This window comes from Marinifilum sp. JC120, assembly GCA_004923195.1.
GTDB lineage: Bacteria > Desulfobacterota > Desulfovibrionia > Desulfovibrionales > Desulfovibrionaceae > Maridesulfovibrio.
In genome coordinates, this window is the sequence record RDSB01000010.1 from 1 (window position 1) to 115,343 (window position 115,343).

At 47.9% G+C, this 115,343-nt stretch carries 121 protein-coding genes and 6 tRNA genes (1 of these 127 running past the window's edge); 45 read left to right on the top strand and 82 right to left on the bottom strand.

All coding sequences use genetic code 11. From position 1 onward, the window contains the following. Positions 1–170: 170 nt before the first annotated feature. Entirely contained in the window at positions 171–482 is a 312-nt protein-coding gene (locus D0S45_10905) for a hypothetical protein (GenBank protein ID TIH15176.1), read from the top strand. Then, positions 483–2,465: a methyl-accepting chemotaxis protein gene (locus D0S45_10910; protein ID TIH15177.1), complete on the top strand. Its 1,983-nt coding sequence runs from the start codon at positions 483–485 to the stop codon at positions 2,463–2,465. It abuts the gene before it with no gap. A gap of 70 nt (positions 2,466–2,535) precedes the next feature. Here the strand turns inward: D0S45_10910 and D0S45_10915 are convergent, their stop codons facing one another. Then, positions 2,536–5,559 (bottom strand): aldehyde dehydrogenase family protein, encoded by a 3,024-nt coding sequence (locus D0S45_10915; protein ID TIH15178.1) that lies wholly within the window; start codon positions 5,557–5,559, stop codon positions 2,536–2,538. Between the two features lie 135 nt (positions 5,560–5,694). Continuing rightward, a complete protein-coding gene (locus D0S45_10920) occupies positions 5,695–6,177 on the bottom strand; it encodes an Lrp/AsnC family transcriptional regulator (GenBank protein TIH15352.1) in 483 nt (160 codons plus the stop codon). A gap of 579 nt (positions 6,178–6,756) precedes the next feature. Between D0S45_10920 and D0S45_10925 the strand changes: the two genes are divergently transcribed. From D0S45_10925 to D0S45_10955, 7 genes are all read left to right on the top strand, one after another. Next, positions 6,757–7,194 carry a C_GCAxxG_C_C family protein gene (locus D0S45_10925; protein TIH15179.1) on the top strand — a complete coding sequence of 146 codons (438 nt, stop codon included), beginning with the start codon at positions 6,757–6,759 and terminating at the stop codon, positions 7,192–7,194. 1 nt (position 7,195) lies between these two features. Further along, a complete protein-coding gene (locus D0S45_10930; protein ID TIH15180.1) occupies positions 7,196–8,077 on the top strand; it encodes an EamA family transporter in 882 nt (293 codons plus the stop codon). A gap of 283 nt (positions 8,078–8,360) precedes the next feature. After that, positions 8,361–8,873 (top strand): DUF615 domain-containing protein, encoded by a 513-nt coding sequence (locus D0S45_10935; GenBank protein TIH15181.1) that lies wholly within the window; start codon positions 8,361–8,363, stop codon positions 8,871–8,873. Between the two features lie 93 nt (positions 8,874–8,966). Next, the gene (locus D0S45_10940) at positions 8,967–9,224 is read left to right on the top strand and encodes a hypothetical protein (protein TIH15182.1); all 258 of its coding nucleotides are present in this window, start codon (positions 8,967–8,969) and stop codon (positions 9,222–9,224) included. A 173-nt stretch (positions 9,225–9,397) separates the two neighbouring features. Further along, positions 9,398–10,297: a DMT family transporter gene (locus D0S45_10945; GenBank protein ID TIH15183.1), complete on the top strand. Its 900-nt coding sequence runs from the start codon at positions 9,398–9,400 to the stop codon at positions 10,295–10,297. Positions 10,298–10,496: 199 nt separating this feature from the next. Continuing rightward, on the top strand, positions 10,497–11,747 hold the full coding sequence (locus D0S45_10950; protein ID TIH15184.1) for an NAD(P)/FAD-dependent oxidoreductase: 1,251 nt from the start codon (positions 10,497–10,499) through the stop codon (positions 11,745–11,747). Positions 11,748–11,750: 3 nt separating this feature from the next. Further along, positions 11,751–12,398, top strand: a complete 648-nt coding sequence (locus tag D0S45_10955; protein TIH15185.1) for a DUF1641 domain-containing protein — start codon at positions 11,751–11,753, stop codon at positions 12,396–12,398. 178 nt (positions 12,399–12,576) lie between these two features. On the opposite strand, the gene D0S45_10960 is transcribed toward D0S45_10955, so the two are convergent. Next, positions 12,577–13,425, bottom strand: a complete 849-nt coding sequence (locus D0S45_10960) for a 1,4-dihydroxy-6-naphthoate synthase (protein ID TIH15186.1) — start codon at positions 13,423–13,425, stop codon at positions 12,577–12,579. 92 nt (positions 13,426–13,517) lie between these two features. Between D0S45_10960 and mqnE the strand changes: the two genes are divergently transcribed. The 3 genes from mqnE (at position 13,518) to D0S45_10975 (ending at position 16,658) form a co-directional block, all read left to right on the top strand. Next, positions 13,518–14,606 carry an aminofutalosine synthase MqnE gene (gene mqnE / locus D0S45_10965; GenBank protein ID TIH15187.1) on the top strand — a complete coding sequence of 363 codons (1,089 nt, stop codon included), beginning with the start codon at positions 13,518–13,520 and terminating at the stop codon, positions 14,604–14,606. Between the two features lie 137 nt (positions 14,607–14,743). Further along, positions 14,744–15,841, top strand: a complete 1,098-nt coding sequence (gene mqnC, locus D0S45_10970) for a dehypoxanthine futalosine cyclase (GenBank protein TIH15188.1) — start codon at positions 14,744–14,746, stop codon at positions 15,839–15,841. After that, positions 15,834–16,658 carry a hypothetical protein gene (locus D0S45_10975; protein ID TIH15189.1) on the top strand — a complete coding sequence of 275 codons (825 nt, stop codon included), beginning with the start codon at positions 15,834–15,836 and terminating at the stop codon, positions 16,656–16,658. Before mqnC ends, D0S45_10975 begins: the two co-directional genes overlap by 8 nt. A 70-nt stretch (positions 16,659–16,728) precedes the next feature. Here the strand turns inward: D0S45_10975 and D0S45_10980 are convergent, their stop codons facing one another. The 48 genes from D0S45_10980 to D0S45_11215 all read right to left on the bottom strand — a co-directional run bounded on the left by D0S45_10980 (position 16,729) and on the right by D0S45_11215 (position 48,968). Further along, entirely contained in the window at positions 16,729–17,622 is an 894-nt protein-coding gene (locus D0S45_10980) for a LysR family transcriptional regulator (protein ID TIH15190.1), read from the bottom strand. A gap of 85 nt (positions 17,623–17,707) precedes the next feature. Further along, positions 17,708–18,133: a 50S ribosomal protein L17 gene (locus D0S45_10985; GenBank protein ID TIH15191.1), complete on the bottom strand. Its 426-nt coding sequence runs from the start codon at positions 18,131–18,133 to the stop codon at positions 17,708–17,710. Then, complete coding sequence (locus D0S45_10990) at positions 18,123–19,163, bottom strand: DNA-directed RNA polymerase subunit alpha (GenBank protein TIH15192.1); 1,041 nt, start codon at positions 19,161–19,163, stop codon at positions 18,123–18,125. The genes D0S45_10985 and D0S45_10990 overlap by 11 nt, the downstream gene beginning before the upstream one ends. Positions 19,164–19,176: 13 nt before the next feature. Further along, a complete protein-coding gene (locus D0S45_10995) occupies positions 19,177–19,803 on the bottom strand; it encodes a 30S ribosomal protein S4 (protein ID TIH15193.1) in 627 nt (208 codons plus the stop codon). A 19-nt stretch (positions 19,804–19,822) separates the two neighbouring features. Continuing rightward, a complete protein-coding gene (locus D0S45_11000; protein ID TIH15194.1) occupies positions 19,823–20,212 on the bottom strand; it encodes a 30S ribosomal protein S11 in 390 nt (129 codons plus the stop codon). A 72-nt stretch (positions 20,213–20,284) separates the two neighbouring features. Further along, complete coding sequence (locus D0S45_11005; protein ID TIH15195.1) at positions 20,285–20,656, bottom strand: 30S ribosomal protein S13; 372 nt, start codon at positions 20,654–20,656, stop codon at positions 20,285–20,287. A 12-nt stretch (positions 20,657–20,668) separates the two neighbouring features. Then, positions 20,669–20,782, bottom strand: coding sequence for a 50S ribosomal protein L36 (locus D0S45_11010; GenBank protein ID TIH15196.1), 114 nt, complete (start codon positions 20,780–20,782; stop codon positions 20,669–20,671). Positions 20,783–20,971: 189 nt separating this feature from the next. Continuing rightward, entirely contained in the window at positions 20,972–21,739 is a 768-nt protein-coding gene (gene map, locus D0S45_11015; protein TIH15197.1) for a type I methionyl aminopeptidase, read from the bottom strand. A 5-nt stretch (positions 21,740–21,744) separates the two neighbouring features. Further along, positions 21,745–23,055: a preprotein translocase subunit SecY gene (gene secY, locus D0S45_11020; protein ID TIH15198.1), complete on the bottom strand. Its 1,311-nt coding sequence runs from the start codon at positions 23,053–23,055 to the stop codon at positions 21,745–21,747. A gap of 3 nt (positions 23,056–23,058) precedes the next feature. Beyond that, entirely contained in the window at positions 23,059–23,505 is a 447-nt protein-coding gene (locus D0S45_11025) for a 50S ribosomal protein L15 (protein ID TIH15199.1), read from the bottom strand. After that, on the bottom strand, positions 23,502–23,675 hold the full coding sequence (locus D0S45_11030) for a 50S ribosomal protein L30 (GenBank protein ID TIH15200.1): 174 nt from the start codon (positions 23,673–23,675) through the stop codon (positions 23,502–23,504). Before D0S45_11030 ends, D0S45_11025 begins: the two co-directional genes overlap by 4 nt. An 11-nt stretch (positions 23,676–23,686) precedes the next feature. After that, positions 23,687–24,178 carry a 30S ribosomal protein S5 gene (locus D0S45_11035; GenBank protein TIH15201.1) on the bottom strand — a complete coding sequence of 164 codons (492 nt, stop codon included), beginning with the start codon at positions 24,176–24,178 and terminating at the stop codon, positions 23,687–23,689. A gap of 16 nt (positions 24,179–24,194) precedes the next feature. Further along, the gene (locus D0S45_11040) at positions 24,195–24,554 is read right to left on the bottom strand and encodes a 50S ribosomal protein L18 (protein ID TIH15202.1); all 360 of its coding nucleotides are present in this window, start codon (positions 24,552–24,554) and stop codon (positions 24,195–24,197) included. Between the two features lie 12 nt (positions 24,555–24,566). After that, a complete protein-coding gene (locus tag D0S45_11045; GenBank protein ID TIH15203.1) occupies positions 24,567–25,103 on the bottom strand; it encodes a 50S ribosomal protein L6 in 537 nt (178 codons plus the stop codon). Between the two features lie 12 nt (positions 25,104–25,115). Beyond that, positions 25,116–25,499 (bottom strand): 30S ribosomal protein S8, encoded by a 384-nt coding sequence (locus D0S45_11050; protein ID TIH15204.1) that lies wholly within the window; start codon positions 25,497–25,499, stop codon positions 25,116–25,118. 15 nt (positions 25,500–25,514) lie between these two features. Then, positions 25,515–25,700, bottom strand: coding sequence for a 30S ribosomal protein S14 type Z (locus tag D0S45_11055; GenBank protein TIH15205.1), 186 nt, complete (start codon positions 25,698–25,700; stop codon positions 25,515–25,517). A 12-nt stretch (positions 25,701–25,712) separates the two neighbouring features. Beyond that, on the bottom strand, positions 25,713–26,252 hold the full coding sequence (locus tag D0S45_11060; GenBank protein TIH15206.1) for a 50S ribosomal protein L5: 540 nt from the start codon (positions 26,250–26,252) through the stop codon (positions 25,713–25,715). Positions 26,253–26,261: 9 nt separating this feature from the next. Next, a complete protein-coding gene (locus D0S45_11065) occupies positions 26,262–26,579 on the bottom strand; it encodes a 50S ribosomal protein L24 (GenBank protein ID TIH15207.1) in 318 nt (105 codons plus the stop codon). A gap of 25 nt (positions 26,580–26,604) precedes the next feature. Continuing rightward, on the bottom strand, positions 26,605–26,973 hold the full coding sequence (locus tag D0S45_11070) for a 50S ribosomal protein L14 (GenBank protein ID TIH15208.1): 369 nt from the start codon (positions 26,971–26,973) through the stop codon (positions 26,605–26,607). An 11-nt stretch (positions 26,974–26,984) separates the two neighbouring features. Continuing rightward, positions 26,985–27,251, bottom strand: coding sequence for a 30S ribosomal protein S17 (locus D0S45_11075; GenBank protein ID TIH15209.1), 267 nt, complete (start codon positions 27,249–27,251; stop codon positions 26,985–26,987). A 3-nt stretch (positions 27,252–27,254) separates the two neighbouring features. After that, on the bottom strand, positions 27,255–27,449 hold the full coding sequence (locus D0S45_11080) for a 50S ribosomal protein L29 (GenBank protein TIH15210.1): 195 nt from the start codon (positions 27,447–27,449) through the stop codon (positions 27,255–27,257). A gap of 1 nt (position 27,450) precedes the next feature. Continuing rightward, positions 27,451–27,864: a 50S ribosomal protein L16 gene (locus D0S45_11085; GenBank protein ID TIH15211.1), complete on the bottom strand. Its 414-nt coding sequence runs from the start codon at positions 27,862–27,864 to the stop codon at positions 27,451–27,453. Beyond that, positions 27,864–28,505 carry a 30S ribosomal protein S3 gene (locus tag D0S45_11090; GenBank protein TIH15212.1) on the bottom strand — a complete coding sequence of 214 codons (642 nt, stop codon included), beginning with the start codon at positions 28,503–28,505 and terminating at the stop codon, positions 27,864–27,866. Before D0S45_11090 ends, D0S45_11085 begins: the two co-directional genes overlap by 1 nt. Positions 28,506–28,514: 9 nt before the next feature. Beyond that, positions 28,515–28,847, bottom strand: a complete 333-nt coding sequence (locus D0S45_11095; protein ID TIH15213.1) for a 50S ribosomal protein L22 — start codon at positions 28,845–28,847, stop codon at positions 28,515–28,517. A 12-nt stretch (positions 28,848–28,859) separates the two neighbouring features. Then, the gene (locus D0S45_11100) at positions 28,860–29,141 is read right to left on the bottom strand and encodes a 30S ribosomal protein S19 (GenBank protein ID TIH15214.1); all 282 of its coding nucleotides are present in this window, start codon (positions 29,139–29,141) and stop codon (positions 28,860–28,862) included. Between the two features lie 9 nt (positions 29,142–29,150). Beyond that, entirely contained in the window at positions 29,151–29,981 is an 831-nt protein-coding gene (locus D0S45_11105) for a 50S ribosomal protein L2 (protein ID TIH15215.1), read from the bottom strand. Between the two features lie 3 nt (positions 29,982–29,984). Further along, positions 29,985–30,275 carry a 50S ribosomal protein L23 gene (locus tag D0S45_11110; GenBank protein ID TIH15216.1) on the bottom strand — a complete coding sequence of 97 codons (291 nt, stop codon included), beginning with the start codon at positions 30,273–30,275 and terminating at the stop codon, positions 29,985–29,987. A 2-nt stretch (positions 30,276–30,277) separates the two neighbouring features. Next, positions 30,278–30,898, bottom strand: a complete 621-nt coding sequence (locus D0S45_11115; GenBank protein TIH15217.1) for a 50S ribosomal protein L4 — start codon at positions 30,896–30,898, stop codon at positions 30,278–30,280. A gap of 11 nt (positions 30,899–30,909) precedes the next feature. Beyond that, positions 30,910–31,542 (bottom strand): 50S ribosomal protein L3, encoded by a 633-nt coding sequence (locus D0S45_11120; GenBank protein TIH15218.1) that lies wholly within the window; start codon positions 31,540–31,542, stop codon positions 30,910–30,912. Positions 31,543–31,556: 14 nt separating this feature from the next. Further along, entirely contained in the window at positions 31,557–31,874 is a 318-nt protein-coding gene (locus D0S45_11125; protein ID TIH15219.1) for a 30S ribosomal protein S10, read from the bottom strand. A 249-nt stretch (positions 31,875–32,123) separates the two neighbouring features. After that, on the bottom strand, positions 32,124–34,190 hold the full coding sequence (gene fusA, locus D0S45_11130) for an elongation factor G (GenBank protein ID TIH15220.1): 2,067 nt from the start codon (positions 34,188–34,190) through the stop codon (positions 32,124–32,126). A gap of 12 nt (positions 34,191–34,202) precedes the next feature. After that, a complete protein-coding gene (locus tag D0S45_11135) occupies positions 34,203–34,673 on the bottom strand; it encodes a 30S ribosomal protein S7 (GenBank protein TIH15221.1) in 471 nt (156 codons plus the stop codon). A 25-nt stretch (positions 34,674–34,698) separates the two neighbouring features. Then, complete coding sequence (locus D0S45_11140) at positions 34,699–35,070, bottom strand: 30S ribosomal protein S12 (protein TIH15222.1); 372 nt, start codon at positions 35,068–35,070, stop codon at positions 34,699–34,701. A 155-nt stretch (positions 35,071–35,225) separates the two neighbouring features. Then, positions 35,226–39,383 carry a DNA-directed RNA polymerase subunit beta' gene (gene rpoC / locus D0S45_11145; GenBank protein ID TIH15223.1) on the bottom strand — a complete coding sequence of 1,386 codons (4,158 nt, stop codon included), beginning with the start codon at positions 39,381–39,383 and terminating at the stop codon, positions 35,226–35,228. Between the two features lie 64 nt (positions 39,384–39,447). Beyond that, positions 39,448–43,548 carry a DNA-directed RNA polymerase subunit beta gene (gene rpoB / locus D0S45_11150; protein ID TIH15224.1) on the bottom strand — a complete coding sequence of 1,367 codons (4,101 nt, stop codon included), beginning with the start codon at positions 43,546–43,548 and terminating at the stop codon, positions 39,448–39,450. A 301-nt stretch (positions 43,549–43,849) separates the two neighbouring features. After that, positions 43,850–44,236 (bottom strand): 50S ribosomal protein L7/L12, encoded by a 387-nt coding sequence (locus D0S45_11155; protein ID TIH15225.1) that lies wholly within the window; start codon positions 44,234–44,236, stop codon positions 43,850–43,852. Positions 44,237–44,283: 47 nt separating this feature from the next. Further along, entirely contained in the window at positions 44,284–44,805 is a 522-nt protein-coding gene (locus D0S45_11160; protein TIH15226.1) for a 50S ribosomal protein L10, read from the bottom strand. A 147-nt stretch (positions 44,806–44,952) separates the two neighbouring features. After that, the gene (locus D0S45_11165; GenBank protein TIH15227.1) at positions 44,953–45,657 is read right to left on the bottom strand and encodes a 50S ribosomal protein L1; all 705 of its coding nucleotides are present in this window, start codon (positions 45,655–45,657) and stop codon (positions 44,953–44,955) included. 16 nt (positions 45,658–45,673) lie between these two features. Continuing rightward, positions 45,674–46,099 (bottom strand): 50S ribosomal protein L11, encoded by a 426-nt coding sequence (rplK, locus tag D0S45_11170; GenBank protein ID TIH15228.1) that lies wholly within the window; start codon positions 46,097–46,099, stop codon positions 45,674–45,676. A 74-nt stretch (positions 46,100–46,173) separates the two neighbouring features. Next, on the bottom strand, positions 46,174–46,734 hold the full coding sequence (gene nusG, locus D0S45_11175; GenBank protein ID TIH15229.1) for a transcription termination/antitermination protein NusG: 561 nt from the start codon (positions 46,732–46,734) through the stop codon (positions 46,174–46,176). Positions 46,735–46,760: 26 nt separating this feature from the next. Next, positions 46,761–47,012 carry a preprotein translocase subunit SecE gene (gene secE, locus D0S45_11180; protein ID TIH15230.1) on the bottom strand — a complete coding sequence of 84 codons (252 nt, stop codon included), beginning with the start codon at positions 47,010–47,012 and terminating at the stop codon, positions 46,761–46,763. A 21-nt stretch (positions 47,013–47,033) separates the two neighbouring features. Then, positions 47,034–47,110 (bottom strand) — tRNA-Trp (locus D0S45_11185). A 15-nt stretch (positions 47,111–47,125) separates the two neighbouring features. Continuing rightward, entirely contained in the window at positions 47,126–47,275 is a 150-nt protein-coding gene (gene rpmG, locus D0S45_11190; GenBank protein ID TIH15231.1) for a 50S ribosomal protein L33, read from the bottom strand. A 3-nt stretch (positions 47,276–47,278) separates the two neighbouring features. Beyond that, positions 47,279–48,472 carry an elongation factor Tu gene (gene tuf / locus D0S45_11195; GenBank protein TIH15232.1) on the bottom strand — a complete coding sequence of 398 codons (1,194 nt, stop codon included), beginning with the start codon at positions 48,470–48,472 and terminating at the stop codon, positions 47,279–47,281. A gap of 67 nt (positions 48,473–48,539) precedes the next feature. After that, a tRNA-Thr gene (locus D0S45_11200) sits at positions 48,540–48,615 on the bottom strand. 36 nt (positions 48,616–48,651) lie between these two features. Beyond that, positions 48,652–48,727 (bottom strand) — tRNA-Gly (locus D0S45_11205). 59 nt (positions 48,728–48,786) lie between these two features. Beyond that, positions 48,787–48,871, bottom strand: a tRNA-Tyr gene (locus D0S45_11210). Between the two features lie 21 nt (positions 48,872–48,892). Further along, a tRNA-Thr gene (locus D0S45_11215) sits at positions 48,893–48,968 on the bottom strand. A 314-nt stretch (positions 48,969–49,282) separates the two neighbouring features. Between D0S45_11215 and D0S45_11220 the strand changes: the two genes are divergently transcribed. The 3 genes from D0S45_11220 to D0S45_11230 all read left to right on the top strand — a co-directional run bounded on the left by D0S45_11220 (position 49,283) and on the right by D0S45_11230 (position 53,091). After that, positions 49,283–50,254, top strand: coding sequence for a tRNA-dihydrouridine synthase family protein (locus D0S45_11220; protein ID TIH15233.1), 972 nt, complete (start codon positions 49,283–49,285; stop codon positions 50,252–50,254). Between the two features lie 99 nt (positions 50,255–50,353). Beyond that, entirely contained in the window at positions 50,354–51,301 is a 948-nt protein-coding gene (locus D0S45_11225; protein TIH15234.1) for a chemotaxis signal transduction protein CheV, read from the top strand. 17 nt (positions 51,302–51,318) lie between these two features. Continuing rightward, the gene (locus D0S45_11230) at positions 51,319–53,091 is read left to right on the top strand and encodes a CBS domain-containing protein (GenBank protein TIH15235.1); all 1,773 of its coding nucleotides are present in this window, start codon (positions 51,319–51,321) and stop codon (positions 53,089–53,091) included. On the opposite strand, the gene D0S45_11235 is transcribed toward D0S45_11230, so the two are convergent. From D0S45_11235 to D0S45_11250, 4 genes are all read right to left on the bottom strand, one after another. Beyond that, entirely contained in the window at positions 53,088–54,338 is a 1,251-nt protein-coding gene (locus D0S45_11235; protein TIH15236.1) for an EAL domain-containing protein, read from the bottom strand. The two genes, D0S45_11230 and D0S45_11235, sit on opposite strands and share 4 nt — an antisense overlap. A gap of 122 nt (positions 54,339–54,460) precedes the next feature. Further along, positions 54,461–55,468, bottom strand: a complete 1,008-nt coding sequence (hypE, locus tag D0S45_11240) for a hydrogenase expression/formation protein HypE (GenBank protein TIH15237.1) — start codon at positions 55,466–55,468, stop codon at positions 54,461–54,463. A 1-nt stretch (position 55,469) separates the two neighbouring features. Then, the gene (gene hypD, locus D0S45_11245; GenBank protein TIH15238.1) at positions 55,470–56,564 is read right to left on the bottom strand and encodes a hydrogenase formation protein HypD; all 1,095 of its coding nucleotides are present in this window, start codon (positions 56,562–56,564) and stop codon (positions 55,470–55,472) included. 203 nt (positions 56,565–56,767) lie between these two features. Continuing rightward, positions 56,768–57,133, bottom strand: a complete 366-nt coding sequence (locus tag D0S45_11250; GenBank protein TIH15239.1) for a response regulator — start codon at positions 57,131–57,133, stop codon at positions 56,768–56,770. 193 nt (positions 57,134–57,326) lie between these two features. Here D0S45_11250 and D0S45_11255 point away from each other — a divergent pair, with 193 nt between their 5' ends. Then, entirely contained in the window at positions 57,327–58,277 is a 951-nt protein-coding gene (locus D0S45_11255; GenBank protein ID TIH15240.1) for a chemotaxis signal transduction protein CheV, read from the top strand. A 146-nt stretch (positions 58,278–58,423) separates the two neighbouring features. After that, complete coding sequence (locus tag D0S45_11260; protein TIH15241.1) at positions 58,424–58,750, top strand: hypothetical protein; 327 nt, start codon at positions 58,424–58,426, stop codon at positions 58,748–58,750. A gap of 166 nt (positions 58,751–58,916) precedes the next feature. Here the strand turns inward: D0S45_11260 and D0S45_11265 are convergent, their stop codons facing one another. The 5 genes from D0S45_11265 to D0S45_11285 all read right to left on the bottom strand — a co-directional run bounded on the left by D0S45_11265 (position 58,917) and on the right by D0S45_11285 (position 62,710). Then, positions 58,917–59,126 carry a cold shock domain-containing protein gene (locus D0S45_11265; GenBank protein ID TIH15242.1) on the bottom strand — a complete coding sequence of 70 codons (210 nt, stop codon included), beginning with the start codon at positions 59,124–59,126 and terminating at the stop codon, positions 58,917–58,919. A gap of 46 nt (positions 59,127–59,172) precedes the next feature. Further along, positions 59,173–59,391, bottom strand: a complete 219-nt coding sequence (locus tag D0S45_11270) for a translation initiation factor IF-1 (GenBank protein ID TIH15243.1) — start codon at positions 59,389–59,391, stop codon at positions 59,173–59,175. Between the two features lie 122 nt (positions 59,392–59,513). After that, entirely contained in the window at positions 59,514–61,109 is a 1,596-nt protein-coding gene (gene hflX, locus D0S45_11275; GenBank protein ID TIH15244.1) for a GTPase HflX, read from the bottom strand. 274 nt (positions 61,110–61,383) lie between these two features. Next, positions 61,384–61,983 carry an IMP cyclohydrolase gene (locus D0S45_11280; protein TIH15245.1) on the bottom strand — a complete coding sequence of 200 codons (600 nt, stop codon included), beginning with the start codon at positions 61,981–61,983 and terminating at the stop codon, positions 61,384–61,386. 172 nt (positions 61,984–62,155) lie between these two features. After that, positions 62,156–62,710 carry a tetratricopeptide repeat protein gene (locus D0S45_11285; protein TIH15246.1) on the bottom strand — a complete coding sequence of 185 codons (555 nt, stop codon included), beginning with the start codon at positions 62,708–62,710 and terminating at the stop codon, positions 62,156–62,158. A 318-nt stretch (positions 62,711–63,028) separates the two neighbouring features. Here D0S45_11285 and flgB point away from each other — a divergent pair, with 318 nt between their 5' ends. The 8 genes from flgB (at position 63,029) to D0S45_11325 (ending at position 70,112) form a co-directional block, all read left to right on the top strand. Beyond that, complete coding sequence (gene flgB, locus D0S45_11290) at positions 63,029–63,439, top strand: flagellar basal body rod protein FlgB (GenBank protein TIH15247.1); 411 nt, start codon at positions 63,029–63,031, stop codon at positions 63,437–63,439. Further along, entirely contained in the window at positions 63,439–63,882 is a 444-nt protein-coding gene (flgC, locus tag D0S45_11295; GenBank protein TIH15248.1) for a flagellar basal body rod protein FlgC, read from the top strand. The genes flgB and flgC overlap by 1 nt, the downstream gene beginning before the upstream one ends. Positions 63,883–63,935: 53 nt before the next feature. Then, positions 63,936–64,262: a flagellar hook-basal body complex protein FliE gene (gene fliE / locus D0S45_11300; protein TIH15249.1), complete on the top strand. Its 327-nt coding sequence runs from the start codon at positions 63,936–63,938 to the stop codon at positions 64,260–64,262. A 237-nt stretch (positions 64,263–64,499) separates the two neighbouring features. Then, positions 64,500–66,107: a flagellar M-ring protein FliF gene (gene fliF, locus D0S45_11305; GenBank protein ID TIH15250.1), complete on the top strand. Its 1,608-nt coding sequence runs from the start codon at positions 64,500–64,502 to the stop codon at positions 66,105–66,107. Between the two features lies 1 nt (position 66,108). Further along, entirely contained in the window at positions 66,109–67,110 is a 1,002-nt protein-coding gene (gene fliG, locus D0S45_11310) for a flagellar motor switch protein FliG (GenBank protein ID TIH15251.1), read from the top strand. After that, complete coding sequence (locus tag D0S45_11315; protein ID TIH15252.1) at positions 67,097–67,834, top strand: flagellar assembly protein FliH; 738 nt, start codon at positions 67,097–67,099, stop codon at positions 67,832–67,834. The genes fliG and D0S45_11315 overlap by 14 nt, the downstream gene beginning before the upstream one ends. A gap of 2 nt (positions 67,835–67,836) precedes the next feature. Further along, on the top strand, positions 67,837–69,150 hold the full coding sequence (locus tag D0S45_11320) for a FliI/YscN family ATPase (GenBank protein ID TIH15253.1): 1,314 nt from the start codon (positions 67,837–67,839) through the stop codon (positions 69,148–69,150). A 92-nt stretch (positions 69,151–69,242) separates the two neighbouring features. Further along, positions 69,243–70,112, top strand: coding sequence for an ABC transporter substrate-binding protein (locus D0S45_11325; protein ID TIH15254.1), 870 nt, complete (start codon positions 69,243–69,245; stop codon positions 70,110–70,112). Here the strand turns inward: D0S45_11325 and D0S45_11330 are convergent. The 3 genes from D0S45_11330 to D0S45_11340 form a co-directional block, all read right to left on the bottom strand. Then, the gene (locus D0S45_11330) at positions 70,109–71,302 is read right to left on the bottom strand and encodes a fused response regulator/phosphatase (protein TIH15255.1); all 1,194 of its coding nucleotides are present in this window, start codon (positions 71,300–71,302) and stop codon (positions 70,109–70,111) included. The two genes, D0S45_11325 and D0S45_11330, sit on opposite strands and share 4 nt — an antisense overlap. A 143-nt stretch (positions 71,303–71,445) precedes the next feature. After that, positions 71,446–71,676, bottom strand: a complete 231-nt coding sequence (locus tag D0S45_11335) for a hypothetical protein (protein ID TIH15256.1) — start codon at positions 71,674–71,676, stop codon at positions 71,446–71,448. Between the two features lie 521 nt (positions 71,677–72,197). Further along, on the bottom strand, positions 72,198–73,040 hold the full coding sequence (locus tag D0S45_11340) for a thiamine biosynthesis protein ThiF (protein TIH15257.1): 843 nt from the start codon (positions 73,038–73,040) through the stop codon (positions 72,198–72,200). Between the two features lie 114 nt (positions 73,041–73,154). Between D0S45_11340 and cysQ the strand changes: the two genes are divergently transcribed. Both cysQ and D0S45_11350 read left to right on the top strand, forming a co-directional pair. Beyond that, positions 73,155–73,910, top strand: a complete 756-nt coding sequence (cysQ, locus tag D0S45_11345) for a 3'(2'),5'-bisphosphate nucleotidase (GenBank protein ID TIH15258.1) — start codon at positions 73,155–73,157, stop codon at positions 73,908–73,910. Between the two features lie 13 nt (positions 73,911–73,923). Continuing rightward, positions 73,924–74,187: a hypothetical protein gene (locus D0S45_11350; GenBank protein TIH15259.1), complete on the top strand. Its 264-nt coding sequence runs from the start codon at positions 73,924–73,926 to the stop codon at positions 74,185–74,187. A 62-nt stretch (positions 74,188–74,249) separates the two neighbouring features. On the opposite strand, the gene D0S45_11355 is transcribed toward D0S45_11350, so the two are convergent. Continuing rightward, positions 74,250–75,734, bottom strand: coding sequence for an ATP-binding cassette domain-containing protein (locus tag D0S45_11355; protein ID TIH15260.1), 1,485 nt, complete (start codon positions 75,732–75,734; stop codon positions 74,250–74,252). 202 nt (positions 75,735–75,936) lie between these two features. Between D0S45_11355 and D0S45_11360 the strand changes: the two genes are divergently transcribed. From D0S45_11360 to hypF, 4 genes are all read left to right on the top strand, one after another. Then, the gene (locus D0S45_11360) at positions 75,937–77,403 is read left to right on the top strand and encodes a sulfite exporter TauE/SafE family protein (protein ID TIH15261.1); all 1,467 of its coding nucleotides are present in this window, start codon (positions 75,937–75,939) and stop codon (positions 77,401–77,403) included. Further along, positions 77,400–78,707 (top strand): hypothetical protein, encoded by a 1,308-nt coding sequence (locus D0S45_11365; protein ID TIH15262.1) that lies wholly within the window; start codon positions 77,400–77,402, stop codon positions 78,705–78,707. Before D0S45_11360 ends, D0S45_11365 begins: the two co-directional genes overlap by 4 nt. Continuing rightward, the gene (locus tag D0S45_11370; GenBank protein ID TIH15263.1) at positions 78,697–79,632 is read left to right on the top strand and encodes a DUF362 domain-containing protein; all 936 of its coding nucleotides are present in this window, start codon (positions 78,697–78,699) and stop codon (positions 79,630–79,632) included. The genes D0S45_11365 and D0S45_11370 overlap by 11 nt, the downstream gene beginning before the upstream one ends. Before the next feature lie 112 nt (positions 79,633–79,744). Beyond that, on the top strand, positions 79,745–82,087 hold the full coding sequence (gene hypF, locus D0S45_11375) for a carbamoyltransferase HypF (GenBank protein TIH15264.1): 2,343 nt from the start codon (positions 79,745–79,747) through the stop codon (positions 82,085–82,087). 149 nt (positions 82,088–82,236) lie between these two features. Here hypF and D0S45_11380 read toward each other — a convergent pair whose 3' ends face one another. From D0S45_11380 to D0S45_11420, 9 genes are all read right to left on the bottom strand, one after another. Next, on the bottom strand, positions 82,237–82,665 hold the full coding sequence (locus D0S45_11380; GenBank protein ID TIH15265.1) for a response regulator: 429 nt from the start codon (positions 82,663–82,665) through the stop codon (positions 82,237–82,239). Between the two features lie 36 nt (positions 82,666–82,701). After that, positions 82,702–83,334, bottom strand: coding sequence for a sensor histidine kinase (locus D0S45_11385; GenBank protein TIH15266.1), 633 nt, complete (start codon positions 83,332–83,334; stop codon positions 82,702–82,704). A 21-nt stretch (positions 83,335–83,355) separates the two neighbouring features. Next, entirely contained in the window at positions 83,356–83,712 is a 357-nt protein-coding gene (locus tag D0S45_11390; protein ID TIH15267.1) for a response regulator, read from the bottom strand. Between the two features lie 3 nt (positions 83,713–83,715). Then, a complete protein-coding gene (locus D0S45_11395) occupies positions 83,716–85,452 on the bottom strand; it encodes a sensor histidine kinase (protein ID TIH15268.1) in 1,737 nt (578 codons plus the stop codon). 24 nt (positions 85,453–85,476) lie between these two features. Continuing rightward, positions 85,477–86,691 carry a response regulator gene (locus tag D0S45_11400; GenBank protein TIH15269.1) on the bottom strand — a complete coding sequence of 405 codons (1,215 nt, stop codon included), beginning with the start codon at positions 86,689–86,691 and terminating at the stop codon, positions 85,477–85,479. A 12-nt stretch (positions 86,692–86,703) separates the two neighbouring features. Continuing rightward, positions 86,704–88,839, bottom strand: a complete 2,136-nt coding sequence (locus D0S45_11405; protein TIH15270.1) for a SulP family inorganic anion transporter — start codon at positions 88,837–88,839, stop codon at positions 86,704–86,706. A 13-nt stretch (positions 88,840–88,852) separates the two neighbouring features. Beyond that, on the bottom strand, positions 88,853–89,446 hold the full coding sequence (locus tag D0S45_11410; GenBank protein ID TIH15271.1) for a TetR/AcrR family transcriptional regulator: 594 nt from the start codon (positions 89,444–89,446) through the stop codon (positions 88,853–88,855). A gap of 362 nt (positions 89,447–89,808) precedes the next feature. Beyond that, on the bottom strand, positions 89,809–90,267 hold the full coding sequence (locus D0S45_11415; protein ID TIH15272.1) for a hypothetical protein: 459 nt from the start codon (positions 90,265–90,267) through the stop codon (positions 89,809–89,811). Positions 90,268–90,462: 195 nt separating this feature from the next. Further along, positions 90,463–91,602: an alanine--glyoxylate aminotransferase family protein gene (locus D0S45_11420; protein TIH15273.1), complete on the bottom strand. Its 1,140-nt coding sequence runs from the start codon at positions 91,600–91,602 to the stop codon at positions 90,463–90,465. Between the two features lie 473 nt (positions 91,603–92,075). On the opposite strand from D0S45_11420, the gene D0S45_11425 reads away from it, so the two are divergent. The 3 genes from D0S45_11425 to mltG all read left to right on the top strand — a co-directional run bounded on the left by D0S45_11425 (position 92,076) and on the right by mltG (position 97,185). Further along, positions 92,076–95,618 carry an FAD-binding oxidoreductase gene (locus tag D0S45_11425; GenBank protein ID TIH15274.1) on the top strand — a complete coding sequence of 1,181 codons (3,543 nt, stop codon included), beginning with the start codon at positions 92,076–92,078 and terminating at the stop codon, positions 95,616–95,618. A gap of 116 nt (positions 95,619–95,734) precedes the next feature. Continuing rightward, positions 95,735–96,142, top strand: a complete 408-nt coding sequence (gene ruvX / locus D0S45_11430) for a Holliday junction resolvase RuvX (protein ID TIH15353.1) — start codon at positions 95,735–95,737, stop codon at positions 96,140–96,142. Positions 96,143–96,156: 14 nt separating this feature from the next. Further along, complete coding sequence (mltG, locus tag D0S45_11435; GenBank protein ID TIH15275.1) at positions 96,157–97,185, top strand: endolytic transglycosylase MltG; 1,029 nt, start codon at positions 96,157–96,159, stop codon at positions 97,183–97,185. Between the two features lie 92 nt (positions 97,186–97,277). Here the strand turns inward: mltG and D0S45_11440 are convergent, their stop codons facing one another. Genes D0S45_11440 through D0S45_11455 form a run of 4 tightly spaced genes read right to left on the bottom strand, consistent with a single transcriptional unit; the run spans position 97,278 to position 102,334 of the window. Further along, positions 97,278–97,991: a response regulator gene (locus tag D0S45_11440; GenBank protein ID TIH15276.1), complete on the bottom strand. Its 714-nt coding sequence runs from the start codon at positions 97,989–97,991 to the stop codon at positions 97,278–97,280. A gap of 37 nt (positions 97,992–98,028) precedes the next feature. Beyond that, positions 98,029–100,059, bottom strand: coding sequence for a PAS domain S-box protein (locus D0S45_11445; protein ID TIH15277.1), 2,031 nt, complete (start codon positions 100,057–100,059; stop codon positions 98,029–98,031). Beyond that, positions 100,056–101,261: a hypothetical protein gene (locus D0S45_11450; GenBank protein ID TIH15278.1), complete on the bottom strand. Its 1,206-nt coding sequence runs from the start codon at positions 101,259–101,261 to the stop codon at positions 100,056–100,058. The genes D0S45_11445 and D0S45_11450 overlap by 4 nt, the downstream gene beginning before the upstream one ends. Positions 101,262–101,269: 8 nt before the next feature. Continuing rightward, complete coding sequence (locus D0S45_11455) at positions 101,270–102,334, bottom strand: hypothetical protein (protein TIH15279.1); 1,065 nt, start codon at positions 102,332–102,334, stop codon at positions 101,270–101,272. Positions 102,335–102,582: 248 nt separating this feature from the next. On the opposite strand from D0S45_11455, the gene D0S45_11460 reads away from it, so the two are divergent. The 5 genes from D0S45_11460 (at position 102,583) to D0S45_11480 (ending at position 109,190) form a co-directional block, all read left to right on the top strand. After that, positions 102,583–102,969 carry a response regulator gene (locus D0S45_11460; protein TIH15280.1) on the top strand — a complete coding sequence of 129 codons (387 nt, stop codon included), beginning with the start codon at positions 102,583–102,585 and terminating at the stop codon, positions 102,967–102,969. Between the two features lie 10 nt (positions 102,970–102,979). Next, positions 102,980–104,746 (top strand): hypothetical protein, encoded by a 1,767-nt coding sequence (locus tag D0S45_11465; protein ID TIH15281.1) that lies wholly within the window; start codon positions 102,980–102,982, stop codon positions 104,744–104,746. A gap of 61 nt (positions 104,747–104,807) precedes the next feature. Beyond that, on the top strand, positions 104,808–106,046 hold the full coding sequence (locus D0S45_11470) for an ABC transporter substrate-binding protein (GenBank protein ID TIH15282.1): 1,239 nt from the start codon (positions 104,808–104,810) through the stop codon (positions 106,044–106,046). Beyond that, positions 106,043–108,541: a response regulator gene (locus tag D0S45_11475; GenBank protein TIH15283.1), complete on the top strand. Its 2,499-nt coding sequence runs from the start codon at positions 106,043–106,045 to the stop codon at positions 108,539–108,541. Before D0S45_11470 ends, D0S45_11475 begins: the two co-directional genes overlap by 4 nt. A 211-nt stretch (positions 108,542–108,752) precedes the next feature. After that, positions 108,753–109,190 carry a molybdenum cofactor carrier gene (locus D0S45_11480; GenBank protein ID TIH15354.1) on the top strand — a complete coding sequence of 146 codons (438 nt, stop codon included), beginning with the start codon at positions 108,753–108,755 and terminating at the stop codon, positions 109,188–109,190. Here the strand turns inward: D0S45_11480 and D0S45_11485 are convergent, their stop codons facing one another. Beyond that, positions 109,191–109,502, bottom strand: coding sequence for a hypothetical protein (locus D0S45_11485; protein TIH15284.1), 312 nt, complete (start codon positions 109,500–109,502; stop codon positions 109,191–109,193). It abuts the gene before it with no gap. Between the two features lie 209 nt (positions 109,503–109,711). Between D0S45_11485 and D0S45_11490 the strand changes: the two genes are divergently transcribed. The 4 genes from D0S45_11490 (at position 109,712) to D0S45_11505 (ending at position 112,166) form a co-directional block, all read left to right on the top strand. Next, on the top strand, positions 109,712–110,101 hold the full coding sequence (locus D0S45_11490; protein ID TIH15285.1) for an ArsR family transcriptional regulator: 390 nt from the start codon (positions 109,712–109,714) through the stop codon (positions 110,099–110,101). Continuing rightward, positions 110,098–111,285: a permease gene (locus D0S45_11495; protein TIH15286.1), complete on the top strand. Its 1,188-nt coding sequence runs from the start codon at positions 110,098–110,100 to the stop codon at positions 111,283–111,285. The genes D0S45_11490 and D0S45_11495 overlap by 4 nt, the downstream gene beginning before the upstream one ends. Before the next feature lie 175 nt (positions 111,286–111,460). Further along, positions 111,461–111,997, top strand: coding sequence for a hypothetical protein (locus tag D0S45_11500; protein ID TIH15287.1), 537 nt, complete (start codon positions 111,461–111,463; stop codon positions 111,995–111,997). A gap of 13 nt (positions 111,998–112,010) precedes the next feature. Further along, the gene (locus D0S45_11505; GenBank protein TIH15288.1) at positions 112,011–112,166 is read left to right on the top strand and encodes a BFD-like (2Fe-2S) protein; all 156 of its coding nucleotides are present in this window, start codon (positions 112,011–112,013) and stop codon (positions 112,164–112,166) included. A 150-nt stretch (positions 112,167–112,316) separates the two neighbouring features. On the opposite strand, the gene trpS is transcribed toward D0S45_11505, so the two are convergent. The 4 genes from trpS to D0S45_11525 form a co-directional block, all read right to left on the bottom strand. Further along, positions 112,317–113,312, bottom strand: a complete 996-nt coding sequence (gene trpS, locus D0S45_11510; protein ID TIH15289.1) for a tryptophan--tRNA ligase — start codon at positions 113,310–113,312, stop codon at positions 112,317–112,319. A 27-nt stretch (positions 113,313–113,339) separates the two neighbouring features. Next, positions 113,340–113,978, bottom strand: a complete 639-nt coding sequence (locus D0S45_11515; protein TIH15290.1) for a site-2 protease family protein — start codon at positions 113,976–113,978, stop codon at positions 113,340–113,342. Positions 113,979–114,014: 36 nt separating this feature from the next. Further along, positions 114,015–114,091, bottom strand: a tRNA-Trp gene (locus tag D0S45_11520). A 154-nt stretch (positions 114,092–114,245) separates the two neighbouring features. Beyond that, positions 114,246–114,605, bottom strand: coding sequence for a response regulator (locus D0S45_11525; GenBank protein ID TIH15291.1), 360 nt, complete (start codon positions 114,603–114,605; stop codon positions 114,246–114,248). Between the two features lie 319 nt (positions 114,606–114,924). Here D0S45_11525 and D0S45_11530 point away from each other — a divergent pair, with 319 nt between their 5' ends. Together D0S45_11530 and D0S45_11535 are read left to right on the top strand one after the other, a co-directional pair. Further along, positions 114,925–115,122 (top strand): hypothetical protein, encoded by a 198-nt coding sequence (locus tag D0S45_11530; protein ID TIH15292.1) that lies wholly within the window; start codon positions 114,925–114,927, stop codon positions 115,120–115,122. 4 nt (positions 115,123–115,126) lie between these two features. Further along, on the top strand, positions 115,127–115,343 hold the 5' portion of the coding sequence (locus D0S45_11535; protein ID TIH15293.1) for an adenine nucleotide alpha hydrolase family protein. The gene runs 722 nt beyond the window's last position; only the first 217 of its 939 coding nucleotides appear in the window; its start codon is at positions 115,127–115,129; its stop codon lies off the right edge, out of view.

Genomic DNA, 115,343 nt, shown 5'->3' on the forward strand with positions numbered 1-115,343 from the left:
GCTCTGGCGATTAAGTTTGCCACGGGCAACAGCATAACGGATCGCGGGGGCCTTTTGGTTGCTTAGACAACGGACAAAAAATGGCGATCCATAATTGACTTGGTACCGAATCGGTACTTGGTGCCTCAGAGCACGAATAAGAAAAGGAATATCAATAGTTACACCATTAGGTGAGGGACGACTACGGCCTAAAAAGACTTGAAGATAGATTTGACGGGGTGCTTGACATTGTGCCGCATAAGAAAAAGGACCGCAATATCATGAAAGATATTGCGGTCCTTTTTTGTTGCTTGCCAGCATCACACATAAACTTTCCTGTGCAGAGGCAATTTCATGCACCGAAAGACAAAAAACGAGACGAAACACCCCACACCCCGGCTCAAAACACCCCGAAACCTCAAACAAATAATCCAATAAAAATCGCATGTTGGAGTTGCATATTAATAGTAACTATAATAATGTCACCTGCAAACTTCGCATAAATGCGAAAGGAGACAGACATGACTATCAAAGCAAAACTCTGGATAATTGGTATGCTGGCAACAGCTGGGTTCGTAATAATTTTTACTGTCGATTTCATTGGTGAAAAACTTATGAAAGAGGCAAGCCTGATTGAAAAACAAGCTGCGGAAACTGAAATTGCCATGTTGCAGGCACGTAGGGCCGAAAAAAACTTCATCATCAGGAAAAATCCAAAATACATTGAGCTTGTCGAAATCAATTCTAAAACAATGAGAAACAAGCTTAACAGCTTAAAAGACACAAAATTAGGCACATACTCTGAGAAAGGTTTGGCGGCTGTATCCGGCTATATGCAAGCCTTCAGCAAGGTAGTAAAAGGCCAAGAAACAATTGGATTATCTCCTGACTCTGGGGTCCAAGGTCAACTTCGAACAACTATACGTAATGTTGAAAAATTATGTATGAACTATGATTCGAGTCTTGAGTCAGTCCTGCTGAGAGTTCGTAGGCATGAAAAAAACTACATCCTGTATCAAGACAACACCCATCTTGAAAAAGTTAATAAAAGCATAGATGAATTCACTCAATCTGTCAGAGATTCGGCCCTCACCACCAAACAAATAGCGGCCCTTGAAGAACAACTGGAATTATACCTACAACTTGTCACAAACTATGCCCAACTTTCCCAAGAAATAGAAAACAATAAGCAATCATTCATCAAGTCAGTGCGGACCATGGAACCGCTTCTTGAAAAAATGGCCTCAGAAGCAGAAATGATGCTTAAATCACGAAGCAAAATCATCACCCAAACGACCATCGCAATTGAAATTTTAACTATACTTATCCTCCTCAGCTCCATAGCCACGATCATTCGATCCATAACATCTCCGTTAAAAGCCCTTGAAACATGCGCCAACTGTGTCAGCGAAGGCAGCTTTGATGCCTGTGAAAAAATCAAATTGAACGGGGAACTCGAATCCCTCCGGGCAACCATGGCTCAGATGATCGTCAAACTGAAACAAAGCATGGACGAAGCACACAATAAAAGCCTTGAAGCAGAAATGCAGACCCGGAAGGCAAATAAAGCTATGCATGAAGCCAATTCAGAACGAGAACACACAGCCGCCCTACTCGAAACAATGTCTTCAATTTCTCAAGAAGCGGACGTGATTACTGAAGAGCTTCATGTAGTAGCGCACAATCTTGCTTCCGAAGCGGAAGAAATTAAAAAAGGAGCGGACACTCAACGCCGAAGAACGGATGAAAGTGCCGTAGCAGTACAACAGATGAACGGATCCATAACGGACGTTGCCAATAAAGCTTCTCAAGCCTCCCAAGAAACAGATGAAGCCAGCCGCAGGGCAAAAGAAGGATTCCAGTTGGTAAGCCACGTTGTAGACTCCACCGACCGGGTCAAGTTCCAGACCCAGAACCTTAAGAAAGCATTGGCTGAGTACAGCCATCAGGCGGAATCAATAGGAACGATCATGGGAGTAATCTCAGATATTGCAGACCAGACCAACCTATTGGCATTGAACGCTGCAATTGAAGCAGCCCGCGCGGGCGAAGCCGGACGCGGTTTTGCCGTTGTTGCCGATGAAGTCCGTAAACTTGCGGAAAAAACAATGCATGCGACGCAAGAGGTCGGGGAAGCCATATCCGGTATCAGAAGCGGAACCGAAGCCAGCTTGACTATCATGAATGATACTGAATACGCCGTGACAGAATGCTTCAATCAGGCAAAAGATGCAGGCCAATCACTACAGGAGATTGTCCATATTGTTGCCGAATCCGCAGGAGAAGTTCAATTTATCGCAGCCGCTACCGAGCAGCAATCAGCAGCATGTGAACAAATAAACTCTTCTAGCATGGAAATAAACAACGTCTCCAACGAGACATCAACTAGAGTCGCCCACTCTTTCGCAGCTATTAACAACCTCACTGGACTAGCTTCAAACCTCAAAGGACTGACCAGCAAACTTAACAGTTGCAAGAGCAGCTAAACATAAAGGACCGCAATATCATGAAAGATATTGCGGCCCTTGTCTTTTACCTAGTATTTCGAATCGTAATCTATGCTACCCAATCATCATCCTCGGAGATGGGAGCGAAACCGCGACGCATTGTGTTTTCACAGACAAGGCGCGGGTCCATAAACTGGAGCAAATAATCGGGACCACCGGCCTTGGAACCGACGCCGGACATTTTGAATCCGCCAAATGCGTGGCGTTCAACCAGAGCACCAACGCTGGGCTTGTTCAAGTAAAGGTTACCGACCCTGAATTCGCGGGAAGCCTTTTCAAGATTTTTGGGGCTTCTGGAATAAACCGCGCCGGTAAGAGCGAATCTGGTGGAGTTGGCAATATCAAGGGCTTCGTCAAAATCCTTGGCCCGCATGATGGAAAGAACAGGTCCGAAGACTTCTTCCTGAGCAATGCGGTGCTCCTTGGTGATACCGTCCACTACCAGCAACGGGGTGTAGCAACCGCCTTTATCGCGGTACTCGGCAGGAGCTTCATGCTTGATAACAACGTTGCCTTCTTCTTCAGCAATTTTACAGTATTCGAGCACATTCTTCTGCGCTGCCTTATCGACAACCGGTCCCATGTAATTAGTAGGATCTTCAGCAGGTCCGAGCTTGATGGATGCTGCTGCTTCCTTAAGCCGATGGATAAAGCGGTCATAAATGGAATCAAGGACAATGACGCGGGAACATGCTGAACATTTCTGGCCCTGAAAGCCGAAGGCCGCATAAAGCACACCGAGTACGGCTTCATCGAGGTCGGCATCGTCATCAATGATAATACCGTTCTTACCGCCCATCTCAGCAATAACCTTCTTGCACTGCTCCTGACCGGGGTGAACCGTGGCAGCGCGTTCTTGAATGCGCAAGCCAACTTCCATTGATCCGGTAAAAGCAATTACTGAAACATCGGGATGGTCAACCAGATGGTCACCCATAACAGAACCGCGACCGGGGCAGTAGTTAAACACGCCTTCCGGCAGACCTGCTGCCTTGAACATTTCAACTATGCCGTAACCGACAGCGGAAGCTATTCCGGCAGGTTTATAGACAACCGGACACCCCGCAACAATGGCGGCGGAAACCATACCTACACTGATTGCCAGCGGGAAGTTCCACGGTGCGATAACTGCGGCAACGCCCTTACCCTGATAAAAATACTGTGAATATTCGCCCGGTGCATTCCCCATACGCTTGGGACTGCCGTGTCGAATCATTTCGCGGGCATAGTATTCGAGGAAGTCAATGGCCTCGGCAACATCACCCTGAGCCTGATCCCACTGTTTGCCCACTTCAAGGACCTGCATTGCGCAAAGCTCATACATGTTATCCTTAAGGTACTGGGAAGCCTTGAGCAGGTACTGAGCGCGTTCTTTAGGTTCCACATCACGCCAATCAAGGTAAGCTTCCTTGGCGGTGGCTACAGCCTTATCGACTTCAGTTGTTCCGGCCTGACACACGGAGCCGATAATTTCGGAAGGCTCAGCCGGATTGTAGGAATCAAGAGTATCCTCGGTAACAACATCCTGTCCGCCGATGTAGAGCGGATAACGCTTACCGAAATCCTGACGGATTTTAGCCATGGCTGCGGGGAAACCTGCACGCTCTTCCTTGATGGTAAAATCTGCGGGCGGGTAGTTATTGAATCGGGCCAGTTCACCTTCAGAAGATTCATCTGTTTTCTTGGCCGGTTTAGCTTCCAGTTCACGCTTAAGTGTGATCTCCGGATTTTCCAGCAGACGGCTTACATCGGCCTCATCAGCAAAAGTCTGTTTGAGGAAGGATTCGTTAGCGGTGTTTTCCAGCAATCGGCGAACAAGGTAAGCCATGCCGGGAATAAGATCACCGTAAGGGCAGTAGAGACGGACGCGCTTTGCAACGTTCCGTAGACCCTTACGAACAGGTTCAGCCATACCGTAAAGAACCTGAAATTCGTATCTTTCTTCAGGAACGTTCAACTCGTTAGCAACTTCCATTACAGAAGAGATGGAGCGGATGTTGTGGGATGCACAGGCATAGTGACAAATGTCGTGGTTCTCAAGAATCATTTTAGAAACACGCTCAAAAGCCATGTCCGATTCAGGCTTATGGGTCCAGACCGGAACAGGCCAGTCGTTCTGCTTGGCGAGTACGGTTTCGTAATCCCAGTAAGCACCCTTTACCAGACGGATGGAGATAGGCAGTTTCTCTTCGCGTGCCCAATCGAGCAGGCCGGAAACGTCATCATCAACGCTGCGCAGGTAGGCCTGAAAAACGATTCCGAGATGCGGGTAATCAGGATATTTTTTCCTGAACCGCTTATACATTTCAACGGTAGGTTCTTTATATTTGAGGGCTTCCATGTCGATACACATGAAACCGTTCATGTCCATGATCTTCTTGAATACAGGTTCGATGGCATCCATCATACCCTGCACAGTACCTTCAAGATCTACAGGCTTGGACTGGGAATAAAATGCGGAAGGCTTAACAGCAACGTTGATCTTGGGAGCATGTCCCCAGTCAAGGTCACCGGAAGCATCAAGGGCATCCCATTTCTTGTATTCTTTTTCAATGGCATCAAGGACTTCCAGATAACCGTCACGATAGGCTGCGGCTTCCTCATGAGAAACGGTAGCTTCACCGAGCAGGTCGAGAACAAAGGCAAAACCGTCCTTGCGCAGTTTGCGGATACCTTTAACCGCTTCCTTGGATTTCTGGCCGATAATGAACTGACGGGCCATACCTTCAATGTTTGAACGGATGGTCTTGTTCAAAACCTTGGCTACAAGGCCACCGCCGAATCCAGTCTTGGTGGCACCCCATTTGAGGACATCGGGAATATTACTGTCATCCCCTGCGAAATACTCTTCAATATGCCTTGAAAGGGACTCGGAAGTATTCAGGTATGGCAAAACGTCAACAAAGCGAAACATCTGGACCTTGAAATCTTCATTTTTCATGGACCAGTCCATAACCTTACCAGTCCACCAGCCCTTATTAAAGACTGAAGGCGCTTCACCGGAAATGGAATCAAAAAACTGCTTTCCGCGTTCGATTACTTTGCTGTCCAGAGTGGAGACTTCTGCATTCATACCTGACTCTCCTGAGATTTTTAATGGTTCTTCAAAATCATATTTGCAGACCGATTAAAAATCACTCCGACCCGAATTAACAGGAAGCTACAGGCTCACACTGCCGAGCCTGCATACGGGATATCTTACAGTCTGCTATGATTCGTAATCTTCTTCCTCTTCCAGAGGAATTGCCCGAGACTCCTTGATGGTGTTTAATACGATGGTTGAGTTGGTGTCCCTGACGGTTTCAATCCTTCCGATCTGTCCCAGCATAATTGCCAGCCCGTCGGTGTCCTCACAGCGAACCTTGATGAGATAGCTGTCCCGTCCTGCACAGTAGTGCACTTCAAGCACTCCGGGAACACGGGTAAGCTCTTCACCAGTAGAAGTTGCGCCGACCCCTTCGTTCACATTCACAAAGATAAAGGCAGTAAGGGAACGCCCGACAGCCTTGGGGTCAACAATAGCCTCATATCCTGTAAGCACACCTTTACGTTCCAATTTACGGACACGCTCAAGTACTGCTGAAGGAGCCATGCCGACTTTTCTTGCGATATCAGCATTGGAGACCCGGCCACTATTCTGAAGTATTGTCAGAATTCTACGATCAGTTTCGTCAATCTTTCTCTTATTCATTTGTCTTTTAGAATAAAATTCAATTTTAGAGGTTTTGTCAAGAAAAAATAACACAACAACATGTTCCTAAGCATCAAAAGTTAAGCAAAACAACTGTATAAACGAATAATTTTCTACACATCTCCTTGTATACCTGAATTATCGACTGCTGCACATTAAAACATACATTTTACACCGCATTTCAATTGATTAATCGATCAATCAAACATAAGATAATTCATCAAGCAACATACACTTTTGTGAAAAACACCCACAACAAACAACACTGCACAGCACATAACAGTGACATAAGGCAGAAATGAATTAATAAAGAGGTTTGGTTTCGGAAATGCAGAGAACTGCAATACAAAAAGTCGGAGAGTAATTTGAAACCAAGCGAAGCTTGACGAATTAAGTTCGTATATTATGTAATAAGGCAGAACAAAGCAAGCCTTCCGAACATTCTTCGGATTCCACAATTAACATCTATTTTTACACTGCATAAAACAATCAAAACACGTCAAACCCAACGAATACGCAATAACGGCCCGCAATAACTAAGCACAAATCAACATAGAACTTTTCTTGCAGGAGTGTCTCATGGATGGAAATAAAGCATGCCAGTATTTTAATAATGGATATTTATGCGCTGAAAGTGTGCTGCTGGCGACAACCGAGGCAATGTCCCTAACCAGCCCCTGCATTCCGGCAATAGCCACAGGATTCTGTTCAGGAACCTCGAGAACCAAAGGGACATGTGGCGCGCTGCAAGGAGCCATTCTGGCGATAAACATTATTCATGGCCGCAGTTCACCAGAACAAGAATTCGACTATTGTTACAGCCTAGTTCAAGAATTGACGGACTATTTCAATGAGCGTAATGAATCCATCAATTGTTACACAATCACAAATTGCGATTTATCCACCCCACAAGGCCAAACAAAATTTCGCAACAACGATCTTAAACTTCAAAAATGCTTACCTATTGTTGAAGACATAACAAACTTCACAATTAAACTACTACGCAACCAAGAATAACATGTCATCACGCGCACTACTCTATCTGAAACTTATCGGCTCTGTAATCTTCTGGGGCGGCACATGGATCGCCGGAAGAATCCTTGCAGGAGACCTAACCCCGTACTCAGCAGCATTCCTACGCTTTTTCTTTGCGAGCATTTTCATGTTCTTCCTCACCTGCCGGGCCACAGGCAAAAGACCCAGCTGCACCAGAGAAGATATTCTCCCGCTGGCTTTTCTCGGACTGACCGGGGTCTTCCTGTATAATATTCTCTTTTTCAGCGGATTGCAGACTGTTACCGCAGGCAGGGCGGCACTTATTATTGCGGCCACGCCGACTTTTATCGCCCTTGGCTCAGCCCTTATCTTTAAAGAAAAATTCACAGCGTGGAAAATTGCAGGATTCGTACTGGCCCTGACCGGGGTTAGCACCATTATCGGTCACGGCAACCCCATATCAATCATTACAGAAGGAACAAGCTTCGGCGATCTCTGTATTATCGGTTGCGTTATAAGCTGGGCCGCTTATTCATTGGCAGGGAAACCGGTCATGAAAAAAATTCATCCCATTGAGATGGTCTACTGGTGCTGCCTTTTCGGAACAGCTATGCTATTAGGTCCTGCCCTGTATCACGGTCTGCTGTCTGAGGTGATCAGCGCATCTTTTGTGGATTACAGCTGCATAATCTATCTGGCCCTGCTCGGAACAAGCCTTGGGTTCAGCTGGTATTTTGAAGCAATGCAGGAGATAGGACCGTCCAAGACCGGAATTTTCATCAACCTCGTGCCTGTCACAGCAGTCGCACTTGGGGCAATAATACTGGACGAACCCGTGGATCTTTTTCTGGTCATCGGCGGGGCACTGACTATATTCGGAGTCTGGCTGACTAACCGAAACTAGACTTGTTTAAAAAAACATGGAAGATTGCCTTCGGCTGCCCTTCGGGGACCCTGCCGGGGCCTTAAATCCTTTTGCAAAAGGGTTTAAGAATCCCAAAACCTTTTATTTGTAATAACAAAATTTATTTTTTATCATAACTATTTAATAAGTTAGCAGCTTTTCTAGCAATAGCAAAATCTGACAAAATCAGAGGCGAAGCCCTATCAAAAGTTTTTGAAGAGTCCAAAGAAACTTTTTCCAAAAAGTTTCTTTGGCCCTCGGAGAGCCGCCGGAGGCATGAAATATGTACGAAACAGAAGATTTATATAACGACGATGAACTTTCCGCTCCCAGTAGATCGCAGAAAAAACGCGAAATGGTCGAACTGCAAAAACTGGCCGAAAAGCTCATGACTCTCAGTCCTGAACTGGTCAAAAAATGCGGCCTGCCGGACTACTTCATTGAAGAAGTGCTGGATGCCATGTCGATCAAAGCCCATGAAGCTAAACGCCGCAAAGTACAGTACATCGGCAAACTCATCCGCGACATCGATACCCAGCCGCTTGTTAATTTTCTTAAAGATATCGAGACCGGAAATAGAGCCGACAACATGAAATTCCACGCCCTCGAGCTGTGGCGCACCAGATTGATTGACGGTGATTTTTCCGCGCTTGATGAGATTATGGAACAGCATCCGCAGGCTGACCGCCAGCGGATCTCCCAGTTGGCCCGCAATGCCAGAAAAGAAAAAGACAAATCCAAGCCTCCCAAGTCTGCACGTGCTCTTTTCAAAACTTTACGCGAACTAACTGAATAAACGGACTTGACTCCTGAAAATACAGTCTTACTTTACATACGTTGTGAATTAATTCACACTTAATTTTTCAAGAAACAATCAAGGAGAGATACTGTGACTTATATTTATGACGGCGTTGAACTGGAAGAAAGAACCTGCCCCCATTGCGGAGAAGAACTCAGCCCCTGGATCGCGCCTCCTGAATCCGGCTGGGGTGTTATTGTTGTCTGCAACAACAACAAATGCCCGCACTACGTAGGCTCAGAATGTGATATCACCAACAAGCGTGAGGATTCCAACCTCGGTTGCCGCTACGCGGAGAACCCCGATAACAAATACACACCGTTCAACCTCCTTGCGTGGACAAGATAGCTTAAAGCTGTAACCACAATAATTCAAAGCCCCGCAAGCTCCTGCCTGCGGGGTTTTTACATTTTAAAGCACTCATTTGGCTATTTTCAAAAATAACATAACATTGACAAAGCAAATCACAACTTCTATCTCAGGATTCCCAAATCGATAATATCTTTCCCGCGAGGGTCCCTATGTCTTTTCTCCAATCACAATATGTTGCGGTTGTTGCCCTGCTTGTCGCAGTGCTTCTCTGGTCCAGTTCCTTCGTTGCGCTGAAAATAGCCATGGCGGTCTATGATCCTACTTTTGTGATCTTCGGCAGAATGATGCTGGCCTCGCTCTGTTTTCTGTTTTTCATTCCCAATTTCAAAAGACAACCCATCCGCAAAGGCGATCTAAAATTTCTGGTATTCATGGCCTTTTGCGAACCGTGTATGTACTTCGTATTTGAAAGTCAGGCCCTGACCATGACCTCCGCCTCACAGGCCGGGATGATCTGCGCCACCCTGCCGCTGCTTATGGCTGTGTCCGCGCGATTCATCCTTAATGAAGAACTCAGCCGCAGAACACTGACCGGATTCGCCCTAGCTGTATGTGGCGGAATATGGCTTTCTCTTTCTTCTGAGTCTACGGAAAGCGCGCCCAATCCCGCACTCGGTAATTTCCTTGAATTTCTGGCCATGTGCTGCGCGGTTGGATACATGACCGTGCTGAAAAAGATGACCGCGCATTACTCCGCTCTTTTTCTGACTGCATTTCAGGCCTTTATGGGAGCCATATTCTATCTGCCGCTCTTGGCCCTGCCTTCCACCACCATCCCCACGATTTTTAATCCGTTGGCAGCAGGAAGCATCATCTATTTAGGAATATGCGTCACCATCGGTGGCTACGGACTGTACAACTTCGGAATGTCCAAGCTTCCAGCCAACCAGACAACTGCCTACGTAAATCTGATTCCGGTATGCACTCTCTTCCTCGGCTGGCTGATTCTCGACGAAACCTTCACTTCCATGCAGTTCATCGCAGCAGCACTGGTCATGGGCGGAGTCATTTTGAGTCAGGATAAAAAAAGCGGTAAAGCTAAATCCTGATCTGCAACCCAGCACAACCGCAATTTCACACCAAAAAAAATACGTCATAATAAACACTTACAATCCACCTATGTGTTTCATTAAAATATAGTCTCAAATTCCCTACTGTGTTAAAATTTTAGCAGGTCTCTATTCTGTTTTGATGGGAGAGGTGCGACTGCTCGTATCTCGAAATATTTTAACACAGAGGGATATACACATGCGGAGAATCGTTATTGTCGGTGCCGGGGCAGGCGGAACCATGGTTGCAAACCTGTTACGCAAAGAACTGGATGAAGAAGAATTCGAAATAACCATCCTCGACCGGGATGAAAAACATCATTACCAACCCGGATACCTATTTATCCCTTTTGGGATCTATAATAAAAAGGATGTCCTCAAGCCGAAACGAGAATTCATCCCCGAAGGTGTGGAATTTGTTCTCGACACTGTCACCAAGATAAATACCCAAAACCGCAAAGTGGAAACACTCAAAACCAGTTACGATTACGACTGGCTTGTGGTTGCTTCCGGGGCACGCATCGATCCATCTGAGGTGGACGGTATGATGGACGGTTGGCGCAAATCCGTATTTGATTTCTATTCACTTGGCGGTGCACAGGCCCTACGCAAAGAATTAAAATATTTCTCTTCCGGCAAAATAGTACTCAACATTGCCGATGTTCCCTACAAATGCCCCATCGCTCCCCTTGAATTCGTTTTCCTGGCCGATTGGTTTTTCACTGTAAGCGGAGTGCGCGATCAAGTTGAAATCGAACTGGTCACCCCGCTGGACGGTGTTTTTACCAAACCGGTTGCCACCAAAGCTCTTTCAGCACTGGCTGACAAAAAGAACATCAAAGTCACCACCCAGTTCGCGCTTGATAGCGTCAATGCAAAGGAAAGATTCATTGAATCTGCGGACAGCAAGAGAGTTGATTACGATCTACTGGTATCCATCCCGCCCAACCTCGGCGACAAGTGCATCACTGACTCCAGTATGGGCGACCCCATGGGTTTCATGCAGACCGACAATTATACTTTGAAAGCTGAAGATATGGATCGCGTATTCGTCATCGGCGATGCCACAAACGTTCCCGCTTCCAAGGCCGGTTCCACTGCCCATTACCAGTCCACCACTGTTGTAAGCAATATTCTCCGCGAAATTGACGGGTATGATGCCAAGCCGACATTTGATGGGCATGCCACCTGTTTTCTAGCTTCAGGATTTGAAAAAGCTGTGCTGCTTGATTTCAATTACAAAGTCGAGCCACTCCCCGGCATGTTTCCGTTTCCCGGAATGGGACCATTTGACCTGCTCAAGGAATCGCTGGGCAACTACTGGGGTAAGATGATGTTCCGCTGGGTTTACTGGAACCTAATGATGAAGGGGCATGAACTCCCGCTTGAACCTGAAATGAATCTCGCAGGCAAGGTGCGCCGCTACATTGAACAAGAAGCAGAGGGGTAGCCAATGAAAAAAGAAGATGAAATCCTCGAACGCCTTGAAAGATTGGAATCCCTTGTCACCCCCATGGCTGAATCCGCCCGATCCATGAACGAACTCAAGGAGGAACTCACTCCCCGTGTAAACGAGATGGTCCGTCATGTAATCATTGAGTTGGCCGACATCGACAGCGATTTTCAACTCTCAGACCTGACCGGGCTGGGTAAGAACATGTTGCGCAACATCAAGAACCTGAACTATGCCCTCAATCAGCTCAAAAACGCCATAGACTTCGTGGATACGGCTGAGCCACTGATGAAAATCACCGTCCCTTACTACATCGCCCGGCTGGATGAACTGGAACGAAAGGGTGTATTCGACCTCTTGCGCATCGGGGGCGGTACACTTGAAAAAGTGGCTGAAACATATTCCAAGGAAGAATTGGAAGAAATGGCTGAAACCATGGTCAATATGCTCGGTGCAGTCCAGAAGCTGGGTAGCCCCGAAGCCGTACGCTTCATTGAACACATGGCCTCTATCCCCTGCAAGATCGGCAATTGCGATGTAGAAGCAGTAGGTTTCACCGATCTGCTACGCTCGCTGGGCGATGAAGACGTCAAAAAAGGTCTCGCCGTACTTCTGCGCCTGACCAAAGCCATGGCTCCTGAAAAATGATTTGCCTCCGGCGGCTGGGGAAGGGGAACTTTTAGAAAAAGTTCCCCTTCCCCAGCCGCCATCCCCTCAAAACTTTTCAGTATGCTTCGCAAGTAGCTTCAAAAAACATCTTTCAAAATAAAAATCGCAATATCTCGAAAGATATTGCGATTTAATTTTGGTCCATTTTTAATAAAAACTACATCTCAACAAACACGGGCAAATCAGGCAAATCAATCCCGTCCATTCTGGCAGCTTCCTGCAAAAGCCTTGATACTGCCTGCTCCCCTTCTTCGCCCACATCATCGGAATAATCGGTAACAAAAGTTTTGATGTGCTCATGAATTATATCGTCATCCATTTCCTGTGCATGTTCTTTTATGTAAGGCCATGCATCTTCCTCATCAATATAAGAAAGAGTAAGTGATTTACGGATAGCGGCATTTACGAGGGAAGCTGTTTCCGCGCCAAGCGAACGCTTAATTGCAATGGAGCCAAGCGGAATCGGAAGACCTGAAAAATCTTCCCACCACTGTCCGAGATCGGCAAATTTCGACAGGCCGAGAGCTTCGTAAGTAAAACGACCTTCGTGGATGACTACTCCGGCATCAACTTCACCATTCTTGATGGCAGGCATGACCTGATCAAAAACCATTTCCACCAGCTCCACCTTGATTCCGGCTTCCCGGCACATGAGGCTGAACAATAAATTTGCGGTAGTATTGCGTCCCGGTATGGCAATACGCTTGCCATCAAGGTCACCTATAGTGCAAGGTGCTCCGGTGAGCAGCAACGGTCCCACGCCACGGCCCATGGCCCCTCCGGCACGAAGCAGGATGTAATCATCCATAATGTGTGCGGCAGCATGAACGGACACCTTACAGATATCCATCTTCCCGGCCTGAGCCATGGAATTAAGTTCTTCCACATCAGCGAGGGTGACGTCCAGTTTGAAAGGGTCTATGCTGACTGCCCCGCTGGCGAGGGCATGAAAAATAAATGTATCGTTCGGACAGGGCGAATAGCCCAATTTCAATATTTTGCTCATAGACAATGTTTTTATATTTTTAAGAGCCGGAAATCCAGTGTTGACATGGCTAAAAGCGACTTTTATTTACGGCTGAACAAAGGTGAATATAAATGATCTCAAAAAATTATTTCCAAAACGCCGGACTCGGAAATATCCTCGACAAAGTACTTGACGGGGAAAGACTTTCCACTGAGGACGGACTTACCCTCTTCAACTGTCCTGACCTTAATGCGCTAGGCGCACTTGCCTCCATCTACAGACGCAAACTGCACGGCAACAAGACCTTTTACGTAATCAACCGTCACATCAATTACACCAACATCTGTGTTAACGGCTGCCTGTTCTGTGCCTATGCCCGCAAGCCGGAGGAAGATGGTTCATTCAAACTCAGCCGGGAAGACATCCTCGAAAAATTGGAAAATGCGCCCATCCCCCCCCGCGAAGTTCATGTGGTCGGCGGCTGCCATCACGATATTCCGCTTTCTTTTTTCGAAGAAACTTTCGTTGAAATCAAGAAACGTCTCCCGCAAGCAGTGATTAAATCATTCACAGCAGTTGAGATTGAGCATCTTGCACTAGCTGAAGGAATTACCACCATTGAAGTGCTCAAACGTCTCAAAGCAGCCGGGTCCGAGATGCTCACCGGTGGCGGAGCTGAAATTTTCAATCCTGATGTCCGCGCCAAAATCTGCCCGGAAAAACTTCCCGGCAAAGAATGGCTTCGCATTCATGGTGAGGCCCACGACTTGGGTTACACTACCAACTGCACCATGCTTTACGGGCATGTGGAATCATATGCCGACCGCGTAGATCATCTGGATCAGTTACGTCGACAGCAGGATGCAACAGGCGGATTCAATTGTTTCATCCCCCTGCCCTTCCTGACTGAGAACAGCAGGCTGAAGATCGACAATCCGCTCACCGGAGTTGATGAACTGCGCAATATTGCGGTCAGCAGGCTCATGCTGGACAACATTCCGCACATCAAGGCTTACTGGGTAATGCTCGGAGTCAAGCAGGCTCAGACCGCGCTTCATTTCGGTGCTGATGATTTTGACGGAACCGTTGTAGAAGAAAAAATCGGACACATGGCCGGAGCAGAATCCGAACAGGGCCTGAGCCGAACCGAGCTGGAAGAAATGATCGTCGGCTGCGGGTTCACACCAATTGAACGCGACGCTGCTTTTAATGAGGTTTAAGAATGCCTCCGGCGAGTCTGCCGACAGCCTTAAACCCTTTTGCAGAAGGGTTTAAGAATCCCAAAACCTTTTAATAGGTTTAAATTGGATCAAACTTCACCAATTGTGCTTGGGGAAGAAAAGATAGGTTAATAGAAATGACAAACCTTACACAGAGTCCTGCTGAAGTTCTCGTAATCGGCGAAAAAGTTGAAGCCGGGGAACGCATTAATTTTGATGAGGCCGTTACCTTGATGGAAAAGGCTGATCTTTTTGATCTGGCTAGCCTTGCCCATTCCATCAGAATGAAAAAGCATCCTGAACCGAACGTAACCTACGTGATTGACCGCAACATCAACTACTCCAATATTTGTGATTGCGGTTGCCGTTTCTGTGCTTTTTACGTTGCGCCTGGTAAAGACGGTGGTTTCGTAATCAGTAAGGAAGAGCTTGGGCAAAAGATTCAGGAAACCATTGATCTTGGCGGAACCCAAATTCTGATGCAGGGCGGCCACCACCCGGATCTGCCACTTTCTTTTTATGAAGATATGCTCCGCTTTATCAAAGAGAATTACCCGGTTCATATCCATGCATTCTCTCCGCCTGAAGTGGTTTACTGGAGTGAGCTGAACGGGATTTCCATCAAGGAAGTGCTGGAGCGTTTGATCGATGCAGGACTGGCCTCTATTCCCGGTGGCGGTGCGGAAATTCTTGTTGATGAAGTGCGCAGCCATATCGCGCCCAAGAAATGCAACACCGCCAAATGGCTGGAAGTAATGGAGACAGCCCATAATCTGGGACTGCGCACCACCGCGACCATGATGTTCGGGCACGAGGAACAGCCCGTGGACCGCATCAAGCACCTTTTCGCTCTGCGCGAGGTCCAAGACCGCACCGGCGGATTCACCGCATTTATCCCTTGGACTTTCCAACCCGACAACACCAATATTCCTGATGCACGTAAAATGACCAGCGTTGAATATCTGCGAATGCTCGCAGTATCACGCATTGTGCTCGATAATTTTGACAACGTGCAGGTTTCGTGGGTCACTATGGGTCCGAAGATATCCCAACTGGCTCTTTTTTACGGCGGTAACGATTTCGGCTCAACCATGATTGAAGAAAATGTGGTTAAAGCGGCAGGAGTGAGTTTCAGACTTTCCGAAGCTGGAATTCACGACTTGATTGAAAAAGCCGGATTCATACCTAAACAACGACTCATGGATTACACCCTTGCGGAGAACGCTGATGGATAAGGTTAAAGTCGGACGCATTTCATATCTTAATGTTCTGCCGATCTATCACCCCCTTGAAACAGGATTGATCGAAAACGACTTTGAATTTGTCTACGGCCCCCCTGCACAGCTGAACAAAATGATGTCTGAGGGTCTGATGCACATTGCATCAAACTCAAGCATTGAATACCTGCGCCATGCAGAGCAATATTTACTGCTTCCCGATCTAGCCATCGGCAGCCGTGGTCCTGTGCAGTCCGTAATAATGATCAGCCGTAAGCCGCTGGAACAACTCAAAGGCTGCAACGTGCTGGTAAGTGCCCAGACTCACACCTCTGCGGCGCTGCTGAAAATCCTACTTTCTGAATACATCCCGCTAAACGCCACTTATGAAACTGGTAACGCCACTGAACGGCTGGAAGCAGGAGAAAAGCCAGAAGCGATTCTCTGTATCGGCGATGAAGCGCTGAACCTACGCAAGCACGAAGATTATCCTTATATCTTTGATCTCGGCGAAGAATGGATCAGATGGACCGGACTCCCTTTTATTTTCGGCATCTGGACAGTGCGCCGCGATGCAGCTGATCGTGAAGACGTCAAGCAGGCAATTCGTGATTTGATCCGGGCCAAAGAATGGGGACAGGCGAACATTGAAAAAATCTGCCAAATGACCGCAGACAAGACAATGTTGAATCTGGAAGAAAGCCGTTCCTACTATGACGGTCTAGTTTATAATCTGGGTAAAACTGAAATTGAAGGCTTGAAGGTTTTCTCAAAATACCTGAAAAAAACCGGGCAAATCGACCATACCCCTGATCTTGACTTCATTGATATTTAGTTAATATCTTTACAAAAAACAAAAGGCCGGATCGCATATTGCGTATCCGGCCTTTTGTTTTTTGTATAAACTATTTGGACATGTTTTTAACATGCTCAATGAAATACCGTACAGCCGGAAAAAACTCCCGACCCTGCAAATGGGCGAGGTAAAAACTTCTTTCGAGATTAAGCGGAAGATCGCTGATGTGCACAAGCTCTCCGGAATCGATGAGCGGCTGGGCTGCGAGACGTGAAGTAACACTGACCCCAAGTCCGGCTCTTACGCACTGCACAACGGCCTGTGTGGATTCAACCCAGACAGTCACATTGAGTTCACGGACACTTGTACCCATCTCTGCCAGACCGGCTTCAAGGGCCTTACGAGTACCGGAACCGCCTTCACGCATGACCCAGGGCAGTTCTGCAAGATGCTGAATATCATCAATGCCGTCATAATTTCGAACCAAAACCGGAGGAGCAACAATAACAAGCTCATCGCGCATGATTGGTACAAACTCAATATTGGGAACATCCGCAGTGGCTCCCACAACACCGATAATCAATTCCCCAGAACGCACTTTTTCCAGAATTTCAGCGGTATCACCGACTGAAAGATGGACACTTACGTCAGGATATTTTTTACAATAGTTGTACAGAATCTCCGGCAACAGATAATGGGAAGGGATGGTGCTGCCGCCAATTTCCAGATCACCAACGACTTTATCACGTAAAATATTTATCTCTGAATGGGCTTTGCCAATCAGGCTATAGATATCTTTTGCATTACGGTAAAGGACCTCACCGGCCTGTGTGGCCATAATGGATCTGCCCAAACGATCAAAAAGAGGTACACCAAGCTCATCCTCTAAAGTAGAAATATGGGCACTGATAGTAGGCTGGGAAAGGAATAATTCCTTACCTGCTTTAGAAAAACTCTTTAATTCATACACCTTGCAAAAGGCTTCAAGTCGACGTAAGTCCATTTGATCTCTCGTATCGAAAATATCTATAAGTATTTACAAAAAAAAGGGGCGGAAATATTTTCCGCCCCTTTGAATAAGCATTAATTTATGCTTCCTGAGCTTCCTCAGCGGGAGCTTCAGTGGTTGCCGCAGCTTCTTCAGCAGGAGCTTCAGCACGTTTGGTCAGCTCGATGATGCACATGGGAGCGCAGTCACCCTTACGGGGTTCAGCGAGCTTGATGATGCGAGTGTAACCACCGCCTCCGCCTTCGTAGCGGGGGCCGATTTCGTCGAAAAGCCTTTTAACAAGACCGTGGTTCTCAAGAGTCTTGTAAGCAAGACGTCTGGAGTGGAGGTCGTTACGCAGGGCAAGGGTGATCAGCTTTTCGCAAGAGCTTCTCAGTTCCTTTGCCTTAGGCTCGGTGGTACGGATATGTTCGTAGGTCAGCAGAGAGCGAACCATGTTTCTAAGCATGGCCTTCCTGTGGGAAGCACTTCTGTTGAACTTTCTTCCGGACTTTTTATGCCTCATTTTTCTCTTTCCTCTTCAGCCATTCCTGATGCTTTTTATCGAAATCCTCGAGGATCATACCGAACTTAAGTTCCATGCTGTCGAGAACCCTACGGATTTCGTCAAGAGACTTTCGTCCGAAGTTCTTGGTTTTGAGCATGGTCTGTTCAGTGCGCTGCACAAGTTCACCAACAATGCGAATGTTGGCAGCCTTGAGGCAGTTAGTTGCACGAACGGAGAGTTCGAGTTCGTCGATACTCTTGAACAGATTCGGGTTAAGATCGAGGTCGCTTTCTTTGGACTCTTCCTGCTCAGATCCCATTTCATCAAAGTTGATGAATACGGAGAGCTGATCCTTGAGAATTTTTGCACTGTAGGCAATTGCATCCTCAGGGGTAACGGAACCGTCGGTGAAAACTTCGAGAATAAGCTTGTCGAAGTTGGTCATCTGGCCGACTCGAGCCTGCTCCACACTGTAAGCTACCTTACGGATGGGAGAAAAGCTTGAGTCAACAACGATGTGACCAATTTCATTAACAAGACCTTCATGCATGTCTGCGGGCACGTAGCCTTTACCCATGCGGATCTCAAAAGTCATCTCCAGGTCCATCTTTTCGGACAGAGTCGCGATAATCTGCTCAGGATTGAGGACTTTGACGTTCTGGTTTTCCTGAATATCAGCTGCGGCGACGACACCCTGCTTATTTACCTTAAGAGTAAGAAACTGGGGTTCATCAGTAGTCATTGCGAATCTGATCTGCTTGATGTTCAGAACAATCTCAGTCACATCTTCCATCACACCTTCAATAGTGGTGAATTCGTGCTGAACTCCTTCGATCTTTACAGCAACCGCGGCAGCTCCCTGCATTGAGGAAAGCAGTACCCTGCGAAGGGCGTTACCGATGGTTGTTCCAAATCCGCGCTCAAGGGGCTCACAAATGAACTTACCATAAAGCTCGTTAGACTTGGGGTCACGCACAAGTTGTTCCGGCTTAACCAGCTCGGCCCAGTTGCGGGTGTTGATGAGTTTGTCACCGTCTTGAATAAGCATGCACTAATCCTTCTTATTTGGAGTACAGCTCGACAATCAGCTGTTCGTTGATAGGGAACTGGATATCTTCCCTAGTCGGCATCGCTTTAACTTCACCTTTGAAATTTGCTCCATCAGCTTCGAGCCACTCGGGGCAGCCGCGACGAGCAATAACTTCCTGTGCTTCAGCAATCACGGGGATCTTACGGGATTCTTCACGAACCACGATTACATCACCGGGTTTTACCTGCATGGAAGGTACGTTAACACGTCTTCCGTTCTTGGTGAAAATACCGTGTCTCACGAGCTGGCGAGCCTGATCGCGGGAGTTGGCAAAACCAAGACGGTAAACAGTATTGTCAAGGCGGGTTTCAAGAAGCATGAGCAAGTTCGCGCCGGTTACACCTTTCATACCATCAGCACGCTTGAAATAGGTGCGGAACTGGCCTTCGAGGACACCGTACATGCGACGCACTTTCTGCTTCTCACGAAGCTGAATTGCATAGTCGCTCATTTTCTTTCTCATGCGACCGGCAATACCGGGTGCATAAGGACGACGCTCATAAGAGCACTTATCAGTAAAGCAGCGGTCACCTTTAATGAAAAGCTTTTCGCCTTCACGACGACACAGTCTGCATTTTGCTTTTGTATATCTGGCCAAGGTTATTACTCCTTCGAAATTAGACCCTGCGACGTTTCGGCGGACGACAGCCGTTGTGCGGGATGGGTGTTATATCGCGAATGAAGTTAACCTTCATACCGACGTTACCGATTGCGCGCATCGCTGCTTCACGACCGGAGCCGGGGCCTTTGACGAAAATACCAACGGTACGCATACCCTGATCCTGAGCTTTTCTAGCAGCGGTTTCAGCAGCAACCTGTGCGGCAAAGGGAGTAGATTTTCTTGATCCCTTGAAACCGGATGCACCGGAAGTAGCCCAGCTGATTACGTTACCCTTCAGGTCAGTAAAGGTTATGATGGTATTATTGAATGTTGCTTTAACGTGGGCGATGCCCACGGGAACATTCTTCTTCTCTTTTTTCTTGCCGGAACGGCGAGGTCTAGCCATACCATTCTCTCCAGAATGAATTTAAATCAGCAGCACAAAGACCGTTACATGGTCTGACAACTGCAGATTGAATTATTTCTTCTTTCTGCTCATGACAGAGCGACGGGGACCTTTGCGCGTTCTTGCGTTGGTCTTTGAGCTCTGACCGCGCACGGGCAATCCGCGACGGTGACGCAGTCCACGGTAACTTCCGATATCCATGAGACGCTTAATGTCAGCGATCTGATCACGGCGGAGGTCACCTTCAACTTTATGATTATCTTCAAGTTCCTTACGGATGGTGTTCACCTGCTCGCCACTGAGGTCATCAGTTTTGAGGGTCCAGTCGATACCAACAGTATCAAGAATCTTGAGAGCGGTAGTCCGACCTACTCCGTAGATGTAAGTCAGTGCAATATCCAAACGCTTATTTTTCGGAAGGTCTACTCCAGCGATACGAGCCACAGTTATACCTCTCTATCCTTGACGCTGTTTGTGTCTGGGGTTGTCACAAATAACCCTCAGAACACCCTTGCGTCTGATTACTTTGCATTTGGGACAAATCTTCTTAACAGATGGTCTTACTTTCATGACCGTCTCCAAATAATGCAGTTAAACAGTTTCAACAATCGGGAGCTAGCCGATCGTGGCCTTATGCCTCAGCTGCCCTGCTAAAGGGACAACTGTACCATGCCAGTCTTTCGTTGCCGCGAAATTCAAGACGTGTACTCTAAAGAATGAATTTAAAAAAATCAACCCCTAAAGAGCACCTAAATAAAATTAGGAAAGGCTCAGTATCTTGGGCCCATCCGCAGTAATGGCAATGGTGTGCTCAAAGTGGGCGGACAGCTTCCTGTCCTTGGTCACAGCGGTCCACTTATCATCGAGAATTTCAATGTCGTGTGAACCTTCAGTCACCATCGGTTCGATGGCGATGACCATCCCGCTCCGGAGTTGCACACCGGGAAGACCTGACGGTACAAAGTTTGGAACTTCAGGTTTTTCGTGAAGGTTGCGTCCGATACCATGTCCTACAAAACGGCGCACAATTCCGAACCCTTCGCCTTCAGCATATTCCTGAACAGCCCGGGAGATATCATAAAGATTGTTGCCCGGCAATGCCTGTTTGATACCCCGCATGAGAGATTCGCGGGTAACATCAAGAAGCTTCCGGGTGGAATCGGCAATCTTGCCGACCGGGTAAGTACGGGCAGAATCCCCGTAAAAGCCCTGATAAATAACGCCCATGTCAATGCTGACAATGTCCCCTTCATCAAGAATTCTTTTTTCAGAAGGAAAACCGTGAACAATTTCCTCGTTCACGGAACAACATAGGGCAAAAGGAAACCCGTGGTAACCCTTAAAAGCCGGCTTGACACCGTAACCTTCGCAGGCTTTGCAAGCGATATCTTCAAGGCTCATGGTAGTGATACCCGGCCTTATGGCTTCGCCCAGCATATCCAGGATGGTAGAAACAAGACGATTGGCCTCACGCATGAGGCCAATCTCCTTGTCATTCTTGAGGTAGATTCCTCTGTACTTTTTCAAAGCAACTACCTGCCCTTAATCTTACTGCCCTTACCCATGAGTCCCTCGTACTGACGGGAGATCATGTAGGATTCAATCTTACCCATAAAGTCCATGGCCACACCGACTACAATAAGCAGAGCGGTTCCACCGAAGTAGAATGGCACGTTGAACTGAGCAATCAGAATCATAGGCAGTACGCAGATAGCAGCCACGTACAGGGATCCCCAGAGGGTGATCCTGGTCAGAACGCGGTCAATGTATTCACGTGTTCTGGTACCGGGACGAATACCGGGGATAAAACCGCCCTGCTTCTGAATATTCTCTGAGATTCCTTTGGGATCAAACATGATCGCAGTGTAGAAATAGCAGAAAAAGATAATCAGGGCGATGTAAACTACGTTGTATACTATGGAAGACGGAGCGAAATACGCTGAAAACTTGGACAGAATCTCGTTATTGGAGAAGCTGGCAAGAGTCGCGGGAAACATCAGGATACTGGATGCGAAAATGGGAGGAATAACACCGGCGGTGTTGATTCGCAGCGGCAGATGTGTAGTCTGTCCGCCCATCATTTTTCGTCCCATCATGCGCTTGGCATAATGTATTGGAATCCTGCGCTGTCCACGCTCCATATAGACGATAAAAGCCAGAATGGCGATCATGAATGCCATTACAAACAAAAGCAGGAAGAGAGTAATCTCACCGGCCTGCATCAGTCTGACGGTATTAAAAATAGCAGACGGAAGGCCTGCAACAATACCGGCAAAAATGATCATGGAGATACCGTTACCGATGCCCTTCTCGGTCATTTGCTCACCGAGCCACATCAGAAATACGGTACCAGCTGTCAGAGTCAGAATGGTGATGCCTCTAAAGGCCCATCCTGCATGCAGTACTACGGGGGCACCGGTGGGGCTGGTCATACTTTCCAATCCCACTGCGATACCGAAACCCTGAACTAATGTAATCAGCACAGTGCCGTATCTGGTGTACTGCGTAATCTTCTTGCGTCCCTGAGCCCCTTCTTCCTGAAGTCGCTTAATGGTGGGACTAACCACACCTAGAAGTTGAACGATAATAGACGCGGAGATATAGGGCATAATCCCTAACGCGAATATGGACAAGTTACGCAACCCGCCGCCTGAGAACATGTCAAAAAGGCCGAAGAGAGTGTTAGAAACACTCTCAAAAAAATCGGCCAATGCTGAGCTGTCTACGCCCGGGACCGGGATGTGAATCCCGATCCGGTAGACAGCCAGAAGAAGAAAAGTCCAAAAGAGCTTTTTCTTCAGTTCCGGCAGTCGGGAAAGATTATCAACTCCAGACAATGCCACGTTTTATCCTTCCAGGGCTTTGGCAGTACCACCTGCCTTTGTAATCTTTTCAGTCGCAGATGCGCTGAAGCGGTGAGCTTCGATGGTGACAGCAGCACTTACTTCGCCCATGCCGAGAACTTTTACCAAAGCACCTTTTTTGCAAAGGCCTCTTTCGTAAATGTCTTCGAGGGTTATTTCAGCTTTGCCTTCGAAGGCACCAAGAACCTGACCAACGTTAAGAGCTACATACTCTTCACGGAAGGGATTCTTGAAACCGCGCTTAGGCAGACGACGAGCCAGAGGCATCTGACCACCTTCAAACCAGGCGGGGACACCGCCGCCGGAGCGGGCGTTCTGTCCTTTATGACCCTTACCGGAGGTTCCACCCCAGCCAGAGCCACCGCCGCGACCTACGCGCTTGCGATTTTTGCGTTCTTCTTCGAACGGATATATTTCGTGCAGCCTCATGATTCTGTTACCTCCACAAGGTGCTCAACTTTTTTGATCATTCCTCTTACGACGGAATTATCTTCAAAGCTTTTTTCCTGTCTGATCTTACGCAGTCCCAGCGCCTTAACAGTAGCGCGCTGTTTGGGATTACATCCGATCATGCTGCGAACGAGTTTTACCTTAAGCATAACTATGTCTCCTACTTTCTGGGAGTCACAACTTTCTTCCCGCGGAGCTGAGAAACTTCATCAGCACTGCGAAGGGAAGCAAGTCCGGCGATAGTCGCGCGAAGGACGTTATGCGGGTTGTTGGTGCCGATAGCCTTAGTAAGGATATCGTGTACGCCTACAACTTCAAGTACCGCACGCACGGGACCACCGGCAATGATACCGGTACCCTTGGAAGCGGGCTTGAGCATTACGCGTCCTGCACCGTAACGGCCGAGAACTTCGTAAGGAAGAGTTCCGTCCAGCAGAGGAACGGTGATCATTTCTTTACGGGCTTTCTCTGAAGCTTTTCTGATTGCTTCAGGAACCTCGTTAGCCTTACCAAGTCCGAAACCGACCTGACCTTTACCGTCACCTACCACAACCAGGGCACTGAAGGAAAACCTTCTACCACCCTTAACAACTTTTGCTACTCGGTTGAGGTAAACGATTTTTTCAATCAGACCCAGATCATTCTGTTCCATGGATATTCCCATAAGTTTAGAATTTCAGGCCACCCTCACGAGCGCCGTCTGCCAGGGCCTTGACCCTGCCGTGATAGATATAACCGCTACGATCGAATACAACTGTTTCGATCTTAAGTTCCTTAGCTTTGGCGGCAATATCTTTACCGACCTGAGCTGCGGTCTCGCAAGTGAGCTTCAAGGCTTCACCATCTTTAGCGAGAGCCTTGGAGGAAGATGCGGTCACGGTTTTGCCAATCAGATCATCTACGAGCTGAGCGTAGATGTGCTTATTTGAACGGAATACAACAAGACGCGGGCGAACTGCAGTACCGCTGATTTTCTTGCGGATGCGGATCTTTTTGCGCTGTCTTGCCTGTTCTTTAGTCATTTTCATGGCTTTACCCTACTATTTACCGGACTTACCGGCTTTACGTCTGATCTGTTCATCAATGTACTTGACGCCCTTGCCTTTGTAAGGCTCTGGCGGACGTACACGACGAAGCTGCGCAGCAACTTCACCGACCAGCTGCTTATCTACGCCGCTGATGGTGAGTTTGGTGTTGCCTTCTGCGTTAGCTTCGATTCCAGCAGGCAGTTCATAGTTAACGGGGTGCGAGAAACCAACGTTAAGAACGATGTTCTTGCCCTGTACGTTAACCTTATAACCTACACCGACTACTTCCAGAGTCTTGGAGAAGCCTTTGGAGACTCCTTCAATGCAGTTGGAGAGCAGAGAACGATGAAGGCCGTGCTGAGCACGTTCCTGACGGGAATCGCCAGACCTCTTCACCTCGACCGCATTATCAGCGACAGTGAAGCTGACCATGGGGTGTACCGGGGTGGTGATGGTACCTTTGGGGCCCTTTACGGAAACCACGTCAGCACCAACAGTTACTTCCACTCCGGAAGGTATATCAATAGGTTTTTTTCCAATTCTGGACATATTAAAACCTCTCTACCAGATTTCGCACAAGAGTTCGCCGCCAACGTTAAGCTCTGTCGCTTTAACGCCGTCAACTACGCCCTTTGAAGTGGAAAGTATGCAAATCCCAAGTCCATTGAGAACTGCGGGAATATCTTCAACGCCTACAAACACGCGACGACCGGGTGTGCTGATTTTCTTCATGCCACTAATAAGGGCTTTTCCATCAACATACTTAAGGGTGACGTTAATTTCATTGTCTTCATTTGTGAAGTCAACAATGTAACCTTCATCCTTAAGAATCCCAGCGATAGCTGTTTTGATCTTGGACCCGGGAATGGTCACGGTCTTGTGATAAGCACCGTGAGCATTACGAATGCGGGTCAGCATATCGGCGATAGGATCGACAACAGGCATTTTAAACTCCTTATATTACCAGCTGGCTTTACGCACGCCGGGAAGTTCACCCGCAAGGGCCTTTTCCCTGAAGCAGATACGGCAGATGCCGTACTTCCGCAGGAATGCACGAGGACGACCGCAGATGGGGCATCTGTTATATTCGCGCACTTTGAACTTAGGCTTACGTTTCGCCTTAACTTTTAAAGCTGTCCTGGCCAAAACGATATCCTCCTATTTCTTGAAGGGCATACCAAGAAGCTCGAGGAGCATCTTGCCTTCTTTATCAGTTTTAGCAGAGGTGACGATAGTCACGTTCATCCCTTTGGTGATCTCGATTTGATCGAGCTGAATCTCAGGAAAGATAGTCAATTCCTTGATTCCGAGGGTGAAGTTACCGCGACCATCGAAGCCTTTGTCAGGGATGCCGCGAAAATCGCGTACGCGAGGAAGTGCAAAGCTGATCAGCTTGTCCAGGAAGTCCCACATGAGTTCTCTACGAAGAGTTACACGGGAACCTACAGGCATTCCTTCACGCAGCTTAAAAGCTGCAATTGACTTTTTAGCTCTGGTGACAACTGCTTTCTGACCAGCAATAGCGGTCAATTCAGCAACAGCACCGTCGATGAGCTTAGCGTTTTGGCTTGCTTCACCGAGTCCGATGTTAAGTGAGATTGCCTTGATACCGGGAATCTCCATCGTACTCTTGTACCCGAACTCTTTATTAAGAGCCGGGGCGACCTTGTCCGTATATATTTTTTCGAGACGTGTCATCGCAAAACCCTAGTCGATGATTTCGTTACATTTTTTACAAAAACGGATGTTTTTTCCGTCTTCGGTCTCACGAATTCCAACTCTGGTTGCTTTTGTGCAAGCGGGGCACACAACCTGGATGTTAGAGATGTGAATAGGGGCTTCTTTCTCAACAATACCGCCGGGCTGGTTGGCATACGGATTAGGCTTTGTGTGCCTGGAAACCATATTAACCTGCTCGATAAGGACTACGTCCTTTTTGCGGTTGATCTTAAGGACCTTGCCGATCTTCCCCTTATCCTTGCCGGCGATGACCATTACTTTGTCATCAACATGTATCTTGTTCATGCCGTTTACCTTCTTATGATAAGGATTACAGAACCTCAGGTGCCAGAGAAACGATCTTCATGAACCCGCAGGCTCTGAGTTCTCTAGCTACGGGCCCGAAAATACGGGTCCCTACTGGGTCACTTGAGTTATTAAGAAGAACGGCAGAGTTATTGTCGAACTTGATGTAAGAACCGTCAGGACGACCAATTTCTTTCTTGGTACGAACAACGACTGCCTTCATCACAGCGCCCTTCTTCACTTTGGAATGGGGCATCGCTTCCTTAACGGAAACTACAATAATGTCTCCGACACTGGCGTAGCGTCTCTTGGAACCGCCCAGTACCTTGATGCAAGATACTTTCTTGGCACCAGAGTTATCCGCTACGTCAAGTTTGGATTCTACCTGAATCATAGCTAATACCCCTAAACTGCTTTTTCCAGAATTTTATCGAGATGCCACCTTTTGCGCCGGCTAAGGGGGCGGAATTCAACAATCTGCACCTTATCGCCGATACTGCATTCATTAGCAGGATCATGTGCCATGAATTTGGTGTGGCGACGGATGTATTTTTTATACAGGGAGTGCTTCACGAGGGTCTCAACACGAACAACAATAGTCTTGTCGCTCTTGTCGGAGACAACCACGCCGGTCAGCACACGTCTGTTTCCTTTCAGATTAAGCTCTGCCATGGCTTATGCTCCCAGTTCCTTTTCACGCTGCACGGTGAGGATCTTTGCAATGTCTCTTTTGACATCGGACAGTCTCTGGGTGTTTTCCAGCTGTGCAGTAGCATGCTGGAAACGAAGGTTGAAAAGCTCCTGACGGGCTTCTGCAAGCTTCTCATTCAGAGCAGCGTTGTCGAGTTCACGAAGTTCGTTGGCTTTCATTTTACAATCCCTCCTTAACTACAATAGTAGTCTTGACAGGAAGCTTGTGAGATGCACGGACCAAAGCTTCTTTGGCCAGTTCAATGTCAACGCCTTTCACTTCGTAGAGAATGCGACCGGGTTTAACCGGGGCAACCCAACCGACCGGGGCGCCTTTACCTTTACCCTGTCTGACTTCAGCAGGCTTGGCAGTGATAGGCATGTCAGGGAAAACCCTGATCCATACCTGACCGCCACGCTTAATGTGACGCATGATAGCGACACGAGCTGCTTCGATCTGGTTGTTGCTCAGTTTTCCGTGTTCCAGAGTCTTGATTGCAATATCGCCGAAAGCGATAGTGGAACCGCGCTGAGCTTTACCTTTCAGGCGACCTTTCTGACGTTTACGGAATTTAACTTTCTTAGGTGATAGCATTACTGGTCCACCTCGTGGTCAAGAATTTCACCTTTGAAAATCCAGACCTTGATGCCGATGACACCATAGGTGGTATTAGCTCTAGCTACACCGTAATCGATGTCAGCTCTGAGAGTCTGAAGAGGTACGCGGCCATCGCGGTACCATTCGGTACGTGCGATTTCTGCACCGGCAAGACGGCCGGCACAAGCGACTTTGATACCCTCTGCGCCGAACTTGCGAGCGAGGCCCACAATGCGCTTCATAGCGCGACGGAAAGCCACACGGCGCTCAAGCTGCTGAGCAATGTTCTCAGCAACGAGCTGCGCGTCGGTTTCGGGACGGCGAATTTCATTGACTTCAAGAGCGAATTCTTTATTGAATTTTCTACGAAGATCTTCACGAAGCTTCTCGATCTCTACACCTTTGCGGCCGATAACAATACCGGGACGTGCGGTGTGAATGATCAGACGGATTTTACCGCCAGCGCGCTCAATCTCAACTTTAGAGATACCAGCGTGGAAGATCTTCTCCTTTACATATTTACGAATGCTATCGTCTTCGAGGACGAAAGCGGGATAGTCCTTACTGGAGAACCATCTGGAAAGCCAGTTCTTGGTGTATCCAAGTCTGAAACCGTATGGATGTACTTTCTGACCCATGACACTACCCTACAATTCTTTTACTACGACGGTTATATGGCTGGTGCGTTTACAAATACGGTACGCACGCCCCATAGCCCTGGGCTGAATTCTCTTCCAGGTAGGACCTTCGTCAGCTTTGACGACGTCTACGTAAAGAGAGTCAACATCCACTCCGGGAATCTGTTCAGCGTTAGCAACTGCAGAATACAGTACTTTGCTGAGCATATCAGCACCCTTTTTGGGGGTGAATTTCAGAATGTTGAGGGCTTCCTCAACAGGCTTTCCCTTGATGTTTTCCGCTACCAAGCGCACTTTCCTAGCGGAAATGCGCATATATTTTGCAATAGCTCTTGCTTCCATTGCTCAACCCTTCTAGCGTTTGGCCTTGCTTTTCTTGTCTGCTGCGTGGCCGTAGTAAGTACGAGTGGGAGAAAATTCACCCAGCTTGTGTCCTACCATGTTTTCGGTCACAAAGACAGGAATAAACTTACGGCCATTATGTACTGCGAAGGTCAGACCTACCATTTCAGGAATGATAGTGGAGCGACGGGACCAAGTTTGGATAACCTTACGGTCTCCGGAGTCCTGAGCTTTTACGACCTTTTTAAGCAGATGATCGTCAATAAACGGGCCTTTTTTCAATGATCTTGGCATTACAGTCTCCTACCTCTGCCCGCGGCGTTTAACGATGAGCTTGGAAGAAGGTTTCTTCTTACTGCGGGTCTTGTATCCCTTAGCAGGCATGCCCCAAGGAGAACAGGGGTGTCTACCACCGGAACTACGACCTTCACCACCACCCAAGGGGTGATCGATGGGGTTCATAGCAACACCACGAACTTTAGGTCTACGACCAAGCCAGCGATTACGTCCAGCCTTACCAATGGTAATGTTTTCGTGATGGATGTTACCAACCTGACCTACAGTTGCACAACAAGCTGCGAGCACCTTGCGGACTTCACCGGAAGGCATACGCAGAAGAGCATATTTGCCTTCTTTAGCGATGAGCTGCGCATAGGTTCCGGCTGCGCGGCAGAACTGGCCGCCTTTTCCGGGATGCAATTCAATATTATGTACGATGGTACCAACAGGAATGTTCTTAAGCAGGAGAGCGTTGCCGGGTTTGATGTCGGCCTTTTCACCAGCAAGAATCTGGTCACCCTTGTTGAGTCCTACAGGACAAAGGATGTAGCGTTTTTCACCGTCTGCATAGTTAAGCAGAGCGATGCGTGCGCTTCTGTTAGGATCATATTCGATTGAAGCAACAGTTGCGGGTACTTCCACTTTATTACGTTTGAAGTCGATAATACGGTACAATCTTTTGGTACCGCCACCACGACGACGGGAAGTAATCCGGCCGTTATTGTTTCTACCGGCCGTCTTGGTCAGTCCCTTAGTAAGAGACTTTTCCGGAGTAGACTTGGTAATCTCCTCAAAGGTGGAGATAGTCTGGAACCGGCGACCAGGGGAGGTCGGCTTCAGCTTACGAGTAGCCATCTCTTAAACTCCTTCGAAGAATTCGATTTTTTCGCCCGCTAAAAGCTTTACGTAAGCTTTTTTGTAGCCGGACAATTTACCGACAACACGGCCGAACTTTCTGCGAAGACCGGGTCTTTTACGTACGATGCGTACGGAATCAACCTTTACATCAAAAGCGTTTTCAACAGCTTTTTTGACTTCAGTCTTGTTGGCAGAAGGCAGCACATAAAAAGCGACCTGATTAGAGGACTCTTTAATGTCAGTGGCCTTTTCCGAAATGACCGGTTTGATAAGAATCTGAGTATAGTCCATGACTATTTTAACCTCTCCTGCAGATCCTGTGCTGCGTTCTCAAGCATTACAACCTGACGATGTTTCAGAATGTCATAAACATTCAGCTGATCGGCAGAGATGAGCTTGATGCCAGGGATATTCCTCGCAGAAAGGAGGAGTTTAGAATCGGCATCCTTGACAATAATTAAGGCTTTGTACAGTCCGAGAGACTCAGCTACTTCAGCGAAGAGTCTAGTCTTAATCTCGGGAAGGTCGATGGATTTCACAACCATCAGCTTTTCTTCGCTGAATCTGGAAGTGAGAGCCATTTTAAGTGCCAGACGGCGGACCTTTTTATTTACCTTGAAGGAGTAGTCGCGGGGCTGGGGACCGAAAGTAGTTCCACCACCACGCCACAAGGGTGAACGGGTAGAACCTGCACGAGCACGACCGGTGCCTTTCTGGCGCCAGGGCTTTGCACCACCGCCACGTTTCATACCACGAGTTTTCGTAGCATGAGTACCTTGACGTTTGGCAGCAAGCTGAGAGCGTACTACGAGGTGCAGGATTTCGGGCTTGACCGGAACTTCGAAGATTTCCGGAGCAAGATCCATGCTCCCTACTTCCTTTTTCGTTTGATCATATATAGTTATGGTAGCCATTTTTTATTCCTCTAGCTGGTCTTGCGGATCATCACCAGACCGTTCTTAGGACCGGGAACCTGTCCCTTGACCACGAGAACGTTTTCGTCGGTGCGAACGTCTACGATTTCAATGTTGGAAACAGTAACGCGCTCATTACCCATCTGACCGGGCATTTTTTTGCCTTTGAATACTTTGCCAGGGAAAGTAGCGTGGCCGATGGAACCAGGAGAACGGTGTACCTTTTCAGCACCGTGAGAAGCACGGGAACCAGCGAAGTTCCAACGTTTCATTACACCCTGGAAACCTTTACCTTTGGAGGTGCCGGTAACTTTTACCTTTTCACCTGCGGCAAAGATGTCCACGGAGATTTCCTGGCCCAGTTCGTATTCAGCTACAGTGTCAAGGGGAAACTCACGAAGGTGACGGAAGTAGCCTTTGCCGGCTTTTTCCTGATGACCTTTCGCAGGCTTATTAACCTTGCGCTCGGGAAGAGCGTCGTAGCCGAGCTGGATGGCGTTGTAGCCTTCCTTCTCTTGGGTCTTAACCTGCATAACAGGACAAGGACCTACTTCGAGAACAGTGACGGGCACAACAGAACCATCGTCTGCGAAGACGCGGGTCATGCCCAGTTTTTTACCGAGTAATCCGATAGTTTTTGCCATGTTGAATCCCTCCCTTACAGCTTGATTTCAACGTCAACACCAGCGGGCAAGCTAAGCTTGCCGAGTGCGTCAACGGTCTGCTGGGTGGGTTCAAGAATATCAAGCAGACGCTTGTGGATTCTCATCTCAAACTGCTCACGAGACTTTTTGTCTACGTGCACAGAACGCTGTACAGTTGTACGGCTGATCTGTGTGGGCAGCGGGATGGGACCTGCGATAGCAGCGCCGGTATTGCGGGCAGTATCCACAATCTCAGTAACTGCTTTATCAAGGATACGGTAATCGTATGCCTTGAGCTTGATCCTGATTCGATCACTAGTCATAGAAACCATGTTAATTTCTCCTAATTGAATTCAGAGATGGCCTTGTCAACTTGCAACAGTAAGAAGGAGCGTGAGGTTATCCTTCCGGGCCTGGTATGGTCGTCCGGCCAGCATGCCAAACCTTATACCTGATCTCTGTGGTTTCACGGGCGGTTCCCGTAAAAAATAAGAACCTCCCGAACTCGTATGAGGTCCGGGAGGTATATTGCTTTTTCAGCACTGCTGTCAAGCTTAATTCAGATAAAAATTAAATTTTGTTTAATTTTTATTGATCAGCTCTTCAGCGATAGAAGCAGGAACAGGCTCATAATGATCAAACTGCATGGTGAAAGTAGCACGACCCTGAGTCTTGGAGCGGAGGTCGGTTGCGTAACCGAACATTTCGCTCAAAGGCACGTCGCACTTAACAACCTGTGCGTTTGCACGGGCTTCCATGGAGCCGACACGACCACGGCGACCGTTAAGGTCACCCATGACGTCGCCGAGGTACTCTTCAGGAGTAACAACTTCAACAGACATGATGGGCTCGAGAAGCTGCGGAGCAGCTTTCTTAACCGCTTCTTTAAGAGCCATAGAACCGGCGATGTAGAACGCCTGTTCAGAGGAGTCAACATCATGGTAAGAACCGTAAGTCAGAGTAGCCTTAAGGTCTACGAGCGGGAAGCCGGCGATAACACCGTTCTTCATTGCATCGTGCATACCACGGTCAACTGCAGGAATGTATTCTTTCGGAATTACGCCGCCTTTAATCTCGTCGCAAAACTCGTATTCACTTTCTTTGTTGGGCTCGATGGTAACAACAACGTGACCGTACTGACCACGACCACCGGACTGCTTGGCGTACTTGTGATCAACTTCCACCTTCTTGGTGATAGTTTCACGGTAAGCAACGCGAGGCGCACCGACGTTTGCGTTAACATTGAACTCGCGCAGAAGGCGGTCAACAATAACTTCAAGGTGAAGCTCACCCATACCGGAAATCAGAGTCTGACCAGTTTCCTCGTCACCTTTGACGCGGAAAGAGGGGTCTTCCTTGGCAAGCTTGCCAAGGCCCTGACTGAGGAGATCGCGGTCAGCCTTAGTCTTAGGCTCAATAGCAACCTCAATTACCGGCTCAGGAATGTCGAGTGATTCGAGAACCACTGCGTTCTTCTGCTCACAGAGAGTGTCACCGGTAGCCATGTTCTTAAGACCAACAGCAGCTACGATGTCACCGGCGTATGCTTCTTTGATTTCCTCACGCTTGTTAGCGTGCATCTTCAGCAGACGACCGATACGCTCTTTTTTACCAGTTGCGCCGTTAATAAAAGTAGCACCGGATTCAATTTTACCGGAGTACAGACGCAGGAAGGTAAGGTGACCGACGAAGGGGTCAGTCATGAGCTTGAAGGAAAGAGCTGAAAGAGGCAGGTCATCGTCACAAGGACAAGGAATTTCCTCGTCACTGTGAGGATCAGTACCGACAATCGCAGCAATATCCAGAGGAGAAGGAAGATAATCAACAACAGCGTCAAGCAGAGGCTGAACACCTTTGTTCTTGAATGCGGTACCGCAAAGAACAGGGCAGATGGTCAGGTTGATAGTCGCTGTGCGGATACCTTTGATAATCTCTTCGGGGGTGAGTTCTTCACCGCCGAGGTACTTATCGAGAAGCTCTTCGTCTTCTTCGGCAATCGCTTCGATCATCTCAAGACGCATGGCCTCATATTTATCCATCAAGTCAGCAGGAATTTCCTCAATTGAGTAGTCCTTGCCCATAACGTCGGTGTAGACGAAGGCCTTACCAGTAATAAGGTCAACTGCACCTTTGTATTCGTCTTCAGCTCCGATGGGGATCTGAAGAGGTACTGCTTTAGCACCCAGACGGTCCTTGAGCATTTCCACACAACGGAAGAAGTCTGCTCCGATACGGTCCATCTTGTTAACGAAAGCCATACGGGGAACTTGATATCTGTCAGCCTGACGCCATACGGTCTCAGACTGGGGCTCAACACCGGCTACTGCGTCAAAAACGGCAACTGCGCCGTCAAGTACGCGCAGTGCACGTTCAACTTCCATAGTGAAGTCAACGTGACCGGGAGTATCAATAATGTTGACGCGGTGATCTTTCCACATACAGGTAGTGGCAGCACTAGTGATAGTAATGCCACGTTCCTGTTCCTGGACCATCCAGTCCATGGTGGCTTCGCCATCATGAACTTCACCGATCTTATGAGAAACACCTGTATAGAAAAGAATGCGTTCAGTAGTGGTAGTCTTACCCGCATCAATGTGGGCCATGATACCAATGTTACGCTGTTTATCTCTTGCAACCTGTCTAGGCACTTTGTACTCCGATTACCAACGGTAGTGAGCAAAAGCCTTGTTGGCTTCGGCCATACGATGGGTGTCTTCCTTTTTCTTAACAGCACCACCACGCTTATTGAAAGCGTCGAGGAATTCACCGCTAAGGCGGGCAACCATGCCCTTCTCGCCTCTGGAACGAGCCTGGTTGATCAGCCATCTGATTGCCAGGGAAACCTGACGCTCTGGGCGAACTTCAACGGGCACCTGATAAGTAGCACCACCTACACGGCGGGACTTAACTTCCACGTGGGGCTTAACGTTTTCCACTGCCTTTTCAAAAGCCTTGATAGGATCTTCCTGGGTTTTGTCACCGAGGAATTCAAGAGCTTGATAGAATATATTTTCAGACACACTCTTCTTACCGTCGAACATGAGTCTATTCATGAACTTGGTTGCAAGCTGAGAGCCGTATACCGGATCGGGAAGAATCTGTCTTTTGGGTACCGGACCTTTACGAGGCATATTGGTTACTCCTTGGAATTAAATGCTATTTAGGACGCTTTGCGCCGTACTTGGAACGACCCTGACGACGATCTGCAACACCAGCGGTGTCGAGAGAGCCGCGAACGATATGGTAACGAACACCAGGTAAATCTTTTACACGACCACCACGGATCAGTACCACGGAGTGTTCCTGAAGGTTATGACCTTCACCACCGATGTATGCAGTAACTTCGATGGCATTAGTCAGACGCACACGAGCGACCTTACGCAGTGCGGAGTTAGGCTTCTTAGGGGTTGTGGTGTACACGCGAGTGCATACGCCACGGCGCTGGGGGCAGGCCTGAAGCGCAGGAGTCTTCTTACGCTTGAGCTGCTTTTCACGCCCTTTTCTTATAAGCTGATTGATGGTTGGCATGAACCCTCCAAATTAAGTTTTATTACAAAGACCGACGCAGTTAGACTAATATTTCACAATTTGTCAAGAACAAATTGTGAAATATATCTCCGTTGTCCTTAAGTCAGGCTGCAACCACCTGCTCTGTGGACCGGGTCTGCGTACTGGCGCCAGCACTATCTTTCGTTAACGAGCAGCGGCTCTTCTTCAAGTTCTTCAAGGAACTTATCAGCACGTTCAGGCTGGTCGGGAACAATAATGTCAGTACGTGCGTACTTACGGAACCCGGTACCGGCCGGAATGAGTCGACCAACGATAACGTTTTCTTTCAAGCCGCGCAGGTAATCCTTCTTGCCGCAAAGTGAAGACTCGGTAAGAACCTTGGTAGTCTCCTGGAATGAAGCAGCAGAGATGAAAGAGGCGGTTGAAAGTGAAGCCTGAGTAATACCGAGAACATGAGTCTGTGCGGTAGCAGGCTTAAGTCCGTTAGCAACAGCATCCTGGTTAGTTTCCATGAAACGCTGCTTGTCCACCTGTTCGCCCACAAGAAAATGGGTCTCGCCGGGATCAACGACGCTGACCTTCTTGAGCATCTGGCGGACAATAACTTCGATATGCTTATCGTTAATTCCAACACCCTGGAAGCGGTAAACGTCCTGAATTTCCTCAACCAGAAAGCGTGCGAGAAATTTCTCACCCTTGACTTTAAGGATATCGTGCAGTTCGGGCAGACCTTCTGTCATCAGGTCACCGGCTTCTACGAAGTCGCCTTCCTGTGCAGTGATATGACGGCCCTTGGGCACGAGGTATTCTTTAGTTTCGCCTACTTCAGGGGTAACAACAATTTTGCGCTTGCCTTTGGATTCAGGTCCATAGGAGACCACACCATCAATCTCCGAAATGATTCCAAGTTCCTTTGGTTTGCGCACTTCAAACAACTCCGCAACTCGAGGAAGACCACCAACGATGTCCTTGGTCTTTGAGGTTTCGCGAAGCTTACGTGCGATAATGTCACCAGCATTGATAACATTACCCTCTTTAACCATCAGAATCGCGCCAACCGGCAGCGGATAAACCGCTTTCAGGCTGGATCCGGGACGGTTCAGGGGTTCCCCGTCTTCGCCGCAGATGGAAATTGATGGTTTGAAGTTAGTGGTACGGTATTCCTGGATTGTGTAAGTAGCCTGTCCTGTGGCTTCATCAACACGTTCCTGGAAAGTTTTACCTTCAACAAGGTCGGTAAACTTAACAGTACCGGTTACGTCAGTGATGAAGGGCTCTGCAAGAGGATCCCACTCGGCTAGCATAGTACCTTGTGTGATCTGCTGCCCTTCTTCAACGTAAAGTTTTGCACCAAGGGGAAGAACGTACTTTTCACGCTCCCTGCCCTGCTCGTCCACAATACCGATTTGGCAACTCTTACCAAGAACCATCTGGTTCCCTTCAGCGTTACGGACGGAGCGCATGCGGTTCAGGACTACGGAACCGTTATGCTGTGCTTCAAAAGATGACTGCTGAATTTCACGACTAGCAGTACCACCAATGTGGAAGGTACGCATTGTCAGCTGTGTTCCCGGTTCACCAATGGACTGCGCGGCGATGATACCTACGGTTTCACCTACGTTTACAACGTGACCCCTTGCGAGGTCGCGGCCGTAACACATAGCGCAGATACCGTGCTTTGCACGACAGGTCAACGGGGAACGGACAATCATGGAGTTGATACCGTTTTCATCAATAATTCTGGCAGCTGCTTCATCAATAAGTGAATCAGCAGGGACAAGAATTTCACCGGTATCTTCCTTGACTACATCGTGAATGGTCACGCGGCCGAGAACTTTCTCAGCCAACCTTTCCTTGATTTCACCACCCTTAATATAGTGGGTAAGTTCAAGGCCATCGACTGTGCGGCAGTCGTGATCAGCAATGGTAACATCCTGAACAACGTCAACCAGACGACGGGTAAGGTAACCGGAGTTCGCTGTTTTCAGCGCAGTATCCGCGAGACCTTTACGAGCACCGTGAGTAGAAATAAAGTACTGAAGAACGGACAGACCTTCACGGAATGATGAAGTAATCGGTGTTTCGATAATTTCACCGGAAGGTTTAGCCATCAGACCACGCATACCTGCGAGCTGACGCATCTGGTCCTGGTTACCACGAGCACCGGAGTGGGCCATCATGAAGACCGGGTTAAAAGAGGAGTTATCTTCCTTTTTACCAGTCTTGGGATCGACCATGACGTCGGTGGACATTTCGTTAGTCATCTCAGTTGAAACGTCGTTGGTTACTTTGGTCCAAACGTCGACAACCTTGTTGTACTTTTCAGTACGGGTGATGATACCTTCGCGGTACTGGGATTCAATGTCTTCAACTTCGGCGTATGCATCCTCGAGCAGTCCGGCCTTTTTGGCGGGAATGGTCAAGTCCTTAACACCAATGGTAATAGCGGCACGGGTTGCGTGCTCGTACCCAAGGTCTTTAAGACGGTCACAAAGAATGACCGTAGCCTTGCTGCCTGCGGTGCGGTAGGCACTGGAAACCAGCTTGGCAATGTTCTTCTTGGTCATGACCACGTTCGCGAACTCATAGCCCATACCTTCGGGAAGCAGTTCACCCACGAGGATACGGCCGGGAGTGGTCTCAACCAATTCTCCTTCGACGCGGACCTTGATGCGTGCGTGCATGCTGACGACTTTAGCGTCCAGAGCGGCAATAACTTCCCACGGAGCGGTGAAGATCATGCCTTCCCCTTTGGAGAAAGAACGCTCGACGGTCAGATAGTAAAGACCGAGAACGATATCCTGAGAGGGGTTGATGATGGGCTGTCCGTTTGCAGGGGACAGGATGTTGTTTGAAGACATCATCAGAACACGACACTCAATCTGTGCTTCCACGGAAAGAGGTACATGAACAGCCATCTGGTCACCATCAAAGTCAGCGTTGTATGCGGAACATACAAGCGGATGCAGCTGGATAGCTTTACCTTCTACCAGAGTAGGTTCAAAGGACTGAATACCGAGGCGGTGAAGGGTCGGAGCACGGTTGAGCATGATCGGGTATTCGCTAACAACGTTGTCGAGAATATCCCATACAACGAGGTCTTCGCGTTCAACCATCTTCTTAGCGCTCTTGATGGTGGTTGCGATTTCCCTACGCTCAAGCTCTGCGTAAATAAAGGGCTTAAACAGTTCCAGAGCCATCTTCTTGGGAAGACCGCACTGGTGCAGTTTCAGCTTAGGTCCAACAACAATTACGGAACGTCCGGAATAGTCAACACGTTTACCGAGCAGGTTCTGACGGAAACGACCCTGTTTACCCTTAATCATGTCGGAAAGGGATTTCAGAGGACGACCGTTGGTACCGGTAATAGCGCGTCCACGGCGACCGTTGTCGAACAATGCGTCAACGGATTCCTGAAGCATACGCTTTTCGTTGCGGATAATAATATCCGGAGCACCAAGTTCGATCAGGCGCTTCAGACGGTTGTTCCTGTTAATGACACGACGATAGAGATCGTTGAGGTCGGAAGTAGCAAAACGTCCGCCGTCAAGAGGAACCAAAGGACGCAACTCGGGCGGAATGACAGGAACAACGTCCATGATCATCCACTGGCAGTCGTTACCGGATTCGAGAAAAGCTTCAACAATCTTAAGACGTTTGGTCAGCTTTTTCTTCTTGGTCTGGCTGCGAGTGGTCAAGGACTCTTCACGAAGTTCGTGCCTGAGTGCGAGCATATCGATCTGGGCCAGCAGTCCTTTGATGGTTTCTGCGCCCATACCCACTTCAATGGCTTCTTCGCCGTAGTGGTCGATTACCTGAAAATACTGATCTTCAGAAATGATCTGATACTGCTTGAGCGGAGTTTCACCCGGATCAAGTACAATATAAGAATCAAAGTACAAAACTTTCTCAAGGTCGGCCATGGTGATATCAAGCAGGGTACCGATCTTGGAAGGAAGAGTTTTCAGAAACCAGATATGGGCGACAGGAGCTGCAAGCTCGATGTGGCCCATGCGTTCACGTCTGACTTTGGAAGCAATAACTTCAACACCGCATTTTTCACATACGATGCCGCGGTGCTTCATGCGCTTGTACTTACCGCAGTTACACTCGTAGTCTTTTACGGGTCCGAAAATTTTAGCGCAGAAAAGACCATCTCTTTCCGGCTTGAAAGTCCTGTAGTTGATGGTCTCGGGCTTCTTGACTTCACCGAAAGACCACTCGCGGATCTTTTCGGGAGAAGCAATGGAAATCTGAATACCTTTGAGGCCACGTCCTGCGAGGCCTGCACCGGATGTTCTACGCATAGTGAACAGTTCGTCCAGACTCATTAATATACCCCTTACATGAAAAGGTTTATTTCATCGCGGGGGCCATTTAAGGCCCCCGCGTTCATTATTTTTTGTCGGCAGTTTCTTCGACTTGGTCCTGAAGCAGATTAACATCGAGGCCGAGGGACATAAGTTCCTTAACCAGAACGTTAAAGGATTCAGGCAGACCAGCTTCAAGGAAGTTATCTCCCTTGACGATCTTTTCGTACATCTTAACACGACCGGTTACGTCATCGGACTTGACGGTCAGGAACTCCTGAAGCAGGTAGGCTGCGCCGTATGCTTCAAGTGCCCATACTTCCATCTCCCCGAGACGCTGACCACCGAACTGGGCCTTACCGCCAAGAGGCTGCTGGGTAACCAGAGAGTAAGGACCGGTGGAACGAGCATGAATCTTTTCATCAACAAGGTGATGCAGCTTGAGGATGTACATTACGCCGACGGTTACGCGGTTGTGGAACGGATCCCCGGTACGGCCATCATAAAGAGTGACCTTACCGTCTTCGCCAATTCCGGTCTTGCCAACCAGATCCCAGATTTCTTCTTCGGTTGCACCGTCGAAAACCGGGGTTTTGGTGACCATACCTTCGCGCGCCTTGTTAACTGCCAGTCTGAAGTCTTCATCATCCAGTGAATCAATAAGCTCGTAAACATCTTCGGATTCAAAGGTGTCTTTGATTTCCTGACGAATTACGCCGAGGGCTTCACCGTTATCAAGCATAGTGGCAAATTTCTGCCCAAGAGCAAGAGCGGCCCAGCCGAGGTGGGTTTCCATGATCTGGCCGATGTTCATACGTGAAGGAACACCAAGAGGGTTCAACACTATGTCCATGGGAGTACCGTTATCAAAGAACGGCATATCCTGTTCGGGCAGAATGTTAGAGACAACACCTTTGTTACCATGACGGCCAGCCATTTTGTCACCAACGCTGAGCTTACGCTTAACAGCAATGTAGACTTTGACCATCTTGATTACGCCCGGGGGCAGATCGTCACCTTCGGTAACTTTTTCGCGCTTCACATCATAAATACCTTTGATGATGCGAATCTGCTTATCGTATTCAGCGAGCAGCTGTTTAACTGCTTCGTTGGTTTCTTTATCTGAAAAGAGTCCGCCCAGCTTCTTGAGAGGTACTTCAGCAAGGATTTCATCGGTAATGATATGTCCTGCTTCAGCAAGTACCTCACCCTTTCTGCGACCCATAAGGGTCTGGGCGATCTGCTTGTTAGTTACAACTTCCGCAATTTTAACGCGGGTTTTATTGGTCAGGGATTCGATGTGCTTGCTTTCTTTCATATCATGTTTGGCAAGCTCGAAATCCTCAATATTTCTAGTACGATCGTCCTTGTCACCGGAACGACGGTTGAAGACTTTAACGTCTACGATAGTACCTTCAATTCCCGGCGGAACCTTGAGAGATGTGTTTTTCACATCACGAGCCTTATCACCGAAGATAGCGCGGAGCAGCTTTTCTTCGGGGGTAAGCTGGGTTTCACCTTTGGGAGTGATCTTACCAACGAGTATGTCGTCGGGAGCAATGCGCGCACCGAGGCGGATAATACCGCACTCATCAAGGTTGCGGAGCATGTCTTCACTCACGTTGGGAATATCGCGGGTAACTTCTTCGGGTCCAAGCTTGGTGTCACGGGCGACCAGTTCAAATTCCTCGATGTGAACCGAGGTGAACACGTCTTCCTTGACTACGCGCTCGGAGATGAGAATGGAGTCCTCAAAGTTGTATCCACACCAAGGCATAAACGCTACGAGCAAGTTCTTACCAAGAGCGAGCTCACCATCTTTGATACCGGGACCGTCAACAAGGACATCGCCTTTTTTGACAGGGGTTCCGATAGGCAGACGGGGACGCTGACCGTAGCAGGAACTCTGGTTGGACTTGTGCCATTTCTGAAGCTCGTAGTGCTTTACTCCGCCGGTATCAGGATAGATACCGTCATCGTAACGAACCACAAGACGCTCAGCATCGACATAATCGATGATACCGTCATTCTCAGCGAGAACACAACTACCTGAATCCTGAGCAACGTTTGCTTCCATGCCGGTACCAACCAGAGGCTGGGAGGTCTTCAGCAGAGGAACAGCCTGACGCTGCATGTTGGAACCCATGAGTGCGCGGTTCGCATCATCGTGTTCCAAGAAAGGAATCAGCGCAGCAGAAACAGATACGGTCTGGCTAGGGCTGATATCCATAAGGGTAGTGTCTTCGCGAGGATGCATGGAGACATCACCGTTAAGACGACAGGTTACCAGAGGATTACTAAATGATCCTTTTTCGTCGATAGGAGCGTTAGCCTGTGCGACTACATGCCCTACTTCGCGAGTAGCATCATAATATAAGATCTCGTCAGTCATGGTTGAATCTTTGATTGTCCGGTAAGGACTTTCAATGAAACCGAAATCATTGACCTTGGAGTAAGTAGTAAGAGAAACAATAAGACCGATGTTCGGACCTTCAGGAGTTTCAATGGGGCAGATACGTCCGTAGTGAGAAACGTGAACGTCTCGAACTTCAAAGCCTGCACGCTCACGAGTCAAACCACCGGGTCCCAGCGCGGAAAGTCTGCGCTTATGGGTCACTTCGGAAAGCGGGTTGGTTTGGTCCATGAACTGTGAAAGCTGGGAAGTCCCAAAGAATTCCTTGAGAACAGCTGCAACCGGTTTGGGGTTGATCAGGTCATGAGGCATGAGGGTGGCCACTTCCTGGAGGCTCATGCGCTCCTTAATGGCTCTTTCCATACGTACAAGACCGATGCGGTACTGGTTTTCAACCAGCTCACCAACCGGACGGACACGTCTGTTACCGAGGTTATCGATATCATCAGCAGGGCCGTGGCTATCCTTAAGCTTACAAAGAACCTTGACCGCAGTGAGGATATCCTCATTGGTCAGGGTGCGCAGCTCAAGGGGAGTCTCAATGCTCAGACGAGCATTAAGCTTGTAGCGACCAACGCTGGAGAGATCGTAGTAATCGGAACTGCGGAACAGGTTTTCAAAAAAGTTCGCAGCAATTTCAGCTGTGGGGGGGGAACTGGGGCGCAGTCTGCGGTAGATTTCAATCTGTGCGGACTCTACATCAGTAGTTTTGTCCAGCATCATGGAATCACGCAGCGCGGATGAAACCTCAGCACCTTGAGTATGGAGGACTTTAACATCCTTGATACCCACTTCAAGAATGCGTTCGAAGATCTCTTCAGTAATCTCGTCAGCAGCTTCAGCAATAACTTCACCTGTATCAGGGTCGGTAATATCACTAAAAGCGAACTGGCCTACGAGAGACTTAGGGTCAACTTCTATATATTCAACACCGCCACGGATCAGCTTCTTCCAGCCGAACTTGGTGACCTGCTTGTCGCGCTTGACGATGACCTTGCCGTCTTCGAGGCAGAGGTCAACCCATGCATTTTCCTTGCGGTACTGATTCTCAGCGACCTTACGACGTACGATATGGCGATCAATCTGGTACTCTTCTACATCATAATAGTAGTCGAGAATGTCCTGCTTGGAGAGGCCCATGGCCTTAAGCAGGACAGTCGCGGGCATTTTGCGGCGACGGTCGATACGCACATAGAGAATGTCTTTGTGGTCAAAGTCAAAATCCAGCCAGGAACCGCGCATGGGAATAATGCGGCAGCTGTAAAGGACCCTGCGGCTGGTATGTGTTTTACCGGAATCATGTTCAAATATGATACCGGGAGAACGCTGAAGCTGGTTAACGATAACGCGTTCAGTTCCATTTATAATAAATGTACCCTGCTCACTCATGAGCGGAACGGTTCCGAAGTAGATATCCTGCTCTTTAATGTCGCGGATAGTTCTGCTTTCGGTTTCCTCATCAACATCAAAGACCACGAGACGAACCTTGATACGGATAGGAGCTTCATAAGTGAGCCCCTTGGAGATACACTCATCCATATCATACTTAGGCTCGCCAATGTCATAACTGACATATTCGAGACTTGCGGTTTTGTTGAAATCTTCAATCGGAAAAACCGAACGAAAAACTCCTTCGAGGCCTACATCCGCCCTACTGGCGGGGGCTACGCCTTCCTGAAGGAATTTTTTGAAGGAATCCACTTGCAGTTCAAGCAGGTGGGGAATCGGCAGAGTGACTTTGATCTTTCCAAATATTTTTCTGAGCTGACCCATCGTATCCTCAATCAAGTGAGAAGGTTAGGGTTGGAATGAAGCAATTTGACGAACATCAACCAATAAATAGTCAGTTACAAGTCAAAAAGTACAAGATAAACGTAGGCGGCAGAACAATTTGCCTGAAAGAAATTTTTTAAAGTTTATTTTGATCGCGCTAAAAGACCCGGCTGCGCCTTTTCCGAATCCTATCAAAATAATTGATCAGGCAATTTTGTCAATCTTTTTAACAGCGAGAAGAGCGCAACCCCGTTTTACAGGGGTTTGCGCTCCTCTTGCATAAGCGATAAATTCGCCTGAATTACTTCATTTCGGCTTCAGCACCGGCTTCTTCAAGCTGCTTAAGAGCTTCTTCAGCTTCTGCTTTTTCTACGCCTTCTTTGATAGCTGCGGGAGCTTCATCAACTTTAGCCTTGGCTTCTTTGAGGCCGAGACCGGTCAGAGCGCGAACTGCTTTAATAACAGCAATTTTGTTGCCGCCAGCGCCTTTCAGGATAACGTCGAATTCGGTCTGTTCTTCAGCTTCTGCTGCGCCGCCTGCTGCGCCGGGCATAGCTGCTACTGCTGCTACGGGAGCTGCTGCGGAAACGCCGAACTTCTCTTCCAGTTCTTTGATGAACTCGGAGAGTTCGAGAACAGTCATATTGGAAATAAAATCAACTACCTGATCTTTGGTGATATCTGCCATGGAAATTTCCTCCTGGGAATATACTTTGATTTGCCTTGACTAGGCCGTTATGCAGCGTCTTTCTGATCTTTCACTGCGGAAAGAACATTCAGAAGGCCGCGAGGTACATTTGCGAGCAAGCTCACAAAGTTGGTAGGTACAGCATTCATTGTACCCAGAGTTTTGCCGAGGAGCTCTTCCTTGCTCGGAAGCTTGGAAAGCGCCTGCACGCCATCTTCGTCAAGAAATTTGCCCTCAAGGGATGCGAAACGCATTTCGAAAGTTTTGCTTTCTTTTGCGAAATCAGCAACTGCTTTAGCTGCTGCAACAGGATCATCATATCCGGTTACAACTGCGCAGTTTTCCTTGAATTTGTCAGCCAGTACTTCATGTTCAGTACCAGTAAAAGCCAACCGGGCCAGAGTGTTCTTGACTACTTGGCAATCGACACCGACATTACGCAGGTTAGCGCGGAGCTGAGTAAACTCTTCCACACCAAGGCCTTTGAAGTCAGTAACGATGGCAATACTCGCCCTTTCAGCTCTATCTTTAAGCTGCTCAATAATCTGGGCTTTTTCTTGCCTGTTCACCGTAACACTCCTAATGCTTTGACCCGGAAAGCAAGTCAAAGTGTTGTCTAAGCAGGATATTAAGGGACCATCCCTCCTGCCGTCTTCGACTAAACTTCCCGTGTATTTATACATCAAGGGCCGCCCTTACGGGCGGCCTATGACATTTTAGGACTCTGAATACTTTCTTGCGGAAAGGGGATCAATTTTGAAACCGGGTCCCATGGTGGTAGCTACGGCAACAGCCTTCATGTAGGTACCTTTCGCAGAGGAAGGTTTCATTTTGCCCACTGTTTCCAGCAGAGTTTTGAGGTTCTCAAGAAGCTTTTCAGCTCCGAAAGAAACCTTTCCGATGGGCGCGTGAAGAACACCGGCCTTGTCGACCTTGAATTCTACGCGTCCAGCTTTAAGTTCATTAACGGCTTTAGCCACATCAAAAGTAACGGTGCCAGTCTTAGCGTTAGGCATCAGACCGCGAGGTCCGAGCACACGGCCGATCTGACCGACTTTAGCCATCATGTCAGGAGTTGCGATAGCTTTATCGAAATCAAGCCATCCATCCTTAACTTTGGCAACCAAATCATCGCCACCGACAAAGTCAGCGCCAGCTTCCTTGGCTTCCGCTTCTTTTTCCCCGTTCACGAAGCAAGCGATTCTTACTTCTTTACCAAGACCGTTGGGCAGAGAAACTGCGCCGCGGATCATCTGGTCTGAATACTTAGGGTCTACGCCGAGGTTGATGGCAACATCAACTGTCTCGTCGAACTTGGCATATGCCTTATCTACAGCAGAAGCTACCGCTTGCTCGACGGTCAGGCCGAACTGCTCTGTACCTTCTGTTGCTTTTCTGTATTTTTTTCCGTGCTTAGGCATGATCTATTCCCCTTACCTATTCTGTGACTTCAATGCCCATACTGCGGGCTGTTCCCATGATGGATTTCATGGCAGCTTCAGTATCGGCAGCGGTCAGGTCGGGAGCCTTCAGCTCAGCAATTTCTTTAACCTGAGCCTTGGTTACTTTACCGACCTTGTTTTTGTTAGGCTCACCGGAACCCTTTGCAAGCTTTGCAGCTTTAAGCAGGAGGGTAGATGCCGGAGGAGTCTTGGTAATGAAGGAAAAGGACCTGTCTTGGTAGACAGTGATAATCACCGGAATGATCATGCCCTTCTGATCCTGCGTTTTAGCGTTGAACGCCTTGCAGAATTCCATTATATTTACACCGTGCTGACCGAGAGCAGGACCGACCGGAGGGGACGGGTTTGCTGAGCCAGCAGGTATCTGAAGCTTGATTTTGCCTATTTCTTTCTTGGCCATCGCTTTATGTCCTATATTAAATTCCAGTGAGGATACTCACTGTCGGAAATGAATATGCAGCAGTGCGGTCAGGACTACCCTTTGGTTACCTGAACGAAGTCAAGTTCCACTGGGGTCTGGCGGCCGAAAATGGAGACTGACACCCGAAGCTTGCCTTTATCGTAGTTGACATCTTCTACAACGCCGTTGAAACCGCTGAAAGGTCCATCAATAACCCTGACTTCATCGCCACGGTCAAAGTTGAACTTGGGTCTCGGCTGTTCCTGACGGTCTTCCATCAGGCTCAGGATTTTGGCTGCTTCGCTGTCGCGCATTGGAGTCGGGCGGTTTTTGCCACCAATGAATCCGGTAACACGAGGAATAGATTGGATGAGATGCCATGATTCATCCTCCATGATCATTTTGATCATGACATAACCCGGGTAAAATTTCCGGGTAGATGTTCTTTTTTCCCCTTTAACCAGCTCGACAACTTTCTCCGTGGGAACGACGACTTCTTCGATCAGTCCTTTGTCCTGACCGGTTCTCATCATCTCACGGACAGTCTGCTCAACCCGCTGTTCAAAACCTGAATAGGTATGAACAATGTACCAGCGGGCCTTCTTTCCCTGAGGTTTTTCAGCGTCTTCGCTCATGGAACTCTTTCCTTTTTACGGGTTATTTAAGACAGGATTGTCTCAACAAGTTTGCTGAGACCCATGTCAACAACACCCAGAAAAAGCGACATGACTACGACAAGGACCAAGACGGCGGTACAGGTCTGTATAGTCTCTTTCTGAGTAGGCCATACGACCTTCTTGATTTCGACCTTAGACTGCTCCAGAAATTCGGTGAACTGTTTAATCTTTCCACCGGCACCCTGAGCTTCAGCCTTAGCCTGAACTCCCGCACTTTTATTTTTTTTCTTGGCCATATTGATTTCCCATAAATGAAGTGGCAGGCCAGGAGGGATTCGAACCCCCAGCATTCGGTTTTGGAGACCGACGTTCTAGCCGTTGGAACTACTGGCCTGCTTATTTATAGAATCTACTTGGTTTCTCTGTGAAGAGTATGCTTCTTATCAAAAGGGCAATACTTCTTCAGTTCGACACGACCAGTAGTGTTCTTCTTATTCTTCATCGTCGAATAGTTACGACGCTTACACTCGGTGCACTGCATCAGAACTTTGACACGCATGTCTTACTCCAGAATTTCAGTTACAACACCTGCGCCAACGGTACGGCCACCTTCGCGAATAGCGAAGCGCAGACCCGGATCCATAGCAACTGGGTTGATCATTTCAACGTTGAAAGTAGCGTTATCGCCAGGCATAACCATTTCAACGCCTTCATCGAGAGTTACAACACCGGTGATGTCAGTTGTACGGAAGTAGAACTGAGGACGGTAGCCGGAGAAGAAAGGAGTGTGACGTCCACCTTCGTCTTTAGAGAGAACGTATACTTCTGCTTTGAACTTGGTGTGAGGGTTGATGGAACCGGGAGCAGCAAGAACCTGTCCACGTTCAACTTCTTCACGCTTAATACCGCGGAGAAGAACACCAACGTTATCGCCAGCCTGACCCTGATCGAGCAGCTTGCGGAACATTTCAACACCAGTACAAGTAGTCTTGGCGGTTTCTTTAATACCAACGATTTCAACTTCTTCACCAACTTTTACCACACCGCGTTCTACGCGACCGGTAACAACGGTACCACGACCGGAGATGGAGAAAACGTCTTCGATAGGCATGAGGAAAGGTTTGTCGATGTCGCGCTCGGGCTCTTCAATGTAGGAGTCACAAGCTGCGAGAAGGTCGAGGATGGGCTTTGCAGCGTCATCACCAGCACTATCGCACTCGAGAGCTTTAAGAGCGGAACCGAGGATAACCGGAAGGTCATCACCGGGGAAATCGTAAGAAGAGAGAAGTTCGCGAACTTCCATTTCTACGAGTTCGAGCAGTTCTTCGTCATCAACCATGTCGCATTTGTTCAGGAATACAACGATTCCGGGAACACCAACCTGACGAGCGAGCAGGATGTGCTCACGAGTCTGAGGCATGGGACCGTCGGTAGCCGCAACAACGAGGATTGCGCCGTCCATCTGAGCTGCACCAGTAATCATATTCTTGATGTAGTCAGCGTGACCGGGGCAGTCTACGTGAGCGTAGTGACGGTTTTCAGTTTCGTATTCAACGTGCGCAGTAGCAATGGTGATACCGCGTTCTTTTTCTTCGGGTGCCTTGTCAATTTCATCAAAGGCAACGTACTCGCCGTTACCAGCAAGACCTGCGATCTTGGTGATAGCAGCAGTCAGAGTAGTTTTACCGTGGTCAATGTGACCGATGGTACCGATATTAACATGAGGCTTACCGCGTTCAAATTTAGCCTTACCCATGATAAATCCCCCTATAAAATAGAGTTTTTAATGATTTAAAGCGTCAAAGGTCATACAACACAATGTATGGAGCCCACGTCCGGACTTGAACCGGAGACCTCTTCCTTACCAAGGAAGTGCTCTACCGACTGAGCTACGTGGGCATCCTTATTAAATGCGCATAATGGATAGGGTAAAAATGGAGCGGGAAACGAGATTCGAACTCGCAACCCTCAGCTTGGAAGGCTGATGCTCTAGCCGTTGAGCTATTCCCGCACCCTAATCCGTAGTTAAACAGCAGGCCTACCTGCCTCCTACAGCGCGATTTTCTAAAGTGGTGGTGGGGGGAGGATTCGAACCTCCGAAGGCGTTGCCGACAGATTTACAGTCTGTTCCCTTTGGCCACTCGGGAACCCCACCACTATATTTTGTTGTTTCACATGGAGCTGGCGATGGGACTTGAACCCGCAACCTGCTGATTACAAATCAGCTGCTCTACCAATTGAGCTACGCCAGCCCTTGTGAGCGAATCTTTCTACAAGCTCTGTTTTCAAATTGCAAGAACTTTTTGACTTTTTTTCAAATTATTCTCAGCTCGAAAACTTCGTCCGCCTGTGATTCGCCGAAGCAACGAAGCGGGGTTTAAATGGAAATCGCCTTTCAAGTCAATACCTTTTTTCATTTTTTTTAAATTTTTTCGAAAATAACCAACGCAATATATGCTATAAACGCAGGCAGGTTTTGACTTTGCGGACGTTTGGACGTAATTCACTGCCCTCGGCACTTATTGCCGTACAAACAAAGAACTTAAGATTCTCAGGTATTAAGAATATGAAATCACTTCCAATCAGTCCAGATAAACCATGGCTGGCGCCCCTGGCCGGATACTCAGACCTGCCATTTCGCATGCTCTGCCGTAAACGGGGATGCGCCGTGGCCTGTACAGAGATGGTCAGCGTCAAAGGTATAAAGTATGACGGCAAAGGAACTAAAGTCCTTCTGGCAACCTGTCCCGAAGATCATCCGCTGGTGGTCCAGCTCTTCGGCGGGGAGCCGCAGGACTATTCGGATACTATGCCCCAACTGCTTGACCAGGGCTACTCTTTTTTTGATTTAAACTCAGGCTGCCCGGTAAAGAAAGTCCTCAAAACCGGCGGAGGATCTGCCCTGCACCTTGACCCGGACAGATTAGTCGAAACAGCATCGACAATGGTCTGTATTGCCGGGGAAGGACGAGTCGGAGTCAAAATAAGACTCGGATTCATGAATGGCGAGGACAACTACCTCGAAATCGCCAAACGCCTTGAAGACGTTGGCGTTGCCTGGATCACCATGCATCCTCGATATGCCAAGCAGATGTTTTCAGGAGAAGCGGACTGGTCCAAACTGGCCACGTTGAAACAGAACGTCTCCGTCCCTGTAATAGGCAGTGGTGATCTTTTCACCGCTGAAGACGGCATGGAATGCATCAGGCAAACCGGAATTGACGGGATCATGTTTGCTCGCGGCGCGCTTTTCGACCCGGCTATTTTCGCCCGTTACCTGAAACTACTTGATGACCCGCAGTGTGCGACACTACCGCCCTTCGACCTCGGCAAAACTATGGAAGAGCATATCAATATTACCCGCGAGTTCGATGGCAGCACCCGTTCTTTTCGTAAGATCAGATCAATCCTGCCCCGCTATGCTAAGGGGATGGACGGAATCCGGGCTATTCGAACCAAGCTTACCTCTTGCGAAGACTGGGATGAACTAATAGAAGCTGCACGCGAAGTGTCCACACTTACCATGGACCGCTGTTAAGCATTTATTTTTTTTAAGCGATTGTTGACGATAATACTCTTTAAACTTAATATAGTATTGTGATTGAATAAAAGAATCTGACTTTAATCGGAGAAGCACATGGCCCAGACCGACATTTTACTTGAAGCTGGCACGAATGAACTTGAAATCGTTGAGTTCTGGCTTGAAGAAGAACCCCGCGAAGAAGGCGAAGGCAACTATCGCGGTTTTTACGGCGTAAACGTTGCCAAAGTTTTGGAAATTATCAGAATTCCTGAAAAAATTACCAAACTTCCCAAGGTTGCGCATCCGGCCATTATGGGCACATTTAACCTGCGCAACAAGGTTATTCCCCTTGTAGATCTGAGCCATTGGCTCAAAAAACCGCGTGTTGAAACAGAGCCTCCTAAAGTCATTGTGACCGAGTTCAACAATGTTTCCTCCGCTTTTCTTGTCTCCGGGGTAACCCGAATTCACAGAATCAGCTGGGAAAAGGTTGAAGCTCCTTCCAACTATGTATCCACCCTCTCCGAGGACTCCATTACCGGTGTTGTTAAATTCGATGACCGGATATCGCTGATTCTTGACCTTGAAAAAATCGTAGCTGAGCTCAATCCCGATCTCGGACTAAAACTTGACGATTCTATTGATTGGGCCAACCACGCAGGCTATAAGGCCATCATTGCTGACGACTCTACCCTGATCAGGGAAATGCTCTTTGAAATGATGGTCCGGGCCAAATTCTCTGTGGAAATGGCTAATACAGGGCGTGACTGTTGGGACAAACTTGTCGCAATGAAAAATAGATCTATTGAAGAAGGGAAGCCAATAACCGACTACGTCAATGTCGTCATTTCCGACATCGAAATGCCTGTTATGGACGGACACAACCTCACCGTGCGCATCAAGTCAGACGAGGTTCTCAAACAGCTGCCTGTAATCCTGTTTTCCTCCATCATTACCGATAAGTTGCGCCACAAGGGTGTATCTGTAGGTGCGGACGACCAGATTTCAAAGCCGGAAGTAACCCAACTGGCACAGCGCGCCATTGCCTTAATTGAAAAATAATCCAGGCGGAAATCAATATGGTTTCCCCTTCTGATTCCAAAACAAAAAAACGTACTGGAGCCTCGTTTAATCCGAGGGTCCAGTACGTTTTACTTATGTCTTTCTCAGTAGCTATCGGCATGGCTGCAGCAGGAGGGGCTTTCCTTTTCCGTTGGCTGATTGAAAATTTCCAACACTTGTTCTGGGCCAGCGGGCACTCCTTTCTGGATATGGCTGCCAACTCTCCATGGTGGTTGGTACTTTTCCTGCCCTGCGCAGGAGGACTTGTCGCCGGCATAATCATAACTAATTGGGCGCCGGAAGCCCAAGGTCCCGGAGTTCCGGAAGTAATCAAAGCACTGACTGTACGGGGCGGAATTATCCGCCATCGCATAACCTTTCTTAAGGCTCTGGTCACCAGCCTGCTCATCGGTTGCGGGGCGTCAGTGGGACGGGAAGGCCCGGTTGTCCAGATCGGGGCATCTCTAGGCTCCTCCGCAGCAAGAATATTCCGCCTTGATCCGGGCATGCTTCCTGTCTGTGTGGCCTCGGGCGCAGCGGCTGGAATCTCGGCAACCTTCAATGCCCCGCTCACCGGAACCCTCTTTGCCATCGAAATACTGCTGCTGGACACCGAAATGTCCTATGTAAGCCACATAATAGTGGCCTCGGTTACTGCTTCCGCCCTCTCTAAATTTTTCTGGGGAGACTTCCCTACTTTCGATGCTCCCAAATTTGTTTTCAATAATTTCGAAGAATTGATAATCTTCTTTCTGTTGGGAGTCCTTGCCGGACTGGTATCAATCACTTTTACAAAAATGATCCAGATCAGCGAATTCACTTTTGACCATATTCCGATTCCGGCATGGATTAAACCCGGACTAGGCGGACTCATCCTCGGTGCAATGGCTCTCAAAATACCAGCTGTGCTGGGCGTAGGCTACGAAGCCGTGAACATGGGTTTGACCGGAGTGCTGCCTCTTGATCTTGCCCTGATTCTTCTCGGTGCAAAACTGGTTGCCACATCCCTTTGTATCGGCTCCGGCATGAGCGGTGGAATTTTCGCCCCTTCACTTGTATTGGGTGCTGCGCTAGGGGTCTCGGTAAGCTCCACCATCAATATGGTTTTCCCGGAACTGGCCCTGACCCACGGCCAATACGCTCTTGTGGGCATGGGCACCGTGGTGGCCGGAACCACCCTTGCTCCCATAACCGCAGTACTCACTGTTTTTGAACTAACTTATTCCTACAAGATAATTCTGCCCATGATGGTTGGGTGCATCACCAGTGCGTTGGTAGTCCGCATCCTCAAAGGATATTCCGTATATGAAGCCAAACTGCTGCGTCAGGGAGTAAATATTCTTCGTGGTCACGATGAATCCGTGATGGTCAATGTTGCACTGCAGGAAATTATGAATAAAGAATTTGACCATCTGCATACAACCGACAGCCTCGACAAAGCAGCAGATATGGTGCTTAACTCCGAATTTCCACATTTTCCGGTGCTGGATGAAGATGAAAAACTTGCTGGAATCCTGACCCTGCGCGACATGCGGGCTTTTCTTCAAAATAATCAGGATTTAAAAGGCGGTGCTGAAATTGTGAATACCCTGATGGTCCGCACTGTTGTTTCTCTTCCAGCGGATTCGAATCTCAAGGAAGCCATTATAAAATTTGAAAGGACCGGGGTTTCATTTATACCACTCGTCAATCCTGATAATACTGTGGAAGGGATAATTAAATCCAAAGACGCTATGAGAATTTTCCGCGATAAAAGATATAAAAATAAAATTCTGTCGTCCTCGCTCTAATCCTTTTCCTTGTCTTCCGACAAAGAGACATATTCCAAAACCAGAATCCGCCCTCTACGACTTCCTTCTTTGTAATAAAACCCGGCAATAAAATTATATCCATGGTGGCAAAGCGGATCTGGTCCACATGATCCGGCGATTTTCTCAAAACCTGAACTAAGATAAGTAAAAAAATCACTTCCGCTATGATCACTCCCAACAGCCGAAGGTACCATACGCAAACCAAAAATGTCGGCCGCCCGACCGGCCAGACGTTTGCTAAGCTGTTTTCCAGAACTATCCAGAACGTAAATGGATACAATATTTGCATTCTTTTTTAACAAATCTTCAAAAATACGACTCATTTCACCGTCTTCTTCCTGCTGCAAACGATTCATGGTACTTTTCAACAACATATGAAAATTTCTAAAAATTTCACGGGCATACTCACCCTTTTTTTGGCTATCCGACCTTACAGACGGACTAATCCGGCTGACCTTATCGCTGAATGAATCTTCATTCCCCTCATCATCAGCACTGTCGGAATAGAAAAAGCCCTGTTGCAGATAAAAACCGCTTTGCATAAGGGCAGCAGCCTCAGCTTCGGACTCTACGCCCTTAGCCACGGGCATCACGCCGCAGTGGGAGAACATTTCCCAAGCTGAAGCAACTTTCCTTTTGATCCTACCCGACTTTTCAATTCCTTCATAAAAACGGCGGTCAAACTTAACGAAATCCGGCTTGATTATATGCAACCGGTCCATGCAATCCACCGAAGGAATAACATTATCAACCGACAGCCTGTACCCTTTCTCCTGCACAGAACGAATCATTCCCAATGGAGGTGATTCCTTGAGCTGCGCGTCATCCATTTCAAAAGCAAGCATACGCGGTGAATACTTAAATGGCTCTGCCTGGATATGGGGACTGCGGTCTTTCCCCTCTTCATGGCTGTATACATTGCAGTTGATATTCATAAAAAGCAGTATATCCCGATATTTTTCGTACAACGGCTTGTACGCTTCAAATCCTTTGTTCAAACACACCTGCTCAATTTTCAACTGTGCCTGAATGGGTAGGGAGGAGTTAAATAGACAAGCGGGCGATGCCACTGTTTCACCATTTTCATCAACACCACGAGCAAAGGCCTCAAAACCGATAACACTTCGTGATAAAAGAGAAACTACAGGCTGAAAATATATAACCAGAGTATCTTCGCTCACCACCTTGCTGATGGCTGTAATGCAACTTTTAATATTGTTTTCCACGCTATACTCCTCACAATTTAGCTAGAGTGTAGCATGGTTACAAAACAGTTCACACTTTTTTTGCAGCAAAAAAAAGGCTTCCCCAACGGAGAAGCCTTTGAATTTTCGAGTTAACTTTAGTCTTAACAAATACGGGGCAATTGCTCACCTTCCAGCATATTGAGCAGCCTTTTGCCACCAAGGGGGGTAACAAGAATAACCTTACCGGGATTGGCTTCAGTAATGGTTCCGACCTGACATGCATCCTTGCCTAATTCATCAGCACGCATGATCTCAAGTGCCTGCTCCGCATATTCCTGCGGCAGGATGCACAAAAACTTACCCTCATTGGCAAGATAGAGCGGATCGAGTCCGAGGAAAGAACACCCACCGGCAACTTCGGGAAGTACCGGAATTGCTGATTCTTCCAATTCGCAGCAGACATTTGAAGAAACGGTAATCTCGTTCAAAGTCGTTGCCAGTCCGCCTCTTGTGGGGTCACGCAGCACGTGGACATCAGGGATTTCCTGTACCAGTTTGACCAACAGATGGTTCAGGGCAGCACTGTCGCTCTGAACATTGGATTCAAGGGAAAGCCCTTCGCGAGTTCCAAGAATGGTCAAACCGTGATCTCCCATGGTTCCGCTGACCAATACAGCATCACCTACCGCAGCACGGTCGCCGCTAGGCGCAGGGTCGGCAATGATCTCGCCTACTCCGGTAGTGTTGATAAAAATCTTATCAACCATGCCCTTGGGTACGACCTTTGTATCACCGGTAACAATATTTACCCCGGCGTGCCTGCAAGCCTCGCCCATTGATTTAACGATCTTCTCCAGATCGTCCATGGGCAAACCTTCTTCAATAATATACGCACAGGTCAGGTAGCGAGGAATTGCACCGAGCATAGCCACATCGTTCACAGTACCGTGAACAGCAAGTGAACCGATATCACCGCCGGGGAAAAAGATAGGATCAACAGTGAAACTGTCCGTGCTCATGGATATCTGCCCTTTCAGGTTCAAGGTGGCAGCATCATTGAGCCTATCAAGTTCATCGTTTGCAAAATGCTTGAGGAAAAGTTCGGAAATAAGCCTCTGGGAAGCCTTTCCACCAGAGCCGTAATCGAGCAAAACTTTATCTGAGGACATATTAATCTACTTTGTATTTGAAGTAAGCGGCACAGCTACCTTCAGTTGAAACCATACAGGGGCCTACCGGCTTAGCGGGAGTACAAGCTTTCCCGAACAGGGGACACTGCTCAGGTGACATTTTGCCCTTAAGAACTTCACCGCATTTACAGCCCGGGAGTGATGGACATTCGCCGATGTTGAGATCAAAAGCTTTCTTGGCGTCATACTTTTCAAACTCATCCCGGAACTCAAGACCACTTCCAGGGATCATCCCGATACCACGCCAGAGGGCATCTGACTCCTCAAAGACCTGGTACATTACTTCCACAGCCTTGGGGTTACCGTCCTCGGAAACACCGCGCACATACTGATTCTGAATAACCGGATGCTCATCTTTGGAAGAACGGACCATCATCAGCAGGGCCTGTAAAATATCCACAGGATCGAATCCCGTCACCACTGATGGTTTACCGTATTTTTCACCTATAAAATCATACGGATGAACTCCGATCACAGTCGACACATGACCGGGTAGGATAAACCCGTCAATGCGTGTATCAGGATCGGAAATAAGAACATCAAGTGCGGGCGGAACCAGTTTGTGAAAGGAAAGCACCTTGAAATTTTCAAGTCCCTGCTGCTGGGCCATGAGTACTGTGGCCGCAATAGTCGGGGCCGTAGTTTCAAACCCCACTCCCAGAAAAACAACCGTGCTGTCCGGGTTATTGCGCGCAAGATCCAAAGCATCAAAAGGAGAATAAATAATCTCCACCCGTGCGCCGTCCGCCTGCGCGTTCTTCAGACAGTGGCCCTTGTCACCGGGCACCTTGATCAGGTCGCCAAAGGTCGCCACGATGACCTCATCCTTACCTGCAAGGTCCAAAAAAGCGTTTACCTCGGATTCATGGGTTACACATACCGGACAGCCGGGACCGCTGAGGTGGATGACCTCTTTCGGCAGGACCGAATGAAGCCCGCTGCGAAATATGGAAACAGTATGAGTTCCACAGACCTCCATAAACCGTATTTCCCCATCCAGCTCATCCCGCAAACAAGCCAGAAGTTCTTTACACAGTCCAGGGTCATTAAATTTATCCAAAATCTCAAGCGACAAGGAGCACCCCCAAAGTTAACATTTCCATAAACAGACTATACTACCAACGCACAGATATAACTTTGTTATTCGTAAAGCTTTCGTTTTCATTATACCCATTCACGTTTAGTAACAAGTCCGTTACTGCGGATATTTTGGACCATAAAAAAAGGCTCCGCCAAAATGGTGGAACCTTATCATAATAACATGTACAGCACCTGTTTTTACTTCAGGCAGCGATTGATGACTTCATTAAATTCTTCTTTATCAATTGGTTTGGGCAGAAAATATGTCGCCCCAAGAGCTAGAAGGTTAGAAATGTCCGAAACACCAACCACAGCGGACATAATTACGATAGGCATATCCATGAACTGGGAATCCCCTCTCAGGGTCTGCACCAATTGGCGTCCGTCCATTTCGGGCATCATTATGTCAGTCACCAGCACATCAAAATCATTCTCTGCTTTCAAAGCTTCATAGGCATGTTTGCCATGAGGGCTGACAAAAGAGATATGACCCAGGTCATTAACAAACCTCGCGGCAAGTTTTTGAGAAATTTTATCATCTTCAGCAATCAATATTTTATACATGAACCCCTCTTCATTTTTATCGATTCTGTAATGCCTAAGCCAAACCCACAGCTTTTGTAAAGGATAATCAAAGACTAAAACTGCAATACCCTGCCTAACATTTAAAATCTATGGACCTGACCTTTCGAATATTGTAACGTACTAGAATAAGAACTTAAACATCTTAATCATAATTTTTTCAGGAGCCACCGTCATGGCAAAAACAGAAATCCTGCTCGAAACCGGCACCAATGAGCTTGAAATTCTTGAATTTTACATCGATCTTCCTAAATCTGAAGACGGGCCGGAGGAAAGATGTCATTTCGGGGTCAATGTTGCAAAAGTGATGCAGGTAATTGAAAGCCCGCAACTGGAACATCCAGAATCTGCCGAAAACCCATGTTTCATGGGTACTATTCCGCTGCGCAACCACATCCTGCCTGTTCTAGACCTCGCTGTCTGGCTCGGGATGGAGCGCAAAACGCAGAAGTATGACATTGTCATTGTTACTGAATTCAGTCAGACAGTCTCCGGTTTTCAGGTCAGCGGGGTAACGGAAATCCATCGTGTAGGCTGGGGGCAAGTCCTTTCGCCGGACAAATTTATGAGCAGTTTTGATGACAGCTGCATTGTAGGGATAGTTGAACGTGAGGACCGCTTCATCCAATTACTCGACCTTGAATCCATACTCGCCGATCTTGACCCCACTTTGGGAGGGGACTTTGATGCTCCCTCGGCAGTAGCTACCGAAGCATATAACGCTTTGGTTTGCGATGACTCTCCTACCATCCGTGCCATGCTGGAAAAAAGTCTTAGAAAAGCAAATTTCAGACATACAATTCTTCACAACGGAAAAGAGGCTCAGACAACCCTCATGAAGATTAAAGAAGCAGCCAAACAAGAAAACAGGCCTGTTAAAGATTATGTAGAAATCGTAATTTCAGACATTGAAATGCCGCTGATGGACGGATTCACCCTCGCCAAATGGATCAGGGATGACCCGGATCTCAAAGATCTGCCAATTATTCTCTATTCCTCTATCATCACTAAAGAACTCCGCCACAAAGGAGAATCAGTCGGTGCTGATGACCAGATTTCAAAACCTGACCTGCATCTGCTGCCGGAAAAAGCCATCAGATTGATTGAAAGCCGCAAAAATCATTAGCTCAACGAGATTTAACTAGTATAGAAATAACGGCCTGCACACTTTCGGCGGGCCGTTTTTACTTGCACGAATTTTAATGTGGCAATATCTTCCTTTTTCAGGATAGAATTTAATTTTAAAATATCCCCTTAACAGAGGAGAATTATATGGAAGATGTAAGAGTATACGGAGACGTGCACGGCTTGTCTGAAGAAGATTTTGAAGACATTAAGCTCGAATTGCCATTTGAAAAAATCGTCTACAAGGACAAAGTCCTCAATGTTGATTACGAAGGACATTATATCGAAATTGACGATTTTCTAGATGAAATGGTTAAGCGATTGCCGCCTGAAGGATGGGCCAAAGTTGATTTCATCGATCATGTGGACTGGAAGCTGACCCGCTACGAAATAGAAAACAACAAGATGACTTCACGTGATGTCAACGTAGACGCGGTCCTCGAACCGACAAAAAATGAAGCCGGGCAGAGATAAGAAGCCTTCGGCGACCCTGCCGGGGGCCTTAAACCCTTTTGCAAAAGGGTTTAAGAATCCAAAAACCTTTTATTGGGGCTTCGCCACTAAATTTTATGACAATTCGCCAATAGAAAAGCCCGTCTGTTTTTAACAGACGGGCTTTAAAATTTTGATATAATCAAATCTAATAATTAATGATTCGAACAGCAGTTGCTTTTGGTGCCATTTCTTCGTCTATGAGTTCGAAGACAACTTTCTCACCGACGTTCAGGGTTTTAAAACCATCCCGGAGAACTTCGGAAAAATGGACATAAATATCCCTTCCGGCCTCATCCTTGATAAAACCGAATCCCTTGATATCGTTGAACCAGCTGACAACCCCTTTTGAACTCATAAAAAAAACCTCATCAGTCTGACCAAGACTGAGATTTCAACAAAGATTATTTCATACGGAAAGTTATGCGCCCGCGAGTAAGGTCATAAGGCGAAAGCTCCACCTTAACCCGATCCCCCGGCAGAATCCGAATGTAATACTTGCGCATTTTTCCGGAAATATGTCCCAGAATTACATGCCCGTTTTCAAGCTCAACTTTAAACATCGCATTGGGCAATGCTTCCTGAACAATACCCTCTACTTCAATACCTTCTTCTTTAGCCATGGCACCCTCCGTCGCCAACAACTGCTATGAAAATAAAATGTCGTACTGCTGTTACACAGACTTTTTTACTGATTTCCCGGTATTAATGCAATAAGTAAAGAAAAAAACGGGGCAGCCCAATCTTAAATTTTATGACCGAGCCTGTCGATGGAATTTAGTATTTCTTCCACCAGAGTATTCAGTGAGCGGCGATTAACAGCACTGGAAGGGATACCATGGGGATAGGTGTTGCGCATAAGTTCGCGCTGCTCATCATCAAGTCTATCCCACTTATTGAGCACGAGAATGGTCGCCACATCATCAAGATTCATATCGGCAACAATATTATTCACCGCCTCAATCTGTTCCCCCACTTCAGGATGGGAAGAATCGCAGACATGAAGCAGAACATCAGCAGCTTCCAACTCTTCAAGGGTGGCGCGGAAAGCTTCTTTCAATTCCACGGGCAGTTGACGAATGAATCCAACAGTATCAGTCAGGATGAGCTCCTGCTCCCTTGGGAAACGAATACGCCGACTGGTGGGATCAAGAGTGGCGAAGAGTTTATCTTCAGCCAGAACTCCGCTGTTGGTCAGGGTATTGAGTAAGGTAGACTTGCCCGCATTGGTATAACCGACCAGCGACACAACCGGAACACCTGCCCGGGCACGCCGTTCGCGGGTGAATCCACGCTGGCGGCTGACCTTTTTCAGTTCCTTGCCCAACTTAGTGAGCTTATCCTTGATACGACGGCGATCAATCTCCAGCTTGGTCTCACCGGGACCGCGACCACCGATCCCACCCATAAGCCGGGACATGGCCCGGTTCTTACCCACAAGGCGGGGCATGGTGTACTTAAGCTGTGCCATTTCCACCTGTAATTTACCGGCGCGAGTGGTGGCATGCTGAGCAAAAATATCCAGAATAAGCTGCGTGCGGTCAATAATCTTGCGTTCGGTCAGCTTAGCAAGGTTGCGCATCTGGCCGGCAGAAAGTTCCTGATCAAAAAGGATCACTTCTGCATCCGCCTGCAAGGCAAGAACTTCCAGTTCAGCCAGCTTACCTTTACCCATGATAAATTTGGGATTGAGCTTGCGGATGCGCTGCACCAGACGCCCTTCAACCTTCAGTCCTGCGGTATCGGCAAGATCTTCCAGTTCATCAAGTGAGCGTTCCTGCACGGACTTGGGGTCCTGCGAAACACTGACCACAATGGCCCGCTCGCGTTTGTCCGTGGTATCGCGGGTACGGTCCGCACGGCGAAATTCATCTTCGAGGGCTTTAATCTGGGCAGGAAGATCCATGTCCGCACGGTCCCAGCGTACCGGAGCAAGCTGTTCGTACGGTTTTTCTCCGGAACCGGGAGGAAGTAGATAGGCAAACTGAACAAAATCAGGTTCCCCGTGCGGGTCGGAAGCAAGAACAGATACACTATCCAGACGCAGAAAAACCATATCCATGAGGTCTTCCTCAGACAGGTTTTCCCCGGAAATATGGGTGTGCAGAAGGCGTAAACCGCGTAACCGCCCTTCAGACTGACGCGATCTCGGCAACTCGGGAATATAAATTGATCCCGGATCACCGACCAGAATCATTTCAGCTTTACCTTGCCTGTTAATCAGCAGGCCTAGTTGGCGTCCGATTTCATGACTGAGAAAAGAAAGCTCGCGAGCCTGCTCATTAGTGAACCCGTTGGGGGCATTGTAACGGCGGTCCGCAAGACGGTTGATACGCTTCAACTCACTTGGTTTAAGGCCCTGAGTATTACCTTTGGCTTTAAGAGCTATAAGACTATCCCTCCGGGGGCTTAAACCCTTTTTGAAAAAAGGGTTTAAGAATCCCAAAAACTTTTATTAGACTTCGTCGCTGTCGAAAATAGAAATTTACCCTATTCAAGGATTCCAAAGGGGACTATCCCCTTTGGCCGCCGGAGACGAAATCACCTGACATAGGCGCGAAGCGCATCATAACATAAAACGGGATGCCATAAAAATGACATCCCGTTTTGAAATATTACGCGTCGTGATCTGCCAAATATTTGGCGATCATGGAATCGTATTCAGAGACAAGTGCAAAAGTTTCCGCGGCCAGATCTTTTCTGAGCGCGAGAGAAACCTTGCCATCATTCTTCTTCATGTCCTCAAGAATACGAGGGTAATGTACCGGACTGGGGACAACCAGAACGGAATGGAAATTTTTCGCTGAAGCACGCAGCATAGTAGGACCGCCGATGTCGATCTGCTCGACGGCGTTCCTCAAATCCTGCCCTTCGCTAACAGCCTTGGCAAAATTGTACAGGTTAACGCAAACCATATCGATTGTCTTGATACCGTGTTCATCAAGAGTCGACAGGTGTTCCGGATTATCCTTATCCGCAAGGATGCCGCCATGCACACTGGGGTGCAGGGTCTTTACACGGCCGCCCATGATTTCAGGGAAACCGGTAACATCACTTACAGACTTGACCTCAAGTCCGGCATCAAGAAGCATTTTCCTTGTGCCGCCGGTGCTGATGAGTTCCACACCGAAGCCAGCCAACTCAGCCGCAAATTCAGCAAGCCCGGATTTATCAGTAACACTGAGCACTCCACGCTTTACAGGCAACATATCCATAACACATCTCCAGATATTGGTTTTTGTGGAGTTGTGCCGGATTTATGCCGTAAAGGCAAGTTCCGGGCCGGACCTTTTTCTCGCCGGTAGCTGGTCCCCGTCCCTGAACTACACGAACAGGAACGGGACCAACCGGGAGGGGAGTCGGCTATATATAAAGGATCTGTGTGAGCTAAATCTGACTCAGCAGTTCCTTAGCCGCTTCGTTTGCGGGATCCTTTTCAAGGATCATTTCAAGCTGCTCAACAGCCTTATCCTTCTGCTCCATGCAGATGTGAAGTCCTGCAAGGGAGTAGCGAACTTCGTGCTTATCGGGATCAACTTCGAGGAACCTCTCGAGGAAAGGAATAGCTTCAGCCATTCTTTCAGCCTCGTGACCGATCCTGATGATGCCGAAAAGCGCAACCATGTTGCTGATGTTGATGTCGAGTGCCTGAGAAAAGTTTGCAAAGGCTTCGTCCTGACGGGAAGTTTCCATCTGGATCAGTCCCATACCGGCAAAGCTCTTATCGGTAGCTTCTACCTGATGTGCTTTTTCGTACAGAGACATGGCAGTATCATACTCGCCGCGCTGAACCGCGATGGTGGCAAGACCGATGTAAGGATCAGGATGCACACCATTGGATCCGGCAGCCTTCTTGTAGTAATCTTCAGCCTTATCCAGTTCGCCCATGAACAGATAACACTCACCGAGTTCCTTGTTAATTTCATAATCTAAATGACTCATAATTCCCCTCCGGAAATTTTATTTACCGCCGGACGATCCAAGGCGGCATTTTTTTCGACCTCTTAGGGTCTGCCTGACTTGATGCATACCGCGTGCCAAAACCAAACAAGACACTCCCTACATTATATAATAAACATGTTTTAATGCGCCTGATTTCCGACACAAAGACCAAACAGGCACTAAAAGCACAAATATAAACTAAGTATTTTAGCTAGTTACAATAACGGCACATCTTTTGCTAAATACGATTCACAAAGTAAATACCAATTCTTTCCGGACCACATGGGCACCGGGAAATTTTTGCAGGAGGATATACACATGAAAGGACTTTTCGGAAGCCACATAGAATTGACAGGCAAAGTACTCGACCTGAGACTCCAACGTCAAAACCTCGTCTCCTCCAATCTGGCTAACGTCAACACCCCCGGCTACAAGGAAAAACGCCTTGAGTTTGAAGATGACCTTCAAAAGGCAATGGGCCTTGACGCCAAAGGTAAGATGACCAGAACCAGTAAGATGCATATTCCCAACGCCTTTGACGCAGATAAATTTCAGGGTGACGTTCTCTCCAACTTCGAACCTAGAGTCATCCACGGAGAAAACCCGGTCGACATGGATAAAGAGATGGTCACCATGGCTAAGAACACTCTTTATTACAATGCCCTCTCTCAGGTTATAGGGAAAAGTTTTCAGGGCATGACTAAAATCATCCAGAGCGGAGCTAGATAATGAACTTCTTCACAGCACTTGATATCGGAGCTTCAGGCCTTAAAGCCCAAAGGGAGTATCTGAACGTTGTGTCCATGAACATGGCTAACTCCAGGACAACTCGGACAGCCGAAGGCGGACCATATCGCCGCAAAAGTGTTTCCATGGAGTCCAGCCCCGTACTCTCCCCTTTTGAAACCGCCATGGATCAGCAGCTCAACCAGCAGCTTCGAGGCGTAACCGTCAGAGGCGTAGTCTCCGACACCCGTCCATTCAAAGAAGTGTATGAGCCAAACCATCCTGACGCGAACTCAAAAGGAATCGTCAAATATCCGGACATTAACGTTGTCGAGGAAATGGTCAACATGATCACCATCAGCAGATCTTACGAAGCCAACGCGCAATCAGTGGACTCCGCCAAAAGGATGTTCAACCGCGCACTCAGAATAGGAATGGGCCAGTAAGCCCCGGCTGATTACAAACGACGGATTTCCGACACACGAAAAAGGAGCAAGACATGTCCATCAGAAACGTAGCAATGAATGCATACAGCAACGCCATACAGAATCAGCAAAAGTTCGATAAAAAGTTCGATAAGACCATGGACCTTCATAAGGCCGATCCGAACTCTTTTTCCGAAACCCTTACTGACTCCATCAAGGGCGTCAACGAGTTGCAAGGCCAGAAAAAAGCTATGATCGAGGAATTTGCTTCCGGAAAAAACCAAAACGTGCACGAACTGATGATCTCATTACAGAAAGCCAGTGTTGCCATGACCATGACCAGCACCGTCCGTACCAAGGTCATGACTGCCTATCAGGAAGTCATGAAAATGCCTTTCTAGATTTTACACAAAGCTCCTTTACCTGCCTTACTAATTATTGCTACCACGAATCCTCCACACCGGAGGCCTCGTGGTAGCTTTTATACACCACATCCTGATCAGACATTTTTTTGTCGCCCCTTCCTTTTTCACTTCAATCTACCTCAATAAAGACCCATAACGACTTGATATAAATAACTTTTCCATCAGTGGATCGCTACTTGCTAAAACAAATGAAAAATCGTCAGGAGTTTAAGTATGTCAAATTTCGCCACTGATTATCTGGGTAAGTTTCAAGGATTCTGGTCTGACCGCACAGTTTCACAGCGGATCATGATCGGCGGCCTTGCGGCCACAGTTGTCATCGCCTTCATCTTCATGGTCTTCTGGCTCAACCAGACCGAGTACAGAGTCCTCTACACCAAACTTTACTCTGAAGACGCATCTCGCGTTGTTTCCATTCTGCAATCTACCAAGGAACCCTACAAGATTGAGGATAACGGCTCCACAATCCTGGTTCCCGCAGATAAGGTTTATGACCTGCGTCTGAAAATTGCCGGTGAAGGCGCACTTCACGGACAGGGAATCGGTTATGAAATTTTCGATGAGGTCCAGATCGGACAAACAGACTTCATCCAGCGCATCAACTATCAGCGCGCTCTGCAAGGTGAACTTGCAAGAACCATCAGTGAATTTCCGCAAGTTGAACGGGCCAGAGTCCATCTGGTACTGCCTGCCAAATCCCTTTTTATTGAAGAACAGATTGAACCTTCCGCTTCCGTAGTGCTCAAGCTCAAGGAAGGGGAAAAGCTCGCCGACAAGCAGATTAAGGGTGTTCTTAACCTCGTAGTCATGTCTGTTGAGGGTTTAAAGCCTGCGCATGTGACCATTACCGACATGCGCGGACAGGTTCTCTACCAGCCCGAAGATGACGGCGGATTGGGACTAAACATCACTAACAGCCAGCTTGAATACAAATCCGGCCTTGAATCAAATATTGAACAGCGCATCCAGCGTCTGCTCATGCCCATCGTCGGCCCAGACAAAGTTATTGCTAAAGTTAACGCAGACCTCGATTTCAGACAGCGCACCATCAAGACAGAAGCATACGACCCTGACGGTCAGGTGGCACGCTCCGAACAGACCAGTGAAGAAACAACCCGCGGTACCGCCAATGTTGACGGCGGCGTACCCGAAGCAAACTTTCGCGGTGACGGTTTTACCGGGACAGCCACTACTCAGGACTCCACCCGTGAAACTCGCACCACCAACTATGAAATCAATAAAGAAGAGCAGCAGATCATCGTTCCTGTAGGCGAGCTCAAACGCCTCAGCGTAGCGGTTATCGTAGACGGAACCTACACTAAAGACCCTGACACCGGCGAAATGACGTATGTACCCCGCTCTGAAGAAGAAATGCAGCGCATCCGGGAACTGGTAAGCTCCGCAGTAGGTTATGACGAAGTACGCGGTGACATCGTTGAAGTTTCCAATATGTCCTTCGGCATGCAGGATCTGTTCGGCGACGAAGGCCTCATGCGCACCATGCTTGAATACGCACAGCGCCTCGGTAAGCCTTTCCTCAACGGCCTCCTGATCTTCCTCTTCCTGATTCTGGTTGTACGCCCGGTAATCATGGCTCTGATCAAACCCCGTGTTACTGAAGATGAAATTGACGAAGTTGCAGGACTGCCCGAAGCAGGTGAAAGACTCGCAATTGATGACAGCGACCTTGACGAAGAGGCTCTTGATACGGCACGTAGACTGGAGAACGCCAAGGCTCAGGCTCTGCAACTCTCGGAAAAGAACATGGATCAGGCTGTGCAGGTGCTAAAGAGCTGGCTGAAGCAGCAGGAGGCAGCTTAAATTGTCAACGCCGTTCACCGGTAACCAAAAAACAGCAATCGTACTTCTTGCCCTCGGGGACAAGTTTACCGCTGAATCCTTCAAACGCATGAATCGTCAAGAAATTGCCGAAGTCTCAAAAGCCATGCTGGAGATGGATTCAGTCCCCAAAGAACAGGTTTTGGAAGTTCTCAAAGAGTTTAATGAAACTCTGGCATACGGAGCTGAACTTCTCATGGGTGGAGCTGATCAGGTCAAAAGACTTCTCAGCAAATCCCTTGACGAAGAAACTGCAAAATACATTCTGGATAAGCTCGACCTTGAAAGCGGACCTGCTCCGTTTCAGGAACTCCAGAATGTCAGCCCCAAAATTCTGGCCCAGATTCTCAGGAACGAGCACCCGCAGACACTGGCCCTCATCATCGGCCACCTGCATCCCGATCAGGCAGCGGATCTTATATCCAACCTGCCCGGCGGAGTAAGAGCCGAAGTTCTGATGAGATTGGCCAAGCTGGAAGCGGTTGCAGAAGAAATGCTCATGGAAGTGGATCGGGTGCTGCAAAGCCAGCTGATCGCCATGGGCGGCAAGGAAGGAAAAAAAGTGGGCGGCATTCCCGCAGTAGCGGAAATCCTCAACGCCGTAGACCGCTCAACAGAAGAGGAAGTTCTTTCAGAAATCGAGGAAGAATCCACCCAGATGGCAGAAGAAATCAGGAACCTCATGTTCGTTTTCGAAGACATCAAGGGACTGGACGACCGCGCGATCCGCGAACTGCTCAAGGAAGTTTCCAACGAAGAGCTCACCACCGCACTCAAGGGTGCATCTGACGATTTACAAGAGCTTTTCTTCAAGAACATGTCCGAGCGTGCTTCCAACATGATCCGCGAAGATCTCGAAATCATGGGACCTGTGAAGCTTTCCGATGTGGAAGGTGCACAGCAGAATATCGTAAAGAACATCCGTCGCCTCGAAGACGAGGGCCGGATCATGATCAGCAGAGGTTCAGGAGATGTCTTTGTCTAAGACTGAAGACAATAAGTTCTACACCGGTAGGGTTATCATGGGTCTTGATTCCAATAACAACGCTCAGGAGATGACTATACAGGAAATGGAAGGCAAGAAAAAGCCGACCTGGAACGAAGACACTGACCGCGAATATTATGAGCGAGTCAAGGCAAAAGCCCAGAATATGGCCAAGGACATCATTGCCAAAGCCATGACGGAAGCAGAAGCCATCAAGGCCAATGCGCAAGCGGAAGGTTACGCTGCCGGACAGGCTCAAGCCGCTCAGGAAGCTGAACAACACATGATAGGCTTCAGCCAGAACGTCGGCCAGACCTTGCAGGCAATTCAAAACCAGACTCATAATGTGATGATGGCCCAATCAGCCGATGCAATCTCACTGGTCTTTATGGTCGTAGAAAAGACTCTGGCCGTGGAAATGGAGAGCCGCAGACAGGAAATCCTTGCAGCCTTGCTTGATGATGCCCTGAACCGCATCGACTCCATGACTCAGCTGGTCATCAAGGTTTCTCCTGCTGACAGCGACATTATAGGTCCCCTGCTTGGACAGGCTCAAGTCGAACATCCCGACCTCGCCAAATGGAGAGTCAAAGCCGATCCAGCCATTGACAACGGAGGCATCATCGTGGAAGCCACCGATGCCATGATCGAGAACACCGTCACTTCCCGCTGGGAAGGCGTACAGGAAATTCTCGGACAGCTGACACCAGGAACAGGAGAATAACCATGGCCGACATGAAAGGGTGTACACAACTCCTTTCCGCACTGGACCCCTGCCGCAGCTATGGGCGGGTCAGCAAAGTAGTCGGCCTGATTGCCGAAGGAAAAGGCATCAAAGCCCCCTTGGGTTCCGTCTGTCAACTCATCCCCGAAGACGCTGAATCACCAATCGCCGCTGAAGTCGTAGGATTCAGGGATGGAGCTTGCTTATTCATGCCTTACGGGGAAATGCACGGCATCAGCCCCGGCAGCCTGATTGAAAACTCCAAAACCCCACCCAAAGTCCCCGTCGGCATGAGCCTGCTAGGACGTGCTGTTGATGCATTCGGAGAACCCATTGACGGCAAAGGCCCGATCATTCCCGAAGCATACAATGCCCTGCACCGCGATCCGCCCAACCCGCTTGAACGTCCGCGCATCAACGAACCACTTGATGTTGGAGTTAAAGCCATTAACGGATTACTAACACTGGGCAAAGGTCAGCGTATGGGTATCATGGCCGGATCAGGGGTCGGAAAATCGACACTGCTATCCATGATGGCCCGTTACACTGTTGCCGACATCAACGTTATCGCCTTGGTCGGGGAGCGTGGTCGTGAGGTTGTTGAATTCATAGAACGCGATCTCGGTCCCGAAGGACTGGCCCGTTCCGTGCTGGTCATCGCCACCTCTGACAAAAGCCCGCTTATCCGTATGCGTGCGGCTCACACAGCCACCGCCATAGCCGAATATTTTCGTGACCTGAATAAAGACGTCCTCTTAATGATGGATTCAGTGACCCGTTTTGCCATGGCCGGACGTGAAGTAGGCCTCGCCGCGGGCGAACCGCCGACCCGTGGAGGGTACACCCCTTCAGTGTTCGCGCAGTTACCCAAACTGCTGGAGCGCGCAGGAAAAAATAAGCACGGTTCCATCACCGGAGTCTACACCGTACTTGTTGACGGTGACGACTTCACTGAACCCATTGCCGATGCCGTACGGTCAATTCTTGACGGGCACATTGTGCTCACCCGCGACCTTGCCGATCAGGGACACTACCCCTGCATAGATGTACTCAAGAGCGTCAGTCGTGTTCGCGGAGATATTGTACAGGGTGAGATTGTTGCCGCCGGACGCAAGGTCCTAGGCCAGTTGGCAACTTTCCGAAAGGTTGAAGACATGGTCAACATCGGAGCCTACCAAAAAGGCGCCAACCCGGAAATTGATACAGCCATACAAATGGTCCCGGCCATCAATGAATTCCTGCAACAGCTCATTGATGACAAACAGACTATTGAAGAAAGTTTTGCCAAATTAATGGAACTTGCCGCAGCAAGTTAACCCGTGATTTCTTTATGGATTGTTTCTGCCTTTACTGCTAATTTCTAAGCGACATTCAGTACCGTTAAATTCAAAAGCAGCAACATCTACAAATGAAGGCATTCATAAAAACAACTTTCGTCACTATTACTGCCCTGACAATAATCTTGTCAGCAGTCTTTTCTATTGCCACCCCCCTGACCATAACCCACTCCTCAAGCATGGCCCCGCTAGCATTTATCAACAATGACGGTAAACCGGACGGCGTCTTAATTGATCTCTGGAACGAATGGGCTAGGCAGGCCGGAGTCGAAGTAGTATTCAAACTTCAAACCTGGAAAGCTGCTGTAGAGGATACCGCCAACAGCAATGCGAATATCAACGCAGGCATGTTTTACTCAAGACAACGTGCAGAAAGGATGCTCTACGCAGATTACATTCTCCACCTCAAAGGAGGACTTTTTGCTATTCGGGATATTCATGAAAAGACGATATTAAATGGTGATGAAAGCTGCGGTGTAATCAAAGGAGGATACTCAAAAATTTTCATGGAAGAGCAACATCCATATACTCCGCTCATGCTCTTCAACTCTGCACAGGAAATGTTCGACGCTGCTGCGGGAGGTCGTCTAAAGATATTTGTGGCAGATCATCCCGTTGCAGTAAATCAGATGAACAAACTGGGAATTTCGGACTCATTCAAATATGTTCAGGATCTATACACTCGAGAGCTTTACCCCACGGTAAGCAAAAACAATCCTGAACTTATAAAAAAGATTAACCTGAATATGGCTGCAATTCCTCCAAAAAGGAAATGGGCCATCATACATAAATGGCTTAACCCTACCACCGCAAATCAAAATCATTACAAGGCCATATCCATAATCACAGCCCTTGTTCTCATACTTATGTCATATCTGTATCGAAACGAAATCAAGACAGCTTTGATAGCCATCAAAGACAAACTATCCGGTCCATCCTAATCAGCAATAGCGCCAGACCAGTCTATTAAAAGGGCTGTCACATCATCATCGAAGACAGGGCGGAATCCAGTCTTCTCTTCAAGAATGTCCTCAATTGAATCCAGATGCAAAGAATTACTGAACATCAAGTCTTCAGCTATCTCAACAAAAGGCTCAAGACTAAAAAAATCATCATTCATGCGCCACTCGTAACATCCGTCAGTGAACAAAAATAAACGCAATGACGACGAAAACCGGCATTCAGAAAGCACACTGTCAACCGGGAAAAAGCCCAAAGGCGGCACTTCCGCCACCAGAGGATCACTCATTTTCCCATCCAGCATAACCAAAGCCGGACAATGTCCAGCACTCATGTACTTAATCATGCCCTGATTGAAATCAATGTCAGCGGCAAACAAGGTTACAAAGTAGCTATCTTTGCCTATGAGATCGAGGAGATGCTCGTTAATCTGGCTGAGGCTGTCTGCAAGATCATTATGATTGGCTCCGTCGGCTTTAAAAAGCGTACGCACAATAGCCATGATAAACGCAGCCTGCGGTCCATGCCCTGAAACATCAGCCATGATTACCCTGACGACTCCATCCTCCAGACCAAATATATCGTAATAGTCTCCACTGGCCCTACCGGACGGACGGTACATGCTTTTAATTTCAAGTCCTTCAATAACCGGAATGACAGTAGGCAATAATTTATCCTGAAGCCGCGCTACAAGCTTAACTTCATCATCAATTATATCGTAAGCACGTTGCAGGCTGGAATTAGCCTCCTGCAACTGCCGGGTAAGCATTACCTGCCTGATGGCGACCCCTACCCGTGCTTTCAGCTCTACAACATGGAAGGGTTTTGTCAGATAATCGTTGGCCCCGCTATTAAGGGCGCGAGCTTTAATCTCCTGTTCATCCTGTCCGGTAAGAACAATGATTATAACCTCTTGATCATTAATGACATTGCGAATTTTCTCGATAACATCAAAGCCATCCATCCCGGGCATGAGCAAATCAAGTAGGATTACGCTGGGCCTAACCTTCATATATTGGGTAATACACTCAACTCCATCGGAGGCAGTTTCAACATCATAATTGCCTTCAAGCACACGGGTTAAAAAATTCCTCATGGTAGCAGAATCATCTACTACCAAAATTTTAGGAACTGCATCACCCGACTTAACATCAAGGTCACTTTCACTCACCTGAAACCTCCGGAAACAGAAACAATGCTGTAGACTAAGCAAGCCAACGCAAAACATTAAAACTCCATAGCGGAGCTATTTTTTATTTTCGTTCAAAGCGTACCACAACTCAAACTGATTATGTAGTATAAACAAGGTCATAATTAAGAATCTTCTATCCCGGAACTTCCCGAATGAAGATCTGAGCATACTCCCCAGCAAGAATCAGCAACACAAGAAGACTCACGCCTCAGCAACTTAGTCAAATATGCCAATCCACATGCGTTGACAGATTTCCCCTCAGCAGCGAGGCATTCAATAGACTCACTTATAAAATCAAGGGCGGCAGAAACATTGTTAATTTCTACCACAACATCCTCAAAACGCTTATCCATACATTCTCCTTTGATACAAAATGATTGTCAGGAACCACTGCTACAAACGAAGAATTATATACAATGTCGCATTTTGTCTATACAAATATGACTTTTTTCCAATAGAATCGCCTATTTGCATTGCTAATTCCATTTTTATATTTTAAAAAGTTTTATCTGATAAAATTATAAAAACAAAACTGAACAAATAAAGAGAAACACCAGAATAAATAAAAACAAACCCCAAACAACAAACCACCAAAAGCATTAAATTAAATGTAAAACCGATTAACAATATAAACACAAGCAAGCAAACAATGTTACTTATAGACAAGATCAACCGCGGACCTAAACACTGTATCTTTGACTAATATCAAAATAACATAATGCAATTCTCTTTTATTGTGGTTAAAAAAAAGAGGACCTATCATTCATACAAAAAGCCGAGGCATATTTTATTATGCCTCGGCTTTCGATATAATATATTTTTGAACAAAAATTAAAAATAAAACTGACTATGACTCAACACATCCAAGCCCCAGTTAAATAGACACCGTATCAAAATATAATTTGGAAAGGTCAAACATAAGGGCTTTCCCGACCAGCGCAGGATCATTTCCACTGAGTATCTTTAAAATCTCACCACTTTGAATCCCAACAGCAGTCAAAATTGCAGGAACAGGAGTTCCTAATTCTTCTTCAAGTCCGTTGTCAGAACCGAAAAAGTCAGCAGGTGAATTGTTGCCCGGATAAACAGTGGAGACAACCCCGGCCCATCCGGCCACGGAAGCTGTGACCATCGGGATACCAAGCTTTGCAGCAGCATCCTTGAGCTTTGTCCTGTACGTGAGCCCTCCCAGACAATCCGCCACAAGATCCGCTCCTTTTATAAAGGACTCAAAATCGTCTTCGATAAAATCGGACCGCACGTCCAGAAAAACCGCCGGGTTCACTTCCCTTATCATTTCAAATGCAGCTTCACTCTTTTTGCTGTATAAAGAATTCTCGACCGCAAATCTCTGCCTGTTCAGGTTGGAAGGCTCAAAACAATCGCCATCACAAGCCGTAATATGACCGACTCCGGCCCGAGCCAGAGACTCAAGGAGATTCCCACCAAGTCCGCCGATGCCAACCATGGCTACTTTTGAAAAAAACAATCTACGCTGCTCATCAGCAGAAAAGGAGCTTAAATTACGGATATAACGTTCTGGAACTGCTCCATGGGAGAAAACAGCCCGTTCAACACAATTCAAATCAAGTGCCAATTCACGTGAAATTTCGCGGACAACAGCATGTGGAGTAATCCGAACCTTTTCACCGGACGCATAACACTTCTCCTCAAACTGTCCACTGAGCATCTCAGAAACCCTAATGTCTATCTTCATAATTCCCCCCGTAGATACACAAAGAATACCGTCCATATCAGGGCAAGTCAAAATTATCAAAGCAACCGAGCTGAAATGATGACAGATTGTTAAAGCTTTGATACTGCTTAGCCCATGCAAAAAATGATTAAAAATTTATCACATATTGCCCGTGAAGCCGGAGCAGCTATAATGTCTGTCCGCAGCAACGGATTCGACGTGGTAAACAAGGATGACAAATCCCCGGTCACAGAAGCTGACATTGCTTCAAATAAAGTCATATTTAAATATCTGACCGACCTTTATCCTGAAATCCCGATTCTATCTGAAGAAGGCACAAAAATTCCGTTTGAAAAAAGAAAACAATGGCAGGAATTCTTCCTTGTAGATCCTTTGGACGGGACCAAGGAGTTTATTAAGGATAATGGAGAATTTTGTGTCTGCATAGCCCTGATGCGTGAAAACCGTCCGGTTCTGGGAGTTGTCTATGCCCCCACGCAGGACACACTATACACCGGAAGCAGAGAAACAGGGGCGCAGGTCAGTAGAAACAACGAAGAACCTGTATCCATTTCCACCAATCCCCCGGCAAAAGATGAGGGACTGAACGTGGTCGGCAGCAGGTCACACCCCTCTCCTGATCTGGAAAGTTACCTGAGAAATTTAAAAGTGGAAAAAATGACCCCGGCTGGAAGTGCCATAAAATTCTGCCTTGTTGCAGAAGGAAAGGCGCACCTTTATCCCCGTTTCAACCCCACAATGGAATGGGATACCGCAGCAGGACAGGCAATTGTAGAAGCAGCCGGAGGTTCCATGCTCGGAATTGATGGAAAAGAATTTCCCTACAACAAAGAAAATCTGAGAAATGCCGGCTTCATTGTAAAAGCCTAACCAAGGAAAAAACATGAGATATATAATCCTGACCGGACTGCTCCTTTTGGCCGGCTGCACATCATGGCACAATCCCAGTTTAGACCTGTCAGCAAACAGAAGTGAACGATTCAAGGCAGATCGGACTGAATGCAGGGCAAGGGCGCAAAAAGCTACCAATTCAGCTCCGGACAATGACCTGCCCCAGAGGACTTACACACAAGATCAGGACCTCTACACCAAGGAAGTTAAAGTCTTTCAGAGATGTATGAATGGCAAGGGCTGGATTAAAAAATAAGAACAGCCGAGCTGTTTAATATAAAATTTAAGCCCGCCTTTCTTCAAAGACGGGCTTAAATTTTAGTTACTTAATTTGAAATAATCTTCCTTTGTTCCCCGAAAGGAGACCTTGCCCTCCGTAATTTCAAGGACATGCGATACGGACGGGATCAATTCTTCGCGGTGATGGGTTACGTAAACCATAGCCACCCCGGCCTTGGCGAGCAGCTCCAATAACTGGTAAATCTCCCTGCGCGACTCCTCATCCACTCCGGCCAGCGGTTCATCAAGAAGCAACACATCCGGCCCTGAAATAAGTGCCCGAGCTATAAAAGCCTTGCGCAATTGGCCGTACGAAACTTGCTCCATGGGTCTCTCTGCCAGATCCTCAATACCGAAAAAGCGTAACCACTCCCATGTCTTCTCACGCATTTCATCTGAAAGTTCATCCAGAATACCAGCGGAAGCAAAAAAACCGGAAATAACCAGATCAAAAATCGGAATAGGTTTACCGACAGCTTCACCAAATGAGGCCTGCATGGAAGCGGAAACCATACCCATCCGCCCGCGCGCGGTCCGCAAGTTATCCGCCTTTTCGGGCAACCTTTCCATTTCATCTTCAGCAGCATAAGCTGCGGCATCGCCATAGAGCAAACGCAAAAGAGTTGACTTACCGGCCCCGTTACGTCCGAGCACAGCCCAACTCTCACCACCGGTCATTTCCCAATCGATGTTGTTCAACACAGTTTTGCCAAGAAAAACGACACTTGAATCGGAAAGCTTGAACAGAGTCCTGCCCGGTTCAATGCTGTTCACTTCCGGTAGTGTCCGTTTAAATTTTTGCTCTGCTGCACAAGAGACCTCCCGCCCTTGTCCGTCCTGACAATGATCGATCTTTCCATCACGAATATACAAGGTTTTATTCACGCAGGAAGGCAATTCCTCTTTGCGGTGAGCGGAACAGACAATGGTGGTTCCGTTGGCAGCGGCAATATCAATGGCCCGAATCAGCTGTTCGCGGGATTGTTGATCAATACCTTCAAGAAATTCGTCCAGAATGAGGATTTCAGGTTCAGCCATCAGGGCGCGGGCGATGAGAATCTTACGTCCCTCCCCACGAGACATTTTGACCATGCTGCGTTTAGCAAGATCGAGCATGCCCAGCGAATCCATAAAATCGCGAACCCGCACATACTCCTCATCGTCTGCCAGGCGATACAGGAACGGAGTGTTATCCTTTCCAGCTAAGACCACCTCTTCCCCGGTTACGTCCCAGGCCAATTTTTCAAAAATATCCTGATGCTCAGGTGAAATCATGCGGTATCGCTCAAGCGGCTCCAACGGGCTATTGACCATTTTGCCCTCAACATCAAATTCACGAGTAGTCTCGTCGTCCGGCCAGACCTCTCCCGCCAGAATCATCATCAGGGTAGTTTTCCCTGCCCCATTGGGACCCAGCACAGCCCAATGCTCACCGGAATGGATATCCCACTCGATATCCTGCAACACAGGACCACGGTCCAGTGTAAGTGAAAGATCCTTCATGGAAACCAATTTACCGCTCATGACAACCCCGCTTCGCATTATACTTAAGCTTTTAAAATATAAACTAATATTTATGATCAGGGCTAAACTTCTACTACTTAAAAAAAGCAAGTGCAAGTTGTCCTCCGAATAAAGAATAGAAAGCAAGGACAGGTGGTTGATATATTTCCAGATTGTTTTTATATATAAATAAAAATATTACTCAATACAGGCAGGGAACCGCATGAACAAACCTTCCGGCCGACTCATATTTCTACTTATAAGTGCAGTCTTTCTCCTGTTCTGCCCGCTGCTGTTAAATGCTGCGGATTTCAAAATTCCCGAATTCCTAGGAAGAGCCAACAATCCTTACATTCTGCCGGACGCAAGCGGGCCGGGATTTTTCCAATGTGCTGCCATCGGGCTGGTCACCGGAATGCTCAGTGCGGTTATCGGAGCGGGCGGAGGTCTGCTGGTTGTCCCGGCACTTATGACTGCTGGGGTAAGCGGAATATACGCTGTGGGATCAGAGTTATTCAGGCTGTTTATTTTCAGCACCATCCAAAGCATACGCATGGGTATCAATCGGCGCATCAAGTACATACTGGCACTAATCATGACCGTAGGGACAGTGCTTGGCGGATTCGCGGGCTATGTACTATGTAAAACAATTTTTCTCGCTGACCCAGCTGGGCATGACATCTTCATTTCATCCATAATAGCCCTCTGGCTGATAGTATACTCATTCATAATAATTCCTGATTTTCGTGAAGCTGCCAGCAAATACGCCCTTGAAATGCTACGTAAAGAGCAAGATGAGAACAAAGAACAGGAATCAATAAACACTCAACCGGAAGAACCTGCCAAACAGGAAAAAAGTGAAGAAAAGAAACCGGGCGCAAAAGCTGAAGCCGGGACAGAAGAACAAACCAAAAAAGAAAAAGAACCGGAGCCGGAGCCGGAACCAGAGCCGCAATTTGAGGATGAACTATACCCGGACGAAGAGCCTTGGGAAATTGCCCGCAGCATGCGCAGTATGAAGCTGCCGCCGTATATTAAATTTCCATCCACTATCAAAAATGAAGAAGACGAACTGGAACCTGCCGAAATGAAACGGGATGGGGAAGAACCTGATCTGGACAAAGAAAATGATCAGGACAAAATGGAAAGAATTCCCATCCTGCCAATTTTCTTCCTGACTATGATCGGCGGTTTCTTCATGGCCATGACCGGATCAGGCGGGGTAATCCTTACTTTTACGGTCATGACCAAGGGCTTCGGCTGTGTCGCCGCTCTTGTAGCCGGAACAGATTTGGCAAGACTGGCCCTTTCTACAAGTGGCTTAAGCATGTCCACATACGGCTTAAACGGATTCATCAATATTTACTGCATCAGCGGGCTGGTATTCGGTACCATCAGCGGATTACATCTGGGCAGCAAAGCCCTAAAAAACATCCTGCCTTACCGGGTAAAAGGACTGGTTGTCCTGCTGGTAGTCTCAGTTATCATCAACCGTCTACTGGCTATCCCAGCCTTGCTGCGCAAAGCCGGAGCCGCAATTGATCCGGGACTGGTCTCCACATTTGATTCCAGCGGATCTTACATCCTGCTCATCGGAGCAGGTATTTTCGGGGGCTGGATGCTCTTCGCCTTTCTCTGTGGGATATATAAATCACTGCAACCGGTTGAAGAAAAAGGAGCAGACAAATGACCTACTCCTCTAAAACCCTCACCGTTGCGGCAATACTTTTTATCTCCAGCATGCTCATGGTAGGAGCAATGCACCTGCCTTTATTCAACGGGGATGACGGCTTTGAAGCAATGGAGTCCACCTTTAATTCCCTGCGCAAAGGCGTAAAACCCCCTTTCCAAAAAATTGAAGCTGAAAACAAAGAATACCTCGGCAAAAATATCAACATCACGCTGGTCTTCCGAAATAATGACGAAGCCCGCATTGCCACATTAATGTTTTTACGCAACAAGCTGACGGTGACCCCCAAAGGACGCAAGGTCAACATTCAAGGCGATCTCGGATACACCCTAAAATTTTTCATGAACGACATCCATCTGCTCTACATGAACAGATTTCAGACCTTAGAGCGCAGATATTCCATGCCTGCAACTCAAGCCATGTACTATCTTAACAGGATGTTACAAAAAATGGCTGTGGCTGTGGGTTCACAAAAAATGGGTGCACAGGAAAAACTCATCAAAAAGATCCGCGAGAAGCTGCTCATCCCGGCCTACAACCTTCGCTCAGCCTTACCTGTCAGCGAGACTTCGGGATTCACTTATCTTTCTTTAGGAACGCTGGGGATACTTCTTTTTGCTATTCTCTGGGACATGTCCAACTTCCTTTTCTTCGGCACTCTGGCTTCGGACGACTTCATGAAAAGCGTGCGCATCAAGCTGGGCCGTGAATTATCTGATGCCCAGAAGAAAGCCATTGCCGCTAAGAAAAAAAGAATTGCTAAAGCCAAGGCACTGAAAAAGAAAAAGGGAGAACAAGGTAAAAAGATAAAAAGCACCAGAACCAACAAGGACGGGCTGAAGAAAAAAGCTAAGCCCAAAGCAAAACCGGACGATCCTGATACGCCCAAGAAAAAAGTAGTTAAAAAGAAAAAAGCAGCTCCTGAGGATGGTCCCCAGCCACGCAAAAAGAAAGCTCCCACCCCAGAAGGAGAAGCACAGGAACCAGCAGCAAAAAAAGATGCAACAGCCTCAGTTAAAAATACGAATGCTCAGCCCGATCAAAAAAAGAAACGTCCGGTCAAAAAAGACGCTAATGGCAAACCTGTTAAAAAATCCGCCAGCAGTAAAAAAGCAAAAGAGGCCACTTCACAAACCAATGGCAAAAAAGTAACTACTCAGCAGGGAATAAATAAAGCTGCGCCCAAACCCAAACCGGAAGCAGCTAAAAAAATGAAAAAGAAACCAGCTGCCCAGCCTGTAAAAAAGAAATCTGAGCAGACACCGCAAGCCGCCAAAAAAGAGATAAAACCAGATGAGCAATAGAAGCCCCAAAGATCCTGTCGCCTTCTTCCGTATCCTTGAATACGAATCAACGTTTCTGGATACGGCAGTAGCCATGACCTTGGAGGAGTGCAAATTAAAGATAGCACCCGGAACCAAAGTTCTGGTCAAGCCCAATCTGGTTTCATCCAAAAATCCGCTGGCCTGCACCCATCCCAACGTGACCCTCTCCCTGTGTCGTTATCTCAAGGATTGCGGAGCACAGATCACGGTTGCAGATTCTCCGGGCTACGGCAGTGCAGCGCAAGTCTCCAAAGCCATCGGTATGACTGCCGGGCTGAAAGAGCTGGGACTAAAGCCCAAAAGCCTTGGTCGCCCTGCTCCGCTTAAACTTTCGTTTGGAGAAACAATCGGCATATCCCGCGACGCTCTTGAATCGGACATGATCATCAGCGTACCCAAGCTGAAAGCCCACGGGCAGTTCGTGGTCACCGGGGCAGTAAAAAACCTTTTCGGCACGGTAGTCGGTTTCCGCAAGGCTTATGCCCACACTCGTTTTGGCGAGACACCGGGGCTAATGGAAAAAATGATCATCGAAGTGGTCAAATCCATGCCGCTGGCCTTCAATCTAATGGACGCCATCTACCCCATGCATGTAAGCGGCCCCATAAGCGGTAAACCTTACCCTATGAGTTTACTGGCAGGTTCCACCAACCCCTTTGCCCTTGATACCGCAATTTATATGCTGCTTGGCCTCAGTCCCAAAAGAATATTGCTCTGGCGGGAAAGCTCGCGCCAGCAGATTTTCGGCTACGACCCCGACCACATCAAATACGTAATCGAACCGCCGGATGACTTTGACACCACGGACTTCATCCTCCCGGAAAAACTGAATCCCATGGAATTTGAACCGGTCCGCTTTGTCAAAGGCCGTGTTAAAAGCCTTTTCAGCAGATTTAAATTTTGATGCGCTTCGCGCTTTTGGAAAAAGTTTCTCTGGACTCTTCAAAAACTTTTATTACGCTTCGCAGCCCGCGCTGACAGCTTGTACAAATTATTAGCAAAGTGATTTTCATACGATGACCGCAAACAATATTTTCCGCAGACTGCTCACCGTTACCGGACAAGTACAGGGAGTAGGTTTCAGGCCCTTTGTTTACAAAACCGCCCTCAAGCACAAGCTATCCGGAACGGTACTCAACAGCCCGGAAGGGGTACTTATAGAATTACAGGGAACAAAGGACGCACTGGACGGGTTCGATCAATCCTTCAAAGACGATCTACCCCGCTTAGCGCGCATAGTTTCACAAAAAAAGAAAGATATTGAAATGGTTGAGGGCGAAGAAAAATTCTGTATTCTGGCTTCCACCGCCGGGGAAGGACATTGCGTGCTGATCAGCCCTGACGTAGCAACCTGCCCTGATTGTTTCGAGGATATGAATGATCCTCAGAACCGCCGCTATGAATATCCATTCACCAACTGTACAAATTGCGGCCCGCGTTACACCATCACCAAATCCATTCCCTATGACCGCCCGGTCACATCCATGGCCTGTTTCCCTTTATGTAATGACTGCCGGAAAGAATATGAAGATCCGCTGGACCGCCGTTTTCATGCCCAGCCCAATGCTTGCGCCGAGTGCGGTCCCAAGGTCTGGCTGACCGATAATGAAGGTAGCGAGATTGCAGGACCGAAAACAGCCCTGCGTGAACTGGCAAAAATGCTGGCAGAAGGAAAGGTTGCCGGAGTAAAAGGGTTAGGCGGATTTCATCTGGTCTGCGATGCATCAAATGAAGAGGCCGTACGCACTCTGCGTGAACGCAAAAACCGCCCAGACAAACCACTGGCGGTCATGATTCGTGATGTGGATGAAGCGCGTAAACTTGCGAGTCTCACCACTAACGACATTGAATTGCTGGAAGGCTTGCAGCGGCCCATCGTGCTGGCCCCCAAAGGTAAGGATTATTCCCTTGCTCCGGAGATTGCCCCGGATACGGATTTCATTGGACTTATGGTGCCTTACACTCCGCTGCATCAGGTTATGCTTAAGTACTTTTCCGCGCTGAATGAATCGGACGAGCCCTCAGCACTGGTCATGACTTCCGGTAACATGAGCTCCGCGCCTATCTGCATCGGCAACCGCGAGGCCCTGAAACGGCTGCCGCATATTGTGGATGTTTTCCTTTTCCACAACCGGGACATTCTCATCCGGGTTGATGATTCAGTGGCCCGTTCCGTGCCTGAATTTAATGGTAAAACTGAATCACGCACGGTCTTCATGCGCCGAGCTAGAGGGTTCACCCCTTCTCCGGTTTTCCTTGCGCAGGACGGCCCTTGTGTGCTGGGTACCGGACCGGAGCTGAAAAACACCCTCTGCCTGACTAAAGGCGACCAAGCTTTCAGCAGCCAGCATATCGGGGACATGCAAAATCTTGAGACTGCCAATTTTTGGAAGGAAATCCGACTCCATTTGCAATCCATCCTCAAGGTCAAACCAGAGCTTGTTGTCCACGACCTGCACCCTGATTACCTGACCACCGGACTGGCCGAAGAAATTTCACTGGCTGAAGGTATCGAGACAACCGCGCTGCAACACCACTATGCCCACATCCACGCCGTACTTGCCGAAAACAAACATCAAGGTCCCGCGCTGGGTCTTGCTCTTGACGGGACCGGACTGGGTGAAGACCGCACCATCTGGGGCGGCGAATGTTTGCTGGTAGATAATGAAAAACTGGAACACAAAAGGCTGGCCCGTTTCACCCATTTGCGCCTCCCCGGCGGTGAAGCAGCTGTACGCGAACCGTGGCGCATAGCCCGAGCAGCAGCCAAGGACCTCGGCCTTGATGCGGATTTAATTCCCGTGCCGGACAAATTTTGTGGCGGCCTGAAAATGTTTGATCAGGTCCTTGAAAAAAACATTAACTGCCCGACCACCAGCAGTTGCGGACGTCTTTTTGACGCGGTCTCGGCCATGCTCGGACTATGCTCGGTAATATCCTATGAAGGACAGGCAGCCATTATCCTCGAGAAAGTTCAGAATATGGATGAGCAAGGCGCATACGACTGCCCTCTTGAGCAATCAGCGGAGCCGTACAAAATCCACACGGGTGAACTTTTCAGGCAGGCCTTCGAAGATTTCCAAAATGATATATCTCCAGCCATCATCAGCCGCCGTTTCCATCGCGGACTGATCTTAGGGCTTGCTGATTGCGCAGAACTAATTGCCGATCAAACCGGAATCAAAACCGTGGGCCTCAGCGGCGGAGTCATGCAGAATCTGACCATCGCAGTAGAACTACCCGTAGAACTTAAAAAGCACGGCCTGACTCCGCTGGTTCACCGCTATCTGCCACCCAACGACGGTTGCATATCACTTGGGCAGGCTGTTTATGGACAATTACTACTTAAGAGTAGGTAAACACAGAACTATTGTCTTTGAGTAGCAAAAACTATTGCACTTCAATAATTGCATTACAATAGTCAGCTAAACCACCTGATTTAACAAAAGCAAAAAGCCTCCATCAAAACTGATGGAGGCTTTTTGCTGTAAACTTTAATCAGGAATTCCTACCAGCCCTTGTGGCTCAGAATATCCTTAACTTTTTCACCGGTCTTTTCTTCAACGATGATCATTTTCTTGGCCTGTGCTTTTTTAATCTTGTCGGTAAGCACGTTGATATCGGCTGGTTTTTCAACGAAATCCATTGCGCCGAGCTTCATGGCCTCAATACCCTTTTCAACGGTAGCATGACCGCTGAGCAGGATTACCTGCATTTCAGGTCTTGTCTTTTTGATGTGCTTAAGAGCCTCAATGCCGTCAATACCGGGCATCTGAAGGTCAAGCACGATTGCGTCAAAAGATTCAGCATCAACTTTGTCGAGGGCTTCCTGCGGATTGGTGCATGCTGTTACGTTCATACCACGCAGTTCCATACGTTCAGCCAGACCTTCAACAAATTCTTTTTCGTCATCAATCAGAAGTACTTTTTCTGCCATCTTTTTTCTCCACCTGCATGATGCAGTTTAAAGTAATTAAAATTTAAAAATTAATATATTGTCCTGTGGGACATATGCGGGTTTGCCGCCCGCTTTTACGGAAATTGATTCAAGCTCGGCCAGCTGTTCTTCAGGTATTGCTTCACTCAATCCTGAAATAGTCAGTACGTTGACGCCATCTGCGGAGCTGAGCTCGATGTCGAGTTCTCCATCCCTGCCTGCACTATCCATGGAATACTCAAGAGCTTTAGCAATGAGCATCTGGATGGTGAATGGGTCGCCCTTTCCGTTGACCTGTTCGCCTTCCTTAAGGGTTACCGTGACACACTTGCGCGAGGCTATGCGGGTCAGCAGGGAAATTACCAAACCTGTGAGTTCGCGGAAATTAACATCGCATACCGGAAGGTCCACACTGTGGGCAAAACGGTTCATGTTTTTAATGATTCCATCCCCTCTCTTAACCTGACCCTGAATTTTTTCCGCCAGTTTTACCAGACGCGGTGGGTCAAGTTCCATGCCCTGTGCAGCCATGAGTGAAAAATCCTGCAATAAGCCGGCATCTTCATTGATGATTGCCAAGACATTTTTAAGATCATGGGAAATGGCCGCGCTTATCTGCCCGAAAAAGCAGAGTCCGTCACGATCTTTCTGCGGTGCTGATGCTCCCATGCGATACTCCTTTATGGATGTTTATTCAGATTCAAGAGCCAGATTAATTTTCTCTACCAGCTCTTCAATCTTAACGGGCTTGACCAGATAGCACTCCGCTTCTGCTGCTCCCGCCTTGTAATCATCTTCCGAACCGTGGCCGGAAAGGAAAATATATTTCATGCCTGAACGAATCTTATTCAGCTCTGCCCGCAATTCCAGTCCGCTCATGCGCGGCATTTTCACGTCCAGAACCGCAAGGTCGTACTCATTCTCTTTGACCTTATCGATTGCATCCGCTCCGGAACAAACCCAGTCGGCATCAAACCCTCGAAAAGAAAGCCTTTCCGCAAGAGCCGAAACCAGTTCGGATTCATCGTCCACCAGTAAAATCTTCATCGACTAACTCTCCCCGTTCATATTGGGAACAACAGGCAGTGAAAAACTGAACTCAGTTCCTTTCCCCAATTGGCTCTGCACTTTCATATCCCCACCAAGGTCCTGTACCAGACCGTAAGTGATGGACAATCCCAGCCCGGTTCCGCCTGATTGCTTCTTTGTTGAATAAAACGGTTCAAAAATTCTTTTCAGGTCTGATTCGGGAATACCGCACCCGTTATCCTTAACTGAAAATAGTACCTGCCTGTCTCCACGCTCTACCCTGACCAGCAGGGCTCCCCCGTCTTTCATGGCTTGAAAGGCATTATTTATCAGGTTCAGCAGAACCTGCTCCAGCTTGCCGCGGTCAGTTACCACTTCATAAATACCTTCGTCCACCTCTACGTCGATATCAATACATCTGTACTCTGCTTCCTTGTCCAGAAAACTAAGCACGGTATCAATCACCTTGCGCGGATAGACCGGGCGGAGTTCCATATCGGTCTGGCGGGAGAATCCAAGCAACCGCTTGGTGATGCGCCCACACCGTTCCACAGAACCGATCACAGAATCCACAAGGCCGAGCAGCCGATCATCAGCCTCATAAGCCTTGCTGAATGTGAACAGGTCCTTAAGCAACCCGGCCTTTTCATTAATGATAGCCAGCGGATTATTAATCTCATGGGCCACCCCGGCAGCCAGCCGTCCGATGGAAGCCATGCGGTTATGATGTTCCATCTGCTGCAAGGCTTTGGAGCGGGTCATATCCGCCATGTAAATACGGTCAACCAGATAGGACGCCACCGCCCACATAACCAAGATAATGACCGCAATACTAACTACGGTGAACCAGGTCACTGTATCGCGAGAGCTCTGCCAGCCGCCCATGAATTCCTCTTCAGTCTTTACATAGAGGAGCACAAAGGGAGTGTTCTTCAGATAGGCATAACCGACCATGGCCAGATCGCCCTTGCGATAAGAAATTTCTTCAACTTTGGTACGGAATGATTTTTCAGGGAGTTCAAAACCCACCTTTGAAAAAATTTCACCGTTCCATTTAGATGGAGTTTGCAACACTCCTTCCCGGTTAACCAGAAAGACATCTTCTCCGGCAGAAAGATCCAGCGAGGAAAGTATTCCGTTAAACTGTCGGGTATCCAGCGTAGCGCGCAGAATCTTGAAATGATTATTTGTCTCGTCCAGCATATGCTTTACGGCGATGACAATATGCGGGCTGTCACGGAACCCGAGAAATACCTCGCTGATGTAAATACCCTGCTCAACCGTCTGCTTAAACCAGTCCTGCCCGGCATATTCGCGCCCTTCAAGCTTGTAAGGACCAACATAAGCAACCTGCTTGCCTTTACTGTTGATTACGCCGAGGTCAACGAAACCGCCAAAACTGTTTTTAAGAGACTTCAACATCTGAGACAGCTTTTCCCGATCATGGAAGGAGCGGAAATCATGCAGTTCAACCAGCAGCTGTAATGCTGATTTCCGCTCCTCCAGAAAGTAGGAAACCGAACGGCGGGTATTGGACGTAGTCCTTGCCGCCTCTAGGGTATTCTCAGATATGATCGCTCCCCGGGTTACACTGAAGTCAATGGAGGCCATGATCAAAATGGGAACAAGGGATACCGCAACAAGGATTCCGATACAAAGCTGCCAGATACGCTTGTAGTCAAACAACTGCTTGTAAGGTCCGGCGGACTTTGCGTCCGCATCCCAGAATTCCGGCTTAAATATTCCCTTAATGTTCATGACCTGCCCCGGAGAGTTTATTAATTAAGAGTTACGCACCTTGGCGTAAGCTTCCTTGAGAGTCTTGCTGAGTACATCGATATCCACTGGCTTGTTCAGATATGCGAACGCGCCCAGATCCATGCAGGTCTTGCGGTCATCGTCAGAACCGTGGCCGGTAAGGATGATCACTTCAATACCCGGACGGTCAGACTTAACCCGGCGCAGAACCTCGATACCGTCGATGCCGGGCATCTTGAGGTCAAGGATCATTACTTCAGGCTCATCGTCCTGAACCACATTAAGTGCGGATTCACCATCGTAAACCACTGCGGAACCGAGATCACGCAGCAGCAGACGTTCGGAAAGGGTCTTTACAAATTCACGCTCATCGTCAACCAGCAGCACGCGAGACGGAAGCTCGAAATCCATGCGGCGATAAATATCAGCCTCATAAAATTCCTTACCAAAGGTCACATCCACACTCTTTACACCATCAAGAGGCTCAGCGATTTCGCGCAGATCCTTTTCAAGACGCTCAACCATGAGCACTTTTTTATTGATGGCGAGAGTTACCTTGCCTTTTTCAGCACGGACAACAACGTTGTGCCCCTTGCCGACTAGAGCGGTCTCAACCTTGGCGGCAAGCAGAAAGTCCTGCACAGCCTGCTTGGACTGCTCAGTGACTTCAACAGCCGAATTCATCAGCTGCTCTTTGATCAAGGCAACAGATTCATCAACGCCGGTCTTGTCTGCGGGAATGACCATATCGTAAAGGGCAGGAGCCCAGGGATCATTCTCCCCGGCTACTTCGCGAACCCATACGGTACTTTCTTCATCGCTCTGCTGGATTTCCTTTTCAGCTTCGCCTTCGGAAAGACCGGACTCATTAAGTGCAGTTTCCAGACGTTTCTGAAGGTCATCGATAATGCAGACCTTAAGCACATGACTGATTTCCTGCGAAAGGAGCTGAGTGACCATGCCGGAAACCAGCAGAGCCTGCCCTTCGGCAAGTTTATTAGCAAGAGCCAGCCTGAGCCAGGAAACAGCACGTTCCTTTTCATGGCTGAACTTGTTGAATATGGAAGTCTTGGGAGAAAAAGCCTTGGCTACAGCGTTCTCGCTCATTCCGCCGAGAACAGCAGCTTCAGCCACAAGGTCTTCATCAGTGACCAGTTTGAAATCGGTGTCGTCCATCAGACGCTTAACAATAGCATCCGCCTGACAGAAAAGACCGCTGAAGAGAAACAGATCAGACATTAAAAACCTCCACTAAGCGTTACCGCTGAGACGGCAGTGAGTTGTGAGCGGGCAATCAGGCTCGGAGCCATCTTTGTGGGCCAGAGCGTGAGTCTTGCAGAGAGCGTCCTCAGTATCGGCATAAACATGATCGCGACCGATCTTTTCAAGCAGATGGGTGCGTTCAAGCACTGCCATAACCGCCTCGTTCACACCGGAAAGTGAGATATCGCGGCCACCGCTTCTTACAGTGTCAACGATCAGAGAAAGTGCTTCCTCGCCGGATGCGTCAATGTCGTTAATACCGTTGCAGACCAGAATTATGTGTTTCAAATTGGGCATGTCCATGGTGCGGTCAGTGATCTGATCTTCGAGGAAACTTGCGTTAGCGAAGAACAGAGGACCGTCAAAACGAACGACCGCGATGTGGTCGCATTCGCGCAGGCCATGGATGCTGGCGTCACGAAGGACTTCATCCTCACCCTTGGACAGGGCTGCAACACGGGGACGCATGCTCTTGTAGAGGAATACGCCGAGCGAAAGTGCCACACCAATCATAATACCCTTATCAAGGTGCGGTGCAAAGGCCAGAGTTGCAATAAATGAGATAATTGAGATAGCTCCGTCATATTTCTGGGCCTTCCATGCATGGATGAAACCGGAAGCGTTGATCAGCCCGATAACAGCCATCATAATAACAGCAGCCAGAACAGCCTGCGGCAAATGATAAAGAAGCGGGGTGAAAAACAGCAACGTGACGGCCACGATGACGGAAGTAAATACACTTGAAAGACCTGTTACAGCACCCGCCTGCAAGTTAACTGCGGAACGGGAGAATGACCCCGAAGCAGGATAAGCTGAACCGCAAGCACCAAGCATGTTCGCAAGACCCTGACCGATAAGTTCCTGGTTGGGATCAAGTCTCTGGCCAGTCTTTGCAGCCATAGCCTTTGCAATGGAGATAGCTTCCATAAAACCAAGCAGGGAAATGATAACTGCGAAAGGCAGTAACTTGAGGATTACTTTCAAGTCGAGAGAAGGAACAGCAATTGCGGGGAAGCCGGAAGGAATGTTTCCAACAACCGCACCACCGCCCATCATCCTCAGAGAAGCAGTATCAAGCACTTTGTTGCCCACTTTTACACGCCAGCTACGACCGTCAGTGGTCAGACCTTCGGGAGCTTTACCCTGTACATAGAAAGCCATGGAACCGTCAGCCTGCTCCACTCCGTCAAGAAGAAGGTTACGCAGTTCCGCACGCAGTTCATGGGATTTATGCTTGAGCAGCTTGACCTGATAGTTGACCACAGCAATATCATGCTCGGCGTCATAGTAGCCGATCTGATTTTTATCAGCCTTGGCCTGATCTTCAAGAGCCGCGATTTCGGTACGCTTGATCGCCAAATTTTCAATTCCGGTTACGGATTTGTTAAAATCAGCGATAAGAGTCTGCACTTCCTGATCCTGAATAGCAGCGATATTGACATTGGTATCATGGTTAAAACCGGTAGACCATGAAAGCAGTGTGGTAATAACAACCGCACAGAGTACATTGGGAATCTTCGGGTTAAACCTCTTAAGCCCGACCATGATAGCAAAAGCAAGGACCCCCATCCCCAACGTAGGTAGGTGGGTGTAATGAATGGCACCCTTGATAACCCTCACGATGGTTTCAAAGTGCAGCTCGGCTTTGTCTACGTAGACACCGAACATCTTTGAAAGCTGGGACGAGGCAATAATGATAGCCGCTGCGTTGGTAAAGCCGTTAACAACCGGATGAGAAAGGAAGTTAACAACCAGACCAAGGCGAAGTACGCCGAGCAGAAATTGAAAAATACCGACCAGCAAAGCCAGCAACAATGCGTAAGCGATATAACCTTCACTGCCTGCGGTTGCCAGAGGTTCAAGGGAAGCTGCGGTCATAAGTGATACAACAGCAACAGGGCCGGTAGCGAGCTGACGGCTGGAGCCGAACAGGGCTGCCACCATAGGTGGAAGCAATGAGGCGTAAAGACCGTAGTAAGCAGGCATGCCCGCCAGCTGCGCATACGCCATGGACTGGGGAATAAGCACCAGAGCAACGGTCAGACCGGAAATTATATCCGCCCTGAAAGCAACTCCGCTGTACTTTTTGAACCAGCCCAGAAAAGGAAAAATTCGAGTAAGCATGAGATAAACACCCCTAGTTAGGTTTCAACATCCTGCGGATGGACTCGATCAGATCGTTGAAAAGAGCACCCGCGTCGTAGAGATTAAAGTTCTTGAATCTCACTAAACCATCGACCATCGTAAAAATGATGAGTGCGCTCTTCCGGGGGTTGACCTCGCCGATGGAGCCATCATCCAACCCCTTCTGGATAGCCTGCTCAAAAAGTATGACCAGGCAGTTATAGATGGCTTCGAGGTTTTCCCGGAATTCAGGTCGGCTTTCGGCGAACTGATAAAGGAAATGTCGGTGCAAAAGAAGAAATTGATATTCCATACGTCCGGCCAGAAGAAGGTAAAACGCAACCACCTCTTCCATCTCTTCAATACCGGTCCCAGGCTGATGGTGATCCATGTGAGCCTCGAACTCTTCCAGAATACGACCCCTTGTTGCCTCAAGGATCGTTAACAGGAGATGTTCCTTATTCTTGAAGTGATAGAAGATGGTTCCTTCCGCCGCTCCGGTCATCTTGGACAATTCCTGCATGGAAGTGTCGGCAAATCCCTTATTAGCGAAAAGGATGGTGGCAGCCTCCAGAATTGCCGCCTTCTTTTTGGACATCTTGGTCATTTGTTCTCCTTTCTAAAAAACCGACTGAGCACTCAGTCGGAATAAAAAATAATCTGAATTGGGGTTCAATGTCAACCCGTCCTTTTTTTCACAAATATGACCTAAATAACAACCTAACTACTTGAGATATAGATATTTATCGTTCAGAAACAGACAAAAACAGGCATGATATTTTTTTCACATATCTCATTTTTAACCTAAAAACTGAGCCACTGCTCGGTTTTAATTGGCAAATTTTTTTTGTTTTTGCAAGAAAAACTGAGTGGTGACCACAAAAAAACTTTCATATTTTGACTCTGAAAAGAAAAACCCGGCCCCGCTTATGCGGGACCGGGCTGCCTACGCGATATTCAAAATTCAAACTAGAAGGGCTGTCCGTTGTTAATCTCAATAGCATAACCTCTAGGCCCGGTTTCTGCCCATCTGCCCCAAGCAACAAGACCAACTACATCATCGTCGTAATTTTTGTTTTCCCACTCTATTACAGCATATCCATAATCAGATGTATTGGATATATTTTCCCACTTGATATCAAGCACTCCTGTTTTCCCAGCTCCAATCTCAGTGTTATTATTTTTGAAATTAGTAAATGCATTACCTTGGGTCTTAATTGAACCATCTTTTTTGTAAATTGTAATTTTTACAGTCAAATCATGCTGAGTGATGTTGCTTATGAATATTATTGACGACTGGATGTTACTGCCACCATTATGCTGAGCCAACCAATGAGGCATAATTGCCTTCCCACTCCCGGCAAAGGCGGCAGAACAACTCAGCATAGCGATTACACAAGCCAACAAAACTACTCGAAAACTCTTCATTCTCAACTCCATTGTAAAAGTTTATTACATCAATACTAAACTCAGTTACAAAGGAATCGACCACATCTAGAAAGACTTTAGACATAACATGAAAGATGTTATTCTCTTTACAGTTCCGAGTTTTATTGAAAACAAGAAACCCTGATCCACTCACGCAGATCAGGGTTTACAAAAACTATTAAAACTTAATTCAGCTTACTTAAATCCTTTCAACACCCCACCAAGAACCTCAAGGTACTCCTCAAGCATCTCCGGCTGGATGTCAGCCATGTGACCCACTCGGAAGATGGGGGATTCGTCCTGTTCGGCCAGCTCTTTGTTGATCTTTCCGTAGCCGGGATCAAAAAGGTAGCCGTGCCCGCGCATGAGTTCCTTAACTTCCTTAAGCTTCTCGATAGTCATATGCGCCGGAGTCTTGAAAGTGGTCAGACTGGGGGAGCGATGCCCTTCCTGCGCAAAGAGTTCGTAGCCATCTATAGTCTCAGCCCATTTATGGGCAATGGCCCGCATATCTTCATGACGTTTGAAACGCCCTTCCACACTCTCTTCATTAACTATATAGTCAAGCTGCACGCACATCTGGTTGGCGAGGGTGCCGTTGGGCGTGGTCAGAGTCTGGTTAAGCTTAGCCTTACCCATCTGGGCTATGATGTCAGTGGTGTAACCCCGGTTTGTAACGGACTCAGCCTTTTCCAAGGCTTCTTCGCAAACAAAACCAATACCGAATCCAGCAGGCAGTCCCAGAGACTTCTGAGTAGAAGTGCAATACATGAGCGGCTTGCACTCATCTATTAAGGTAGGCGCACCGCCAAAAATTGAAACAGCATCTATGATCGGCGCTGCCCCGTGGGCACGGATCATTTCGCAAACCGCAACCACATCGTGAATCACTCCGGTAGATGTCTCGTTGTGGGTAAAAGTAACCAGATCGGGCTTGTGCTCCTTGAGAGCCTCTTCCAGTGTTTCCAGATCAATAGCCCTACCATAAGGAAATTTGAGCTGCACCGCGTTCTTGCCATTTACAACAGCCAATTTATGATACAGATCACCGAACGCGCCCACGGAGACATTGAGCACCTTATCGGAATCCGCAACCAATGAACGGATTGAGGCTTCAAGCACATTTGTACCGGAACCGTTGAATATGACAGGAGTATATCTTTCAGGATTTCCGGCAATGGTCTTGAGATTGCGCATGATTGGTTCGAAACGCTTGGGATTCTCAGCATCCCGGTGCCCGAATTCAGGAAGAAGCCCGGCTTTGCGCACTTCCTCACGCAAGAGGATGGGGCCGGTTATAAAAAGTTGGAGTTCTGCAAAATCGTCACCGATCATTATTAGACCCTCTCTTTTCCAAATTTATTAAATTTTGATATTTATATTACGAATTTCGAAATGAAGTTTATAAAACTATCAATTGTGAGAAATGTGAAGGCCGAAATAATCATTCAAATACACTATTTCTGTCAAGCTTTAAGAGCACACAGAGCTTTACAATCGGCGGGACCATTATTATAGGTGTTGGTGAACGGCACATTTTTATAAGGCCCGCGCTCATGGCGCAGAGTTAATGCCTTTTGCCGTCCAATCAAAAACAATTTTGCATTCCTTAATCCTCTGCTCTCACGAAATAAATCAATTAATCCAGAGAATTAAACAATCAGGTCTTAAATAAAAATCTGATAAAAATCATTATTTTGCAAAATAGTTGCTTGATTTTAACCACTGTGGTCACTATATTCCCTTTTTTCTTCACAGGATGGTGTTCTGCCTCCCTGCAAAACAAAAACAATTCACGGTAAAAAACTATGCCTCAATTAGGTCCTCATATTTCCATTCCCGCCGAAGCACTCCTGCAACGAGTACTCGGCCTTGATCCCTTTGAATTCAAAGGCTGGCCCGAAGATGTGCGCACCCTTGCGGAAAGCATCGCAGCGGAGCTTTTCCTTGTGCGTTATAACCCGTTCATCGACCCTGAACTGGTCCGCAAATCAGTGTCCCGCACCCTGACCCTTGCCCGCCCGACTCTTTCCGGCGAGTATCCTCAGCGTTTGACTCGCTCTGTGGAAAATTTCTGGCTCAAGCAGGATGCAGACACAGAATTCCGGGACAGATTCGTTGAAAAGATGAAAGAGATCCTGCCCGAACACTGTATCGGACTTGATCCGCATACAGTTGTGCAATCCGCAACCGACGCCACTGACCTGCGTATCGAACTGCCCATCGCGGTTCTCTTTCCTGAAGATACCGAGCAGGTCCGGGCTATTGTGCGCCTTGCCAATGAAATGCAGTTCGGCCTGATCCCGCGCGGCGGTGGAACCGGTGCAACCGGGGGCGCAATCCCGGCCCTTGACCGTACAGCCGTGCTTTCCCTTGCCCGCTTCAAGAAAATCCTGAGCGTGGATACCGACTCCATGACCCTCTGCGCACAGGCCGGGGTCATCACCCTTGATGCCATCAATGCTGCGGACAAGAAAGGCGTGCTTTTCACCGTAGACCCGGCATCAAAGGCAGGCTCATCTCTTGGCGGTAATATTTCTGAAAACTCCGGCGGTCCTTTTGCCTTTGAATACGGCTGCACCATCGATAATATCATCAGCTATAAGATGGTTATGCCCAAGGGCGAACTCGTCGAGGTACGCCGCAAGGGCCATCCCGGGCACAAGATTTTCGCCAACGAAGACGCAACCTTTGAGATCTACGACTCCAAAGACCGCCTCACCGACACCATTGAACTTACTGCCGAAGAAATCCGTACCACCGGACTCGGTAAGGACGTAACCAACAAATACCTCGGCGGACTGCCCGGAGTACAGAAAGAAGGGGTCGACGGCGTCATCACTGAATGCTGCTTCGCCCTTTACCCTAAGCCGAGTAACTCCCGTGTGCTCTGTCTTGAATTCTTCGGACGTTCCATGCGTAACGCCATGCTGGTCATCAAGGATGTAGTCGCACTGCGCGATACCATCCGCGAGGAAGGCGATCTTGTAAAAATCTCTGCGCTGGAAGAATTCGGTCCCAAGTACGTACAGGCCATTAAGTACGTTAAAAAATCCGAAAAATACGAAGGCGACCCCATTTCCGTTCTCATCCTGCAACTGGATTCCGATGATGAAGCCGCCCTGCAAAGCGCGGTGGATACCATTCTTTCCATTGCCCAGCCCTACGACGGGGTGGACATCTTTGCCGCCCGCAATGAGAAAGAGGCGGAACTTTTCTGGGAAGACCGCCACAAACTTTCCGCAATCGCGAAACGTACTTCCGGCTTCAAGGTTAACGAAGATATCGTTATCCCCCTTGAAGTTATCCCGGACTTCTCGGATTTCCTTGAAGATCTGAACTTGATCTATCTGGCAAAAATATACCGCCGTTCCCTGCTCTCCATCAAGGAGTTGCAAGGATTCCCCATTGAGGAACCCAAAGTTGAACTGGCCCTTGAACGGACCACCAACATCCTCAAAGGAAAAATAACCGGTAAGGATATGAGTGATCAGGAACTGGAAGGACAGGTTTACTACCTCTTTCAGGAACTGCGCGACGAGTTTCCCAAGCTGGATTCCAAAATCAACAAAATTCTCAAGAAGCTCAAGGAACAGCGCATCATCATCGCCAACCACATGCACGCTGGTGACGGTAACTGCCATGTGAACATTCCGGTCAACTCCAATGACCCGGATATGCTGCACAGTGCCCATGAGGCAGTTGATGATGTGTTCAAAAAAGTCCTTGAACTTAAAGGGGAAGTCTCCGGTGAGCACGGTATCGGTATCACCAAAATCGATTACCTTTCCGAGGAAAAGATCGAGGCCATCAAAGCATACAAGCTCAAGGTGGACCCGCTCAATATCCTCAACCCCGGTAAGTTGACCCGCAGAAATCTTCCTTCTCCGGCATACACATTCTCGTTCAACAGGCTCATCAACGACCTGAACAAGACTGCCATCAAGGATAAAGAACACCTGATGGAACTGCTCCAGAACATCCAGACCTGTACCCGTTGCGGAAAATGCAAACAGGTCTGCCCCATGTTTTTCCCGGAGCAGGGACTCATGTACCATCCGAGGAACAAGAACATCGCACTTGGTGCGCTCATTGAAGCCATCTACTATTCACAGGTCCAGCGCGGTGAACCTTCCCCGGATCTCATGACCAGACTCAGGAAAATCATGGAGCACTGCACCGCCTGTGGTCGTTGTACCTCGGTCTGCCCCATCAAGATTGATTCTGCTGGAGCTGCACTCCAGATCCGTTCTTTCCTTGAATACAAAGGAACCGGAGGGCATCCGATTAAGAATGCAGTACTCGGTTTTGTCGCCAAGGATCCACAAAGCAGACTGCCCAAGGCAGCCAAATTCCTGTCTCTGTCCGCAGGGTTGCAGGCTAAAGCCGTGGGACTTGTTCCCGGCCACTGGCGCAGGCGCATGGAATCGCCCATGCTGCACAGCAAGACTCCGGCCATGGATTTCAAGAACCTGTCTGAGACCATCAATCTCGATAAGGGTTCCATGTTCCTTCAGAACACCCCTGCCCCGGACAGTGTTTACTACTTCCCCGGCTGCGGCGCGTCCCTGTTCTCTAAGGATATCGGTATGGCAACCCTATACCTGCTGCTCAAATCCGGTGTGAATGTGATCATGCCGGCCAAGCATCTTTGCTGCGGTTATCCGCTGCTGGCAAGCGGCTGCGTGGAAGCATACAACACTAACCGCCACCGCAATATCAGCGACATTCAGTACCGCATCGCCAAGGCGTCCATTGCGGGGATGAAGGTTTCCACCCTGATTACCGCCTGCGGAACCTGCCGCGAATCACTTGAATCATACGAATTCAAGGAACTGGGACATGAAATTCAGCGCAAGGATGCCATGCAATACCTGCTCAGTAATCCGGGCAATCTCAATTTCAATACCGTCAATACGACACAGGATGTAATTTACCATGCCTCCTGCCATACCGAATGGACTGACGTGAAAAAGAACAAGGCCCCGGAAATGTACCGCAAAGCAGTTGCGGACTTGCTCGGTGCTGAGGTAACACTCTCACCCGGCTGTTGCGGCGAATCCGGCCTCGGGTCCATCACCAGCCCTGAAATCTTCAATAAGCTGCGTGACCGCAAGGGCGGACAGCTCAAGAATGATCTTCAAGGACACGGCAAGGAAACCCCGGTACTGGTCGGCTGCCCATCTTGTAAAGTTGGGATCAAACGCAACATGGATACCCTTAAAAAGCAAAACCGTGTTCTCCATACTGTGGAATACATGGCCGAACTTATCGGCGGTCCCAAGTGGCGCAAGGATTTCAAGAAAGAACTTGAACGCGCTACCCGTCAGGATGAACTTGTTTTAATTTAGATATGATGCGCTAACGCGCTATTTGATAAATGGATCTCGCCTACGGCGGCTTAACCCCTTTTCCAAAAGGGTTTAAGAATCCAAAACGTTTTAATAGTTTTAATTTTGGTTTTTATATGAAAGTACTGGGCATAGACTTTGGTACAAAGCGCGTGGGCTTGGCGATCAGTGATCCTGATCAAATCTTTGCATTTCCATATAAAGTAATGGAACGCACCACCCGCGATGTGATGTTCTCGGAGTTGCTTGAAATTATAGAAAATGAAAAGGTCGGTGACATTGTCATCGGCCTTCCCCTTTCTTTGGACGGGGAAGACACCTTGACCACTCGGCAGGTGCGCAATTTTGCGGCCTCGCTGGAAAGAAGGGTTGACTTGCCCATTCATCTTGTGGATGAAAGACTTAGCTCAATTGCAGCGGAAGACGAACTCAAGGAGGCCGGACTTTGGGACCGGAAAAGAAAGAAGAATCTGGACAGCCAGGCAGCGAAAATAATTCTGGAAACGTGGCTCGCCCGAGCATAGTCATACGCTATGTAATGCCCACCATCGCCTTCGGGTGTATGGCTCTAATGCTGGTGGCGGGCTGGTTCATGTACCGCAACTGGACCTTTCTTAATCTCCCTCCCGAGATGGAAGGCCGTGAGATTCTTTTTACCGTGGAACCGGGCCAGCCCCTGTGGACTATTGCCAGCGACCTTGCCAAGGCCGGGCTGATAACCGACGTCAAGCAGTTCCGCCAATACGCGCAGGCGCAGGACAAAGCATCCAAGGTCCGGGCCGGGGAATTCAGCCTCTGGTCAAATATGACCGCTCCGCAGGTACTTGAAACCCTGACCACTTCTTCCGGCATACTGCATAAATTTTCCGTACGCGAAGGCCTCACTTGGTGGGCCACAGCTGCAAGAGCGGACAAATCCGGGCTGACCGAATACGGAGCATTCAAAAAAGCTGTTTCCGATCCGGCCCTGCTGGCAAAATATCAAATCCCGGCAAAAAATGCCGAAGGTTATCTTTTCCCGGAAACCTACCTGCTGACCCGACCCAAAAACGAAACCGGAAAAGTCATGGTGGAAACCATGCTCAAGGAATTCCGCAAAGCTGCCAACAAGGCATGGGACGGTAAATTACCCTCCCCGCAGGAAATCCATAAAACAGTAATCCTTGCTTCCTTAGTGGAAAAAGAAACTGGGGATGTAAGCGAGAGGCGCACCATTGCCGGAGTCTTCGCCAACCGCCTGAACAAGGGCTACCTGCTGCAATGCGATCCGACCATCATCTACGGTCTGGGTGAAACTTTTGACGGCAATCTGCGTAAGAAACACCTGACCGACAAATCCAACCCCTACAACTCGTACAAACACCGGGGATTACCCCCCGGCCCCATCTGCTCTCCGGGCCTCGACTCGCTCAAAGCAGCCCTCAACCCGGAAAAGCATTCGTACCTATATTTCGTTGCCAAGGGGGACGGCTCGCACTATTTCAGCAAATCCCTCAAAGAGCACAACGCAGCTGTTAAAAAATATCAGTTGCGCCGGAATCGGGATACCTACCGGTCGTATAATTAAAACAAATCCACCCCTAAAATAAAGGCGGACCCGAGTTACCCGACTCAGGTCCGCCTTTTTACTTTTTTAAATCGTGCGGGAATTCTTAAACCCTACAAACTCCGCCGCGCCTCCGCTTCCGTCTCATAAACAGACGCCATCTGGGTGACGCCCATAGAATGGAGCACGGAACGAAAATTTTCGGAAAGGCCTGCTATGTGCACCCCACATCCACGGGTGCGGGCCTTTTCCACCAGCTTAAAGAGGGAATCCATAGCCGCTCCGTTGATGGAGGACTTTTCCTCAAAAATAAGCAGGAAATTACCTTTGGCAGTGGCAAGGGCTTCATCAAAAACATCCAGCAACAGCCCTTCTGACTTGGAAGTCAGGTTTCCAGTGATGTTGATCACCGCCAGATCATCTTCAAGGGTCAGATTGATATCTCTCTGCCTGCTGCGGGCAAATTTGATCCTGTCCGCTGAAAGCTGCAAGGCCTTTTCAAGTTCTTCACGCTTTACCGGCTTGTTTAGAAAATCCGTGGCATCAAGATTGAGAGCCTTGATGGCAAGATCCATATCCCCGTGCCCAGTAATCACAATTACCTCGGAATCCGGTGAAATGGACTTGATTTTTCCCAGCACCTGCAAGCCGTCCATGCCCGGCATCTTTATGTCGGTCATGACCAAATCTGGCTTCTCGGTATCAAAAACGCTGATCCCTTCCTCGCCATTCTCAGCAGTAAGGACCTCGTGCCCGTAGACAGTAAGAAGCATCTTGAACATGTTCAAAGTTGCTTTTTCATCATCAATTACAAGAATCTTGCTCACGCCCAACCCCTGAAAAGCTTATCTATTCTATTAAAAATTAACTTTCTTCACGGACAGTAGGAAAACTGATTATAAAAGATGTTCCCTGACCGGGATCACTCTCAATATCAATACTGCCTTTATAGTCTCGGACTATGCCATAGGTAATGGCAAGGCCCAAGCCCATGCCATATCCTACCTCTTTGGTACTGAAAAACGGCTCGAAAATCTTGTTGCGCACTTCCTCGGTAATACCTGCCCCGGTATCTGAGACACGAACACATACCAGATCGCCATGCTCATAAGTGTCTATATTGATATAATCTTCACTGTCCAAACCGAGATTTTCACGTTTCTCGGCAATGGCATCACGGGCATTATTCACCAGATTAAAAAACACCTGTTGCAAACGGTTATCCTCAGCAATAATCTTCGGCAATCCATCCACAAGATTGAGGTGGATAAAAATATTCTGCAACTCAAACTGCTTAGTCACAAGTGTAAGCACACTCCGTACAGGTCCGTTGATATCCACCTTGTCAGTCTTAAAACCTGATTTACGCCCGAAGGCCCGCAAGGCACTGATAATCTCAGCTGCACGGTCCACCTGGGTGCTAACCTCTGTAGCCACCTCCTGTAATTGAGTGGCGGGAACATCGCGCCCCTGCTCAGCCATCAACGCAAGATATTCACTACCCATTTTAATGGCGTTTAGAGGCTGATTGACCTCATGAGCCACCCCTGCGGACATCTCACCAAGAGACTTCATCTTAGCAGCCTGCACCAACTGGGCATCCTTCTCGATGATCTCAGTGATATCGTTAACCGCTACAATAATTGACGGCTGACTCCTGTAAGTGATGGGGCAGGCGTGCATGTTCACATACACCGGGCTTCCGCCCTTACGGTAATGGATAATCTTGGGAAAATAAATACATCCGGAAGGACCGCCGTACTCCTCAAATGCCTTGATGCATTCCTCGTTGGATTCCGGTCCCAGCCTGAGAAACTGCTCTCCGATAAGTTCACTGCGGGAATAACCGTAAAGCTCGGTCACACGCGGGTTGGCATCAATTATTGTAAAATCTGAACAAGATATAACCAAAACCGGGTCCGGACCGCTGTCAAAAAGAGATTTGTATTTTTCCTCAGACTCACGCAGCTTGCGGCGATAAAGCTTGATGGACCAGACCATATTACGGAAGCTGTCCGCAAGCTGGACCACCTCATCCCCTTCGCGTTTGTAATAAAAATGGCAGTCCCGGCATTGTTGACTGTTGGCCCGTCCATTCGCTTCACGATTATCTCCAGCTGATGAAAGATCAAAATGCCAGCATGGAAAATCCGTATTATGATAGGCAGGACAGGAAGACGCGCTCCAATCTGTGCCCTCGGCAAGCAGGTCTAGGCTGATATCAAAATTACCCTTTGAAAGTTCATCGGAAACACGGGTCAAAGTGCTGACCGGACGGGTAATGTATTTTGCAAGCCGATGACTGATCACAAAGATGATGACAACAACAAAAGAAATAAATCCCAAAAAAGTGAAACGGAGCGTGGAAACAAGTTCGTCAATGTGAATCTTGTTAAGCCCCACATGCACTGTTCCGATGCGATACAAACCTTCCTTGATGGGAACGGCAATGTCGTAAGCAGAGGTCCTGCCCAGATCAATAAGCCGCAGGGACTTGTCCTCTCCTTCGGGAATGGGGTTGGCCTGCGCCAGCTTTCCGGGAAAAGGTTTGGTGAAGGTATGACATAAAACCTTACCATCTTTGCCCAGAATATAAATGTAGGTGATCAAATGCTGCCGTTCACGCAGCTTGGCTTCCTCAAAAGCAAGACTAAGCAACCGGGGGTAATCCTTGTCCAGAATGAACCCGGCCCCGCGCTCGGCAATGGAATAAGCAATGGCCACACCGCGTAGCTCCAGCTCCTTGGTCAGGGAAGAAACAAGAATCCAACGGGCCAGCAAAGCAATTATGGCGCTGATGATCAGGATTACTCCAAGAGTGGAAATAAATATTTTATTCTTGAGAGTCAGGCCGGAAAACCGATCCACAAGTTTATGCATTGAAAAAGAGCTCATTTCAAAGCCCCCTTCTTGAGGTCGTCCCAATCCCGTATCAACTCAAACCTGCCATTCTTAAAACGGGTAAAATAAACTTTATCCATGCCTTGATGATCTTGTTCGCCATACGAAACAGTGATCCCCGGTGCAATTTCATATTTATTCATAGACTCAATAGCCTTGATGAACCCTTCACGGTTTAAATTACGCCCGCTACGCTTCAAGCCCTCTACAAGGATACGGGCGTTGAAAAAGCCTTCCAGCCCCACAAGGTTAGGCGTGTCTTCGGGATAATATTTTTTGAGCAACTCAATATAACTGGCGGCTTCAGAGCTGGAAAGATCACGGTCATCGGCAAAGGGAGGAACCACCTGAGACATGAGAATCAGTTCTTTATCCGATTTAAGGTTTCGGGCGAACTCACGCGCTCCCATAAAAGAAACCGTATAATAAACCGGGCTGAGACCTTCCTCATACAAACGGTCCATGAACTTGATACATGGTCCGCTGGTCCCGATCATGAACACTGCCTGCGCCCCGGAATCCTTGATCCGCTCGACGCCCTCACTCACGTCAAGGGAACCACGGGTGTATGAGCCTCTTGCGATCGGTTCGAGGTCAAAATCCTTCAAGGCCAGCTCAGTTCCGGTGAGCCCGTCAAACCCGAATGCGTCATACTGATAGAAAACCGCAATCTTAGTGATTCCGAGATCCTCTATCATATGCCGCACAGCCTCACGGGTTTCCAGATAGTAGGAAGGCCGGATATTAATTACGTAACGATTAAACGGTTTACGCAAAGCATCCGCTCCGGTGAACATGCCCAGCAAAGGAATACGTGCATCCTCCACCAGTGGTAGAACCTCCACCGTGGTAGGGGTTCCCACATAGCAAAACAAGGCAAAAATATTATCCTCAATAATCAATTTCTGGGTGTTGATCAGACATTTGGGCGGATCATAAGAATCATCATAGGTGACGACCTCAATTTCCCGTCCGTGAACTCCACCCTGTTCATTGATATGCTTCAGGTAGGCAAGGGCGCCGTGAATGGTCTGGGTTCCCAGGTAGCTGGCATGCCCCTCAAGAGCGAGAGATGCACCAAGTACAACCCGGTCGGGATGAACTCCCGCGCTATCGTTTTCTTCGACTTCTATTGAAACCGAACGTTCACAGGCAACAAGAATCAGGAACAGGGCCAGTAGTAATATCTTTTTCATAGACTGCTTTATTCTCTTTCAGGATGGGCCAGACTCATGGCCATTACTGCTTGCCCTTTAAACAAGGTACTGCGTTTACGGGGAGGAATCTTCAGGCTGCGCATGAACTGGAAACTGAGCCGGGTCATCCCTCTTCCCATGGAACTTGCTGCCCGAGACTCTGCATAGATAAGGTGAGGCTGAAAAGCCTTGCGTGCAGGCTGGTAAATCAACATACATAGAAGGACTTTGTCATTGCGCGAGATAACATTCCCGCCTTTCCTGAAGGTCGCGGTCAAGGCGATACCACCCTTGGAAATATCCAGCACCTGAGCAACAGACGGGTTGGGAGTTTGAAACTTGCGGTTATCGATAAGGACATCCGGCTCCATATTGTCCAGAATAAAATCCACATCATAATCCTCGGATTCAAGCCGCCATATTTTAATTTTTATATACCGCTGGTCCGCAACTTTGCGCCGGGCAAAGACCCTGCGCTTAATAAAACCAAATGAAGAACGACGGGTTATGACCATGCCCTTATTCTGGGACCTGCTTTTTACAAACCCGACAAAAGCATTGACCTTCTTTTTATCACGCACCATTTCGGGAAAAATACATTTAACCTGCGTTCCGGGGACAAGAAGTTCTTCGCTGACCATATCTTTGAAAATCACTACTACATCAAGGTTTTCCACTCCCGCCGCATTAACCACAGCAGCAAGCGAGCGTTGCCCGGAACGTTCCACAAGGATATCAACCTGCGCATGGCTCATGACCAACTTATCAAGTATGTCCTGATCACTTGCAACCTTCCACGGCTCGCCATTGCGGCCAACATTACTTGCTACCCTTTTTTCCCGGCCTTCGTTCTCTTCATCTTCAAAATGAATTCCAAAAGGTGTTTTCTTTAATAAATCGTAAATAAGTCTTTTTACACCGTACTTTTTTAACCAATACCCGATCAGAAGAAGCAAAAGAGCTGCTCCCAAAAACATAAAGAACATCTTCACCGGCCCCGGCATGGGCGGTAAACCGTGGAACGAATCCTGAATTGTTCCAAGAAATCTTGAATCTACTTTAGACTGTATCATATAAGCAAATCTGTTACGGATATGCCCCAATAACCCCGCCAACAAAGACAAGAGGGCATAAACCAAAATATATTATTTCAAGCAAAAAGGCTATCACTACATTGAGTGAGCATCCCCACACCTTTCGAACATTATACACAACATTAGCAATAAGCTAATTTTTTTTCATTTTCCTAAGACTACCCCTTGCCGACTTTGAACACAATATGTAAATATGAGCGCAATTTGCTAATAAAGAGGGAGGGAGCATGGCCGGAAAGATTCTAGTTGTGGATGATGAAGTCCACATCAGGATGCTTCTTGAACAGACTTTGGAAGAACTGGAAGATGATTACGGAGTTGAAGTACTGACAGCCGAGAACGGCGAAGAAGGACTTGACTGTATTCGCGAAGAACGCCCGGATCTGGTTTTTCTTGATATTATGATGCCATACATGAATGGCTATGAAGTATGTCAGGCAGTGCGAGAAGATTCGGGACTTTCTGCCGTGAATATTATACTACTGACCGCAAAGGGGCAGGAGGCTGACCGCAAACACGGTCTTGAACTGGGAGCGGAACGGTATATGACCAAGCCTTTCGACCCGGACGAAATTTTAGAGGTAGCAAAATCCATCCTGAACATTGAGGATTGATCCCATCGCCATGAATGCAGGACTAAATCCGGAAATCCGGCTTAAAAAAATTATCAAACCCAAAAAGCTGAAGGCGTTCTTGCAAAAGGCACTTCCGCTTCTTCCCGAGGGTTCGGTACTTTGTATCTATATTGATGGTACACCTATTTTTTGCGCCCATCCTATCCGCCATTCATTTGAAGAAACAATCCTCAGCCCGGTAAAGAACCCCGCAGGAGACAACCTCTGTCTCGGGGCATTCATTCATAACCGCAACAATCTTTCCGAACCGGAACTGCACCACATCAAATCAGTTCTGGAATTTACTTCCTTTTCCATAGCAAATTACATTGAATCTGAAACCGCCAGAAGACTCATCGGTGAAGAAACCCTTTCCAAATATAGAGAACTCGCCCTGCTCCATCGCTCAATAGTAGAGTTGAATAATTCTCTGCGCCTCAAGGATGTTATCACCGCCCTGACCAACGAATGCAAAACTTCAGCCCTGCCTGCGGAAATGGGCGCGGTGTATCTACCGGAAGAAGAAGGATTCAGGATTTTTGACAGCTTCGGTAATTTTTCAGCGGAAGAATCCCAGAGCCTTGTGGAGTGTTCCCTATTCAAAGACATTATTTCCAGCTTACGCGGCGAAATCATAAACGATGTAACCAAAGATAAACGCTGCCACGACAAACTTTCCGCCAAAATCAGATCCATGCTGATAATGCCTATTCCCTCTCCCAACGTATGTGAGGGAGTGCTTGTACTGACCTCATGCGGCACAAATGTTTTCAACGCCGCACACCTGAAACACGTCAGTACACTTTCCTCTGTGGCCGGAATTTCAATCAGCAATGCCCACAACTTCGAATCTATCCGGGTAATGATGGACGCTCTGCTCAAGGCACTGGCTGAAGCAATTGACGCCCGAGACCCATTTACCGCCGGTCATTCCGAACGAGTGGCCCATCTTGCGGTATCCTTTGCCAGACAAATTTCACAAGACGGCGCAACATTCGAGCACATAGATTTTTCAGATGAACAGCTGCGTGAAATTTTTTATTCCGGAATCCTTCACGACATCGGCAAGATTGGCATTAAAGAAGAAGTGCTGACTAAAAAAACCCGTTTACCAAAATCCATGGTTGACGTGATCGGTATGCGCTTAAAGTTGTTCGGTATCCATCACAGTCATGAGTGGGAAAATGATTATAAACGGATCAAACAGATCAACAGTTCTCTGAGTCCCGCTCAAGACGATCTCGACTTCGTTAACACTATCAGTGATGTAAAATTCAAGGTTAATGGTTCTACCATTCATATGCTCCACCCCTCAGAGAGGGAGTGTTTAACTGTACGCCGGGGCAACCTAACTGCTGAAGAACGTATGGAAATCGAACGGCACCCGGCTGAAAGCAAACGCATACTTGAACACATCCCTTTTCAAGATGATCTTTCCCAGCTTTTGACCATAATAGGACAGCACCATGAAAGGCTGGACGGATCAGGATACCCTGAAGGGCTATACGCTGATAATATTCTTATCCAGAGCAGAATTCTGGCCATCGTTGATATTTATGATGCCATCACTCAGGAACGGCACTACAAACCTGCGACTCCCAAAGAACGGGCTTTGAAGATCCTCTCTCTGGAAGCTGCTGAAGGCAAACTGGATCAGAATCTGGTGAGCCTCTTTATCAACAATATTTCTGACATTGAAAACGGGGCGGAATCAATTGACCTTGACCGTCCGGTATCTGCGAGGTTCTGCAAAATACCTCGCAACAACATAAACTAATACCGGACCTTCAAACTGTTGTTATGGAGGGTGCGGTTGTAAAACCCCCGGGGTTTCCGGTATGTACAAAGCCTTATCCACGCTGGCAGTGCTCCTGCTCACCTCCCTGCTGTTATGCCCCCCAGCCGCTGCAGAGAAACCAAAAACCTTCCTGCTCGGAATGTCCGCAGCTTTCACCGGTCCCAGTAAAGGACTGGGGATAGAGCTTTACCGGGGATCAAAAGCTTATTTTGATCAAATCAACGCACAAGGCGGGGTTAACGGGCGCAGAATTGTCATTAAATTCATGGATGACGGCTACAACCCCGAACCAGCTATCCGCAATACAATCAAGCTGGTTGAAAAAGATAAAATTGACTGCCTTTTCAATTACGTAGGTACCCCTACTGTCACCCGCGTACTTCCGGTCATCAAACATTTCAACTCCAACGAACCTGAATATCTTTTTTTCCCTTTTACCGGAGCTCAACCGCAAAGGGAATTTCCTTACGAAGAATATGTCTTTAACCTGCGGGCTTCCTACAGGCAGGAAACATGGGGACTGGTCCATAATCTTTATATGATCGGACGTCACCGTGTGGCCGTACTCTATCAGGCAGATGCATACGGCAGGAGTGGATGGGACGGAATTAGAAAAGCCCTGCGCGAAAAAGAAATGAACATTGTTGCCGAGGCTACATATAGACGCGGAGCCTCCTTCAGCGATTCCATGCAGGAACAGGTGGAAATCATCAAAAAAGGTAAGCCGGATGCAATAATTTCAGTAGGAGCATACGAAGCCTGTGCGGCATTCATCCGGGATGCAAGGGATGCTGGAATAAATACCCCCATCTGCAACCTCTCCTTTGTGGGCAGCGAAAACATGCTGGACCTACTGGACGATTTAACCCGCTCAACCGGGAAAGACTACACAGCCGATCTGATTAATTCCCAGACAGTGCCCAGCTACGAAGACACCAGCCTTCCGGCTGTACGTGAATACCGCGAAGCCATGGCTAAAAACCCACCCCCCCCGGAAGGGTTCGGCAAAGGCTACACTCCCCAGCAATTCAGTTTTACCAGCTTTGAAGGTTTTCTTAACGCCAAGGTGATGGTCAAAATTCTGGAACGGGTTTCCTTGCCTCAATATCAGGACAACATCTACGCTGCCACCCTGTCCATCCGCAATCTGGACATTGGCATAGGTACGGACGTCAACTTCGGACGCGGTAAGCATCAAGGACTCGACGAAGTATACTACACAACGGCTTCCAACGGAAAATTTGTGCCGCTTAAGGATTGGAAGAGGTGGAGCAAATGAAAATGAGAATGTCCAAAATATTCCAGAAGACCCTGCTCTTGAACTTCATTCTTTTCGGGGTCATTTCCACTTCCATGTCACTTGTATCAGCCCTCACCCTTCACAACCACATGGTTGATGAATATGTGAGTAAAGGCAAAGCCATTGCCAGCAGTATCGCCAGTTCCAGCGTGGAAATTCTGCTTAACAGGGACGCCTCGACCATCCAGTCTATGATTGATCAGTTCAAGGACAGTGACGGTGCCGCCTATGTCTACGTACAGGATTCAAACGGCGACATTGTCTCTCATACATTTGTACCGGAAGTCCCGGAAATTCTGGGAGGAACAAGCATCCACCCTAAAACCGTATCCATCCGTGAATTGAAAGTTCCCGGTATTGGGGAAGTTATCGACATAACCAAGCCCATCCTCGCCGGAATGGCTGGATATGTTCATGTGGGCATGGATAAGGGAATCATCAATAAATATGTCTGGGCCGCCATTGCAAAGTTACAGGTGGTCATGTTCTTCATCTTCTGGGGCAGTGTTTTCATACTCTATATGATGGTCAAGCGCATTTCAGAGCCTCTCAACCAGTTGACCGAATACGCAAAAAAACTTTCCGACCATGATTTCTCGGCAGAAATCGAAATTACATCCAAAGATGAAATAGGGATGCTCGCAGGGACCATGAAAAACATGGCCGGAGAACTGACCACCCTGATATCGGGGCTGGAACGGGCAGTGGGCAATGCTACCAGTGAGTTACAGGACACCCTCACTTACATGGAAGTAATTATGGATAACCTTGCAGACGGGTTGCTGGTTGTGGATATCAGCGGAAAAATTTCCGTCACCAACCCGGCCCTTGGAGACCTCTTCGGCTTTACTGAAAATGAAGTCAGGGGAAAGGATATTAAAGCATTTTTCCCTGATGAGATGACCGCGCTTTTTGAATTGGTCAAGGGATGCGAACATGAAGTCTATTCCGCAGAAATAGAACTTTCCGGACGCAGATCCGGTAAGGCAGTAGCCACCCCGATCCACAAAATGGGAGAAGGAGACAACATTAACGTCTGCCTTGGGGCAGTAATTTTGATACGCGACATCACGTATGAAAAGGAAGTGGATAATCTTAAGACCGACTTCATTTCTACTGTATCCCATGAACTGCGCACACCCATGACATCGATCCTTGGCTTTGCCAAGATCATCAAGAAAAAACTGGAAAAATCGGTTTTCCCCATCTGTAAAGCCCCGGACAAAAAAACTCAGCGGGCTATTAATCAGGTACAGGACAATATTGGTATCATTGTTTCCGAAGGCCAGCGGCTGACCGAGCTGATCAACGATGTTCTGGATATTGCCAAAATGGAATCCGGTAAGGTCGACTGGAAGAAAGTTCCCATCGAGATTTCCGAAGTTATTGAAACCTCAGTCCAGACCACCACGCCTTTATGGAAAACCCAAGATCTGGAAATGGTTCTTGATATAGATGAAAACATTCCCACCATGTTCGGAGACCGGGACAGAGTCATGCAGGTGCTGGTTAACCTCATTTCCAACGCCGTTAAATTCACAGACTCCGGTTACATCACCTGTACAGCGCGATCTCATAATGATGAAATAATGGTCAGCGTCAGCGATACGGGTAGCGGTATCTCACCCGAAGATCAGAAAAAAATATTTGAACGATTCAAGCAAGCCGGAGACACCCTGACCGGAAAACCCAAGGGAACCGGACTTGGGCTACCCATCTGCAAACAGATTGTTGACCACCATAATGGACGCATCTGGGTGGATAGTAAACGGGGAGAAGGAAGCTCATTTCATTTCACTTTGGCTATTGGTACGCCTGAAGAGAGCACTCCGTCTCCCATTCCAGTACCTAAAGGTGTACCCAGAGAAGCTCACCCCGGAAGTGCTAACAGTCCGCTGATAATGGTTGCCGACGATGACCCGGCACTTAACGAATTCCTTTCTCAGGTACTTGAAGAGGAAGGCTACAGGATCATAACGGTTACCAACGGGCAGGAAGCAGTGGAAACCGCCAAGACCCGCTTGCCGCAATTAATCACCATGGACCTTAAAATGCCGGTCATGGACGGAGCGAAAGCCATTACGGCCCTGCGGCAGGACCCGTCCACACGACATATTCCGGTAATTGTCATCAGTGCGCTTGCCGAAGGCCAACAGGCAGGGGGAGACGCGGCGCTTATAAAACCTATTGATGAAAAGAGACTGGTGGAAACCATTCACGGCTTGTTGCAAGAAGACCTGATGATGACCGATCCATGCATGGTTCTGGGCAAGGAAGAAGAGCAGCCCACGGAAAACCTGTTGGTAATCTGCCCGGGCAAAATCAATTACTGCCCGCCCGCGGAAATATGGACTAGGGTCTCATCAGGATTTAAAGGAACAATATTCATCACTGCGGAGTTGAGTGCTAATCTTGATCTCAGACGATTATCACAAATCCCCGAAGTACAGATTGTTATTTTACCAGAAAACTGATATTTCCCTTTCTATGGAAAGACCAGCAGAGTACGGAACCAGAAAATTCACCAGTTGTTCAAAGTGTTCATGGACAGGGCCGCTTGATTCTTTTGAAAAACAAGCGGCCCTGCTCAACAGTAAAATAAAATTGATCTGCCCGGCATGCGGTGGAGAATCCGATTTACAATCGAGTACTTTCCCGAAAGGACCAGAGACCATCCCCAATGATATGACGTTTGTGTCAGGAGGTCAGACCGGAGTTGACCGAGGTGCACTCGATGCTGCAATAGACCGCGGTTTGCCACATCGGGGCTGGTGCCCTAAAGGGCGCAAGGCTGAAGATGGCCCCATCCCCCCTAAATACAATATGCAGGAAATGAATGATTGGCAGTACTGGAAAAGGACAGAGAGAAATGTTCTTGATTCGGACGGCACCTTAATTTTTCCGGGCAACTGCGAATCCAAAGGAACTGCACTTACCATCAGGTTGGCCCGCAAGCATGGAAAACCCGTGGCAGTGATCCCTCTGGACGATCAGGATGCGCTGCAAACTATCAGGGCATGGATAGCTGCACACAAGATAAAAGTGATGAATGTAGCCGGACCACGGGAAAGCGGAGCTCCAGGAATCAGAAAGAAAGCCCTGACATTACTTAAAAAAATATAATCAGCCGGCAGGAAGAAACGATGTTTCTTTCAAAAGGACCTTTAATCTGCCAAGACTCTGGAGCAATTCTCCGTTATCCTGATTGATCGCAGCCCCCCGTAGAGTGCCCAATTCCTGTGCATAGTCCTCAAATCCAAAAGTCAGGGCTGCTCCTTTGGACGAATGTATCTTATCCCGAAAATTCGCAAAATCTCTTTTTTCCGCGCAACTGACCATTTCCTCGAGTTCCGCTGACAGAGAATCAACAAGAACAGGAACCAGATCCAACAAATCTGGATCAATGTATACTATGTTACGGGATGTATCAGCCAAGTCATGCTCCTTTCATAAATAAGATACCAGCTTCCAGCGCAGGAAGACACAATCAATTACTCCTTTTAATCAATTACCCTTTCAAATTAAATTATATATTTTACCATTAGCCAGCTTAGCTATAATATAGAAATCTTTCTGCTTGACTTCAAACGGCTTAGCCTTAATATATGAACAGTTGTTCACATATTAACATATCGAGTCAAATCATGACAAATAATTCAGATTGCTGCACCGGGCACAATCCCACACTGGGAGCGGTAGAACTAGTCGAAGCGAAGAGTTGTACCTCGGAAACACTGGATGAACTGGCTGCAACCTTCAAAATCCTCGGAGAGCCAGTCAGGATTAAAATCCTGCACGCCCTCTCCATAACAAATCTTTGCGTCTGCGATCTTTCAGAGCTTTTGGGAATGACTCATTCAGCAATTTCCCATCAGCTTAGACTATTACGAACTGCTCGCATGGTCCGGTTTGAAAAAAAAGGACGAAGAGCCATCTACAGCCTTAACGACAAACACGTGGAAATAATTATGCAGACCGCTCTGGCCCACATGCAGGGAGACGGTTGTGATATTCCGCAAGGAGATAAGAAATGATCGACACTATTCTGACCATCGGGCACGAATCATGGGAGGTTTTGCTCCAATCTGCGCCCTTCATGCTCTTGGGCTTCTTTATTGCCGGACTACTCAAAGCTTTTGTAGGTCCGGAATTCATTTCCAAAAACCTCGGTTCCGGCAAGACATCTGATGTACTCAAAGCCTCCATCCTCGGGGTCCCCATCCCCCTGTGCAGCTGCGGAGTAATTCCTGCCGCAGCTCAACTCCGTCAGCAGGGAGCAAGCAAAGGTGCTACAACCTCCTTCCTTATTTCAACCCCTGAAACCGGGGTGGATTCCATCGCAGTCACCTATGCCCTGCTCGACCCGGTAATGGCTATTTTCAGGCCCTTTGCTGCTTTTTTTACCGCTGTTGTAGCGGGCATCATGGTAGACAGAAATGAAAAGAAAAACGGTAACAACAAAGAAGCTCCTAAACTGATCCCGGATGCAGTACTACTCCCCAAAATGGAAGATACTCAGGAATCTTCAGGCTGCGGATGCGGTTCCCATGACAATAATGCGCATGATCACGACCATGGAAGCTGCGCTGATTCCGGTTCCGGTTGCGGTTGCGGACACAGTCATAACGATGATCGCCCGGATTCATTCTCCGGCAAGCTGTCATTCGGCATGAAGTATTCCTTCGGCAACCTGTTGCAGGATATCGGACTATGGTTCATCGGCGGGGTCATACTGGCTGGAGTATTCGGTGCGCTCATCCCGGACGGGTTTATTGAAAAAAACCTCGGTGATGGATTCCTCCCCCTGCTGATTATGCTGGCGGCAGCGATTCCTCTCTACGTATGCGCCACCGCGTCTACACCCATTGCAGCGGCATTGGCCTTGAAGGGCCTTTCTCCCGGTGCGGCACTGGTCTTTCTGCTGGCAGGTCCGGCCACAAATGCAGCCTCTTTCACTGTAGTAGCCAAGCTGCTTGGCAAGCGATCAGCTTTCATCTACCTCGGCTCCATCATCGGCTGCTCACTTGTACTGGGAATGTTTGCCAACTGGCTCTATTATTCACTTGGACTGAGCATTACTGACTGGGTCCAATCCGGTCAGGAAGATACACATGGTTTATTCTATACCATCTGCGCACTCATTCTGCTTGCCTTAATCGCCGTTCCCAAGGTAACAGCATTAGTGAAAGGTGAATCATTGCACGGGCATTCACACTAACTACCCCGTAGGTGAGAACAGGAGCAAGATATGACAGGTGAAGGCGTCGAAGCTATAATCATAATGCTGGTCATCATATTTGCCATTTTTAAAATGGTAAAAAGAACTGGAAACGGGCTGGGACAATCCTACTTCCGGGACAAATCTGAAGCGGATAAAAAAGAGATGGACAGCAATGAATAAAAGTAGTGCCGGAATTGAAGCGCAGTTGGAAGAACTGCGCGGATCGGAAAACTTTATCGGCTTTTGCGCCTTCGACCTTTTCCTTGATGACGATGAGTCAAAACGCAAGGACGGGGTACTCAAAATATCGCGCCACAACCTGACTCCGGAAGCAGGGTTTCTTAAGTTCACATTCATCGTGGATGTTTACGGAGATAAATTGATCCGCAAGCAGGTGTTAGACCTTTTCGCACGTTTTCATGACAATGAATTAAAATCCGAAACCGACCCGGATTTCATGTACATCAAGCCCCCGGAACCAGCTTCCCAAAAAGACCGGGCTTGGTTCATCGGCGAGGTATTCTTTCACTTTGACTCAGCAGAAGGCTCATCAAAGAAAAATGTGTACCGCTTCTTCCTGCCATTCCTGACCCTGCGCTTGCCCCTTGAGTTCAGCGATCTGCAATGGTGGGAAACAGAGGAAGAGGTGACAGAACATAAGAAGTCTGCCATTCAGACTATTACTGAATTTATTAAGAATAAATTCTAGGCGAATACTGAAAATGTCGCAGCTTATTTGCCATTGCTTTGGGTATACGTCAGAGGACATTGCAAGTGATGTGCTTAAAAATGGAAAATCGACAATTTTTGAGCGCATCATGAAAGAGAAGCAAAATGGAAGATGCCATTGCGCTATCCAAAACCCCAAAGGTCGTTGATGTCTCCCGGACATCCGCCAGTTGGTGGACCAGATATCTCAATCAGAAAACATCCAGCTCTCCACTGAAAACAGCCCATTTAAATAAACGAAAAATCCCCTGCGGCATCTGCAACAGGGGATTTTTTTTAATATCTTTGTAAAATAAAACTTAGAAATTAAAGCCGATCAGCTCGCGAATTTCTTCCATGTTTTCTTTGGCCTTGGCTTGTGCCTTGGCTGTGCCTTCGTGGAGAATATCCCAGACAAGCTGCGGATTTTCATCCAGATGACGACGGCGTTCCTGCATGGGTTCAAGAAATTTAGCCATATTTTCGGCCAGCAACTTCTTACACTCTACACAACCGCGGGTTGCGTTGCGACAGCCTTCCTCGATCTCAGCACAGGTCTCAGCATCGGTAAGCAGCTTGTGGTAGGGATAGAGGTTACAGACTTCAGGATCGCCCGGATCGGACTTGCGAAGCCTGTTCTTGTCGGTGAGCATGGACATAACCTTGGGCTTGACCTCTTCCATAGGTTCGCCGAGATAAATGCCGTTGTTATAGCTCTTGGACATCTTACGACCATCCAGACCGGGAAGCTTTGCGTCTTCAGTGAGCAGAGCGTTTGGCTCGGGGAAATATTCACCGTTCAGATGGTTGAAACGGCGGGCGATCTCACGAGCCAACTCCAGATGAGGAAGCTGATCCTGTCCAACAGGAACCTGCGAGGGCTTATACATAAGAATATCAGAAGCCATAAGTACAGGATAACCAAGAAAACCGTAGGTGTTCAGTTCCTTCTGAGCGAGTTCCTGCTTGATTTCCTTGTAAGTGGGGTTCCTTTCCAGCCAGCCCAGCGGGGTCAGCATGGATAGGATCAGGTGCAGTTCAATATGCTCCTTAACCTGGGACTGGTGGAAAATCACACACTTTTCAGGATCAAGTCCCGCAGCAATCCAATCCTTGACCAATTCAGGAACAAAGCCCTGAATCTTGCGGGGATCGGAATACTCACTGGTCATTGCGTGCCAGTCGGCAACAAAGAAATAACATTCATTGTCTTCCTGAATCTTGACCCAGTTGACCAGAACACCAAAATAGTGTCCCAGATGCAACCTACCGGTGGGTCTCATGCCTGAAACTATGCGATTGTTTGTCTTACTCATTTTAAAAATCTTGTATGCTTGGCGGTCCTAATGAACCAGAAAATTATAGAAAAAACTCATGGCCGGACTGATTATCCTGCCGAGCAGTCCGAGCATTGCCAGCACGATTACAATTACGAATCCGTACCGGAACGACATAAACTTGAATGCGGCCTCACGGGGCAGAAATCCGGCCAGAATCTTACTCCCGTCCAGCGGAGGGATGGGCAGCAGATTGAAAAAGCACAAAGCCAGATTGATAATAACACCCGCATTGGCAATCATCACCGAAGGCTCAAGAATCTTGAGCATCAGTGGTGACAGACCATTCACATCAAGTGAAAGAATCACCTTTACGACAATTGAGAACATTACCGCAAGTACCATGTTTGCCGCCGGACCGGCCAAAGCAACAATCATCATATCCCGCTGCGGATTTTTAAAATACATGGGATTGACCGGAACAGGCTTGGCCCAGCCGATCATGCGAGTCAGCACAAGGGCAAGGGTTCCCATCGGATCAAGATGCTTGATTGGATTCAAGGTAAGGCGTCCGGCCTGCTTAGCCGTAGGATCACCTAAAAGGTACGCGGCAAAACCGTGAGAGGCTTCATGGCAGGTAATTGCCAGAAGAAATGGTAAAGCAAGGATGCTTATTTCTTTGATTGTATTGGCGATATCGAACATGGATTGTGAGCTTGTTCGCTTTTTAGAAGTGATAAATGGCAGGCCAGGAGGGATTCGAACCCCCAGCATTCGGTTTTGGAGACCGACGTTCTAGCCGTTGGAACTACTGGCCTGCATTTATGGGCTTGAGACATCTCTGCCGTCAAAGCCAAGCGAGTACTAGCACCCTCATATAGGTTTGGCAAGTAAAAAAGGAGCCTATTTTCATAGACTCCCTAAAAAAGTTTAATTATTTTAGGACTCAGCCAACAAGAATGGAACCGCAAATCAGCCTAAAGCCTGCTCCACCTTTTCCTTCAACTCGCTCAAATCAACGGATTTCACCACATAATGATCTGCCGCTATGGATTTCATGTCATGCTTGAAGCTGTCATAGGCAGTGCTGAGGATCACCGGAAGTTCCTGATCCTTCTGCCTGATCTCCTGCAAGAGATCCAAACCAGAACGGTTGATACCAAGCTTGATGTCCAGAATTACGAGATCGGGACTCTCCCGGCCGATAACCGAAAGTATATCTTCGGTACCGTCAGAAGTAGCCACAGTGTAACCTCCGGCCTCAAGCTCTTCCCTGTAGAGCATCCGTATATGTTTTTCGTCGTCAACGACTAAAATTGTTTTCTGAGCCATATGCAACTCCTTGAAAGTCGTTTTTCATTATTAACAGTTTAGTTCAATATTCAAGCTCGGGTCAACATTTATAGGCTTTTTTTTCATCTATGCGCCATTTAGATTGCACACGTCTAATTCATGTCTTAAACCTAACCCATACTAACAGCGTTTTCCCGTTCTGGCTGCATTTTTTTCTATTTTTCCTCGATTGTAACTTTAAGAGACAAAATTCTATCTCGTTGAAGTAGGAAAAGCTTGATGAAAACGCACTTAAACGCTAAAGCCCTAAGCCTCGGACATCATCATATCATATAATAAAGAAAAAAGGAGTCTGCCCATGGTAATTGTCAAAATCGAACCTGAAGGCCAGACAGTAGAATACACAAAACTTAAGACAGTCCTGCAATTACTGAACAAACAGGGGCTGCATCACACCGACACACTGGTCATCCGCAATGGTGAACTGCTCACCCAGGACGAATGGATCAATCAAGGCGATGAAATAACACTCAGAAAAGTAATTTCCGTAGGGTAATAATATGAAATGCAAGGTATGCAAAGAAAAGGCATTTGTTGCACTGCCCAGTCACAACGCCGCGTTCTGCAAAGAGCATTTTAATGCTTTTTTCATGAAGCAGGTTGCTCAGGGTATCAGAAGACGCAAGCTCCTTGAACCTGATGACAAGGTGCTGGTCGCCCTTTCCGGGGGCAAAGATTCCCTCGGACTCATGTACGCTCTGGCCGAACTTGGTTACA

Excerpts from the sequence above, each read along its gene's own strand:
- D0S45_10910 (TIH15177.1), top strand. The coding sequence starts at position 483 with ATGCGAAAGGAGACAGACATGACTATCAAAGCAAAACTCTGGATAATT.
- D0S45_10915 (TIH15178.1), bottom strand. The coding sequence starts at position 5,559 with ATGAATGCAGAAGTCTCCACTCTGGACAGCAAAGTAATCGAACGCGGA.
- D0S45_10920 (TIH15352.1), bottom strand. The coding sequence starts at position 6,177 with ATGAATAAGAGAAAGATTGACGAAACTGATCGTAGAATTCTGACAATA.
- D0S45_10925 (TIH15179.1), top strand. The coding sequence starts at position 6,757 with ATGGATGGAAATAAAGCATGCCAGTATTTTAATAATGGATATTTATGC.
- D0S45_10930 (TIH15180.1), top strand. The coding sequence starts at position 7,196 with ATGTCATCACGCGCACTACTCTATCTGAAACTTATCGGCTCTGTAATC.
- D0S45_10935 (TIH15181.1), top strand. The coding sequence starts at position 8,361 with ATGTACGAAACAGAAGATTTATATAACGACGATGAACTTTCCGCTCCC.
- D0S45_10945 (TIH15183.1), top strand. The coding sequence starts at position 9,398 with ATGTCTTTTCTCCAATCACAATATGTTGCGGTTGTTGCCCTGCTTGTC.
- D0S45_10950 (TIH15184.1), top strand. The coding sequence starts at position 10,497 with ATGCGGAGAATCGTTATTGTCGGTGCCGGGGCAGGCGGAACCATGGTT.
- D0S45_10955 (TIH15185.1), top strand. The coding sequence starts at position 11,751 with ATGAAAAAAGAAGATGAAATCCTCGAACGCCTTGAAAGATTGGAATCC.
- D0S45_10960 (TIH15186.1), bottom strand. The coding sequence starts at position 13,425 with ATGAGCAAAATATTGAAATTGGGCTATTCGCCCTGTCCGAACGATACA.
- mqnE (TIH15187.1), top strand. The coding sequence starts at position 13,518 with ATGATCTCAAAAAATTATTTCCAAAACGCCGGACTCGGAAATATCCTC.
- mqnC (TIH15188.1), top strand. The coding sequence starts at position 14,744 with ATGACAAACCTTACACAGAGTCCTGCTGAAGTTCTCGTAATCGGCGAA.
- D0S45_10975 (TIH15189.1), top strand. The coding sequence starts at position 15,834 with ATGGATAAGGTTAAAGTCGGACGCATTTCATATCTTAATGTTCTGCCG.
- D0S45_10980 (TIH15190.1), bottom strand. The coding sequence starts at position 17,622 with ATGGACTTACGTCGACTTGAAGCCTTTTGCAAGGTGTATGAATTAAAG.
- D0S45_10985 (TIH15191.1), bottom strand. The coding sequence starts at position 18,133 with ATGAGGCATAAAAAGTCCGGAAGAAAGTTCAACAGAAGTGCTTCCCAC.
- D0S45_10990 (TIH15192.1), bottom strand. The coding sequence starts at position 19,163 with ATGCTTATTCAAGACGGTGACAAACTCATCAACACCCGCAACTGGGCC.
- D0S45_11000 (TIH15194.1), bottom strand. The coding sequence starts at position 20,212 with ATGGCTAGACCTCGCCGTTCCGGCAAGAAAAAAGAGAAGAAGAATGTT.
- D0S45_11010 (TIH15196.1), bottom strand. The coding sequence starts at position 20,782 with ATGAAAGTAAGACCATCTGTTAAGAAGATTTGTCCCAAATGCAAAGTA.
- D0S45_11025 (TIH15199.1), bottom strand. The coding sequence starts at position 23,505 with ATGAGGCTGCACGAAATATATCCGTTCGAAGAAGAACGCAAAAATCGC.
- D0S45_11030 (TIH15200.1), bottom strand. The coding sequence starts at position 23,675 with ATGCTTAAGGTAAAACTCGTTCGCAGCATGATCGGATGTAATCCCAAA.
- D0S45_11035 (TIH15201.1), bottom strand. The coding sequence starts at position 24,178 with ATGGAACAGAATGATCTGGGTCTGATTGAAAAAATCGTTTACCTCAAC.
- D0S45_11040 (TIH15202.1), bottom strand. The coding sequence starts at position 24,554 with ATGAAAATGACTAAAGAACAGGCAAGACAGCGCAAAAAGATCCGCATC.
- D0S45_11045 (TIH15203.1), bottom strand. The coding sequence starts at position 25,103 with ATGTCCAGAATTGGAAAAAAACCTATTGATATACCTTCCGGAGTGGAA.
- D0S45_11050 (TIH15204.1), bottom strand. The coding sequence starts at position 25,499 with ATGCCTGTTGTCGATCCTATCGCCGATATGCTGACCCGCATTCGTAAT.
- D0S45_11060 (TIH15206.1), bottom strand. The coding sequence starts at position 26,252 with ATGACACGTCTCGAAAAAATATATACGGACAAGGTCGCCCCGGCTCTT.
- D0S45_11065 (TIH15207.1), bottom strand. The coding sequence starts at position 26,579 with ATGAACAAGATACATGTTGATGACAAAGTAATGGTCATCGCCGGCAAG.
- D0S45_11070 (TIH15208.1), bottom strand. The coding sequence starts at position 26,973 with ATGATTCAGGTAGAATCCAAACTTGACGTAGCGGATAACTCTGGTGCC.
- D0S45_11075 (TIH15209.1), bottom strand. The coding sequence starts at position 27,251 with ATGGCAGAGCTTAATCTGAAAGGAAACAGACGTGTGCTGACCGGCGTG.
- D0S45_11080 (TIH15210.1), bottom strand. The coding sequence starts at position 27,449 with ATGAAAGCCAACGAACTTCGTGAACTCGACAACGCTGCTCTGAATGAG.
- D0S45_11085 (TIH15211.1), bottom strand. The coding sequence starts at position 27,864 with ATGCTATCACCTAAGAAAGTTAAATTCCGTAAACGTCAGAAAGGTCGC.
- D0S45_11090 (TIH15212.1), bottom strand. The coding sequence starts at position 28,505 with ATGGGTCAGAAAGTACATCCATACGGTTTCAGACTTGGATACACCAAG.
- D0S45_11095 (TIH15213.1), bottom strand. The coding sequence starts at position 28,847 with ATGGAAGCAAGAGCTATTGCAAAATATATGCGCATTTCCGCTAGGAAA.
- D0S45_11100 (TIH15214.1), bottom strand. The coding sequence starts at position 29,141 with ATGCCAAGATCATTGAAAAAAGGCCCGTTTATTGACGATCATCTGCTT.
- D0S45_11105 (TIH15215.1), bottom strand. The coding sequence starts at position 29,981 with ATGGCTACTCGTAAGCTGAAGCCGACCTCCCCTGGTCGCCGGTTCCAG.
- D0S45_11110 (TIH15216.1), bottom strand. The coding sequence starts at position 30,275 with ATGGACTATACTCAGATTCTTATCAAACCGGTCATTTCGGAAAAGGCC.
- D0S45_11115 (TIH15217.1), bottom strand. The coding sequence starts at position 30,898 with ATGGCTACCATAACTATATATGATCAAACGAAAAAGGAAGTAGGGAGC.
- D0S45_11120 (TIH15218.1), bottom strand. The coding sequence starts at position 31,542 with ATGGCAAAAACTATCGGATTACTCGGTAAAAAACTGGGCATGACCCGC.
- D0S45_11125 (TIH15219.1), bottom strand. The coding sequence starts at position 31,874 with ATGGTTTCTATGACTAGTGATCGAATCAGGATCAAGCTCAAGGCATAC.
- D0S45_11135 (TIH15221.1), bottom strand. The coding sequence starts at position 34,673 with ATGCCTCGTAAAGGTCCGGTACCCAAAAGACAGATTCTTCCCGATCCG.
- D0S45_11140 (TIH15222.1), bottom strand. The coding sequence starts at position 35,070 with ATGCCAACCATCAATCAGCTTATAAGAAAAGGGCGTGAAAAGCAGCTC.
- rpoC (TIH15223.1), bottom strand. The coding sequence starts at position 39,383 with ATGAGTCTGGACGAACTGTTCACTATGCGTAGAACATCCGGTGCAGGC.
- rpoB (TIH15224.1), bottom strand. The coding sequence starts at position 43,548 with ATGGGTCAGCTCAGAAAAATATTTGGAAAGATCAAAGTCACTCTGCCG.
- D0S45_11155 (TIH15225.1), bottom strand. The coding sequence starts at position 44,236 with ATGGCAGATATCACCAAAGATCAGGTAGTTGATTTTATTTCCAATATG.
- D0S45_11165 (TIH15227.1), bottom strand. The coding sequence starts at position 45,657 with ATGCCTAAGCACGGAAAAAAATACAGAAAAGCAACAGAAGGTACAGAG.
- rplK (TIH15228.1), bottom strand. The coding sequence starts at position 46,099 with ATGGCCAAGAAAGAAATAGGCAAAATCAAGCTTCAGATACCTGCTGGC.
- nusG (TIH15229.1), bottom strand. The coding sequence starts at position 46,734 with ATGAGCGAAGACGCTGAAAAACCTCAGGGAAAGAAGGCCCGCTGGTAC.
- secE (TIH15230.1), bottom strand. The coding sequence starts at position 47,012 with ATGGCCAAGAAAAAAAATAAAAGTGCGGGAGTTCAGGCTAAGGCTGAA.
- rpmG (TIH15231.1), bottom strand. The coding sequence starts at position 47,275 with ATGCGTGTCAAAGTTCTGATGCAGTGCACCGAGTGTAAGCGTCGTAAC.
- tuf (TIH15232.1), bottom strand. The coding sequence starts at position 48,472 with ATGGGTAAGGCTAAATTTGAACGCGGTAAGCCTCATGTTAATATCGGT.
- D0S45_11220 (TIH15233.1), top strand. The coding sequence starts at position 49,283 with ATGAAATCACTTCCAATCAGTCCAGATAAACCATGGCTGGCGCCCCTG.
- D0S45_11225 (TIH15234.1), top strand. The coding sequence starts at position 50,354 with ATGGCCCAGACCGACATTTTACTTGAAGCTGGCACGAATGAACTTGAA.
- D0S45_11230 (TIH15235.1), top strand. The coding sequence starts at position 51,319 with ATGGTTTCCCCTTCTGATTCCAAAACAAAAAAACGTACTGGAGCCTCG.
- hypE (TIH15237.1), bottom strand. The coding sequence starts at position 55,468 with ATGTCCTCAGATAAAGTTTTGCTCGATTACGGCTCTGGTGGAAAGGCT.
- D0S45_11250 (TIH15239.1), bottom strand. The coding sequence starts at position 57,133 with ATGTATAAAATATTGATTGCTGAAGATGATAAAATTTCTCAAAAACTT.
- D0S45_11255 (TIH15240.1), top strand. The coding sequence starts at position 57,327 with ATGGCAAAAACAGAAATCCTGCTCGAAACCGGCACCAATGAGCTTGAA.
- D0S45_11260 (TIH15241.1), top strand. The coding sequence starts at position 58,424 with ATGGAAGATGTAAGAGTATACGGAGACGTGCACGGCTTGTCTGAAGAA.
- D0S45_11265 (TIH15242.1), bottom strand. The coding sequence starts at position 59,126 with ATGAGTTCAAAAGGGGTTGTCAGCTGGTTCAACGATATCAAGGGATTC.
- D0S45_11270 (TIH15243.1), bottom strand. The coding sequence starts at position 59,391 with ATGGCTAAAGAAGAAGGTATTGAAGTAGAGGGTATTGTTCAGGAAGCA.
- D0S45_11280 (TIH15245.1), bottom strand. The coding sequence starts at position 61,983 with ATGGATATGTTGCCTGTAAAGCGTGGAGTGCTCAGTGTTACTGATAAA.
- D0S45_11285 (TIH15246.1), bottom strand. The coding sequence starts at position 62,710 with ATGAGTCATTTAGATTATGAAATTAACAAGGAACTCGGTGAGTGTTAT.
- flgB (TIH15247.1), top strand. The coding sequence starts at position 63,029 with ATGAAAGGACTTTTCGGAAGCCACATAGAATTGACAGGCAAAGTACTC.
- flgC (TIH15248.1), top strand. The coding sequence starts at position 63,439 with ATGAACTTCTTCACAGCACTTGATATCGGAGCTTCAGGCCTTAAAGCC.
- fliE (TIH15249.1), top strand. The coding sequence starts at position 63,936 with ATGTCCATCAGAAACGTAGCAATGAATGCATACAGCAACGCCATACAG.
- fliF (TIH15250.1), top strand. The coding sequence starts at position 64,500 with ATGTCAAATTTCGCCACTGATTATCTGGGTAAGTTTCAAGGATTCTGG.
- D0S45_11315 (TIH15252.1), top strand. The coding sequence starts at position 67,097 with ATGTCTTTGTCTAAGACTGAAGACAATAAGTTCTACACCGGTAGGGTT.
- D0S45_11320 (TIH15253.1), top strand. The coding sequence starts at position 67,837 with ATGGCCGACATGAAAGGGTGTACACAACTCCTTTCCGCACTGGACCCC.
- D0S45_11325 (TIH15254.1), top strand. The coding sequence starts at position 69,243 with ATGAAGGCATTCATAAAAACAACTTTCGTCACTATTACTGCCCTGACA.
- D0S45_11335 (TIH15256.1), bottom strand. The coding sequence starts at position 71,676 with ATGGATAAGCGTTTTGAGGATGTTGTGGTAGAAATTAACAATGTTTCT.
- D0S45_11340 (TIH15257.1), bottom strand. The coding sequence starts at position 73,040 with ATGAAGATAGACATTAGGGTTTCTGAGATGCTCAGTGGACAGTTTGAG.
- cysQ (TIH15258.1), top strand. The coding sequence starts at position 73,155 with ATGCAAAAAATGATTAAAAATTTATCACATATTGCCCGTGAAGCCGGA.
- D0S45_11350 (TIH15259.1), top strand. The coding sequence starts at position 73,924 with ATGAGATATATAATCCTGACCGGACTGCTCCTTTTGGCCGGCTGCACA.
- D0S45_11355 (TIH15260.1), bottom strand. The coding sequence starts at position 75,734 with ATGAGCGGTAAATTGGTTTCCATGAAGGATCTTTCACTTACACTGGAC.
- D0S45_11360 (TIH15261.1), top strand. The coding sequence starts at position 75,937 with ATGAACAAACCTTCCGGCCGACTCATATTTCTACTTATAAGTGCAGTC.
- D0S45_11365 (TIH15262.1), top strand. The coding sequence starts at position 77,400 with ATGACCTACTCCTCTAAAACCCTCACCGTTGCGGCAATACTTTTTATC.
- D0S45_11370 (TIH15263.1), top strand. The coding sequence starts at position 78,697 with ATGAGCAATAGAAGCCCCAAAGATCCTGTCGCCTTCTTCCGTATCCTT.
- hypF (TIH15264.1), top strand. The coding sequence starts at position 79,745 with ATGACCGCAAACAATATTTTCCGCAGACTGCTCACCGTTACCGGACAA.
- D0S45_11380 (TIH15265.1), bottom strand. The coding sequence starts at position 82,665 with ATGGCAGAAAAAGTACTTCTGATTGATGACGAAAAAGAATTTGTTGAA.
- D0S45_11385 (TIH15266.1), bottom strand. The coding sequence starts at position 83,334 with ATGGGAGCATCAGCACCGCAGAAAGATCGTGACGGACTCTGCTTTTTC.
- D0S45_11390 (TIH15267.1), bottom strand. The coding sequence starts at position 83,712 with ATGAAGATTTTACTGGTGGACGATGAATCCGAACTGGTTTCGGCTCTT.
- D0S45_11395 (TIH15268.1), bottom strand. The coding sequence starts at position 85,452 with ATGAACATTAAGGGAATATTTAAGCCGGAATTCTGGGATGCGGACGCA.
- D0S45_11400 (TIH15269.1), bottom strand. The coding sequence starts at position 86,691 with ATGTCTGATCTGTTTCTCTTCAGCGGTCTTTTCTGTCAGGCGGATGCT.
- D0S45_11405 (TIH15270.1), bottom strand. The coding sequence starts at position 88,839 with ATGCTTACTCGAATTTTTCCTTTTCTGGGCTGGTTCAAAAAGTACAGC.
- D0S45_11410 (TIH15271.1), bottom strand. The coding sequence starts at position 89,446 with ATGACCAAGATGTCCAAAAAGAAGGCGGCAATTCTGGAGGCTGCCACC.
- D0S45_11415 (TIH15272.1), bottom strand. The coding sequence starts at position 90,267 with ATGAAGAGTTTTCGAGTAGTTTTGTTGGCTTGTGTAATCGCTATGCTG.
- D0S45_11420 (TIH15273.1), bottom strand. The coding sequence starts at position 91,602 with ATGATCGGTGACGATTTTGCAGAACTCCAACTTTTTATAACCGGCCCC.
- D0S45_11425 (TIH15274.1), top strand. The coding sequence starts at position 92,076 with ATGCCTCAATTAGGTCCTCATATTTCCATTCCCGCCGAAGCACTCCTG.
- ruvX (TIH15353.1), top strand. The coding sequence starts at position 95,735 with ATGAAAGTACTGGGCATAGACTTTGGTACAAAGCGCGTGGGCTTGGCG.
- mltG (TIH15275.1), top strand. The coding sequence starts at position 96,157 with ATGCCCACCATCGCCTTCGGGTGTATGGCTCTAATGCTGGTGGCGGGC.
- D0S45_11445 (TIH15277.1), bottom strand. The coding sequence starts at position 100,059 with ATGAGCTCTTTTTCAATGCATAAACTTGTGGATCGGTTTTCCGGCCTG.
- D0S45_11450 (TIH15278.1), bottom strand. The coding sequence starts at position 101,261 with ATGAAAAAGATATTACTACTGGCCCTGTTCCTGATTCTTGTTGCCTGT.
- D0S45_11455 (TIH15279.1), bottom strand. The coding sequence starts at position 102,334 with ATGATACAGTCTAAAGTAGATTCAAGATTTCTTGGAACAATTCAGGAT.
- D0S45_11460 (TIH15280.1), top strand. The coding sequence starts at position 102,583 with ATGGCCGGAAAGATTCTAGTTGTGGATGATGAAGTCCACATCAGGATG.
- D0S45_11465 (TIH15281.1), top strand. The coding sequence starts at position 102,980 with ATGAATGCAGGACTAAATCCGGAAATCCGGCTTAAAAAAATTATCAAA.
- D0S45_11470 (TIH15282.1), top strand. The coding sequence starts at position 104,808 with ATGTACAAAGCCTTATCCACGCTGGCAGTGCTCCTGCTCACCTCCCTG.
- D0S45_11475 (TIH15283.1), top strand. The coding sequence starts at position 106,043 with ATGAAAATGAGAATGTCCAAAATATTCCAGAAGACCCTGCTCTTGAAC.
- D0S45_11480 (TIH15354.1), top strand. The coding sequence starts at position 108,753 with ATGACGTTTGTGTCAGGAGGTCAGACCGGAGTTGACCGAGGTGCACTC.
- D0S45_11490 (TIH15285.1), top strand. The coding sequence starts at position 109,712 with ATGACAAATAATTCAGATTGCTGCACCGGGCACAATCCCACACTGGGA.
- D0S45_11495 (TIH15286.1), top strand. The coding sequence starts at position 110,098 with ATGATCGACACTATTCTGACCATCGGGCACGAATCATGGGAGGTTTTG.
- D0S45_11500 (TIH15287.1), top strand. The coding sequence starts at position 111,461 with ATGAATAAAAGTAGTGCCGGAATTGAAGCGCAGTTGGAAGAACTGCGC.
- D0S45_11505 (TIH15288.1), top strand. The coding sequence starts at position 112,011 with ATGTCGCAGCTTATTTGCCATTGCTTTGGGTATACGTCAGAGGACATT.
- trpS (TIH15289.1), bottom strand. The coding sequence starts at position 113,312 with ATGAGTAAGACAAACAATCGCATAGTTTCAGGCATGAGACCCACCGGT.
- D0S45_11515 (TIH15290.1), bottom strand. The coding sequence starts at position 113,978 with ATGTTCGATATCGCCAATACAATCAAAGAAATAAGCATCCTTGCTTTA.
- D0S45_11525 (TIH15291.1), bottom strand. The coding sequence starts at position 114,605 with ATGGCTCAGAAAACAATTTTAGTCGTTGACGACGAAAAACATATACGG.
- D0S45_11530 (TIH15292.1), top strand. The coding sequence starts at position 114,925 with ATGGTAATTGTCAAAATCGAACCTGAAGGCCAGACAGTAGAATACACA.